The 115343-nt window shown below is 66.2% G+C and carries 112 protein-coding genes and 1 riboswitch (1 of these 113 running past the window's edge); of the genes, 45 read left to right on the forward strand and 67 right to left on the reverse strand.

All coding sequences use genetic code 11. The features are described 5' to 3' along the window. Both ON32_RS21600 and ON32_RS21605 read right to left on the reverse strand, forming a co-directional pair. Positions 1 to 1011, reverse strand: a 1011-nt coding sequence (locus ON32_RS21600) for an ABC1 kinase family protein (RefSeq protein WP_040792824.1), incomplete at its 3' end; no start/stop codon positions are given. Between the two features lie 138 nt (positions 1012 to 1149). Continuing rightward, positions 1150 to 1845: a TetR/AcrR family transcriptional regulator gene (locus ON32_RS21605; protein ID WP_083874711.1), complete on the reverse strand. Its 696-nt coding sequence runs from the start codon at positions 1843 to 1845 to the stop codon at positions 1150 to 1152. Between the two features lie 257 nt (positions 1846 to 2102). Here ON32_RS21605 and ON32_RS21610 point away from each other — a divergent pair, with 257 nt between their 5' ends. The 5 genes from ON32_RS21610 (at position 2103) to ON32_RS21630 (ending at position 6226) form a co-directional block, all read left to right on the forward strand. After that, complete coding sequence (locus tag ON32_RS21610) at positions 2103 to 3437, forward strand: DUF445 domain-containing protein (RefSeq protein WP_373284347.1); 1335 nt, start codon at positions 2103 to 2105, stop codon at positions 3435 to 3437. Positions 3438 to 3543: 106 nt separating this feature from the next. Further along, positions 3544 to 4035, forward strand: coding sequence for a helix-turn-helix domain-containing protein (locus ON32_RS21615; protein WP_040792826.1), 492 nt, complete (start codon positions 3544 to 3546; stop codon positions 4033 to 4035). After that, positions 4032 to 4706 carry a heparin-binding hemagglutinin gene (locus ON32_RS21620; RefSeq protein ID WP_040792827.1) on the forward strand — a complete coding sequence of 225 codons (675 nt, stop codon included), beginning with the start codon at positions 4032 to 4034 and terminating at the stop codon, positions 4704 to 4706. Before ON32_RS21615 ends, ON32_RS21620 begins: the two co-directional genes overlap by 4 nt. A 93-nt stretch (positions 4707 to 4799) precedes the next feature. Further along, positions 4800 to 5096, forward strand: a complete 297-nt coding sequence (locus ON32_RS21625; RefSeq protein ID WP_085995240.1) for a DUF2516 family protein — start codon at positions 4800 to 4802, stop codon at positions 5094 to 5096. 92 nt (positions 5097 to 5188) lie between these two features. Then, the gene (locus tag ON32_RS21630) at positions 5189 to 6226 is read left to right on the forward strand and encodes an alpha/beta fold hydrolase (RefSeq protein WP_040792828.1); all 1038 of its coding nucleotides are present in this window, start codon (positions 5189 to 5191) and stop codon (positions 6224 to 6226) included. A 44-nt stretch (positions 6227 to 6270) separates the two neighbouring features. On the opposite strand, the gene ON32_RS21635 is transcribed toward ON32_RS21630, so the two are convergent. The 5 genes from ON32_RS21635 to aceA form a co-directional block, all read right to left on the reverse strand. Beyond that, positions 6271 to 7335, reverse strand: a complete 1065-nt coding sequence (locus ON32_RS21635; protein ID WP_245551218.1) for a S1C family serine protease — start codon at positions 7333 to 7335, stop codon at positions 6271 to 6273. Positions 7336 to 7553: 218 nt separating this feature from the next. Then, on the reverse strand, positions 7554 to 8606 hold the full coding sequence (locus ON32_RS21640; RefSeq protein WP_040792830.1) for an NAD(P)-dependent alcohol dehydrogenase: 1053 nt from the start codon (positions 8604 to 8606) through the stop codon (positions 7554 to 7556). A 62-nt stretch (positions 8607 to 8668) separates the two neighbouring features. After that, complete coding sequence (gene metE, locus ON32_RS21645; protein ID WP_040792831.1) at positions 8669 to 11005, reverse strand: 5-methyltetrahydropteroyltriglutamate--homocysteine S-methyltransferase; 2337 nt, start codon at positions 11003 to 11005, stop codon at positions 8669 to 8671. A gap of 96 nt (positions 11006 to 11101) precedes the next feature. Next, entirely contained in the window at positions 11102 to 11977 is an 876-nt protein-coding gene (locus ON32_RS21650; protein WP_040792832.1) for a 3-hydroxybutyryl-CoA dehydrogenase, read from the reverse strand. 298 nt (positions 11978 to 12275) lie between these two features. After that, a complete protein-coding gene (gene aceA, locus ON32_RS21655) occupies positions 12276 to 13562 on the reverse strand; it encodes an isocitrate lyase (RefSeq protein ID WP_040792833.1) in 1287 nt (428 codons plus the stop codon). A gap of 735 nt (positions 13563 to 14297) precedes the next feature. Here aceA and ON32_RS21660 point away from each other — a divergent pair. Then, a complete protein-coding gene (locus tag ON32_RS21660; protein WP_306307664.1) occupies positions 14298 to 15389 on the forward strand; it encodes an XdhC family protein in 1092 nt (363 codons plus the stop codon). A gap of 84 nt (positions 15390 to 15473) precedes the next feature. After that, positions 15474 to 16415 carry a hexose kinase gene (locus ON32_RS21665; protein ID WP_245551219.1) on the forward strand — a complete coding sequence of 314 codons (942 nt, stop codon included), beginning with the start codon at positions 15474 to 15476 and terminating at the stop codon, positions 16413 to 16415. Here the strand turns inward: ON32_RS21665 and ramB are convergent. The 10 genes from ramB to ON32_RS21715 form a co-directional block, all read right to left on the reverse strand. Then, on the reverse strand, positions 16408 to 17814 hold the full coding sequence (gene ramB, locus ON32_RS21670) for an acetate metabolism transcriptional regulator RamB (RefSeq protein WP_040792834.1): 1407 nt from the start codon (positions 17812 to 17814) through the stop codon (positions 16408 to 16410). The genes ON32_RS21665 and ramB overlap by 8 nt on opposite strands. 64 nt (positions 17815 to 17878) lie before the next feature. Then, a complete protein-coding gene (locus tag ON32_RS21675; RefSeq protein ID WP_040792835.1) occupies positions 17879 to 19708 on the reverse strand; it encodes an acyl-CoA dehydrogenase in 1830 nt (609 codons plus the stop codon). A 191-nt stretch (positions 19709 to 19899) separates the two neighbouring features. Next, positions 19900 to 20760, reverse strand: a complete 861-nt coding sequence (locus ON32_RS21680; protein ID WP_040792836.1) for an NERD domain-containing protein — start codon at positions 20758 to 20760, stop codon at positions 19900 to 19902. A gap of 601 nt (positions 20761 to 21361) precedes the next feature. Further along, complete coding sequence (locus ON32_RS21685; protein WP_040792837.1) at positions 21362 to 21772, reverse strand: ArsR/SmtB family transcription factor; 411 nt, start codon at positions 21770 to 21772, stop codon at positions 21362 to 21364. After that, complete coding sequence (locus tag ON32_RS21690; protein ID WP_040792838.1) at positions 21772 to 22428, reverse strand: SRPBCC family protein; 657 nt, start codon at positions 22426 to 22428, stop codon at positions 21772 to 21774. Before ON32_RS21690 ends, ON32_RS21685 begins: the two co-directional genes overlap by 1 nt. 77 nt (positions 22429 to 22505) lie before the next feature. Further along, the gene (locus tag ON32_RS21695) at positions 22506 to 22883 is read right to left on the reverse strand and encodes a VOC family protein (protein ID WP_040792839.1); all 378 of its coding nucleotides are present in this window, start codon (positions 22881 to 22883) and stop codon (positions 22506 to 22508) included. Between the two features lie 164 nt (positions 22884 to 23047). After that, positions 23048 to 23593 (reverse strand): carboxymuconolactone decarboxylase family protein, encoded by a 546-nt coding sequence (locus tag ON32_RS21700; protein WP_040792840.1) that lies wholly within the window; start codon positions 23591 to 23593, stop codon positions 23048 to 23050. Between the two features lie 119 nt (positions 23594 to 23712). Next, the gene (locus ON32_RS21705) at positions 23713 to 24408 is read right to left on the reverse strand and encodes a polysaccharide deacetylase family protein (RefSeq protein ID WP_040792841.1); all 696 of its coding nucleotides are present in this window, start codon (positions 24406 to 24408) and stop codon (positions 23713 to 23715) included. An 11-nt stretch (positions 24409 to 24419) separates the two neighbouring features. After that, on the reverse strand, positions 24420 to 25262 hold the full coding sequence (locus tag ON32_RS21710; RefSeq protein ID WP_040792842.1) for a patatin-like phospholipase family protein: 843 nt from the start codon (positions 25260 to 25262) through the stop codon (positions 24420 to 24422). 52 nt (positions 25263 to 25314) lie between these two features. Next, positions 25315 to 26277: an aldo/keto reductase gene (locus tag ON32_RS21715; protein WP_040792843.1), complete on the reverse strand. Its 963-nt coding sequence runs from the start codon at positions 26275 to 26277 to the stop codon at positions 25315 to 25317. A gap of 87 nt (positions 26278 to 26364) precedes the next feature. On the opposite strand from ON32_RS21715, the gene ON32_RS21720 reads away from it, so the two are divergent. Both ON32_RS21720 and ON32_RS21725 read left to right on the forward strand, forming a co-directional pair. Further along, a complete protein-coding gene (locus ON32_RS21720; RefSeq protein WP_040792844.1) occupies positions 26365 to 26943 on the forward strand; it encodes a TetR/AcrR family transcriptional regulator in 579 nt (192 codons plus the stop codon). A gap of 37 nt (positions 26944 to 26980) precedes the next feature. Next, positions 26981 to 27766, forward strand: coding sequence for an HAD-IIA family hydrolase (locus ON32_RS21725; protein WP_040792845.1), 786 nt, complete (start codon positions 26981 to 26983; stop codon positions 27764 to 27766). A 296-nt stretch (positions 27767 to 28062) separates the two neighbouring features. Here the strand turns inward: ON32_RS21725 and lpdA are convergent, their stop codons facing one another. Continuing rightward, positions 28063 to 29466: a dihydrolipoyl dehydrogenase gene (gene lpdA, locus ON32_RS21730; RefSeq protein ID WP_040792846.1), complete on the reverse strand. Its 1404-nt coding sequence runs from the start codon at positions 29464 to 29466 to the stop codon at positions 28063 to 28065. Between the two features lie 160 nt (positions 29467 to 29626). On the opposite strand from lpdA, the gene ON32_RS21735 reads away from it, so the two are divergent. Next, positions 29627 to 31714: a prolyl oligopeptidase family serine peptidase gene (locus ON32_RS21735; protein ID WP_174361659.1), complete on the forward strand. Its 2088-nt coding sequence runs from the start codon at positions 29627 to 29629 to the stop codon at positions 31712 to 31714. Here ON32_RS21735 and ON32_RS21740 read toward each other — a convergent pair. From ON32_RS21740 to ON32_RS21755, 4 genes are all read right to left on the reverse strand, one after another. Further along, positions 31674 to 32075 (reverse strand): hypothetical protein, encoded by a 402-nt coding sequence (locus tag ON32_RS21740; RefSeq protein WP_157224283.1) that lies wholly within the window; start codon positions 32073 to 32075, stop codon positions 31674 to 31676. The genes ON32_RS21735 and ON32_RS21740 overlap by 41 nt on opposite strands. Before the next feature lie 63 nt (positions 32076 to 32138). Next, entirely contained in the window at positions 32139 to 32942 is an 804-nt protein-coding gene (locus ON32_RS21745; protein WP_040792848.1) for an MFS transporter, read from the reverse strand. A 16-nt stretch (positions 32943 to 32958) separates the two neighbouring features. Next, a complete protein-coding gene (locus ON32_RS21750; protein WP_040792849.1) occupies positions 32959 to 33819 on the reverse strand; it encodes an alpha/beta hydrolase family protein in 861 nt (286 codons plus the stop codon). Positions 33820 to 33919: 100 nt separating this feature from the next. Then, the gene (locus ON32_RS21755; protein WP_245551221.1) at positions 33920 to 34459 is read right to left on the reverse strand and encodes a TetR/AcrR family transcriptional regulator; all 540 of its coding nucleotides are present in this window, start codon (positions 34457 to 34459) and stop codon (positions 33920 to 33922) included. Positions 34460 to 34951: 492 nt separating this feature from the next. On the opposite strand from ON32_RS21755, the gene ON32_RS21760 reads away from it, so the two are divergent. Continuing rightward, positions 34952 to 35638, forward strand: coding sequence for a ZIP family metal transporter (locus tag ON32_RS21760; RefSeq protein ID WP_040792851.1), 687 nt, complete (start codon positions 34952 to 34954; stop codon positions 35636 to 35638). 139 nt (positions 35639 to 35777) lie between these two features. On the opposite strand, the gene groL is transcribed toward ON32_RS21760, so the two are convergent. The 6 genes from groL to ON32_RS21790 all read right to left on the reverse strand — a co-directional run bounded on the left by groL (position 35778) and on the right by ON32_RS21790 (position 40927). Next, positions 35778 to 37403: a chaperonin GroEL gene (gene groL / locus ON32_RS21765; protein ID WP_040792948.1), complete on the reverse strand. Its 1626-nt coding sequence runs from the start codon at positions 37401 to 37403 to the stop codon at positions 35778 to 35780. Between the two features lie 212 nt (positions 37404 to 37615). Continuing rightward, positions 37616 to 37909: a DUF222 domain-containing protein gene (locus ON32_RS21770; protein WP_040792852.1), complete on the reverse strand. Its 294-nt coding sequence runs from the start codon at positions 37907 to 37909 to the stop codon at positions 37616 to 37618. A 92-nt stretch (positions 37910 to 38001) separates the two neighbouring features. Next, positions 38002 to 38802: a Clp protease N-terminal domain-containing protein gene (locus tag ON32_RS21775; protein WP_040792853.1), complete on the reverse strand. Its 801-nt coding sequence runs from the start codon at positions 38800 to 38802 to the stop codon at positions 38002 to 38004. Between the two features lie 55 nt (positions 38803 to 38857). Beyond that, positions 38858 to 39796, reverse strand: a complete 939-nt coding sequence (locus tag ON32_RS21780) for a CDP-alcohol phosphatidyltransferase family protein (protein ID WP_051133549.1) — start codon at positions 39794 to 39796, stop codon at positions 38858 to 38860. Then, positions 39796 to 40521, reverse strand: coding sequence for a phosphatidylserine decarboxylase (locus ON32_RS21785; protein WP_040792950.1), 726 nt, complete (start codon positions 40519 to 40521; stop codon positions 39796 to 39798). Before ON32_RS21785 ends, ON32_RS21780 begins: the two co-directional genes overlap by 1 nt. Before the next feature lie 133 nt (positions 40522 to 40654). Beyond that, positions 40655 to 40927, reverse strand: coding sequence for a GlsB/YeaQ/YmgE family stress response membrane protein (locus ON32_RS21790; protein WP_040792854.1), 273 nt, complete (start codon positions 40925 to 40927; stop codon positions 40655 to 40657). 232 nt (positions 40928 to 41159) lie between these two features. On the opposite strand from ON32_RS21790, the gene ON32_RS21795 reads away from it, so the two are divergent. Further along, positions 41160 to 42206, forward strand: coding sequence for a beta-ketoacyl-ACP synthase III (locus ON32_RS21795; protein WP_040792855.1), 1047 nt, complete (start codon positions 41160 to 41162; stop codon positions 42204 to 42206). On the opposite strand, the gene ON32_RS21800 is transcribed toward ON32_RS21795, so the two are convergent. Further along, entirely contained in the window at positions 42181 to 42633 is a 453-nt protein-coding gene (locus ON32_RS21800) for an SRPBCC family protein (protein WP_040792951.1), read from the reverse strand. The genes ON32_RS21795 and ON32_RS21800 overlap by 26 nt on opposite strands. 200 nt (positions 42634 to 42833) lie before the next feature. Between ON32_RS21800 and ON32_RS29060 the strand changes: the two genes are divergently transcribed. From ON32_RS29060 to mnhG, 9 genes are all read left to right on the forward strand, one after another. Then, on the forward strand, positions 42834 to 42992 hold the full coding sequence (locus tag ON32_RS29060; RefSeq protein WP_157224284.1) for a hypothetical protein: 159 nt from the start codon (positions 42834 to 42836) through the stop codon (positions 42990 to 42992). A 113-nt stretch (positions 42993 to 43105) separates the two neighbouring features. Beyond that, on the forward strand, positions 43106 to 43561 hold the full coding sequence (locus tag ON32_RS21805; RefSeq protein WP_040792856.1) for a hypothetical protein: 456 nt from the start codon (positions 43106 to 43108) through the stop codon (positions 43559 to 43561). A gap of 37 nt (positions 43562 to 43598) precedes the next feature. Then, on the forward strand, positions 43599 to 45848 hold the full coding sequence (locus tag ON32_RS21810) for an AAA family ATPase (protein ID WP_174361660.1): 2250 nt from the start codon (positions 43599 to 43601) through the stop codon (positions 45846 to 45848). Positions 45849 to 46030: 182 nt separating this feature from the next. Beyond that, positions 46031 to 48847, forward strand: coding sequence for a Na+/H+ antiporter subunit A (locus ON32_RS21815; protein WP_040792858.1), 2817 nt, complete (start codon positions 46031 to 46033; stop codon positions 48845 to 48847). A 52-nt stretch (positions 48848 to 48899) separates the two neighbouring features. Beyond that, on the forward strand, positions 48900 to 49301 hold the full coding sequence (locus ON32_RS21820) for a Na(+)/H(+) antiporter subunit C (RefSeq protein ID WP_040792859.1): 402 nt from the start codon (positions 48900 to 48902) through the stop codon (positions 49299 to 49301). Beyond that, positions 49298 to 50893, forward strand: a complete 1596-nt coding sequence (locus ON32_RS21825) for a Na+/H+ antiporter subunit D (RefSeq protein ID WP_040792860.1) — start codon at positions 49298 to 49300, stop codon at positions 50891 to 50893. The genes ON32_RS21820 and ON32_RS21825 overlap by 4 nt, the downstream gene beginning before the upstream one ends. 16 nt (positions 50894 to 50909) lie before the next feature. Then, positions 50910 to 51428 carry a Na+/H+ antiporter subunit E gene (locus ON32_RS21830; RefSeq protein ID WP_040792952.1) on the forward strand — a complete coding sequence of 173 codons (519 nt, stop codon included), beginning with the start codon at positions 50910 to 50912 and terminating at the stop codon, positions 51426 to 51428. After that, on the forward strand, positions 51425 to 51685 hold the full coding sequence (locus ON32_RS21835) for a monovalent cation/H+ antiporter complex subunit F (protein WP_040792861.1): 261 nt from the start codon (positions 51425 to 51427) through the stop codon (positions 51683 to 51685). Before ON32_RS21830 ends, ON32_RS21835 begins: the two co-directional genes overlap by 4 nt. Beyond that, a complete protein-coding gene (gene mnhG, locus ON32_RS21840) occupies positions 51682 to 52029 on the forward strand; it encodes a monovalent cation/H(+) antiporter subunit G (protein ID WP_040792862.1) in 348 nt (115 codons plus the stop codon). The genes ON32_RS21835 and mnhG overlap by 4 nt, the downstream gene beginning before the upstream one ends. Here mnhG and ON32_RS21845 read toward each other — a convergent pair. The 5 genes from ON32_RS21845 to napA all read right to left on the reverse strand — a co-directional run bounded on the left by ON32_RS21845 (position 51989) and on the right by napA (position 56363). Then, on the reverse strand, positions 51989 to 53371 hold the full coding sequence (locus tag ON32_RS21845; RefSeq protein ID WP_373284349.1) for a phosphatase PAP2 family protein: 1383 nt from the start codon (positions 53369 to 53371) through the stop codon (positions 51989 to 51991). The two genes, mnhG and ON32_RS21845, sit on opposite strands and share 41 nt — an antisense overlap. A 74-nt stretch (positions 53372 to 53445) precedes the next feature. Beyond that, positions 53446 to 54594, reverse strand: coding sequence for a glutamate--cysteine ligase (locus ON32_RS21850; protein ID WP_040792863.1), 1149 nt, complete (start codon positions 54592 to 54594; stop codon positions 53446 to 53448). Positions 54595 to 54605: 11 nt separating this feature from the next. Continuing rightward, positions 54606 to 55304, reverse strand: coding sequence for a superoxide dismutase[Cu-Zn] (gene sodC / locus ON32_RS21855; RefSeq protein ID WP_040792864.1), 699 nt, complete (start codon positions 55302 to 55304; stop codon positions 54606 to 54608). A gap of 111 nt (positions 55305 to 55415) precedes the next feature. After that, positions 55416 to 55997, reverse strand: a complete 582-nt coding sequence (locus tag ON32_RS21860) for a LytR C-terminal domain-containing protein (RefSeq protein ID WP_040792865.1) — start codon at positions 55995 to 55997, stop codon at positions 55416 to 55418. An 18-nt stretch (positions 55998 to 56015) separates the two neighbouring features. Continuing rightward, on the reverse strand, positions 56016 to 56363 hold the full coding sequence (napA, locus tag ON32_RS21865; RefSeq protein ID WP_040792866.1) for a nucleoid-associated protein NapA: 348 nt from the start codon (positions 56361 to 56363) through the stop codon (positions 56016 to 56018). Between the two features lie 351 nt (positions 56364 to 56714). Here napA and ON32_RS21870 point away from each other — a divergent pair, with 351 nt between their 5' ends. The 6 genes from ON32_RS21870 (at position 56715) to ON32_RS21895 (ending at position 62377) form a co-directional block, all read left to right on the forward strand. Then, a complete protein-coding gene (locus tag ON32_RS21870; RefSeq protein WP_040792954.1) occupies positions 56715 to 57302 on the forward strand; it encodes a peptide deformylase in 588 nt (195 codons plus the stop codon). Beyond that, positions 57295 to 58302 carry an N-acetylglutamate synthase, CG3035 family gene (locus ON32_RS21875; RefSeq protein WP_040792867.1) on the forward strand — a complete coding sequence of 336 codons (1008 nt, stop codon included), beginning with the start codon at positions 57295 to 57297 and terminating at the stop codon, positions 58300 to 58302. The genes ON32_RS21870 and ON32_RS21875 overlap by 8 nt, the downstream gene beginning before the upstream one ends. A gap of 44 nt (positions 58303 to 58346) precedes the next feature. Continuing rightward, positions 58347 to 59183, forward strand: a complete 837-nt coding sequence (locus tag ON32_RS21880; protein ID WP_040792868.1) for an exodeoxyribonuclease III — start codon at positions 58347 to 58349, stop codon at positions 59181 to 59183. Positions 59184 to 59263: 80 nt separating this feature from the next. Next, positions 59264 to 60460 carry a homogentisate 1,2-dioxygenase gene (locus tag ON32_RS21885; protein ID WP_040792869.1) on the forward strand — a complete coding sequence of 399 codons (1197 nt, stop codon included), beginning with the start codon at positions 59264 to 59266 and terminating at the stop codon, positions 60458 to 60460. Continuing rightward, the gene (gene fahA, locus ON32_RS21890; protein WP_051133550.1) at positions 60430 to 61665 is read left to right on the forward strand and encodes a fumarylacetoacetase; all 1236 of its coding nucleotides are present in this window, start codon (positions 60430 to 60432) and stop codon (positions 61663 to 61665) included. Before ON32_RS21885 ends, fahA begins: the two co-directional genes overlap by 31 nt. Before the next feature lie 88 nt (positions 61666 to 61753). After that, positions 61754 to 62377, forward strand: a complete 624-nt coding sequence (locus ON32_RS21895; RefSeq protein ID WP_040792870.1) for an NAD(P)-dependent oxidoreductase — start codon at positions 61754 to 61756, stop codon at positions 62375 to 62377. A 61-nt stretch (positions 62378 to 62438) separates the two neighbouring features. Here ON32_RS21895 and ON32_RS21900 read toward each other — a convergent pair whose 3' ends face one another. From ON32_RS21900 to ON32_RS21920, 5 genes are all read right to left on the reverse strand, one after another. After that, complete coding sequence (locus tag ON32_RS21900) at positions 62439 to 64115, reverse strand: bifunctional metallophosphatase/5'-nucleotidase (protein WP_245551222.1); 1677 nt, start codon at positions 64113 to 64115, stop codon at positions 62439 to 62441. A 187-nt stretch (positions 64116 to 64302) separates the two neighbouring features. Then, complete coding sequence (locus ON32_RS21905) at positions 64303 to 66363, reverse strand: glycosyltransferase family 39 protein (protein ID WP_040792871.1); 2061 nt, start codon at positions 66361 to 66363, stop codon at positions 64303 to 64305. Further along, complete coding sequence (locus ON32_RS21910) at positions 66360 to 67622, reverse strand: bifunctional glycosyltransferase family 2/GtrA family protein (protein WP_051133551.1); 1263 nt, start codon at positions 67620 to 67622, stop codon at positions 66360 to 66362. Before ON32_RS21910 ends, ON32_RS21905 begins: the two co-directional genes overlap by 4 nt. 340 nt (positions 67623 to 67962) lie before the next feature. Next, positions 67963 to 68802 carry a bifunctional hydroxymethylpyrimidine kinase/phosphomethylpyrimidine kinase gene (thiD, locus tag ON32_RS21915; RefSeq protein WP_040792872.1) on the reverse strand — a complete coding sequence of 280 codons (840 nt, stop codon included), beginning with the start codon at positions 68800 to 68802 and terminating at the stop codon, positions 67963 to 67965. Between the two features lie 67 nt (positions 68803 to 68869). Further along, complete coding sequence (locus ON32_RS21920; protein WP_051133571.1) at positions 68870 to 69691, reverse strand: carbonic anhydrase; 822 nt, start codon at positions 69689 to 69691, stop codon at positions 68870 to 68872. 488 nt (positions 69692 to 70179) lie between these two features. Between ON32_RS21920 and thiC the strand changes: the two genes are divergently transcribed. Then, on the forward strand, positions 70180 to 71808 hold the full coding sequence (gene thiC, locus ON32_RS21925; protein ID WP_040792873.1) for a phosphomethylpyrimidine synthase ThiC: 1629 nt from the start codon (positions 70180 to 70182) through the stop codon (positions 71806 to 71808). Positions 71809 to 72303: 495 nt separating this feature from the next. Here the strand turns inward: thiC and ON32_RS21930 are convergent, their stop codons facing one another. Further along, a complete protein-coding gene (locus ON32_RS21930) occupies positions 72304 to 73092 on the reverse strand; it encodes a helix-turn-helix domain-containing protein (RefSeq protein ID WP_040792959.1) in 789 nt (262 codons plus the stop codon). A gap of 120 nt (positions 73093 to 73212) precedes the next feature. Here ON32_RS21930 and ON32_RS21935 point away from each other — a divergent pair, with 120 nt between their 5' ends. Further along, positions 73213 to 73566 (forward strand): nuclear transport factor 2 family protein, encoded by a 354-nt coding sequence (locus tag ON32_RS21935; protein ID WP_040792874.1) that lies wholly within the window; start codon positions 73213 to 73215, stop codon positions 73564 to 73566. 122 nt (positions 73567 to 73688) lie between these two features. Here ON32_RS21935 and ON32_RS21940 read toward each other — a convergent pair whose 3' ends face one another. Then, positions 73689 to 74234: a hypothetical protein gene (locus ON32_RS21940; RefSeq protein ID WP_040792875.1), complete on the reverse strand. Its 546-nt coding sequence runs from the start codon at positions 74232 to 74234 to the stop codon at positions 73689 to 73691. A gap of 75 nt (positions 74235 to 74309) precedes the next feature. Further along, positions 74310 to 75554 carry a KasA/KasB family beta-ketoacyl-ACP synthase gene (locus tag ON32_RS21945; RefSeq protein WP_083874706.1) on the reverse strand — a complete coding sequence of 415 codons (1245 nt, stop codon included), beginning with the start codon at positions 75552 to 75554 and terminating at the stop codon, positions 74310 to 74312. Positions 75555 to 75593: 39 nt separating this feature from the next. Here ON32_RS21945 and ON32_RS21950 point away from each other — a divergent pair, with 39 nt between their 5' ends. Beyond that, positions 75594 to 76151 carry a TetR/AcrR family transcriptional regulator gene (locus ON32_RS21950; RefSeq protein ID WP_040792961.1) on the forward strand — a complete coding sequence of 186 codons (558 nt, stop codon included), beginning with the start codon at positions 75594 to 75596 and terminating at the stop codon, positions 76149 to 76151. 476 nt (positions 76152 to 76627) lie between these two features. On the opposite strand, the gene ON32_RS30580 is transcribed toward ON32_RS21950, so the two are convergent. Then, entirely contained in the window at positions 76628 to 77179 is a 552-nt protein-coding gene (locus ON32_RS30580) for a DapH/DapD/GlmU-related protein (RefSeq protein WP_217998089.1), read from the reverse strand. 89 nt (positions 77180 to 77268) lie between these two features. Between ON32_RS30580 and ON32_RS21960 the strand changes: the two genes are divergently transcribed. Continuing rightward, positions 77269 to 78276: a LysR family transcriptional regulator gene (locus ON32_RS21960; protein ID WP_051133552.1), complete on the forward strand. Its 1008-nt coding sequence runs from the start codon at positions 77269 to 77271 to the stop codon at positions 78274 to 78276. Between the two features lie 403 nt (positions 78277 to 78679). Here the strand turns inward: ON32_RS21960 and ON32_RS30895 are convergent, their stop codons facing one another. The 5 genes from ON32_RS30895 to ON32_RS21970 all read right to left on the reverse strand — a co-directional run bounded on the left by ON32_RS30895 (position 78680) and on the right by ON32_RS21970 (position 81489). Beyond that, positions 78680 to 78814 (reverse strand): hypothetical protein, encoded by a 135-nt coding sequence (locus tag ON32_RS30895; RefSeq protein ID WP_373284350.1) that lies wholly within the window; start codon positions 78812 to 78814, stop codon positions 78680 to 78682. A 153-nt stretch (positions 78815 to 78967) separates the two neighbouring features. Next, the gene (locus ON32_RS30900) at positions 78968 to 79507 is read right to left on the reverse strand and encodes an SDR family NAD(P)-dependent oxidoreductase (RefSeq protein ID WP_373284351.1); all 540 of its coding nucleotides are present in this window, start codon (positions 79505 to 79507) and stop codon (positions 78968 to 78970) included. Between the two features lie 388 nt (positions 79508 to 79895). Beyond that, a complete protein-coding gene (locus ON32_RS28160; protein WP_083874707.1) occupies positions 79896 to 80177 on the reverse strand; it encodes a DUF397 domain-containing protein in 282 nt (93 codons plus the stop codon). A 201-nt stretch (positions 80178 to 80378) separates the two neighbouring features. Then, complete coding sequence (locus tag ON32_RS28165; protein WP_083874708.1) at positions 80379 to 80588, reverse strand: DUF397 domain-containing protein; 210 nt, start codon at positions 80586 to 80588, stop codon at positions 80379 to 80381. Further along, a complete protein-coding gene (locus ON32_RS21970; RefSeq protein ID WP_051133553.1) occupies positions 80575 to 81489 on the reverse strand; it encodes a helix-turn-helix domain-containing protein in 915 nt (304 codons plus the stop codon). Before ON32_RS21970 ends, ON32_RS28165 begins: the two co-directional genes overlap by 14 nt. A gap of 290 nt (positions 81490 to 81779) precedes the next feature. Between ON32_RS21970 and ON32_RS21975 the strand changes: the two genes are divergently transcribed. Genes ON32_RS21975 through ON32_RS21980 form a run of 3 tightly spaced genes read left to right on the forward strand, consistent with a single transcriptional unit; the run spans position 81780 to position 83412 of the window. Next, on the forward strand, positions 81780 to 82148 hold the full coding sequence (locus ON32_RS21975) for a hypothetical protein (RefSeq protein WP_157224285.1): 369 nt from the start codon (positions 81780 to 81782) through the stop codon (positions 82146 to 82148). Then, positions 82145 to 82489, forward strand: a complete 345-nt coding sequence (locus ON32_RS29065; protein ID WP_157224286.1) for a hypothetical protein — start codon at positions 82145 to 82147, stop codon at positions 82487 to 82489. The genes ON32_RS21975 and ON32_RS29065 overlap by 4 nt, the downstream gene beginning before the upstream one ends. Next, positions 82486 to 83412: an NAD-dependent epimerase/dehydratase family protein gene (locus ON32_RS21980; protein ID WP_051133554.1), complete on the forward strand. Its 927-nt coding sequence runs from the start codon at positions 82486 to 82488 to the stop codon at positions 83410 to 83412. The genes ON32_RS29065 and ON32_RS21980 overlap by 4 nt, the downstream gene beginning before the upstream one ends. An 82-nt stretch (positions 83413 to 83494) precedes the next feature. Here the strand turns inward: ON32_RS21980 and ON32_RS21985 are convergent, their stop codons facing one another. From ON32_RS21985 to ON32_RS22020, 9 genes are all read right to left on the reverse strand, one after another. Then, positions 83495 to 84772: an immunity protein Imm33 domain-containing protein gene (locus ON32_RS21985; protein WP_157224287.1), complete on the reverse strand. Its 1278-nt coding sequence runs from the start codon at positions 84770 to 84772 to the stop codon at positions 83495 to 83497. A gap of 44 nt (positions 84773 to 84816) precedes the next feature. Further along, the gene (locus ON32_RS29685) at positions 84817 to 85380 is read right to left on the reverse strand and encodes a hypothetical protein (protein ID WP_157224288.1); all 564 of its coding nucleotides are present in this window, start codon (positions 85378 to 85380) and stop codon (positions 84817 to 84819) included. Positions 85381 to 85469: 89 nt separating this feature from the next. Further along, positions 85470 to 86084: a TetR/AcrR family transcriptional regulator gene (locus ON32_RS21990; protein ID WP_040792878.1), complete on the reverse strand. Its 615-nt coding sequence runs from the start codon at positions 86082 to 86084 to the stop codon at positions 85470 to 85472. A gap of 7 nt (positions 86085 to 86091) precedes the next feature. Continuing rightward, positions 86092 to 86871: an enoyl-CoA hydratase family protein gene (locus ON32_RS21995; RefSeq protein ID WP_040792879.1), complete on the reverse strand. Its 780-nt coding sequence runs from the start codon at positions 86869 to 86871 to the stop codon at positions 86092 to 86094. Between the two features lie 11 nt (positions 86872 to 86882). Further along, positions 86883 to 88043, reverse strand: coding sequence for an acyl-CoA dehydrogenase family protein (locus ON32_RS22000; protein ID WP_040792880.1), 1161 nt, complete (start codon positions 88041 to 88043; stop codon positions 86883 to 86885). A gap of 2 nt (positions 88044 to 88045) precedes the next feature. Beyond that, positions 88046 to 90055 carry an acetyl/propionyl/methylcrotonyl-CoA carboxylase subunit alpha gene (locus ON32_RS22005; RefSeq protein WP_245551223.1) on the reverse strand — a complete coding sequence of 670 codons (2010 nt, stop codon included), beginning with the start codon at positions 90053 to 90055 and terminating at the stop codon, positions 88046 to 88048. Positions 90056 to 90063: 8 nt separating this feature from the next. Beyond that, positions 90064 to 91662 (reverse strand): acyl-CoA carboxylase subunit beta, encoded by a 1599-nt coding sequence (locus tag ON32_RS22010; protein ID WP_040792882.1) that lies wholly within the window; start codon positions 91660 to 91662, stop codon positions 90064 to 90066. After that, positions 91659 to 92801, reverse strand: coding sequence for an acyl-CoA dehydrogenase family protein (locus tag ON32_RS22015; RefSeq protein WP_373284355.1), 1143 nt, complete (start codon positions 92799 to 92801; stop codon positions 91659 to 91661). Before ON32_RS22015 ends, ON32_RS22010 begins: the two co-directional genes overlap by 4 nt. Before the next feature lie 5 nt (positions 92802 to 92806). Then, positions 92807 to 94522, reverse strand: coding sequence for an acyclic terpene utilization AtuA family protein (locus ON32_RS22020; RefSeq protein WP_040792884.1), 1716 nt, complete (start codon positions 94520 to 94522; stop codon positions 92807 to 92809). 161 nt (positions 94523 to 94683) lie between these two features. Here ON32_RS22020 and ON32_RS29390 point away from each other — a divergent pair, with 161 nt between their 5' ends. Beyond that, positions 94684 to 94839: a CG2302 family histidine operon protein gene (locus tag ON32_RS29390; RefSeq protein WP_169331660.1), complete on the forward strand. Its 156-nt coding sequence runs from the start codon at positions 94684 to 94686 to the stop codon at positions 94837 to 94839. A 34-nt stretch (positions 94840 to 94873) separates the two neighbouring features. Here the strand turns inward: ON32_RS29390 and ON32_RS22025 are convergent, their stop codons facing one another. Next, on the reverse strand, positions 94874 to 95572 hold the full coding sequence (locus ON32_RS22025; RefSeq protein WP_040792885.1) for an NUDIX hydrolase: 699 nt from the start codon (positions 95570 to 95572) through the stop codon (positions 94874 to 94876). Between the two features lie 169 nt (positions 95573 to 95741). Between ON32_RS22025 and ON32_RS22030 the strand changes: the two genes are divergently transcribed. The 3 genes from ON32_RS22030 to ON32_RS22040 are packed head-to-tail and all read left to right on the forward strand — an operon-like array spanning position 95742 to position 100463. Then, positions 95742 to 97103: a GlnX family signal transduction membrane protein gene (locus ON32_RS22030; protein WP_051133556.1), complete on the forward strand. Its 1362-nt coding sequence runs from the start codon at positions 95742 to 95744 to the stop codon at positions 97101 to 97103. Next, entirely contained in the window at positions 97100 to 98116 is a 1017-nt protein-coding gene (locus ON32_RS22035; protein ID WP_051133557.1) for a glutamate ABC transporter substrate-binding protein, read from the forward strand. Before ON32_RS22030 ends, ON32_RS22035 begins: the two co-directional genes overlap by 4 nt. A 4-nt stretch (positions 98117 to 98120) precedes the next feature. Continuing rightward, positions 98121 to 100463 (forward strand): serine/threonine-protein kinase, encoded by a 2343-nt coding sequence (locus ON32_RS22040; RefSeq protein ID WP_040792886.1) that lies wholly within the window; start codon positions 98121 to 98123, stop codon positions 100461 to 100463. Positions 100464 to 100482: 19 nt separating this feature from the next. On the opposite strand, the gene thiE is transcribed toward ON32_RS22040, so the two are convergent. Next, positions 100483 to 101181: a thiamine phosphate synthase gene (gene thiE, locus ON32_RS22045; protein ID WP_040792887.1), complete on the reverse strand. Its 699-nt coding sequence runs from the start codon at positions 101179 to 101181 to the stop codon at positions 100483 to 100485. Positions 101182 to 101235: 54 nt separating this feature from the next. On the opposite strand from thiE, the gene thiO reads away from it, so the two are divergent. The 6 genes from thiO to ON32_RS22075 all read left to right on the forward strand — a co-directional run bounded on the left by thiO (position 101236) and on the right by ON32_RS22075 (position 106587). Further along, on the forward strand, positions 101236 to 102429 hold the full coding sequence (gene thiO, locus ON32_RS22050; RefSeq protein WP_174361661.1) for a glycine oxidase ThiO: 1194 nt from the start codon (positions 101236 to 101238) through the stop codon (positions 102427 to 102429). Then, positions 102426 to 102644, forward strand: coding sequence for a sulfur carrier protein ThiS (gene thiS / locus ON32_RS22055; RefSeq protein WP_040792888.1), 219 nt, complete (start codon positions 102426 to 102428; stop codon positions 102642 to 102644). The genes thiO and thiS overlap by 4 nt, the downstream gene beginning before the upstream one ends. Then, complete coding sequence (locus tag ON32_RS22060) at positions 102637 to 103395, forward strand: thiazole synthase (protein ID WP_040792889.1); 759 nt, start codon at positions 102637 to 102639, stop codon at positions 103393 to 103395. Before thiS ends, ON32_RS22060 begins: the two co-directional genes overlap by 8 nt. A 114-nt stretch (positions 103396 to 103509) precedes the next feature. After that, the gene (locus ON32_RS22065; RefSeq protein ID WP_040792969.1) at positions 103510 to 104478 is read left to right on the forward strand and encodes an ABC transporter ATP-binding protein; all 969 of its coding nucleotides are present in this window, start codon (positions 103510 to 103512) and stop codon (positions 104476 to 104478) included. Then, positions 104478 to 105245 carry an ABC transporter permease gene (locus ON32_RS22070; protein ID WP_040792890.1) on the forward strand — a complete coding sequence of 256 codons (768 nt, stop codon included), beginning with the start codon at positions 104478 to 104480 and terminating at the stop codon, positions 105243 to 105245. The genes ON32_RS22065 and ON32_RS22070 overlap by 1 nt, the downstream gene beginning before the upstream one ends. Positions 105246 to 105741: 496 nt before the next feature. Then, the gene (locus ON32_RS22075; protein ID WP_373284356.1) at positions 105742 to 106587 is read left to right on the forward strand and encodes an adenylate/guanylate cyclase domain-containing protein; all 846 of its coding nucleotides are present in this window, start codon (positions 105742 to 105744) and stop codon (positions 106585 to 106587) included. Between the two features lie 49 nt (positions 106588 to 106636). Here the strand turns inward: ON32_RS22075 and ON32_RS22080 are convergent, their stop codons facing one another. From ON32_RS22080 to fgd, 5 genes are all read right to left on the reverse strand, one after another. Next, positions 106637 to 107092, reverse strand: a complete 456-nt coding sequence (locus ON32_RS22080; RefSeq protein WP_157224289.1) for a deaminase — start codon at positions 107090 to 107092, stop codon at positions 106637 to 106639. After that, positions 107089 to 107772, reverse strand: a complete 684-nt coding sequence (locus tag ON32_RS22085) for a RibD family protein (RefSeq protein ID WP_040792891.1) — start codon at positions 107770 to 107772, stop codon at positions 107089 to 107091. Before ON32_RS22085 ends, ON32_RS22080 begins: the two co-directional genes overlap by 4 nt. Next, the gene (locus ON32_RS22090) at positions 107769 to 109028 is read right to left on the reverse strand and encodes an acetate kinase (protein WP_051133558.1); all 1260 of its coding nucleotides are present in this window, start codon (positions 109026 to 109028) and stop codon (positions 107769 to 107771) included. Before ON32_RS22090 ends, ON32_RS22085 begins: the two co-directional genes overlap by 4 nt. 69 nt (positions 109029 to 109097) lie before the next feature. After that, complete coding sequence (pta, locus tag ON32_RS22095) at positions 109098 to 111170, reverse strand: phosphate acetyltransferase (protein ID WP_040792892.1); 2073 nt, start codon at positions 111168 to 111170, stop codon at positions 109098 to 109100. A 98-nt stretch (positions 111171 to 111268) separates the two neighbouring features. Further along, positions 111269 to 112279, reverse strand: coding sequence for a glucose-6-phosphate dehydrogenase (coenzyme-F420) (fgd, locus tag ON32_RS22100; RefSeq protein WP_373284353.1), 1011 nt, complete (start codon positions 112277 to 112279; stop codon positions 111269 to 111271). 272 nt (positions 112280 to 112551) lie between these two features. On the opposite strand from fgd, the gene ON32_RS22105 reads away from it, so the two are divergent. After that, on the forward strand, positions 112552 to 113310 hold the full coding sequence (locus tag ON32_RS22105; RefSeq protein ID WP_373284357.1) for an HAD-IIA family hydrolase: 759 nt from the start codon (positions 112552 to 112554) through the stop codon (positions 113308 to 113310). Here the strand turns inward: ON32_RS22105 and ON32_RS22110 are convergent, their stop codons facing one another. From ON32_RS22110 to ON32_RS22120, 3 genes are all read right to left on the reverse strand, one after another. Next, complete coding sequence (locus tag ON32_RS22110) at positions 113311 to 114525, reverse strand: O-succinylhomoserine sulfhydrylase (RefSeq protein ID WP_040792895.1); 1215 nt, start codon at positions 114523 to 114525, stop codon at positions 113311 to 113313. It abuts the gene before it with no gap. Next, on the reverse strand, positions 114522 to 114938 hold the full coding sequence (locus ON32_RS22115; RefSeq protein ID WP_040792896.1) for a rhodanese-like domain-containing protein: 417 nt from the start codon (positions 114936 to 114938) through the stop codon (positions 114522 to 114524). Before ON32_RS22115 ends, ON32_RS22110 begins: the two co-directional genes overlap by 4 nt. 18 nt (positions 114939 to 114956) lie before the next feature. Then, positions 114957 to 115072, reverse strand: a riboswitch (SAM riboswitch). Between the two features lie 59 nt (positions 115073 to 115131). Then, positions 115132 to 115343 carry the 3' portion of an Rv0361 family membrane protein gene (locus ON32_RS22120; protein ID WP_040792897.1) on the reverse strand. It continues 283 nt past the right edge of the window, so the window shows 212 of its 495 coding nt (coding positions 284-495); the start codon falls outside the window, past its right edge; it ends in the stop codon at positions 115132 to 115134.

Genomic DNA, 115343 nt, shown 5'->3' on the forward strand with positions numbered 1-115343 from the left:
CATCAACTCGCGCAGGTCTTCTGCCCGATCCTCCGCCGCGGCCCGCAAACAGGTGATCTCGAATCGCACATGCTCGGGATCCATCCGGTTGTACAGACCGAAATCGAGGAAACCCACTCGACCGTCATCGGCGAGCAGCACATTGCCCGGGTGGGGGTCACCGCAGAACTCGTTGAAGGTGAACATCGACCCCACATAGAAGCGGTAGACGATCTCCCCGATGCGGTCGCGTTCGGCGCGCGGCAGCTGCCGGATATCGTCGAACCCCATCCCGTCCAGATATTCGCTGACCAATACCCGTCGGGTGCTCAATTCGGACAACGCCTGCGGGACGACGATGAACGGATGGTCGGCGTAGAGGTCGGCAATCTCCCTCTGGGTCCTGGCCTCTTCTCGATAGTCGAGTTCGGCCTCCATATTCAGCCGCAACTCGTCCAGAACCGCCGGTGTCACCCAGGGCAGCGCCGACTGCAACACCCGGCGGAACATGGTCAGATTCTTCAGATCCGCCCGCACCGCGGCATCGATGCCCGGGTACTGCACCTTGACCGCGACCCGCCGGCCGTCGGACAACCGGGCCGCATACACCTGTCCGATCGACGCGGCCGCGATGGGTTCGGCGTCGAATTCGGCGAACACCGTGTCCAGTGGCCGGCCGTAATCCTCCTCGATCACCTCGCGCATGGCCTCGAACGAGACGCTCGGCGCCGCATTGCGCAGGACGGCCAGTCGTTTCTGAAACCGTTCCCGGTGCTGGGGCGGCACCAGATCCATATCGAGCACCGACATCATCTGGCCCAGCTTCATGGCCACGCCCTTCATGGTGCCCAACACCATGACCAGCTGTTCGGTGCTGCGCAGGGTCGATTCCTCGGCCAGCTGAGCCTTCACCGCCTCCGAACGTCCCCGCATGGACAGCCGCGCGCGCTGTTTGCGCAGGAGCGAACCGGCGGCCACCGCGCCCAGTTTGGTGCCGCGGGCCAGCCGGGATGTCGGCACTTGTTTCGCCATCGAGGTACCTCCGTTGGTGCCGACACGCGGGGCGGGTGGGCGGTGCGAATCGGCCGCCTGCTCCGTTCGGTTCAGACTAGCCAAACCCGTGTGGATGTCGAGCCGGCCCGAGAACGGAGCTAGTCCCGGGCGACGGGGTCAGTCCTCTGCGGCGGGAGCGGATTCGGGTTCCGGGTCGGGCAGCACATGGGGCTGCTGCAGGAATCGGGTCCGCGAACCACCGGCCTTGGCGATCCCCTCGATGGCGCTCCAGGCCATCATGGTCAGGTAATCGATGACCTCCTCCCGCGGCATGGTCTTGTTGGTGGTCCACCAGTGGGTGGCCAGCTGGATCCCCCCGACCAGCACATAGGAGAACAGCAGGGCGCCATCGGTGTCGAAACCGCGTTTACCGCCGCGTTCCACGATCACCGCCGCCACCACCTCGGCGAACAGCTTCTCGAAATCGGCCAGCGAGGAAGGGTCGCCGGAACCGTTGCCCATGATGAACCGGTAGACCTCGGGGTCCTCGTCCACCGCGCCCACGTACTCGGTGAGCGCCGCGTGCACCAGCTGGTACTCGTCGGCCTCCAGACTGATCGCGCCGTAGACGCGCGGCATCAGGGTGGTTTCGATGAACCGCTGCATAGCCGCGTTGACCAGGTCGCTCTTATCCGAGAAATAGCGGTACAGCACGGTCTTGGACACGCCGATCTCGGCGGCGATCTCGTCCATTCCCGCGGTGCTGCCCCGGGCCCGCACGGCCGCGAGGGTGCCGTCTACGAGCTCTTCGCGCCGGTCGATCTTGTGCTGGCGCCACCGACGTTTACGTCCGTCGGTTCGCGCGGTGCGCACCGGCGAGCGCTCGGTACGTTCCCCGATATCGACAAGGTCTTCGGTGGACAGCGTGGGCTCCTCGTTCGATACGTCCGAGCGGGTACGGCCTGTGCAGGCGCACATCGCCACCGTCGCCGACCGTTCATCCGCTCAGACTGTGGTCCGGTTCGGCTGCGTTCACCAGCTTAGGCCCCGCGCCCCCTTCGATGGCCGGTTTGGTGACGAGTGACCCGCGACACCGGGCGATCGACCCGAGGACCAGCAGAATGGAGGGCATGCAGACAGCTCCCGGCTCCACCGGGGTCCTCGGATCCCGTTCCGAGGACCCCGCGATGCCGAGCACCTTCGCCACGCTGACCGACGAGGCGAGCAAACGGCGCGATCTGGTGCGGATGAAGGCCCTCGCCACCGGACTGTTCGCCCTGGCCACACTCATCTACCTGGGGTGTCGGTGGCTGGAGATGCGTGGGGACGTCGGCGGCTGGGTGGGGTATGTGCGGGCCGCGTCGGAGGCGGGCATGGTCGGCGCGCTGGCCGACTGGTTCGCGGTGACGGCGCTGTTTCGCCACCCGCTCGGTCTGCCGATCCCGCATACCGCGATCATCCGCCGGAAGAAGGACCAGCTGGGAGCCAGTCTGGGCAATTTCGTCGGCACCAACTTCCTGTCTCCGGAGGTGGTGAGCGCGAAGGTGAACTCGGCGCGGATTCCGTGGCGGATAGGCCGATGGATGGCCGATCCGAAACATGCCGCGCGGGTGGCCCAGGAGAGTTCGACCATTCTGCGGGCGCTGGTGGGGGTGTTGCGGGACGAGGATGTCGAGCAGGTCATCGACAACACCATCGTCAAGCGGATCGCCGAACCCCTGTGGGGCCCGCCGATCGGCCGGGTGCTGTCGGAGCTGTTGGCCGACAACCGACAGGTGGCGTTGTTGGACCTTCTCGCCGAGCGGGCGCATCAGTGGGCGTTGGGCAGTCAGGAAACACTCGACCGGGTCGTGATGAGCGAGGCCCCGCAATGGGCGCCGAAGTTCGCCAATCTGCTGCTGTCGGAGCGGATATATCGGGAACTGGTCACTTTCACCTGGAACGTGCGCACCACACCGGATCACGAGGTGCGGCTGGCGGCCAACCGCTTTCTGGAGCAGTTCGCCCATGATCTACAACACGACGAGGCGATGATCGCCAAGGCCGAGCGGGTGAAATCGCAGATCATGGGCCGAGAGGAGATCACGGGTCTGGCCGAGGCGACCTGGCGGGCGGCCAAACGGCTGATTCTGGAATCGGCCGACGACCCGAACAGCACCCTGCGGCGCAAGGTGGCCGAGAACGTCCAACAGCTGGGTGAGCGGCTGCGCGACGACGACACCATGCGGGCCAAGGTGGACGATTGGTTCGAGCGGGGTGCTCGCTATCTCGCGGCGAATTATGCGGATGAGATCGCCACCATCGTCAGCGATACCGTGGCCCGATGGGATGCCGATGAGGCAAGTAAGAAAATCGAAGTGCAGGTAGGTCGTGACCTGCAGTTCATTCGGATCAACGGCACGGTGGTGGGTTCACTCGCCGGGCTGGCGATCTACACGGTTTCGCAACTGATGTTCGGCGGCTGAACACCGACGCGGCCGAATATCGACCGCGACTCCGCTAGCAGAAGTGCTTGCAATTGCTAGCACTCTGCTCTACCCTCGCAGATGTACAACCGCCAGAAGGTGAGTGATGGCCGACCAGCCCGAGGTTTCCGCTCAGCACACCGCCGATCCGGGGACCGGATCCGGAGAACGGGGAGGCCGCGTGGTCAACGCGGCACACGACATCGGGAGTTTCATCAGGGCCCAGCGAGAAGCCGCCCAGGTCTCGCTGCGCCAACTCGCTCAGCTGGCGGGGGTGAGCAATCCGTATCTCAGCCAGATCGAGCGCGGATTGCGCAACCCGTCCGCCGAGGTCCTCACGCAGATAGCCAAGGCGCTGCGGATGTCCTCGGAGGTGTTGTACGTGCGGGCCGGCTACCTCGAGCAGCGGCCGCACAGCCCCGTCCGGGATGCCCTGCTGGCCGATACCGCGATCAGTGAACGACAGAAGCAGGTGCTGCTGGACATCTACGAGTCGTTCCGCCGGGAGAACGGCAACGGCTCCCAGGGGAACGACCCGGACAGTGCCGTTCCGCGTCTCACGACCGAGACTCCGCCACGCGAGGAGAACCACACATGACCGAGAAGCTCACCGAGAAGTACCCCGCCAGCCGGCCGCTGCTCGCCACCGTGGGCGCCGGCGACGCTGTCTACACCGCCGTGATCGACGCGGTGCACCAGGTGCGCGAACGCGCCGCGACCACGGATGTGACCGCCCGCGTCGACGAGGCCCGGGAGCGTTTCGCCAATCTGCCCGCCGATGTGCAGGCCCAGTTCGAGACGCTGCGCAAGCAGCTGTCGGACCTGCCTTCGGAACTGCCGGAGGATCTGGCCGAACTGCGGGAGAAGTTCACCGCCGATGAGCTGCGCCGGCTCGCCGAGCAGTACTACCGACAGGCGATCGACCTGTACTCGGATCTGACCGCCCGCGGTGAAGAGACCCTCGAGCGACTGCGCGCCAACCATTTGGTGGAAGAGCAGTTCGACCGGGTCGAAACCCTGTACAAGGACGCGGCCGAGCGGGCCGAAGAGGTACTCGAGCGGGTCAACGGCCTGATCGGTCGTCCGGTCAAGGAATCCACCGAGACCCCCACCGCGCCCGGGGCCGAGAAACCTGTCGTCGAGGCCGAGGTGGTCGAGGTCGCCACCGAGACCGAACCCGCGCCCGCCCCGAAGAAGGCTCCCGTCAAGAAGGCCGCCGCCAAGAAGGCGCCGGCGGCGAAGAAGACCACCGCTGCCAAGAAGGCCTGACGCCGAGCTTCGGCGCTGTTCGACACCGGACCCGTGGTGCACCCGACACCACGGGTCCGGCGCTGTTCGGGACCTTGCTCCTATCATGAGGGAGTGGAAACGGTTCAGGGTTTGACCGGGCTGATCATGCTCGTGCTGTGGCTGGGAGCCATCGGCATGACCGTGTTCGCGCTGATTCACGCCGCCCGGCAGCGGCCCGACGCGTTCACCGCGGTGGACAAACTGACCAAACCGATCTGGATGGGCATTCTCGGCGTTGCGCTGCTGATGCTGCTTTTGGCCTGGTCCGGGATAATGCTCTTCGCATTCGTGGCCATTATCGGCACCGGTATCTACCTGGCGGACGTTCGCCCCAAGGTCGACGAGGTCCAGCGCGGCCCGCGCTGGTAGCGGTGTCACGAACGAGATGTCCACGGTGCTTGCACTAGCAAGCACCGGCTCCAGATGTTACCGTATCGCCCGGTAACACAAAGGAGTGCCCGATGCGTGCGAGACTGCCGAAAGCATTGGAGCGCCTCATCGGTGAGATCGAGGGGCTGCTCGAAATACACCGCGCAAACCTTCGGTCGCGCACCTACCCCCGCCCCGATCTGAACCCGCCGACCATCCCGCACGAGGTGATCCCGGTGCGGGCCGCCGACGGCGCCCGGCTGCGGGTACACGCCTACGGTCCCGCCGACGGCCAGGTCGTGGTGCTGATACATGGCTGGACCTGCTGTCTGGAGTACTGGAATCCGCAGATCAACGCCTTCGCCGAGAACTGTCGGATCGTCGCCTTCGACCTGCGTGGCCACGGCGAAAGCGAACTCGGCGAGGGCCCGGTGGACTGCCACCGGCTGGCCGACGATCTGGACGCCGTGCTGTCCGCGGTGCTGCGGCCCGGTAAACGGGCCGTCCTGGTGGGCCACAGCCTCGGCGGGATGACCCTGCAGGCCTGGGCGAGCCGCTATCCGCACCGAGTGGCCGAACAGGCCGCCGCCGTACTGCTCACCAATACCGGGCCGCGGGAACTGGTCGCCGAGACAACTGTCGTTCCGCTGTTCAACCGCATGCTGCCCGGCCTGAACCGGGTCTTCCCGCTGCCCATGTGGCTGGCCCGCCGCGGCCTGGGCGCGACGATCGTGTTCCCCCCGGTCGCTCCCGTACGGTGGATTTTCGCCCGGCAGATCATGACCCTGTCCGCCGAGCGGGAACTGGTCGAGTTCGGGATGAATATCGCGCGCTCCTGCCGGGCCCGCGTGCGGGCGGAGTTCGGCCTGCTGCTGGCCGATATGGACCTCGGCGACTCCGCCCGAAACCTGGTGGTCCCGACCACCGTGGTGGCCGGTTCCGAGGATTTTCTGACCCCGGTCCGGCATTCGGAGCTGATCGCCGGCTGGTTGAAGGAAGCGGGCAGCCTGGCGGGCCTGGTGGTACTCCCCACCGGACACCTGGGCAATCTGGAGATGATCGACCGATTCAACGCCGAGCTCGGCCGCGTCCTCGATTCGGTACGCCATTCGGTGGAGGCCGCCGGATAGCGGTCGGTGCCTTCGCCGGGGCGGGACCATGTTCCACCGTGCCGTCAGTGCGGTGTGCCCGCCGCCAACACGACTCGAACAACGCGTTGGGAACCGTCCACCGCGCGAATCCCGAGAGCCACCGTCTGATCGGGTTTGCGGATATTGAGCGCGGCGCGTAGCGCCCGCGCGGTGGTGATCGGATGGCCGTCGAGCGACGTGATGATCTCGCCGTCGGAGATACCGGCGGTATGCGCGGGCAACCCGGTGATGGCGATATCGATATGGGCGCCGGTGGGCGCGGCATCGGAGACCAATACCCCCAGTGTCGCGGTGGGGCCGATGTGCACGGCCTCGGTCGGGGTTCCGGAACGAATCTGACGCACGATGCGCATGGCGGTATCGATGGGCACCGCATAGCCGTTCGGCGGGTCCACCGGCCGTCCGTCCGGTGGCGGGTCGCGATCGCCGGAGGCCGCCGCGATCACCCCCACCACAGCGCCGGTGTGATCGGCCAGGGCGCCGCCGGACTGTCCGGAGCTGACCGCCGCGGAGATCTCCACCATTCCGGTGAGCGCCTTACGGGACAGATCCGTTCCGTTCAGGGCCACTATGGTGCTGTCCAGATCGGTGACCCGTCCACTGACCGCGGTGGGGATACCGCTACCGCCGGCATTGCCCATGGCCAGCACTTCATCGCTGATTTGCAGTTGCGCCGAGCTGCCGATGCGGGCCGCGACCAACCCGGAGGCGCCGATGAGCGACAGCAGTGCGATATCGGCGCCGGAGTCGTAGCCGAGTATCTTCGCCTCGTACGCCGCCCCGTCGGCGACCCGGGTGACCCGCACCGTTTTCGCGCCCTTCACCACATGATGGCTGGTGAGCACCTGACCGTCCTCGCTCAGGACGATGCCGGAACCGGCGGCGGCGCCGAACGGCGTGGTCGAGGCGGTGATGTTCACCAGTACCTGCCGGATTCCCGCCGCGACCGCCGCCGCGTCCAGCGGCGGCCGGGTCACCGATCGGGTGGCGACCGGTGATTCGGCACGCTGGAACGTCCACCAGTCCGGAAGCCGCCCCGGATGGCCGAAGAACGCGGCGGCGGCAATGAGCGCCACGAGCAGCGTCACGAACGCGCGACCACCGCCGGTCGATCCTTCGGGGCTCGTGCCCCGCCAGTGGTCCTCCATGAGTCTCCGCCCTCACCCGAGCCCGAACACCCCCATTGTCTCCCGGACTCACGGCAACTCATCCGATTTCCCCACCACCGGGAACAACCGACCATTCTCGGCGCATCCGGGCGGGCACAGGCCGTGGGATTCGTATCCGATTCACCACGGACGGGAGGTCACATCGTGGCGATATCGATCACGAATCGGTACCGCACATCACTGGCCACCACACGGTCGTAGGCGCCATCGATCTCGTCGGCGGCGATCACCTCCACCTCGGCGCCGATACCGTGTGCGGCACAGAAGTTCAGCATTTCCTGGGTCTGGGCGATTCCGCCGATCATCGAGCCGGACAGCGATCGACGGTACGAGGCCAGGGTGTTCGGCCGCACCTGTAGCGGTTGTTCGGGGAGACCGAGGATCACCAGGGTGCCGTCGCGCCGGAGCAATTTCATATAACTATCGATCGGCAGATCGGCGGAGACGGTGTTGATGATGAGATCGAACCGGCCACGAAGTTCCCGGAAGGTCTGCTTATCGCTGGTGGCGTAGTAGTGGTGGGCGCCGAACCGCCTACCGTCCTCCTGTTTGCTCAGCGAATGGCTGAGCACGGTGACCTCCGCGCCGAGCGCGGCGGCGATCTTGACGCCGATATGGCCGAGCCCACCCATGCCGATTATCGCGACCTGTTTACCCGGGCCCGCCTGCCAATGCCGCAGGGGCGAATACAGGGTGACTCCCGCGCACAGTAGTGGTGCCGCCACCGACAGATCGATGCCCTCGGGGATGCCCACCACGAAGTTCTCGGTCACCACGATCTGGGTGGCATAGCCGCCGAGGGTGTGGCCGCCGGGCTGCACCGATTCGGGGACCTGGGTGTTGTAGGTCATGACGGCCCCTCGGGTGCAGTACTGCTCCTCCCCGTCCAGGCAGGACTCGCATACCCCGCAGGAATCGACCATGCAGCCCACACCCACCCGGTCACCGACCTGATACCGGGTCACCGCGGAACCGACGGCCGCCACGATGCCGGCGATCTCGTGGCCCGGGACACACGGGTAGTTGGTGCCTCGCCATTCGTTCCGCGCGGTGTGGATATCGGAGTGGCATATCCCCGCGTACTTGATATCGATCAACACATCGTGCGGACCGAGTTCGCGACGCTCGATGGTGACCTTCTCGAACGGAGCGTTCGGTCCGGCCGTGGCATATGCGGCAGCAGTACTCATGCGTTCATGCCTACCGCCGCATCGGTCGGTTCGCCAACGACATCTGCGTCACACAGCCCGATTCACTCACCGGCGTCCGACCGCGCCGCCTCGCTCGCGGCCGCCTCGATTCGGCGGCGTACCCGCCGGGCGGCCGCCACCATATTGCGCAGCGACGGTTCCAACTGCCAGTAGTGTCGAGTTTTCAGCCCACCATCCGGGTTGGCCCACAACCGCTCGGGACCCACGGCCGCGGCCGCGGCGGAGAGCAGTTCGTCCAGCTCGTCGATATCCGGGATACGGGCCGACCGGCTTTCGTACACACCGGGCCCGACGCCGTGGCTGAGCCCGTGTCCGGAGGCGTAATCCTCCTCCAGCGCCTTGAGCACCCATTCGATCGAGCGAGTGGCGACAATGGCGGTGACATCCGCGTCGAGTTGTTCGATCGCCTTCACGATCTCGGTACGTCCGGAGTACGGGATATGGGTGTGGATCTGGGTCTCCGGCGCAACACCCGCGGTGGCCAACCGGAATGCCGCGATTGCCCAGCGCAGGTATTCCGCGCGCCCCCGTGGCCGGGCCGGCAACAGCTCCCGCAGTGCGGGCTCGTCGACCTGGATGATGGAGATACCCGCCTTCTCCAGATCGACGACCTCGTCCCGAATGGCCAAGGCCACCTGATCGGCGGTCTCGTACAGCGGCTGGTCCTGCCGGACGAACGAACGCGCGATCATGGTGACCGGTCCGGTCACCATGCCCTTCACCGGTTTATCGGTGAGCGACTGCGCGTAGGTGATCCAGTCCACCGTCATCGGCGCCGGCCGCGAGACGTCGCCGTAGATGATCGGCGGCCGCACACACCGCGACCCGTACACCTGCACCCAGCCGAAATGCGTGGTGGCGAACCCGTCGAGCAGTTCGGCGAAGTACTGGACCATATCGTTGCGCTCGTGCTCGCCGTGCACCAGCACATCCAGGCCGATATCCTCCTGCAGCCGGATGGTGGCCGCGATCTCGGCCTCGATCCGCTTGCGGTATTCGTCGTAGGACAGCCGGCCCTCGGCCAGATCATGACGGGCCTGGCGGGCCTCGGTGCTCTGCGGGAACGAGCCCAGAGTGGTGGTGGGCACCGGCGGCAGATTCAGCTTCGCCTGCTGCGCGGCCCGCCGCACCTCGTACGGTTCACGCGTCCGCATCTGCGGGGTGATCGCGTACACCCGTTGCCGCACCGCGTGCTTCTGTTTGAAATGCACTTCGGACGGCCGTTTGCGCCACTTCTCCGAAGGGCCCTCGGTGAGCGCCTTCGCCAGTGAGACGACCTCGCCCACCTTCTGTTTCGCGAAGGCCAGACGATCGGCGACATTGCCCTCGATCTCGTATTCGGAGAGAACGTCGTAGGGCACATGCAGCAGGGTGGTACCGGTGGAGACCACCAGATCCGGGCACACCTGGGCCAGTTCCTGAAGGTATGTCAACGTGACGTAGCGGTCGGCCCGCCACACGTTCAGCCCGCTGATGACACCCGCGTACAGCCTCTTGCGTCGAATTCCCGGAATCGCGGCCAGATCCTCCGGACGCATCCGGTACGAGGCCAGGTCCAGGCCGATGGCCTCCACCCCCGTGCGGGCCAGGATGGGCAATGCCTCACCGAAGTCACCGTACTGGCCGGTGACCAGCAGACGCGGCCGCAACGGCGCTTTCGACAAGCGCTCATAGGCCTTCTCGAATGCGGCGAGTTCGGCCTCCGTGCGTTCGGCGGTGTAGCACGGTTCGTCCAACTGCACGCAGGTGGAACCCCGCTTGGCCAGGATTTCGAACAGTTCCTCGTACACCGGCAGCAAGCGGTCGAGCAGTTCGATCGTCTCGAATCCGGCCGATTCGCCCGGAACGTGTCCCGCTTTCGACAACAGCAGCAACGACAGCGGACCCAACACCACCGGCCGCAGCTCGATGCCCTGGGCCATGGCCCGGTCCCATTCGTCCAGCAGCGCTTCCGGGCGCAGCGAGAACTCGGTGTCGGCGTCCAGTTCCGGCTGCCGGTAGTGGTAGTTGGTGCCGAAGTAACGGACCAGCTCCAGCGGAGGCAGATCCGGCCGTCCCCGGGCCATCAGGAAATAGAAGTCCAGCGGATGCATATCCTGCCGGAATTCCTCGAATCGGGAGGGGACCGCACCGAACAGCAGGGCGTTGTCCAGGACATGGTCGTAGAAGGAGAACGTATTGCCCGGAACCTGGGTGAGACCGGTGGCGGCCAGCTCACTGAATTGCCGCTCCTGGATATCGCGGCCTACCGCGAGCAGTTCCTCCGGGGAACTCGCCCCGCGCCAGTACGCCTCCAGGGCCCGCTTCAGTTCCCGGTATGGGCCGATCCGCGGATACCCCAGAACACTCGAACCGAATCCATCGCTGACGTTGACCATGCCGGATCCCTTTTAGGTGTGTATCGGCGCGTCTGCGCGCACATATTGTCGAGGGCGGGTCGGGCCCGGGAAATATCTCGGTCCCGACCCGATTGTTCAGCTCTTGTGGTTGTACTGGTAGAAGCCCGCGCCGGTCTTCTTGCCGAGCAGGCCCGCCTCCACCATGCGCATCAGCAGCGGCGGCGCGGAGTACAGGGGTTCCTTGAATTCGGCGTACATGGAGTCGGCAATGGATTTCACCGTGTCCAGGCCCACCAGGTCGGTGAGCGCCAGCGGACCCATCGGGTGGGCGCAGCCGAGCACCATGGCCTTGTCGACATCCTCTTTGGTGGCGAAACCGGATTCCACCATCCGGATGGCCGAGAGCAGGTAGGGCACCAGCAGGGCGTTCACCACGAAACCGGAACGGTCGGCCGAGCGCACGACTTCTTTGCCCAGGGTGGTGCTTGCGAAGGCCTCGGCCCGCTGCGATACCGCCTCACTGGTCTTGAGGGTGGTGACCAGCTCCACCAGCGGCAGCACCGGCACCGGGTTGAAGAAGTGCATACCGACGACGCGTTCGGGATTGTTGGTGGCCACCGCGATCTTCATGATCGGAATGGAAGAGGTATTGGAGGCCAGGACGGCGTTCGGGTCGGTCACCACCTTGTCCAGTTCGGCGAAGATGGCGGTTTTGACCTGCTCGTCCTCCAGCACGGCCTCCACGACCAGCTGACGGTCGGCGAAATCGCCCAGGTCGGAGGTGAACCGCAGCCGCCAGGCCGCCTGCTCGCGTTCGCGTTCGGTGATCTTGCCGCTGCTCACACCACGGTCCAGCGACCGCAGGATGCGCGACCGGCCGGCGGCGGCCAGTTCCCGGGTCTGCTCGTACACCAGAACATCGACATGCGCCCGGGCGCACACCTCCGCGATTCCGGAACCCATCTGTCCGGCGCCGATAACACCGACGCGCTGAATCTTCTCGCTGCTCACGTCCCGCTCCTGCTGGTTGGTCTGGCCTGTCGGTGGCTGGGGTGAAGGTGTGCTCCGCTACGAGCGAGCCTTCGCCGCTCAAGTATTTCGGTTGTCTCCGCGCTCGGGGCGGATTGGAAGGGAAGAAAAGGGCTGAAGGGATGAAAAGGGCTGAAGGGATGAAAAGGGATTGCCCTCCCCGCTGGGGCTGTCAGCGGGGAGGGCGGTACACCCCTACCGGAGTAGTGGGCCATGGGTGTCCGCGGCGGGGATCAGGTCGCCGCGGTCCCTGCGTAACCGGTTACGGTCACGACATTTCTCAGTGGAACTGACCCTCTTCGGTGGAGCCCTTCAGGGCCGCGGTGGAGGTATTCGGGTCCACGGTGGTGGCGATGGTGTCGAAGTAGCCGGCACCCACCTCACGCTGGTGCTTGGTGGCGGTGTAGCCGCGCGCCTCGGCCGCGAACTCGCGCTCCTGCAGGTCGACATAGGCGGTCATACCCTCGCGGGCGTAACCGTAGGCCAGGTCGAACATGCCGTAGTTCAGGGCGTGGAAACCCGCCAGGGTGATGAACTGGAACTTGAAGCCCATCGCACCCAGCTCCTTCTGGAACTTCGCGATGGTGGCGTCGTCCAGGTGCTTCTTCCAGTTGAACGACGGCGAGCAGTTGTAGGCCAGCAGCTGGTCGGGGAACTCGCTCTTGACGGCCTCGGCGAACTTGCGGGCCAGCTCCAGGTCCGGGGTGCCGGTTTCCATCCAGATCAGGTCGGCGTAGGGGGCGTAGGCCTTGGCCCGCGCGATGCACGGCTCGATACCATTCTTGACCTGGTAGAAGCCCTCGGAGGTGCGCTCACCGGTGATGAACTGACGGTCGCGCTCGTCCACATCGGAGGTGATGAGGGTAGCGGCCTCGGCGTCGGTACGGGCGATAACCACGGTCGGGACGTCGGCGACGTCGGCGGCCAGACGCGCGGAGGTCAGGGTGCGGATGTGCTGCGAGGTGGGGATGAGCACCTTGCCGCCCAGGTGGCCGCACTTCTTCTCCGAGGCCAGCTGGTCCTCCCAGTGGGTACCGGCGGCACCCGCGGCGATCATGGCCTTCTGCAGTTCGTAGACGTTCAGCGCACCACCGAAACCGGCCTCACCGTCGGCGACGATCGGCACCAGCCAGTTGTCGACCGAGGTGTCGCCCTCGACCTTGGCGATCTCGTCGGCGCGCAGCAGTGCGTTGTTGATGCGACGGACCACGGCCGGCACCGAGTTGGCCGGGTACAGGCTCTGGTCGGGGTAGGTGTGACCGGACAGGTTGGCGTCACCGGCGACCTGCCAGCCGGAGAGGTAGATGGCCTTCAGGCCGGCGCGCACCTGCTGCACGGCCATATTGCCGGTGAGAGCGCCGAGGGCGTGGATGTAGTCCTCGTTGTTGACCTGCTCCCACAGGATTTCCGCGCCGCGACGGGCAAGCGTGTTCTCCTCGACGACATTGCCCTGCAACTTGGCCACCTGCTCGGCGGTGTAGTTGCGGGTGACGCCCTTCCAACGGGGGTTGGTGTCCCAGTCCTTCTGGATCTCCTCAGCGGTCCTGGGGGTGCCGGTAGTCGACATCGCGAGACTCCACTTCTTTGTTCGGTCGGTGCCATCCGGGGCGCACCGCGTTGAGCGCGCCGTGAGCGTCGTCCGAAGGTTTCCGCTCATACTGCCGAGATGACAATTCGCAGGCTTGCAAGGCCTATGGGGTGTACCTCCACACGATGACACATCGAGAAAACAGCGTCTACCTGTTGCTTATGTGAATCTAAGCTAGGTTTACTCGCTAGTTCGCTAATCTTGCAAAGTTTGCCTGCGAATTGCACGCCTGAAATCTACCGGCCAGTAGCTCTGACGTGGGGTTTTAGCGTAACGCTCGTACTGTTTCCATCGGGCGGCAGCTCCGGCACGCCGAAAGGATGGAATCTCCGGCTGTGAGCACACTCATAACTGATGGCACCCGCCATCGGTAACCGATCAGGAATACCGGCCGCACCCTCCGGACGCATGGCGCCCCATGTCGCCGACCCTTACGCCCAACCGTTCGCACATGCCCGTCACCCGACACAACTCCACCGGCCGGTGCACGACCCGATATCGCGGGACGCACATTCGACCGCGTGTCCGGTTTCTCCCATTTCTCGGCAATGACGGAAAGATCCGAAGACAACGATCCGAAGAAGTCCGAAGACATCCGAAGACATCCGAAGACAATGGAGAAATACTGTGACCGAATACAACGTATGCCGGTGTATTCACAGATCGGTCGATCAAGATTTCCCCACAGGGTCACAATCCACACCGAACAGCGCTATGGTTTGCGTCACGTGCGCGGTCATCGGTGACGGGGTGCCGATCGGTAGCGCCCGCCCACCGCCGCACGGTGGATCGGAGCTGTGGATGCGGGATATCGTCGACGACCTACTGCGGGTATGGCGTTCCGGCCGGACCGGCGGACTGGCCACCATAGTGCGTACCGGTGGTTCCACCGAACTTCCGGTGGGCACGGCCATGCTGGTCGATCCCGACGGTGGGATATTCGGATCGTTCGCGCTCGGTGGCGTCGAGGAGGCCGCCTACGAGGCCGCCCTTCAGGCCGCCCGAACCGGTCAGCGCGCGCTGCACCGTTTCGCGGTGCCCGATCCCGTTTCCGGAGCCGACACCGGTGTCATCGACGTGTTCACCGAGCCGTTCTCCAGATTCCACTTCCCGGAATTCCCCACCGTGGCCACCGAAATCGCCTCCCATCGGCGGGTCACCGTTTTCACGGTGGTGTGGAATCCGGAACCAGCGATGATCGGCCAGCATCTGATCACCGACAAAAAACACAAGACCGAGCTGGTGTCACTACCCCAGTCGGATATATTCGTCGCCTCCTTCGCCCCGCCGCCGCATCTGATCATCTTCGGCGCCAACGCGTATGCGGCGGCCCTGTCCACCCAGGCCCGACTGCTCGGCTACCGGGTAACCGTCTGCGACGCGCGGGCCGACTTCGCCAACCCCGATGTGTTCCCCGGGGCCGAGGTCGTGGTCGACTGGCCCCACCGGTATCTGAACACCCTCGCCGCGAGCGGACAGATCGAACCCACCACCGCGATCGTGGTGGTGGCACACGACCCGCAGTTCGAACTCCCGCTGCTCACGGTGGCATTGCGACTCCCCGAAGTCGGCTATATCGGCGCGCTCGGATCCCCCTCCACCCACGCCCGGCGCATGGAGGATCTGAAGGCCGGCGGTTTCGGCGAGGCGGCGCTGGCCCGGTTGCGCGCACCGGCCGGAATGGATATCGGCGCCCTCACCCCGGCAGAGACCGCGGTAGCCGTCACCGCGGAGATACTGGCCGCGCGGAACGGACGTCCGGGCCGGATCACCCTGCCGTATGCCACCGAGGCGGTCGCCGGTTAAACCGCGCATCGCGCCCGTCGGCCCGGATGAGATCCGATACGAATCGGCCCCGAGACCTGTTGCACTGCCCGCCGGTCAGGAACAGTGGTTCTCGTGATCCTCACGGTGACAATGAATCCCGCCTACGATGTGACCTACCGGGTCGAGCACTTCACGCGGGGACGGGCACATCGGGTCAATTCGGTCGAGCAACGTCTCGGAGGTAAGGGCATCAATGTGACGCGGGTGCTCAACCAGCTGGGACGCTACACCCGCGCCACCGGATTCGCCGACCACGCCTTCGCCGCGGCTGCGGAATTGGAGATGCCGGTGGATTTCGTGCACGCCCTGCCGTGGGTACGACGCACGGTGGTGATCAGCGAATCGGATACCGGAACGGCGACCGCCCTGTGGGAACCGGGAGCGCGGGTGTCGAATCCGCACGCCGCCGAACAGTTGGCGGTGCGCGTGGCCGGGTTGCTGCCCGATATCGCCGGATTGGTGATCGCCGGTTCGCTACCGGGCGGAATCGATGCCGAACTGCCCGCACGAATCGCCCGCACCGCGGTGGCCGCCGGGGTGCCCACCATCTGCGATCTCGACGGAGAGGCCTTGCGCCTGGCCGCCCGGGTGCCGGGTGTGATCCTCATCCCCAACCTCGCGGAACTGCACCAACTCACCAACACCCGTCCGCAGACACCGCAGGAGGTGGTTCGAGCGGTCCGGCCGCTCATCGCGGCCGGAGTGCGCGCGGTGATCGTGACCCGCGGGGAGCTCGGTATGGTGGCGGTGACCGAAGGCCGAGCGTGGTCGGCCGGTCTGCCCGAACCGCTGGCCGGTAATGCCATGGGAGCGGGTGACGCGGCGACGGCGGCGGTCATCTCCGCGCTGGCGGCCGACGCCGAACCCGACTGGCCCACCCTGCTCACCGATACGGTGGCGACCTCCGCGGCGGCGATCGTCATCCCGGTGGCCGGTGAGATAGACCGGCGGTTGCGGGAGCATCTCACACCCCAGGTGCAGGTCGAGGAACTCGCCGTTACTTGAGAACGTAGGGGGAAACCGAACTTCGATGCTCGCTGATGTCGAGCTTCTTACCCAATGGGGGAAAGGCCCGCTGCGGGCAGTTGGCGCGATCGCAGACCCGGCATCCGGCCCCGATCGGGGTGGCCGTGGCCTCCCGTAGATCAATGCCATCGGCATACACCACCCGTCCCGCGTGGCGCAATTCACAACCCAGACCGATGGCGAAGGTCTTGCTCGGCTGCCCATACCGGGTGGCGCGACGCTCCACGGTCCGGGCGACCCACAGGTATTTGCGGCCATCCGGCATCTGCGCGATCTGGGTCATGATCTTGCCCGGGTAGGCGAAGGTTTCGTACACATTCCACAGCGGGCAGGTACCTCCGCTGGAGGAGAAGTGGAAACCGGTCGCCGACTGGCGTTTCGACATATTCCCCGCTCGGTCCACCCGGACGAACGAGAACGGCACCCCGCGCAGTTCCGGTCGCTGCAGGGTGGAGAGGCGATGACAGATCGTCTCATAGCTCTGGGTGAAGAACGCCGACAGCCGTTCGATGTCGTAGCGGAAGTCCTCGGCCACCTCATGGAAGTAGGTATAGGGCAGCACCGTTGCCGCCGCGAAGTAGTTTGCGAGACCGAGCATGGCCAGTTTCTTGGTGTCGGAAGAAGCGAAATTCCCCTCTTCGACCAGTTTTTCCAATAACGGCCCACATTCGAAATAGGAGAGCTCGGCGGCCAGTTTGAAGGCACGCTGTCCGCCCGAGAGGTGCGGGGCGATCTCCAGCGTCTGGCTTTCCGGGTCGTAGCGGTGCAGCACTCCTTCGCCGAGATCGATGCGCTCCACGATGCGCACCCCGTGCGCCCGTAACAGCCTGGGTATCTCGCTGTACAGGTCACCGCCGTGGAATCGGATACGGTTGGCCAGCTCCTCGGCGGCTGTGTCGAGTTCGTGGATGTAGTTCTGCCGCTGGTAGAAGTAATCGCGCACTTCCTCGTGCGGTTTACTGATCGCCGCGCTCCCCGCGCCGTCGGCGAATCGGTCTTCTGTGGCGGCGGCCAGTTGGGCACTGGTATTGCGATAGCGATTGTGCATATTGACCAGGGCCCGGGCCATGCTCGGGTGCGCGGACACCATTTCCGCGATCTCCCGAGCATCGGCCTCGATACCCAGTTCCTGGTCCATCACCACTTCTTGCAATTCGGCTATGAGCCGGGTGTCGTCCTGCGGGGAGAAGAACGTCGCGTCGACGCCGAAGACCTCGCTGATCCGCAACAGCACCGGCACGGTGAGCGGACGCACATCGTGCTCGATCTGATTGAGATAGCTCGCCGATATCTCCAGCTGCTGCGCGAGGGCGACCTGGCTCAGCCCGCGCTCGGTTCGCAATTGACGTAACCGAGCACCGACGTATGTCTTGGCCATTCGTCCAGTCTAGGACTGGATTCACATCCTGCAATAGTGGAATTAACAGTAATTGGCCATCGGATCAGAAGGCCTCCTCCGGCAATTCCATGGCGTCGAGATCCAAGGCGGCGATGATGTCCTTGATACCGGTCAGGGTGGGCAGCACATTCCGCGCGAAGAACCGGGCCACCCCGACCTTGCCGGTGTAGAAGGCCCGATCGGCGGCCGAGACGTCCCCGTCCAGCGCGGCGGTGGCGATCTCGGCCTGCTCCAGCAAGCGCCAGCCGATGAGCAGATCACCCACGGCGAGCAGGAACCGCACCGAACCGAGACCCACCTTGTACAGCTGGGCGGGATCGGACTGCGCACCCATGGCGTAACCGGTGAGCGCGAACGCCATCGCCTGAACATCTTCGAGGGCGGTGCGCAACAAGGCGCGTTCGGTGTCGAAGCGACCGGTGGCGGCATCCAGGAACGCGGTGATCCGCCCGGTGACGTAATTGAACGCCACGCCCTGATCCCGCAGGATCTTGCGGAAGAAGAAGTCCTGCGCCTGGATGGCGGTGGTGCCCTCGTACAGCGAGTCGATCTTGGCGTCGCGGATGTACTGCTCGATCGGGTAGTCCTGCAGATATCCGGAACCACCCAGGGTCTGCAACGACTCGGTGAGGTACTGGTAGGCCCGCTCGGAACCGACACCCTTGACGATCGGCAGCAGCAGATCGTCCACCCGGTGCGCTGTCTCGGCATCCGCTCCCGACACCAGCTCGGCGACATCGGCGTTCTGATGGGCGGCGGTGTACAGATACACCGCGCGCAGGCCCTCGGCGTAGGCCTTCTGCATGAGCAGGCTGCGGCGCACATCCGGGTGGCGCATGATGGTGACGCGCGGCGCGGTCTTGTCCGTCATCCGGGTCATATCCGCACCCTGGACGCGCTGTTTGGCGTAGTCGAGTGCGTTCAGGTAGCCGGTGGACAGGGTGCCGCTCGATTTGACGCCCACCATCATGCGCGCGTTCTCGATGACCTTGAACATCTGCGCGATGCCGTTGTGGGTGTCGCCGACGAGCCAGCCCTTGGCCGGAATACCGTGACCGCCGAAGGTCAGTTCGCAGGTGGGCGAGGACTTCAGCCCCATCTTGTGCTCGACATTGGTGACGAAGACACCGTTGCGCTCACCCAGTTCCAGGGTCTCGGGGTCGAAGTGGAACTTCGGCACATAGAACAGCGACAGTCCCTTGGTGCCGGTGCCGGCGCCCTCGGGGCGGGCCAGCACCAGGTGGAAGACGTTCTCGGCGGTGTCACCCACATCGGCGCCCGAGATGAAGCGCTTGACCCCTTCGATATGCCAGCTGCCGTCCGGCTGTTCGATCGCCTTGGTGCGGCCGGCGCCCACATCGGATCCGGCGTCGGGTTCGGTGAGCACCATGGTGCCCGCCCAGTGCCGTTCGAAACCGGCTGCGGCCCAGTGCTTCTGCTGCTCGTTGCCGATCTGGTACAGGACCGCCGCCATGACCGCGCCCATATCGAAGAAGGTCGCCGCCGGGTTCGCGCAGGTGATCATCTCGTTGACCGCCCAGGCCAGCGCGGCGGGAGCGGGGGTGCCACCCACCCCCTCGGGTAGGCCGAGCCGGTGCCAGCCGGCCTCCTGAATGGCCGACACGGTCTTGCGCAGCGGTTCGGGGACCTCGACGGTATGTGTCTGCGGATCGAAAGTGACCGGCTCCCGGTCGGCCGCGGCGAACGATTCGGCGACCGGCCCCTCGGCCAGACGCCGCACCTCGGCCAGGATATCGCGGGCGGTGTCACTGTCCAGATCGCCGTAGGCCCCGGAATCGAGCAGCTTGTCCAGTCCGAATACCTCGAACAGGTTGAACTCGATATCACGCACGTTCGCCCGGTAGTGGCCCACCGTGTCCTCCTCGACTTCACCACGGCCGCTCGGCCGCGCACTGACGGTTTAGACATCGTACGAATGCCTGGTGTTGCACACCACACCACCCCGTCATCGTGATATTCGTCCAGTTCACACCGCGTGGAAGCGGCCGCGCGCCCCGTGATCGCGCGGCCATGGGTGGGCACCGGCTCGAACCGGCCTCGGGTTCAGCAGCCCGGCTGCAATGGCCAGCACTCCGCCGGCCTCGTCGGGACGGGCGCGGTGACCTCGAAGGAGGGCGTGGTCGCGGCGGGTTCGGTATCCGATCCATCGGAGAACAATGTCGTGACGACCACGGCGAGGACCACGAGCATGCCGACTATTGCGGCCACCGTGACCAGCCAGCCCACGGTGGCCTGACCACGCGTGGGCTCCGGAACCCGCTCCTGCGGCAACGGTTTCACCCGTTCCGGTAGTTTCTCCGCGAAACCCGCATCCAACAGTTCGTCGCGCCCGGGCGCCCACCCGGTGAGCGCGGTGGTCGCGGCCCGCACCCGATCGGCGGTCCACCGAGGCTCACCGGGAGCGAAATTCTCCAGGTAGATCCGCAGTTCGACGGCATCGGAGACATTACCCACCACAACATCCAAACCGGGACGCACATTGACCCGGGCCGGGCGCAGTACCGATCCGCGAAACGGCACCACGACCACCGCGCCGCACAAGGGCCCGGGGTCGAATCCGGTGCGCTCGAAGGCCCGCTCCACCTCGCGCACCGAGTTCTGCACCATGGTCGAGGGATCGGCGCCGAAGGCGAGATCCAGGTCGGCGTTCTCCGAACCGACCTTCCACCGCCCGTCCGTGGGTACCTCGAACACCCCACTCTGGCGCCGGCGGAAGCCGACCACCTCCACGACGGTAACGCCCTGGACGGTGAAGATCACCGCATCGATCTGCCTGGTTCCCCGCTCGGTGCCGACACGTAGGTCCACCATGGCCAGTCCGACCGTCGGAAAATTCCGGAGGCATTCCACGAATTCTTCTTCGGCCGCGGTCAATTCCGCTCGATCGTCGACCTTCACCAGCATCGCGCGCTCCCCTTGCCGTGCGACGATGCGTTCTCACCCACCACCCGACCCCCTTTCGAATAATGTCCCGGCAAAAGTTCTGGCACACCACCCATCCGGCCACTGTTCCGGCCGCGCTGCCCCCAGCGAACCATATCGGGGCGTTACCGCACAGCGATACGCACCGAAAGGCGCCGCCAGGTTCCGGGCATTCCCGAGATCGAGGGCCTCGTCGGCCACGAGGAGGTCGTTCCGGGAAAATCACCCCCGAAGGAGCGGAAGAATTCGGCTTTGTCGCCTATATCCGTTCGGGGGAGGCGGCCGAGCGGGTCGTGCCGAAGTTCTATTCGTGGCGGGCGGCCGAGGTGGCGGGTTCCCGCGCTCGACGCGGCAGGGTGGGGCAGTGGGCATCGACGAGGACCGGATCGGGCCCGTAGGCGGCCCAGAGCTCAGCGCTCACCACGTGCCCCCGACAGTCTCCTGGAGAATACGGGCGGGTTCGAGAATCCCGCTCGGTCTGCTTCCGCCGCCCCCGACGATACGTCACTCGGGGGAGGTGCCCCGTCGAAAAGGACCGCCCGCGAAGCTCATCGGGGGCGGCCTCGCGCCGAAGCGACCTGTTTCAGGCGTGGCGGCGTTTTCGATCGGTGGGCTTTTCTCCGGCCCGGGCGATATCGGCCGCTCGACGTTCCCTTTTACCGCGGGCGATTTCGGTGGCCAACGCCTCGAGCGGGCCGGTGAACTGTTCCAGCGGCGCCACCAACTCGGCGAGCCAGTAACGGGCGTTATCGATTCCGTCCGGATCGAGGGTGTAGATACGACGAGTGCCTTCCACCCGAACTCGTACGAGCCCGGCCTCGCGGAGCACCTTGAGGTGCTGGGATACGGCGGGCTGGGTGATCGGCACATCCTGCTGTACGGCGGCGACCAATGCACCCGCGGTCTGCTCACCGCTCGACACCAACTCGAGGATCGCGCGCCGGACCGGATCGGCGAGGGCCTCGAAGACCCGTACCGGAGACGAACCGGGCATCAGGACTCGGCGCCCTCCTCGGGCCTGGTGGTATAGAACGCCACGGTTCGCTCGCCGGCGGCCCGCGCGCTATCCGGATCCTCGCCGTCCCCGATAGCGGCCTCGGCCCATCCCGTGGCCGCCAACCGGATGAATGCCGTGCCCTGTGGGGTGTGCGGGAACTCCAGGCCCGCGGCGGGATCGACCGCTTCCCCGCTGTCCAGGTGCAGTCCGAGTCCGATGAGCGCGAGATCCCAGCCGACGCCCACGGCGCCGGGACCGAACCGTTCCCACATCTCGGGATCGACCGTCGCCTCGTGCACGAGTTCCAGGACGGTGCCGTCGTCGGCCGGTGTGAGACGAACCTCCACCCAGGACACCATCGGACCCATTTCCCAGGTCACCGCGAACCGTTTCGGTTCGTCACACTCCTCGACCACCCCATTGGCATTGCCCTCGAGCTGGTATCGACCACCGACCCGCAAATCGCCGCTGATCGGCAGAAACCACCTCGGAATCCGTTCGGCGCTGGTGAGTGCGTCCCATAGATCGGCCTGATCGGTGGGGTAGCTGCGACGGGCGATGGCGATCTTCGTCGGCACACCGTCGCGGGAGCCGGTGCGCACCTCTCGGGCGACCAGCCCCGCGGCGACCACAGGATCGACGGGCAGAGTCACGAGAACCTCCTTTGATAAGTTTCAACTTATATTAAGAGGTCGGACGGCCCGATACCACCCGAAGCGCGCGGGCCCGGTCAAACCCACTGGACCAGCTGGATGACTATTCCATTGGGATCTTCCGTCTGGAAATAACGTTCCCCCCATTCCTCGGTCTCGATGGGCGTGATGATCGGTACCCCCGCCCGACACAGGCGCTCGTATTCGCCATCGATGTCGTCCACCACGAAGACGACCAGCAGCCCATCACCCGCACTGCCCGCCGCCTTGGCGGGTTTGAAGGTGGACAACCCGGTGCGCAGGTAGATGAGGTTCATCCCGGCGTCCTCGCGGGCCAACGAGACGAACCCGTCGGCCGACATCCGTTCGGTGAAGCCCAGATGATCGATGACGAACTGCGCCGACGCCCGCGGATCGGCGACATTGAGCGAGATGGCGGATTCGGTGATGCGCATGAGATCTCCCGTGGTGTCAAACTCCGTACTTTGTACGCTCTACGTTGTACAGAGTTTTATTGGTGCAAGCACGGTGATCTGCTTCACAGACGCGCCGGAGGTCCGGTGAAATGTCCCGAACCGGTTCGGCGGATGGGGCGCTTGTGTCGAACCGATGCCCGGGCTCAGAACTCGTCGCGGCGAATGCGCAGGGCGGTAATGGTGGCGGCCAGGCCGTCGTACTGATTGACCAGCAGAACGATTTCGATCAGCCGTCGCTCGTCGTACCAAGCGGCCAGACGCTCCCAGGCGGCATCGTCGATATCGCGGGTCCGCACCAGTTGGTCGACCGCGCCGAGCAGCGCCCGATGTTTGTCCGACCAACCGGGGGCATCCGGTCCGGAACGCACCCGGTCCAAGATTTCGGGCGTGACCCCGGCTCGACGTCCCAACCGGATGTGATGGTCCATCTCGTACGCACAACCACGCAGATGCGCCACCCGCAGGATCACGAGTTCGGATTCATGCCTGCCCAGCCGGCCACCCGGCATGAGTTTCCCCGAGAAATGCAGCCAGCCGCGAAACAACCCGCCGGCGCGACCGAGCGTGCTGAACAATTGCGCGTCCCCGGTACCGGCAACGCGCGAAAGAACCTTCCAGACAACCCAGTTCAACGGCCCCAGCTCACGCAGTCGACCAGGGAAAATACGTGGTTGCGCCGCCGAACCCATCGGTACCACCTCTCCAGCGATAAATTCTCGAAACCGCCGAGCACCGCCGGCGATGACGGTCGGTATCTCGAACCTACCGGTACCGAACCAGGTTCGGCGGCGCGCACACCGTAACGGGATCAGCCGAGGAGCTCGGAGACGGTGACGAATCGATAGCCATCGGCCCTGAGCGCGGCGACGATCCGCGGAATGGCCTCCCGTGACACCGCACCATCGGCATACATCGCGTGCAGCAGAATGATCGATCCGGGACGCACCTGCTCGACCGCGGCGGCGACGATATCGTCCACCGACGCCCCTTCGCTGTTCGGTTCCACATCCCAGGTCACCGTCGTCCGATCGTGCTCGGCCAGATAACGGGGAAGCGCCCACAGCTTCTTCCCGTATGGCGGCCGGAAGGTTATCGGGCCCTGGTAGCCGGTTTTGCGGATCTCGGCATCGGTGCGCTCCACCTCGTCGGCAACGGTATCCGGCGTGACCAGCACCATCCGCCGATGCGAATAGGTGTGGTTTCCGATTTCGTGTCCGGCCGCCGCGATCGCGGCACCCAGTTCCGGACGGGCGGCCAGGTCACGTCCATTGAGATAGAACGTCGCCGGCACCCCGGCGGCGGCGAGGATGTCCAGCACTTCCGGCGCGCGATCGCTCGGGCCGTCGTCCAGCGTCAAGGCGACCACTTTCTCGGTGGTCTCGACCCGGTTCACCAGTCGTCCGGCCAATTGGAAGGTTCGCGAGTTCATCAGCTGGTACCCACCGACCAGCAGCGCCAGAACCGTGACGAGCCCCAGTGCCGTACCGATAATCCATCGTCGCATGGCCACCAGTATCAGTTGCGCGACAACACTTTTCCCAATTGCGTGGTCGCTTCGCCGGCCTGGCGCACCCCGGCCTCGTAGGCGGGGAGCAGCGCGGCGCCCGCGAAGAGATCGGCGCCGAAAGCGGTGATCGCGCCGGCATCGGGCACGATGGATATCACGCGGGCCGAGCCGAGTTCGCGATCGGCGCGGGTCCGCGGGAAAAGATGCGCCAGTGGCTCGAGGATCACCACCGTCTCGGCGTCCGCGGCGAGATCGGCATTGATCGACGAGCGCACACCCCCGTCGACGTAGTGACGCCCGTCGATCAGAATCGGCGGAAACACACCCGGCACGGACGTACTGGAGGCCACGGCCCGAACCAGCGATGCGCCACCGTCACGGGTCCAGGGGTGCAGCTCACCCGTGGAGAGATCGACCGAGGTGACCACCAGATCATGGTCGGGCCAGTCCGCGAACCCGATCAGGGAGCCGATTCGGTCGATATGCGCCTCCTGGTCACCGGTCGCTGTCGATATCGCCAGTTCGGCGGCCCGGCGAATCGCTTGCTCCCGCTCCGGCCCACGAGTGCGAAGCAGCCCCGCTATCTCCAGCAGCGGACCGAATTCACGCGCTACGGGTAGTGAGTCCGAGGGTTGCGGGGTCAGGAGCCGATTCAGATCCCCGCCTCCGGCCAATACCGCGCCGACAACCGCTCCGGCAGAGGTGCCGACAATCCGATCGGCCGCCGAAAGATCGATACCGGCATCCCGCAGTCCGACCGCCAACCCGGCCAACCAGGCGATACCGACCGGACCGCCCCCACCCAGAACGAGCGCGGTTCGGGGCGAGTCGGGCAGCAATGCATCGGACATGCGGCCAGACTAACGAATCCACTCCTCGGTCGGGTGGCGGGAAGAAGCGGGGTCACCGCTTGGACAGCGCGTCCAGACGGGATATCTCGGTGGGGCTCAGCGCCAGGTCCATGGCATCGCCGCTCTCTTCGGCATGCCGTGGTGCGGACGCGCCGGGTATGGCCACGACCGTATCGCCGTAGTAACCGATCAGCCAGGACAATGCGACCTGACCGGGAGTAGCCCCATGGGCATGCGCGATCGCGCGCAGTTCGTCGATCAGTGGCGCGGTCCGGACCAGGGTGCGCTCGGTGAATCGACCCAAGGTCTTGCGGATCGGGCGCACCGTGTCGAGCAGTTCGGTCGATTCGTGGAATTTCCCGGTGAGCAGCCCCGATTTCAACGGCGAATAGGCGATCAGGGTGACCCCGAGCCGGCGGGCGGTTTCCAGGACTCCGTTGTCCTCGATTCTGCGGTGCAGCAGACTGATCTGCACCTGGTTCGATATCAACCGCAGCCCATGTTCCCGGAGTATCCGGTCGGCCCGCTCCATCTGTCGTGCCGAGAAATTGCTCACGCCGATATTCGCGATCTTGCCCGACTTCTGCACATCCGCCATCGCCCGCATCTGACGGGCGATCGACGAGAAACTGCCGCGCGGTTCGTGAATCTGATAGAGGTCGATCGGAAAACCTTGGAGCGCGGCGAGTCTTTTTTCCACGGTACGGCCGATATTGCCCGCCGTCCGGCCCAGCGGCGCCCATTTGGTGGCGATCGCGACATCGCCGGGGTTGATTCCGACCGCGCGCAACGATGTGGTCAGGGCTCTTTCCGAGTACCCACCGCCGTACATCTCGGCGGTATCGAACCAGTTGATACCACCGTCCACGGCGGTCTTGACGATGGTTTCGATCGTGCCGGGATCGAGCGCGCGATAGAACTGCGCCACCACGCCCTCACCCGCGAACTGCATACACCCCAACCCGATGGGGGGGATCTCGATATCCGATGACCCCAGCCTCCGCTTGACGACCATTGTTCACTCCTATCTCTATATGAGACATTAATGTCTCATATAGAGATGTGGCCGTCAATTTACGAGTGTGGGCTGTAGGCTTCCGCCATGGTCAAACGTGCCGCTCTTCGCGATCACATCGAAGCCGCGATCCTCGCCGCGGCCGCCGATGTCCTGGCCACCCGCGGCACCGCGAGCATGGCCGAGATCGCCGAAGCGGCCGGCGTGGGCCGCGCGACGCTCTACCGCTACTTCCCCAACCGCGAAGCGCTCCTGACCGGGCTTACCACCGCCGCGGGTGACGAGCTGCTGATCCGAATCGCCGACGCCGAACTCGACACCGTTCCGGTTCCCACCGCCATAGCCCGGCTCACCCGCGGTTTCCTCACCGCCGGCAGCAAATACGCCGCCCTCCTACAACCCGGCATCCGGCTGCCGGACAAGGACGCGGATCTGAAACAACGATTGGATCGGCCGGTCCGGGAGCTGATCACCCGAGGCGTCACCGACGGCGCCCTGCGCACCGACCTGGCCGTCGATGCGCTGTTCGAAATGTTCACCGGTCTACTGGAAAAAGGACTGCTCATGGTGCTGCGCGGTGAGAGCGGAATAGAGCAGGCCAGTTCCGCGGTGGTCACCGTGTTCCTCGACGGCGCAACCGATCCGGCCGCCCGCGGCACGGAATAGCGGAACCGACCATCCGCACCCTCGTTACAGTGGGGGTATGACCGGTCGAACGGGCGGGGTGCTCTACGACATCGACGGGGTCCTGGTGCGCTCCTGGCAGGAAATCCCCGGGGCGGCCGAGGCGGTTCGACGTATTTCCGAAGACGGTTTACGGCGTGCTTTCCTCACCAATACCACCTCACGCACCCGCGCCGAGATCGCCGAGCGACTGTGCGCGGCAGGTATCGAGGTCGCCCCGGACGAAATCGTCACCGCGGCCCGACTGACCGTCGAATACCTCCGGCGCACCCATCCCGACGCTCGGGTATGGGTGCTCAATCACGGCGATATCGCCGTCGATCTGGCCGAACTGCGGCTGGTGGATACCGACCCGGAGGTGGTGGTCCTCGGCGGCGCGGGCGAGGAGTTCACCCATCGCGCGCTGAGTCGGGTGGTGGAGCTGATGCTGGACGGCGTCCCGGTAGTGGCCATGCAGGGTGGTCTGACCTGGGCCACTGCCGACGGATTGCGAATCGATACGGGCGCCTATCTGCCCGGTCTCCGGGCCGCGGGCCACGCGGAGATCACGGTGGTCGGCAAACCGTCGGAAACCGGATTCCGCACCTGCGCGGCGATGATGGATCTGGCGCCGGAGAACGTGGTGATGATCGGAGACGATCTGCACTCGGATGTGCTGGCCGCGCAGGCCGTCGGCATGGTCGGGGTACTGGTACGAACCGGCAAGTTCCACCCCGCGGTGCTCGCCTCGGCGCGGCCGGTCCACCCCGACCACATCATCGATTCCGTGGCCGACCTGCCCGCTCTACTGTCCCGAAATGGCTGAACCCCATAACTCGAGCTCTCGGCGGCGGCCGGTTCCCCTTCCGAAGCGAACCGGCCTCGGCCCCGCCCCGGCCGCCCGATCGGATCTGCTGTAGTGGACGGTGATGGACGGCCGCAGCCCGTCCGCGGTCACCTCGTTGTGGAGGATCGGATCCTGCACGGTGATATCGCCGAGTTCTCGCAAGGTCGAGGTAATTGTCGCCGGCAACCTCGGGAACCGTGACCGACCGATGCGGAAACGAACACGGTCCGGCGCGGTGGATGTCCACCGCGCCGGACCGTGGAGAGAGAACCGGATCAGAAGTTGATCATGTGCCCGGCCAGGCCGTGGATGGCCTCTTGCAGGGCCTCGCTCAAGGTCGGGTGGGTGTGCACATTGCGGGCCAGCTCGTTGACGGTGAGGTCCCACTTCTGCGCCAGGGTGAGCTCGGGCAGCAGCTCGGACACATCGGGACCGATGAGGTGGCCGCCGATGAGTTCACCGTGGGTGTTGTCGGAGATGAGCTTGACGAAACCGGTGGCGTCGCCCAGGCCGTGCGCCTTGCCGTTGGCGGTGAACGGGAAGGTCGCGACCTTCACGTCGTAACCCTCGTCGCGGGCCTGCTGCTCGGTGAGACCGAAGCTGGCCACCTGCGGTTGGCAGAAGGTGGCGCGCGGCATCATCCGGTAATCGCCCAGCGTCAGGGTCTCCGCGCCGGCGATGGTCTCGGCGGCGACCACGCCCTGCGCCTCGGCGACATGCGCGAGCTGTAGCTTCGCGGTGACATCACCGATGGCGTAGATATGCGGCACATTGGTGCGCATGTGGTCGTCGATGGCGATGGCGCCGCGTTCGGTCAGGGCGACACCGGTGTTCTCCAGGCCGTAGCCCTCCACCCGCGGCGCGAAGCCCACGGCCTGCAGCACCTTGTCGACGGTGACGGTTTCCAGCGCGCCCGTCTTGTTGTCCTTGATACTGACAGTGACCTTGGAACCGTCGTCATCGATGGACTGCACGGCGGCACCGGTGGTGATGGTGATGCCGAGCTTCTTGTAGGCCTTGGTGATCTCCTTGGACACATCGGCGTCCTCGTTGGGCAGCGCCCGGTCCAGGAACTCCACGATCCGCACGTCCACGCCGTAGTTGCGCAGTACGTACCCGAACTCCATGCCGATGGCGCCCGCGCCGACGATCAGGATGGAACCGGGCAGGTCGCGGGTGAGGATCTGCTCCTCGTAGGTGACCACATTGGTGCTGAGCGAGGTGCCCGGCAGCAGCTTGGTGACGGTGCCGGTCGCAATGATCACGTTGTCGAAGGTGATCGATTCGGTGCCGCCCTTGGTGAGCTCCACCGAGATGCTGTTGGGGCCGGTGAACGTCCCCTTGCCGTCGTATTCGGTGATCTTGTTCTTCTTCATCAGGAAGTGGACGCCCTTCACCCGGCCGTCCGCGACCTTACGACTGCGGTCGAATGCCGCGCCGAAGTCGAAGGACGCCTCACCGGTGATACCGAACGTCTTCGCTTCCTTGGTGAAGATATGGGCCAGCTCCGCATTGCGCAGCAGGGCCTTGGAGGGGATGCAGCCCACGTTCAGGCATACGCCTCCCCAGTATTTCTGCTCGACAATAGCTGTTCGCAGGCCGAGTTGAGCGGCGCGGATCGCGGCGACGTAACCGCCGGGACCAGCCCCGAGAACGACGACATCGTAGTGGGAAGTCACGGTGTCGAGCGTAACTCCGCCGGTCCGGCCCGATTCATCCGGCTGCTCCTACCGGCGGGTCACCCGGGACCGCCCTTCCGGCGGTCCGTGGGGCATGGCCGAGTCCGGCCGGCGGCGGCCACCACGGGCGACAAGTCCACGGTTGGGCGACAATGTGCCCATGAACGGTATCGAGGAGAGCGTGACCGATCCCTACCTCTGGCTGGAGGACGTCACCGGCGATCGGGCGCTGGACTTCGCTCGGGCACACAACGAGGTGGTGGTGCAGCGGTTCGCCACCAACGACCGGTTCGAGACATTGCGCGGCCGCATCCTGGAGATGCTCGATACCGATGCCAAAATCCCTCTCCCGGGCAGGCGCGGACCGTGGCTGTACAACTTCTGGCGCGACGCCGCCCACCCGCGCGGACTCTGGCGGCGCACCACATTCGCCGAATACACCCGTCCGACGCCGGAGTGGGAGGTGCTGATCGACCTGGATGCGGTGGCCGCGGCCGAGGAAGAGAACTGGGTATGGGGTGGGGCGTATGTGCTGCGTCCCGAACAGACCCGGGCACTGATCAGCTTGTCCCGGGGCGGCGCGGACGCCAAAGTGGTACGTGAATTCGATATCGAGAAGCATGAGTTCATAACACCCGAGGCCGGGGGTTTCTTTCTGCCGGAGGCGAAATCCGAGATCGGGTGGATCGATATCGATTCCGTGTATGTGGGCACGGATTTCGGGCCCGGTTCGCTGACCGATTCCGGATATCCGCGTATTGCCAAGCGCTGGCGGCGCGGCACGGCGCTCGCCGAGGCGGAAACGGTATTCGAAGGCGAAACCGAGGATGTCGCGGTATCCGCGGGCTACGACCGGACACCGGGCTACGAGCGACATTACGTCGGCCGGGCCACCGACTTCTTCAACGAGGAGGTGTATCTCCTCGGTGAAGACGGCTCGCGGACCCACCTCGATATCCCCTCCGACGCCGGAAAATCCTGGTACAAGGACTGGCTACTGGTTCGGTTGAAATCACCATGGGAGGTCGGGGGCACCACATACCCGGCCGGAGCTCTGCTGGCCACCGATTTTCCCGAATTCCTGGCCGGGGAAAGAAAATTCGAGGTTCTGTTCGCCCCGGACGATCACACCTCGCTGCACGGATACGGCTGGACCGAGAACCACCTGCTGCTGGTCACCTTGGAGGACGTGCAGACCAAACTGTATGTCCTCACCCCGCCGGGGGAACCGGGCACCGGCAGCTGGCGGACCGAACCACTGGCCGACACCCCAGCTATGGCCACCACCGGCCTGCTGAATCTCGACCCGCTCGACGGAGGCGATGATTTCATGCTCGCCACCAGCGGTTTCACCACTCCGACGACCTTGCTCTCCGGCACGGTGGGATCGCCGCTGACCCGGTTGAAACAGGAACCGCACTTCTTCGACGCGGAGGAGGTCGAGACCGAACAGTTCTTCGCTCGCTCCGACGACGGCACCATGATCCCGTATTTCGTGGTCCGCCACCGGGATCATCATGGCGCAGCCGGACCGACCGTCATGTCCGGGTACGGCGGTTTCGAGGTTTCGCGCACCCCCGCCTACAGCGGTGCATCCGGTATGGGGTGGCTGGAGCGGGGCGGCACCTGGGTGATGGCCAATATCCGCGGCGGTGGCGAATACGGTCCGCAATGGCACACCTCGGTGCAGAAGGCCAACCGGTACAAGGTCTACGAGGATTTCTCCTCCGTCGCCCGCGACCTCGTCGACCGCGGTATAACCACCGCCGCGCAGTTGGGGGCGGTCGGCGGTAGTAACGGCGGGTTGTTGATGGGGGTCATGCTGACCCGCTACCCGGAGCTGTTCGGTGCCATCGTCTGTCAGGTGCCGCTACTGGATATGCGCCGCTACCACCTGTTGTTGGCGGGTGCGTCCTGGATGGCGGAATACGGTGACCCGGACAACCCCGAAGAGTGGGAGTACATCGGTAAATACTCCCCCTATCAGCGTGCGATGGAGACCGGCGCGGGCGCCGGATATCCGCCGATACTGTTGACCACCTCCACCCGCGACGACCGCGTCCATCCCGGCCATGCCCGCAAGATGGCCGCGCTGCTGGAGGAGCAGGGGCACCCTGTCTGGTACCACGAGAACATCGAGGGCGGGCACGGCGGCGCCGCCGACAACAAACAGGCGGCGTTCCAGGCGGCGCTTGTCTACGAGTTCTTCACCCAGATGCTGATCGAGAATCGCCCGTCGACGGAGTGAGGTACCCGAGGGGTAACGCGAAGACGAGCAATGCGGCCACCGCCACCACGGCCACGCATTCGGCGCCCACCGAATCGAATGCCAACCCGGTGGCGGTCATGCCGATGGACACCCCCACCGCGGTGACGACCCCCTCGACGGAGGTGAACCGGGCCAGGGCAGCCGTCGACAACCGCTCCTGAACGAGCGTCTGCCAGACGACTCCGGCGGCCGATATGGCGCAACCGGCCGTCACGCACCCCACGAACAGAATGGTCGGGCCGAGGACGGTTCGGTCGGAATAGCCGGCGATCGCCCCGGCTTCACATGCGACGGCACCGGTCACGGCCATGGCGGCCAATCGCCAACCGAATCTGCGCAAACCCGCGACCATCGATAGAGAACCGGTCGAACTTGCCGCCGCCATTCCCGCCGCCAGTACCGCTCACAGTCCGGCGCCCCCGTTCGCACCCACCGTGAGTGTCGGCCCCGCCACCGCCACCATTCCGATGACGAACGAAATCGTGAACCATAATCCAACCGACCAACCGAGCCAGGGTTCGCGGGTGACGACCGCACGAAACGACCCGTAATCATCGGATACGCCATCGGGTTTTTCTCCGGTCGGTGTACCGAGGTTTTCCACCCATGCCCGACGGGCATGAACCAGTGCGAGAATATTCGGCCCGAAGGTTGCCGAATCGAGCAGGAGAATCCCGACGAATCCCAATTTCCCGAGCAGAATCACCGCTGTCGGCGGGCCGAGCAGAACACTGGTGTCCAAGATGATGGCCAGAATGGCGTTGGCCGTACGCAGCTGCCGCGCGGGCACCACATCCGGCAATATCGCCGTCGCCGCCGGACCGTAGAACGCCGTGGCGATCCCGTACCCGGCGGCCGACACCGCCATGGCCGTCAACGAATTGCCGACCACCACGGAAAACAGCGCCAATCCGGCCTGCGCCCCGATTCGCGTCAGGTCCGCCCCGATCATGACCGCGAACCTGTCGTATCGCGATGCCACCGCCCCTGCCAGGGGAACACACAGAAAACGCCCCGCCCACAAACTCACCAACACCAGCGACAAGGCGCCGGATCCGCCGAATCGCTGCACCGAATACATCGCAAACGCGACGGGGATGATGCCATCGGTCAGGGCGGAGCACGCGCTGCCGATACAGATCCCGCGGAAGGCACGGCCCCGCAACGGCTCGGCGGCGGTGGCGAAGATGGCTCGGATGGCTCCCATCCCGCGCGACGATGGTTCAGCGGTCGCGCAACCACTTCTCGATGCGGTCGACGGTGCTGCTCGGATCTTGAATCCAGCCATTGTGGCCGAGGTTCCCGGGTGCGTGCCAAGTGGTTATTTCCGCGTGGGGCAACTTTTCCAATAGATGCCGAGCAGAGGACTGTGGGGTGAGCTCGTCGCCGGACATGGTGATGGACAGCACGGGCAACTTCAGGCGCGCGATGCGTTCCTCGTAGTCGATATCGGCACCCACCGGGACGAAACGCCCGGTACGGGCCAACCGCGCCCAGTCGGAGATGAGTACCTTGGACTGCCGTCCGAAACCGGCCGGACCGAGTCGATCGCCGGGCCAGACGCCGGCGAGATTGGCGGTCAAGGAGACCGCGGCGGTACCGACCAGCATGCCGGGACGAATGAGCCCGCGATAGCCGCGGTAATACGGTGTGCCGGAGGCGATCAGGATGATCCCGCCGAGTCGGCCGCGGATTCGGGCGGCATACATGACGGCGAGCTGACCGCCCAGACTGTGGCCCAGCAGATAGGGGGTGCTGTCGGGGAATCGGGTCCGCACCACCTCGAAGATCGCGGGGAAGTCCACCGATACCAGCTCGTGGTAACCGTAGCTGCTGGTGGCATCCGGTTTGGGGGTGCTGTCGCCATTGCCGCGCAGTTCACCGATCGCCACGTCGAAACCACGTTTTGCCAGCTCACGGGCGAAGTACAGGTAGTACTCGGCGGGTACGCCCAGACCGGGAACCACCACCACGACGGGACGCGGCGCATCGAGGGTGACCGAGTGTCGGTGCGCGCCCGAGGCCGGAATCAGCCGCACCGGGACGGTGCTGCCGTCGGGCATCTGGATCGGTACCGTTTCCACCGCACCCAGCCTAATGCGCCTCGTGGGGTATCGAACGACGCCGAATCGAGCGGAGTGTCGGCACGAACACGTCCGATCGATTCGTCGGCCCGGGGTGCCGTCAGGCCGCGACCGCGCCCATGATCACCCGACTGAGCACCTCGATGACCTCTTCCATCGGGCGGCGCGGTTGGGTGCCGCTCCATTCGTCGAGCACATGATTGATCGCACCGATTACGGCCATTGCCCGCAGGTCGTAGTCGCCGGGGGGAAGCGCACCCTGTTTCGCCGCGTCCTCGACGGTGCCGGTGAGCAGCATCCCCCATTCCCGGCGTGATTCCAGGCGCTTCTTCTCCACCTTGGGGCCTGCGCCGACCACCTCGACCAATGCGACCCGCGCCCGGCGTGGATCGGTTCCGATGGACTGCATATAGGCACGTACCGCGGCGGTGATGTTCTCGCGAGCGCTCGCTCCGGCGTGTTCGTCGAGTGCGGCCAGCACCGCGGAGCGGGACTCGCGATCGATCAGATCGAACAGTTCCAGCAGTAACGACTCCCGCCCGGTGAACTCCTCGTAGAACTGCCGCGAGGAGAGTCCCGCGTCCTTGCAGATAGCGCCGACCGAGCTATTGGCATAACCGTCTCGGGCGAAAACCGTCAACCCGGACTCCAAAAAACGCGCACGCCTTTGCCGTTGCCGGTCTTCTATGGGCTGTCCGGCATACTTCCGCCCCGAATTCACATCCTGTGACATCGACGCAAACAATACAGAACCGCCCGATCCTCGCATCACCGATCGGGCCGGTCCGGGCAGCGACAAGCCCCGCGCCCCAACCGAAAACGGCTGCGCGCATCGAAACCGCTGTATTCGTACCATCGCGACCATACAGGTCATCGCGGCGATACATCTTATTTTAAAGGGAAATACTAGAATAATTTTCGTATTGCAATGTATGAAATTGCCCGTGCCGTATGGCGATCCGAGAGCCGGACGACCATCCGTTGTCCTCGCCCATCTCTGCTATACGTGTGAGCGCGGCGAGCGTTACACATCCGCGCGACTCCGATATCCCGACAAGAAATCTCGGCACGGACGCCGTGGCTTCGGTGCGCCCCCACGGACTTCGGTGCCATGGCGCTCTAGGGTGACGCCATGGTCACCGCGCTGTTCTACGGACTGGGCACCGCGATCCCGCTGTTGATCGGCGCGGCCATCGGATTGCGATGGACACTACCCGCGCCCTTGCTCGCCTCCCTGATGGCCTTCGGCGCGGGCGCCATGATCGCCGCGGTATCGAACGAACTGTTCGAACCGTCGTTCGTGCAGACCGGCCCGATGGTCGCGGGAACGGCGCTACTCGCCGGTGCCGGTGTCTATGTCGGCGCGGATCTGTTCATCGAACGCAAGATCGGTCCGGGGGCGGTGGGCTGGGCCCTCATGCTCGGCACCGTGCTCGATGGGGTACCGGAGAACAGTGCGCTCGGAGTCGGACTCGGAGCGGGCGGGATCACCCTCTTGGTGGCCATCGCCGTCGGCAATACCCCCGAAGCGATCAGCGGATCCGCGTTGATGCGCCGGCAACATGGTTTCGAACCCACCGCGGCCTTTGGCCTCTGGGCCCTGACGGGCACGATTCTGGTCCTCGTCACCGTCGGAAGCCAGGCGCTGTCGAATCACTTGTCCGCCAACGCCGACGGCGTCGTACAAGCGTTCGCCGGGGGCGCCACCATAGCGGTACTCGCCGACTCCCTTATGCCCGAGGCGTATCGAGAGGGCGGGTGGTGGGTCGGCATGGCGACGGCCGCCGGTTTCCTCGTGGCCTTCCTACTCGGCCGATAGTAGAGGCGGTCGCGGACATACAGGCGTGAACGAGCCGCGTTCGGCACTCGGACATCGCGACCCCGAAATGCCCGAAGGCCGGTCCACCGCGGAGGGTGGACCGGCCTTCGGTTCGAAAGGTGTTGCCGGGAAGCAGGACTCAGAAGTCCATGCCGCCCATGCCGCCCGTCGGGTCGGCGGCCGGAGCGTTGTTCTTCTCCGGCTTGTCGGCGACGACGGCCTCGGTGGTCAGGAACAGGGCCGCGATGGAGGCCGCGTTCTGCAGGGCCGAGCGGGTGACCTTGACCGGGTCGGCAACGCCGGCGGCCAGCAGGTCCTCGTACTCGCCGGAATCGGCGTTCAGGCCGTGGCCGGCGGACAGGCCGGCGACCTTCTCGGCGACCACGCCGGGCTCGAGGCCGGCGTTGAAGGCGATCTGCTTCAGCGGAGCCGACAGGGCGACCTTCACGATGTTCGCGCCGGTGGCCTCGTCACCTTCCAGCTTCAGCTCGTCCAGCGCCGGGGCCGACTGCAGCAGGGCCACGCCACCACCGGCGACAATGCCCTCCTCGACGGCGGCCTTGGCGTTGCGGACGGCGTCCTCGATGCGGTGCTTGCGCTCCTTGAGCTCGACCTCGGTGGCCGCACCCGCCTTGATGACGGCGACACCGCCGGCCAGCTTGGCCAGCCGCTCCTGCAGCTTCTCGCGGTCGTAGTCGGAGTCGGAGTTCTCGATCTCGGTACGGATCTGCGCGACCCGACCCTTGATGGCCTCCGCGTCGCCCGCGCCCTCGACGATGGTGGTCTCGTCCTTGGTGACGACGACCTTGCGGGCCTGGCCGAGCAGTTCGAGGCCGGCGTTCTCCAGGGTGAGACCGACCTCTTCGCTGATGACCTCGCCACCGGTCAGGATGGCGATATCGGCCAGCATGGCCTTGCGGCGGTCACCGAAGCCCGGGGCCTTGACGGCGACGGACTTGAAGGTGCCGCGGATCTTGTTCACGACCAGGGTCGACAGGGCCTCGCCCTCGACGTCCTCGGCGATGATCAGCAGCGGCTTACCGGCCTGGATGACCTTCTCCAGCAGCGGCAGCAGATCCTTGACGGTGGAGACCTTCGAGCCGACCAGCAGGATGTAGGGGTCCTCGAGGACCGCTTCCTGACGCTCCGGGTCGGTGACGAAGTAACCCGAGATGTAGCCCTTGTCGAAGCGCATACCCTCGGTGAGCTCCAGCTGCAGGCCGAAGGTGTTGCTTTCCTCGACGGTGATGACGCCTTCCTTGCCGACCTTGTCCATGGCCTCGGCGATCAGCTCACCGATGGACGGGTCGCCCGCGGAGATACCGGCGGTGGCGGCGATCTGCTCCTTGGTCTCGACTTCCTTGGCGGTGTCGAGCAGCTTGGCGGTGACGGCCTCGACGGCCTTCTCGATACCGCGCTTCAGGCCCAGCGGGTTCGCGCCGGCCGCGACATTGCGCAAGCCCTCGCGCACCAGCGCCTGGGCGAGCACGGTGGCGGTGGTGGTGCCGTCGCCCGCGACATCGTCGGTCTTCTTGGCGACTTCCTTGACCAGCTCGGCGCCGATCTTCTCGTAGGGGTCCTCGAGCTCGATCTCCTTGGCGATGGACACACCATCGTTGGTGATCGTGGGGGCGCCCCACTTCTTCTCCAGAACGACGTTGCGACCCTTCGGGCCCAGCGTCACCTTGACCGCGTCGGCGAGGCTGTTCAGACCCCGCTCGAGGCCGCGACGGGCCTCTTCGTCGTACGCAATTGTCTTGGCCATTGCGGTGAGATCCTCCAAGTAATGAGGCTGACACATAGAGTGACCGCCTTGTCGGGTCACCCCAGGTTCGCTTGGCCAGGCTCGGTGCCCGCGACGGACGACCGGGGTGTCGTGTGCCCGATCTCACCGTCCCGACCTAGCACTCACGGGTCGAGAGTGCCAAAGCCATTATTAGCACTCGGGGGGTGCGAGTGCAAGGTAACCGTCCCGCGCTACAGCACGTCGGTGACCCGCAGAGCCAAGGCCAGAAAGGCATCGGCGCGACGTTCCTCCGGGGTCCGCGGTTCCCCTTCCTCCACGGTGACGAACTCGGCGTCGTGCAGCAACAGCTCCGCTTCCACTCGCATAATGGCCCGGATGAAGGGGGGAGCCACTTCCGGGGGCAGATCCCCGTTGACGACATAGCTCCCATCGGCCCGCGATTCCGTCGACACATACGACAGCGCGCGCAGCAGATCCTCCCGGCGCTCCCCCGCCACCAGGTCGGAGTCCGTGTCATCCGCCATTGCTATAGATTACCGGTCACCGCGGCGCGAATGCGCGCACCACCGGGGAAGGGCGAGACGTTTCGACACATCCCGCCCCACCCGCCTCCGGATCACTCCTCGCCGGCCGAATCCCGCTCCGCCACGATTTGGCCGAGCACTTCGAGCAGCCGCCCTTCGACCGCCGATTTCACCAGCCCGAGCCCGGACAGCAGACCTGTTCCGTTCTCGTTCTCGAGCAACGCCAACAGGATGTGCTCGGTGCCGACATAGTTGTGCCCGAGCCGTAGGGCCTCGCGGAAGGTCAGTTCCAGGACCTTCTTGGCCCCCGTGTCGAACGGGACGAGTCCGCGCATCTTTCCCGAGGCGACCGCGGCACGCAGTGCCGCACCGGTGAGCTTGTCCGACGCGTCGGCCTCCGCCTCCGGCGTCACCGCCGCCGCGATGGCCGCGGCCTCGAGTGCTTCGGCCGAGATGCCCTGATCGACGATCAGCCGGGCGGCCAGCGCGTCGGGCTCGGTGAGCAGTCCCAACACCAGGTGCACCGGTCCGATCTGCTTACCGCCCGAGATCCGCGCGGCCTCCTGGGAAGCCACGACAACGGCGCGGGCACGCTCGGTGAACTTGCCGAAACCGGCATTGGGATCCATGGTCGCCGCCGCGGGATCACTGGGCGTTCTGGGAACGAACCGCTTCTGCGCGGCCTGTTTGCTGACCCCCATACTCGCGCCGATCTCGGTCCAGGAAGCGCCGGCGCGCCTGGCCTGGTCGACGAAATGGCCGATCAGATGATCGGCCACCTCACCCAGGTGATCCGCGGCAACCACGGCATCGGAGAGCTGGTCGAGCACATTGTCGGGACGGGCTTTTTTGATGACCTCGATGAGGTCGTCCAAACGTACAGTAGAAGACATGCGTCAACCCTAGGTTGACGATAAGGATTCGTCAACCCTAGATTGACGCTAGGGATCAGTGCCCGGCGTCCTCCCGATCGCGTTTTCCACCGGGCCGCCGCAACCGCAAGCGCGAATCCCCTCGCAATACCGGTCGACGGATATCCGGGCGGCGCAGCGCCGGCCGTCGCAACCCGGCGATCCGGCCGTCGGCCCGCCGATCGGCCCGCCGCTGTGCCCGGCGTTCGGCGGGTTTGTGCTGCCAGGTCTCCGGCCGCGCCGCCACCCACCGCTGCGAGTACCAGGCGAACGGGATGTGCCCCAGATACAGCACGATCAGCACCAGCAGCAGAACCACCGGATAGGTCACCAGGGCGGCACCGGCCAGGGCCACCAGCGCCAGCAACCCGGCCGCGGCCTGCGGCGCCACCGACACCGACTTCAGCGCCAAGGTCGGAATGGTGCTCACGCACAGCGCGGCGGTGCAGATGGTCCACGCCGCCACCCCATAGAAATTGGACCACCAACCCGGACCCAGCTGCTGATACAGCGCCACGGGCGCCATGGCGATGAGCGCACCTGCCGGGGCCGGGACGCCGACGAAGTAATCGCGCGCCCAATCCGGACGGGTGTCGTCGTCCATCAGGGTGTTGAACCGGGCCAGCCGCAAGACGATGCCCACCGCGAACATCAATGCGATGATCCACCCGACGCCGCTGTCGTCATCGAGCAACGCCACATACAGCACAAGCGCCGGTGCCACCCCGAAGGAGATCGCGTCGGACAGCGAGTCCAGCTCCGCGCCGATTTTGGTCGTGGCCGACAGCAACCGGGCCAGCCGCCCGTCCAGGGTGTCCAGGACGGCCGCGGCGCCGATCATGGCGAGCGAGACCCCCCATTCCCCCTCCAGGCCGAATTTCACCGCGGACAGCCCGGAGCACAGCGCCAGGATGGTGATGATGCTCGGCAGCAGCCGAATCGTTCGGCGCCGCCGTCCCTCGACGATCTGCTCCATCACGCCTCGGCGGGCGGCAGTACCGCCAGCACCGTCTCCCCTCCGATAGTGCGCTGTCCGAGATCGACGAGCGGCTCGGTGCCTTCCGGGAAATAGGTGTCGACCCGCGAGCCGAAACGGATCAGACCATAGGTGTCACCGATGGTGAGCACATCACCCGGCACGGCGTCGCAGACGATCCGACGGGCCAGCAACCCGGCGATCTGCACCACCACGACCCGCTGACCGGTCACGGTCTCGATGACCATGCTGTTGCGCTCGTTCACCGCGCTGGCCTCGGGTAGGTCGGCGGAACGGAACTGCCCGGGCTGATGCCGGACGGCACGCACGGTGCCCGATACCGGGGTGCGCTGGACGTGCACGTCCAATACGGACAAGAAGATGCTCACCCGTGGGAGCGGACGATCGCCCAGGCCCAGTTCTGCGGGCGGTACGGCGGTGTCGACCAGGGCGACCTCCCCGTCCGCGGGCGCGACCACCACGCCGCGACGGTTGGGGGGGACCCGGTGCGGATGACGGAAGAACGCCGCGCACGCGGCGGCGGTCACCAATCCGGCTCGACGTACCCAGCGCCGTTTACCACCGAGAACCGCGACGGCCAGTGGCGCTGCCACGAACGGCAGACCGGCCGGATGTAGTGGCGGGATCGCATGGCGCACCAAATCGACCACATGGCCGAGACCGGTGCGTTCGGGCGTGCCGGGCGGGGTGGGACGGCGTGCCACAGACTCCTCTTTCGTGTTCGGTGCGGTCTCCGCGCCGGCTCGGCCGGTGTGCCGCCATAGCGGTGGCATACCGGCCGAACGAACAGGCGCAGGCGATCACACCTTACGCGCTTCGGGTCGGTGGCACCCGGTGTCAGCCCACTCGGCTGCGACCGGTCACCAACTTGACCAGGAACAGCAGAATCACCGCACCGGCCAGGCAGGTGATGAAGCTGAAGATCAACCCGCCACCGGCCACATCGACGCCGAGGACACTGAGCAGGAAGCCACCCAAGAGGCCGCCCACCACGCCGACGACAATGTTGAGCAGGATGCCCTGCTGTTCGTCGGTGTGCATGATCTTGCTGGCGATCCACCCGGCGATACCGCCGATGATGATCCACCCGACAATACCGAGACCGAGCATATTCTCCCTCGCTCCACTCTAGTTCGGATCACGCCCCGGGGCGGGCGCATGGTGCGAATACCCGGTATGGGGGAGGCAAACCGCATTGCGCTGTTCGAACTTCGAGCTAATATGAGGGTGCCTCATGTCTACGGATTGCCCGGCACCGGTGTTCGCACCGACTCCAGGTGAGGAACCACATCGAATTCGGGGACGACCCCGCGGCCCCGCCGCAGGTATATAGGAGACGACCATGGCCGCTCGACTCGCCCAGACGACCGGGGCACAGCACACCGCAATCCTGGGACTTGGGGTCTACCGCCCCGCTCGCGTGGTCACCAACGACGAGGTGGCCGGTCCGATCGACTCCAGCGACGAATGGATCCGCACCCGGTCGGGGATTCGCACCCGGCGGTTCGCCGACGAGACCGAGACCATCCGCTCGATGAGCGTTGCGGCGGCCCGCGGTGCGCTGGAATCGGCCGGTATCGCCACCGACCAGGTCGACTGCGTTATCGTCGCCACCTCCACCCATCTGCTGCTGACCCCCGCCGCGGCGCCGCGTATCGCCACCGAGCTGGGTATGAACGGCGCCGCGGCCTTCGATATCTCGGCGGGTTGCGCCGGGTTCTGTCACGCCCTGGCCATGGCGTCGGATCTCGTACGGGCGGGCACCTCCTCGCATGTACTGGTCATCGGGGTGGAGAAGCTCACCGACACCGTCAACCCAAAGGATCGTTCCACCGCCTTCCTGTTCGCCGACGGCGCCGGCGCGGTGGTGGTGGGACCGGCGGACGACCAGGGCATCGGCCCCACCGTATGGGGCTCGGACGGCACCCAGCACCATGCCATCCGCCAGGACAAGGACTGGCTCGAGTTCTTCGCCGAAATCGAGGAGAAGGGCCCGGATGCGGTGCGGCCCTATCTGGCGATGGAGGGCACCGCGGTATTCCGCTGGGCCGCGCATTCGCTGGAAAAGGTCTGTCGGGATGCGGTCGATCGGGCCGGACTGTCCACCGAGGACCTGAACGCCATGATTCCGCACCAGGCCAACGGCCGGATCATCGAAATCATGGCGCGCGTATTGAAGCTGCCGGAGAACTGCGTGCTGGCCAACGATATCGAGGAGACGGGCAATACCTCCGCCGCCTCGATCCCACTGGCCATGGAGGCCCTGTTGCGCACCGGCCGGTCGAAACCGGGCGATACCGCCCTGCTCATCGCCTTCGGCGCCGGGCTGTCGTGGGCGGCACAGGTGGTCACGCTGCCGGAGTTCAGTTCGTCTCGACCGCTGTCTTGATCTTGGCGAGGGTCTCGTTCATTCCCCGCAACAGCGCCTCCTCGAACGCGGCCTCACCGCCGAGCACGAGGTCGATCGCCTTGCGGGAGAAGACCGTGGTCCCGTTGGGCATATCCCGACGCTCGATCAGGCGGGTGCCGGTCTCGATGGGCTCCAGGGTGTAACTCCAGACCGATCGGTTCTGGTTGACCCGGAAGGCCAGTGCATGGTTCGGCTCGTAGCGCACGATGCGGGCCGTGGTGGGCCAGAACTTCCACCCCGCACGGTTGAGGTTGATCGTCCAGGCACCGGCCCGTGGACGGCCCACGGTGATCATCCGGACGCATTGCGGGCTGAACTCCGGCATCCGCCGCGGATCGGACACCACATCCCACACTCGCTCCGGCGGCGCGGAGATATCGATACTGGTTTCCAAGTTCTTCGGCAACGCTGCCTCCGGGTACACGAAACTGCAAGTATCGGAAAGGGTAGCGACAGGCGACGGATGGGTCACGTTCCGAGTGGCCGGCTACCTCTCGAACAGATCCGACCGGCACAATGAAAACAGCACTTCACTCGGTTGTCGCGTTCTATCGCAAGCAAGACACAGTCATCGGCAAACATTCAGCAAATGTAAGGTGATGGGCCGTGAACCTTCGCTCGCTACTGCGCCGCCGATCCACCGACGCCCTGCCGCAGCTGCCTGTTGTCGAGCCCGAAGAGGCAGACCGAGACCGTATCGATGAGCGGCTGGAACGGCTGCTCACCCCCACCGAACTGGAACTGGTGCGCCGGCACCGCGTCTGAACCCGAATATCCGGTACCGCCCACTACCCGAAGTGCGGCGACGAGACCGCCCGGTACTCTGCTGCGGATGCGTCGGAGGCTCCGACGCCGCGAACCACCGGGAAAAGCACGTGATGAAGCGAATTTCTTCAGTCGTCGTCCCGGCCACCGCAGCTCTCGTATTGCTGCTGGCCGGATGCGGATCGGACGATCGGGCCGACGAAACGAACGCTGCGCCGGCGAGCGCGGCCGCAACCTCCGAAGCGGCCGATCCCTCGCAGACCGCGCGGCCGGACGACTCGGCGGAATCGGAACCCGAATCGGAAACACCGGTCGACACCGACGAAACGCCCACCGACCCGGGCGAAGCCGCCCCGACCACCGCCTCGGACACCACCTGCGCCCAGTTCAAGGCGCTGGATGAGGACGAACAGAAAGCGCTGATCGAGCAGATTCTCGCCGAACATCCGGAAAGCTCCTTCGTGGGTAGCCCGAATGTCGCCCTGGGCACCGCGATACTGGTCTGCAATGCGAGCAACCTCGCCGATACACCGGTGGCCGGCGCCGCGGGCCTGATCCGGAAGAACTAGCGGCGCACCCCGGGCGGATCCGGGCAGAATGGTCACGATGGCTGAACTGGCATTGACCGCCCGCTTGAACCCCTCCGCCGCCGATGCGCGGCGCGGCGTGATCCGGCTGCATCCGGAAGTACTGGCCGCGCTCGGAATGCGCGAATGGGATGGGGTGACCCTCGTGGGATCACGGCGCACGGCCGCGGTCGCCGGGCGGGCGCCGAAAGGAACACCCCCCGGGACGGTCCTGCTCGACGACGTGACACTGTCCAATGCCGGGCTGCGGGAGAACGCGACCGTGATGGTGTCCCCCGCGACCGTCCACGGGGCCAAACGCGTCGTAGTGAGCGGATCGCGGCACGCCACCCACTCCATTCCGGCCGCGACCCTGCGCCAGGCTCTGCTCGGCAAGGTGGTGACCGTCGGCGACACCGTATCGCTGCTCCCCCGCGATCTCGGCCCTGATATTCCGAGCTCGGCTGCGAGCCAGGCACTGTCCCGGGCATTCGGTATCGCCTGGACGTCCGAGCTGATCACCGTGGTCACCATCGACCCCGCGGGCGGGCCGGTGAGCATCCAGCCGAATACCGCTGTCGAATGGAGCATGGGGGCGGCTGCCGAGGCGACCATGCCCGACGACGGCACGGGGGTGACCGCGCGACGAGCGACCCCGGCCGGCCCCGAGGGCAACGGTGTATACGAATCCCTCTCGGCGCCAACGGTATCGACGCCGCCGCCCCCGCCGCCCCCGATCTCGGTGGACGATCTGATCGGGGTACATGCCCAGGCGGACAAACTTCGCGAATGGCTCGGGCTGGCCCTCGACGAACCAGAACTGTTGAAAACCCTCGGCGCCTCACCGCATCTGGGGATTCTCATCACCGGTCCGGCCGGAGTCGGCAAGGCCACCCTCGCGCGAGCGGCCGCGGCACCGCGGCGCATTGTCGAATTGGACGGCCCCTCCGTCGGGGCCGCCGAGGGTGGAGCCCGGCTGCGTGAGGTCGCCGCGGCGGTCGCCCGGATCGGCGACGGGCAGGGCGGAATTCTGCTCATCACCGATATCGACGCGTTGCTGCCCGATCCGGCCGAACCCGTGGCCACGCTCATCCTGGACCAACTGCGCGCGGCGGTGGCCAAACCGTGTGTCGCATTACTGGCCACCACCGCCCATCCCACCGCGGTGGACCCACGGTTGCGCGCCCCCGATCTGTGCGATCGGGAACTGGCACTACCCCTACCGAACGCGGCGGTGCGCAAAACGCTGTTGGAGCAGTTGCTGCGCAAGGTCCCGACCGGTGAGCTGAAGGTGGACCGGATCGCGGCAGCCACCCCTGGCTTCGTGGTGTCGGATCTGGCGGCGCTGTGCCGGGAAGCGGCATTGCGGGCGGCCTCGCGGGCCAGTCGGGAAAAAACCGATCCGATACTGACCCAGGAGGATCTGACCGGCGCGCTCGAGGTGATCCGACCGCTGTCCCGGTCGGGCACCGAGGAACTGGCCATCGGCAGTCTCGGGCTCGACGATGTCGGCGATATGGCCGAAACCAAACAGGCGCTCACCGAAACCGTGCTGTGGCCGCTGCGACATCCCGATTCGTTCGCCCGGCTCGGTATCGAACCGCCCCGAGGTGTGCTGCTGTACGGTCCACCCGGTTGCGGTAAGACCTTCCTGGTCCGAGCCCTGGCCGGCAGTGGGCAGCTCAGTGTGCACGCGGTGAAGGGCGCCGAGCTGATGGACAAATGGGTCGGCTCCTCCGAACGCGCGGTGCGGGAGCTGTTCCAGCGGGCCCGCGACTCGGCGCCCTCGCTGATCTTCCTGGACGAGGTGGACGCGCTGGCGGCCCGGCGGGGCCAGAGCTCCGATTCCGGCGTGGGCGACCGGGTGGTCGCCGCGCTGCTCACCGAACTCGACGGGGTGGAGCCGCTGCGCGATGTGGTGGTGCTCGCCGCCACCAATCGACCGGAACTCATCGATCCGGCGCTGTTGCGGCCCGGCCGATTGGAACGGCTGGTCTTCGTTCCGCCACCGGACGCCGCGGCCCGACTGGCCATTCTGCGTACCGCGGCCCGCTCGGTCCCGCTGGCCGACGGGGTGAACCTGCCGGCTCTGGCCGAGGAATTGGACGGATACTCGGCCGCCGACTGTGCCGCGCTGTTGCGCGAGTCCGCGCTCTCCGCCATGCGGCGTGATGTGAACGCGGCCGACATCACAGCGGACGATATCGCTGCCGCCCGTAAGGCGGTGCGCCCCTCGCTGGACCCGGAGCAGGTGGAGTCCCTGCGCCGCTACGCCGAAAACCGCAGCTGAGAGGTACCGTCGGTCGACACCCGCCATGCCATTACCCGCCGGCCGGTGATGCATGCTGCCCGGTTACTATGCCCATCCCCACATCCTTTTTCCCGGGCCAACCCGACGACAGCACATAGGATTGTAGGAAAAAGCCGAAGAAAACCGCACCACCCCGCCATATCGAACAGACGGAGTGAAGTTTGCTCGCCATCCTGCTCGCCCATGCCCTGGCCGCGATGGCTGCTCCGTACGGGGTGCGGGCGCTGGGGCGGAATGTCTTCTTCCCGCTGGCACTGGTGCCATTGGGCGGGCTGGCCTGGGTGGTCGCGCACTGGAACGAAACACACAGTGTGCAGTTGGCCTGGGCACCGGCCATCCAATTGGACCTCGATCTGCGATTCGACTCGTTGGCGGGTCTCATGAGTGCGCTGATACTCGGTATCGGCGCACTCGTGCTGATCTATTGCGCCCGCTACTTCGACGACGACGAACCCCGGCTCGGCGCGTTCGCAGGGCAGCTGGTTGCCTTCTCCGGAGCCATGTTCGGCCTGGTGACCAGCGACAACATGTTGTTGCTGTACATCTTCTGGGAAGCGACAACGGTCCTGTCCTTCCTTTTGGTGGGGCACAATTCCGAGCGCCTCGACAGCCGCCGGGCAGCCATCGAGGCGTTACTGGTGACCGCCGCGGGCGGGTTGGCCATGCTGACCGGCATCGTGATACTCGGACAGGTCGGCGGTAGCTATCTGCTATCGGATCTGTTGGCGGCCGAACAGCGGCCGAGCGGGGTGGCGGTGCATATCGCGGTGGCGCTGATCCTGGTCGGCGCGCTGAGCAAATCCGCCATCGTCCCGCTACATTTCTGGTTACCCGGCGCCATGGCCGCGCCCACCCCGGTCAGCGCGTATCTGCACGCCGCCGCCATGGTGAAGGCGGGTGTATATCTCGTGGCCCGGCTGGCCCCGACCTTCGCCGAGGACCCGGTATGGCATCCGCTGATCCTGACTCTCGGTCTGGTGTCGATGGTGCTGGCCGGTCTGCGCGCCATGCAGGTCTCCGATCTGAAACTGGTGCTCGCCTTCGGCACGGTGAGCCAGCTGGGGTTCCTGATCCTGTTGGTGGGTATCGGCACCCCCGACGCCGCCCTCGCCGGAGTCGCGATGATCGTGGCGCACGCCCTGTTCAAGGCGTGCCTGTTCCTGGTCGTCGGCATTATCGATCACGGGGCGGGGACCCGTGATCTGCGCGAACTCAGCGGCCTGGGCCGGCGCGCACCGCTGTTGTGTGGGGTGGCGACGCTCGCCGCGCTGAGTATGGCCGGCATCCCACCGCTGTGGGGGTTCGTGGCCAAGGAGAGCGCATTGGGCGCGGTTCTCCATGCCGAAACATTGACCTTCTCGGTGCGGACCCTGCTGTGCGCGGGCGTGGTGTTCGGTTCCATGCTGACCGTCGCCTACAGCGCCCGATTCATCTGGGGAGCGTTCGCCACCAAACGCGCCACCACCGAGACGGCCGGGGCACATGACACCCGCGCGCTGTCCTGGCACCCCCCGGGAGCCTGGTTGCTCGCCCCACCCGCGCTGCTGGCCGTGGCGAGCCTCGGCGCCGGCCTCGCCGCACCGTGGATGGACCGATTGCTGCGCCCGTACACGACGTTGCTGCCGGGCGTACCGGCCGAGGCGGTGGCGCTGTGGCACGGTTTCACCGGGCCGCTCGCGCTCAGCATGGTCGTCATCGCCGTCGGCGCCGCCCTGTTCGCGGCCCGCGGACTCTTCGGCGAATCCTCGACCCTGCTGGGCAATGCCGACCGCGCCTACGACGCCGTTCTGCACGCCATGGACCGGGTATCGATGCGCCTGACCGGTTCGGTGCAACGTGGGTCGCTACCGCTCAATCTGTCGGTCATCCTCGGTGTCCTGGTGATTCTGCCCTCCGTCGTATTGGCGCTGGGCACCCGGACCGGGGTGCAGTTGCGGCTGTGGGACTCCCCACTGCAAGCGGTGATCGGGGCGGTCATGATCGCCATGGCGGGCGCGGCGACCGTCCTGCGCAACCGCCTGGCCAGTGTGCTGGTGGTCGGGGTCACCGGCTACGGCTGCGGGGTGATCTTCGCCCTGCACGGCGCACCGGACCTGGCCTTGACCCAATTCCTGGTGGAGACGCTCACCCTGGTTGTGTTCGTCCTGGTCCTGCGGGCCTTCCCGGCCGAGATCGGCCCCGAGCGACAGACCGGGTTCCACTTTCGCCGGGCCATGCCGGCGATTGTCGTCGGTATCGCGGTGCCGGTCCTCGGCGCCTTCGCCTTCGCCGCCCGCGACACCGAACCGATCTGGCACCGTATCCCCACCGCAGCCTACGAATACGGTGGCGGGAAGAACGCGGTCAACGTATTGCTGGTGGATATCCGCGCCTGGGACACCCTCGGCGAGATCTCGGTCCTGGTCGTGGCGGCGACCGGGGTGGCGTCACTGGTGTTCCGCAGCCGCCGCTTCGGGATACCGCCCCGGGCCACCGACGCCCCGGGCTATCGGCCGGATCTGGTGAGCTGGCTGCCCGCGGGCCGCTTGGTGGACCGGCGAGAGCGATCGATGGTCCTGCAGATCAGCACCCGATTGCTGTTTCCCACCATGATGGTGCTTTCGGTGTACTTCTTCTTCTCCGGCCACAACGCCCCGGGCGGTGGTTTCGCGGGCGGGCTCACTGCCGGCCTGGCGCTGGTGCTGCGTTACCTCGCGGGCGGGCGATACGAATTGGGCGAAACCCTGCCGGTGGATGCCGGGCATCTGCTCGGCGCCGGCCTCGCCCTGGCCGCGGGCACCGCCACCGTATCGCTGTTGCTGGGCGCACCACCGCTGTCGTCGGCAATTCTGGAGGTGACGCTGCCGCTGCTCGGCCACATCAAGCTGGTGACCTCACTGTTCTTCGATCTGGGCGTGTACCTGATCGTGGTGGGGTTGGTACTGGACATATTGCGCAGTCTCGGTGCGCGTCTCGATCACGAACTGTCCGCCTCATGATCGATCGACACCCGCGGCGAACAGATCACGCGAGTACGGAGGGCAGCCGAACATGATCCACGAAGCGGGCAGCGTGAACCTGACCCTGTTGATCGTCATCGGTGTGCTGGTGGCGTGCGGGGTGTATCTGCTGCTGGAGCGGACCGTATCGAAGATGCTGCTCGGCATTCTCCTGATCGGCAACGCGGTCAACCTACTGATCCTGACCATGGGCGGCGGTGCGGGGAAACCGCCGATCAAGGGCGCCCCGGGCGGGACCGAGTATTCCGAGATGGCCGATCCGTTGGCCCAGGCCCTGATCCTGACCGCGATCGTGATCACCATGGGCGTGGCGGCATTCGTGCTCGCCCTCGCCTATCGCTTCTACATTCTGACCACCAGCGAGCAGATGGGGACCGAATCGGAGGAGGCCGAAACGGCTACTCGACGCGAGCAGGAGGACCCCGAGCAGTGAGCCCGCCGCACAACCTGATCGTCTGGACGGCACCCCTACCGGTGCTGATTCCGCTGCTGGCCGCAGCGGCCACGCTGGTATTCGCCCGTCGACCGCGCACTCAACGCCTGGTGGCCCTGATCTCGCTCGGTCTCCTGGTCGCCGTATGCGGCCTGCTGCTGTACACGGCCGACCGGGACGGCACCACCGCCATCCAGGTGGGCGGTTGGGAAACGCCGATCGGGATCACCATCGTGGTGGACCGACTGTCGGCCACCATGCTGGTGGTGTCGTCGATCGTGCTGCTCGCGGTGGCCGTCTACGGCGCGGGCCAGAACATCCGCGATCAGGCCGCCCACCAACCCACCTCCATCTTCTGGCCCACCTATCTGGTGCTCAGCGCCGGTGTATCGATGGCGTTCCTGGCCGGTGACCTGTTCAACCTGTTCGTCGGCTTCGAAATCCTGCTGGTGGCGTCGTTCGTCCTGCTCACGCTGGGCGCGGCCGCGGAACGTATCCGGGCGGGTGTGGCGTATGTGGTGGTCTCCATGGTGGCGTCGCTGATCTTCCTCATCGGCATTGCCGTCGTCTACGGCGCGACCGGCACCCTGAATCTGGCCCATCTGGCGCTGCGAATGGCGAACCTGCCGGACGGGGTGCGCTACGCGTCGTACGGGGTGCTGCTGGTGGCGTTCGGGATCAAGGCGGCGGTCTTCCCGCTGTCGAACTGGCTGCCTGCCTCCTACCCGACCGCCCCCGCCCCCGTGACCGCGGTTTTCGCCGGGTTGCTCACCAAGGTCGGTGTCTACGCCATCATTCGCACCTATACCTTGTTCTTCCCGGACGGAGGATTCGGCGCCCTGCTGCTCGTGGCCGGACTGCTGACCATGCTGTTGGGTGTTTTCGGCGCGCTGGCGCAGAACGATATCCGCCGTCTGCTGTCGTTCACCCTGGTCAGCCATATCGGCTACATGATGTTCGGGGCGGGGCTCACGGGAGCGGCCGGGTTGTCCGGCGCGGTGTACTACGTGGTGCACCACATTCTGGTGCAGACCACGCTTTTCATGGTGGTCGGCATCATCGAGCGACAGGCCGGTTCGGCATCGTTGCGGCGGGTCGGCGGCCTGGCCCTGGTCAGTCCGGCACTGGGGTTGCTCTTCCTGGTGCCGGCGCTGAACCTCGGTGGTATCCCGCCGTTCTCCGGATTCATCGGCAAGGTCGCATTGTTGCAGGCCGGGGCGCAGAACGGCAGCGTACTGGCCTGGGTGCTGGTGGGAGGCTCGGTGCTGACCAGTCTGCTCACGCTGTATGTGATGGCCCGGGTGTGGAGCAAAGCGTTCTGGCGGCCACGAGAACAGGCACCGGAAGGCCATCTGGCGGCGGCCACCCTGCCATCCCTGATGGAGAACAGCACGGACATGCTCTACGACGAGCGCGCCGATCCCGGCAGACTACCGACGCTGATGGTGTTGCCGACGGCCGCGCTGGTCGCGGTGGCGCTCGCATTGACCGTGTGGGCCGGGCCGATACTCGGCATCACCGATCGGGCCGCCGCGGATCTGCGCGATCGCGGCCCGTATATCGGCGCCGTACTCGGTGGGGATCCCCGATGAACCCGAGGAGCCGGCGATGAGCAGAGAAAGCATGGTGCGGATCGGGGTGCTGGCCTGGCTGACCGCGGTGTGGGTCCTGCTGTGGGGGCAGGTCGATATCGCCAATGTCCTCGGCGGTCTGGTGGTGGGGTTGGTGATCATGTTGGCCCTGCCGTTGCCCCAGGTGCCGGTGCGGGGCCGGCTGCGTATCCTGCCGTTGCTCCGATTGATCGGGGTGAGCATCTACTACGCCCTCGAATCCAGTTTGCAGGTGGCCTGGTTCGCCATCCGCCCGGCGCCGCCCCCCATCTCGGGTGTGCTGCGGGTACGTTTTCGTTTCACCTCGGATCTGGTGATGGTGCTGTGCGCCAACCTGCTGAACTCGATTCCGGGCACCGTGGTGCTGGAGATCGACCGAGAACGCCGGGTGGTGTACGTGCACGTCATCGATATCGGCAGCGCGGAGGCGGTGGACAAGTTCAATCGCATCAACCGACGGTTGGAGCAGTTGTTGATCGAGGCATTCGAGCAGCCGACCCCGGAGGTGAGTTCATGATAGTCGTGGCCGTGGTGGCCGCCGCCCTGCTCAGTGCGGCGGCATTGATCACCGCCTATCGCATCCTGGCCGGACCGAACACCCTCGACCGCGTGGTGGGAATCGACTCGCTCGTCGCCATGGCCATCTGTGGGCTGGCGGTGTGGGCCGCCTACAGCCGGGACACTTCCGTGGTGCCCGGGATCGTGGCCCTGTCGCTGGTGGGTTTCCTCGGGTCGGCCGCTGTCGCCCGCTTCCGGGTGAGGGATGACCAATGAGCACCGTGTGGACCTGGATCTCCGGCACCTTCATCATTATCGGCACCCTGATGGCGCTGACCGCGGCCATCGGCATCGTCCGGTTCCCCGACACCCTCATTCGGATGCACCCGGCCACCAAACCGCAGGTCATCGGACTGAATTTGGTGCTGATCGGCACAATCGTCCGAGTGCACGACGACCCGAACGTCTGGATGCTGGTGTTGGTGGGACTGTTCACCCTGCTCACCGCCCCGGTGATCGCCCACCTGCTCGGCCGCACCGCCTACCGGGAACAACGGCACCGCGACGGACTGCTCGCGGTCAACGAACTCGGGGACGAGATGGAGCGTCCACAGCGGTGAACCGCTCCGCGTCCGGTGCGAGCTGCGCGATCTGCCGGCCGGCGAACCACGTCGTGTGGTAGCCGGCCGCCACCCCGGCCAGCAGCGCCAAAACCACCATGCCGGCCGCGACCGGGTATTCGGCCATCGGCACCGCGAGGAATCGGTAGCTCACCAACAGCACCGCCAGAATGATCGCGCCGGCCCCCACCAGCCGGATACGGAACCAACCCCACCCACGTTCCGCTTCGCGCAGCGCCGAATCCACCGTCAGGCACAGCACCGCACCCGCGACCAGATCGACCCCGTAGTGGTAGCCGAAGCCCAAGGTGGCCGCGAGGGTGGCCACCAGCCAGAAGGTGCCACCCCAGCGCAACCACCACGGCGCGGGGGCGCCGTCGATATCCCGACGCGTGTGCAGAAAGACCGCCAGCGCCCAGGCGGTGTGCATGGACGGCATACAGTTGCGCGGGGTCACGGCGTCGAACGGCAGTTCCGCGGGGTACCGGTCGATGGGCGGCAATACCTGCGGCCAGTAGTTGCCCAGTTGTAGCCCGTGTCCGTCGACCCCGTAGACGAACATCGGACCGACCACCGGGAACAGCAGGTAGATCAGCGGCCCCACCAGTCCGAGCACCAGGAAGGTGCGGACCAGGTAGTGGCTCGGCCACTGTCCGCCGACGGTGACCCGACGTAATTGCCATACCGCGACCACTATCGCGGCCACCGGCAGTTCGATATAGACCCAGTGCAGCACCGCCTGCGCCACCGGTCCCAGCGTGTCCAGCACCCGGCCCATCACCCAGGACGGGTCGCCGAGGGCGTGGTCGGCCAATATGACGTACTGGTCGAGTACCGTCGGTCGAACGTCGATGGTGAGATGCAGCCAGACATCACCCACCTTGGTGGCCAAAATCAGCAGCGCCCCCAGGGCCGCCGCGTGCAGGGCCGTGCGCCGCCGCCGGCCGTGCCACCGCAACCAGGCCACGAGCGCCAGGCCGGTGAGCACGAGCACCGGTCCATTGCCGACGGTCAACGGTTCGCCGGCGGCGAGCCGGAGCCCGGCGTATACGGCGTCGAGACCCACCGCGACGGCCAGGGCGACGATCCGGTCCTGTCCCGAGAGACCGACCAGCGCGAGCACCAGTCCCGCCCACGGCACCGTCATGGATTTGGGGGTGCCCGCATAATCGCGCCACAGGCTTTCCAGCGGGCCCTCGTAGCCTCGCCATACCGCCACCGATTGCAATATCACCAACAGCGTCGGTACGGCGGCGATGGCGACAACCCGAATCCCCCGTGGCGGCAGGCGGAAATTCCGCCCCGCGGGTCCTGCTCCGATATTCGGGTCTTCGACTAGCACTCACATATCGTAAACGGCGGGTGAACGTAGGGATCCCGTGCTGCCGAACAGCAGCTTTCCCCTCGGCGGCCCGGTTATTGCTTCAATTCCTCGACCAGTGCGTCCACCACCGCCACCAGGTCGCCCTGGGCGGCCGCGGCCACTTTGCGCTGCCGCTGGTAGTTCGCGCCGCGTCGGGGGATGTCGGCCACCATGGCCAGTTCGTCGGCACAGCCCAGGCGCCGCGCGGTCGGTTCCAACCGTTCGAGCAGGTCATCGAGATCCTCGGTGACGAGACGCTCATTACTGTCGGAGTCCACGATGACAATGGCGTCCAGACCGTAACGCGCGGCTCGCCATTTGTTCTCCTGCACATGCCACGGCGGCAGCGTGGGCAACTCCTCCCCGTTCTCCACCCGCCGGTCCAGGTCCACGATCAGGCAGTGGATGAGGGCGGCCAATGCGGCCAGTTCCCAGGAGGTGGAAACACCGTCACAGATACGCACCTCGATCGTGCCCCATTTCGGCGCGGGGCGAATATCCCAGTGCATTCCGCCGAGTTGTTCGAACACACCGGTTTTCAACTGGTCGTGCACGAAATGCTCGAACTGGTGCCAGTTCTCGAACTGGAACGGCAGCCCCGCGGTGGGCAATTGCTGAAACATCAGCGCGCGGTTGCTGGCATATCCGGTATCGGAACCCGACCACATGGGCGAGGACGCCGAGAGTGCGAGTAGGTGCGGATACGACAGCAGGAGCGAGTTCAAGATCGGAAAGACCTTGTCCCGGTGCGAAACCCCGACATGGACGTGCACACCCCAGATCAGCATCTGCCGCCCCCACCACTGGGTGCGTTCGATCAGCTCGTCGTAGTGCGCGGTCCGAGTGAGCTGCTGGGTGGACCATTGGGCGAACGGATGGGTTCCGGCACAGAAGAGATCGACCCCGAGCGGGTCGGCGGCCCGCCGGACCGCGCGCATGGTGCCGAGCAGATCTTCGACTGCGGCGCCGACGGTGTCGTGTACCCCGCTGACGAGCTCAACCGTATTGCGCAACAGTTCCTTGGTGATCTGCGGGGTGCCGTCGTGCGCGCGCAGCTCGCCCACCTCGTCGAAAACCGCCGCCGCGGTATTGGACAGATCGCGGCTCACCTTGTCGACGAGCGCGATCTCCCATTCGATACCGATGGTCGGGCGAGGTGACCCCGGAAAGTCAACCGGTTCGACCTGTGCCCCGCCCGCCATTGCGCACCAACCTATTCGACCACGCCGCAGGCGACGCGCCCGCCGGCGTCTCCGGTGGAGAGAGTGTTCTCATCGGGGCCGGTGCCGCCTTCACGGCTGTAACGGCCGGGAATATTGCCGAAGTTGTCGGCTCCGGCGTGGATCACGAGCGCCTTACCACGCAGCTGGTCCAGGGTGACCGCATCGCTGGTGGTGACCAGGTATCCCTTACCGTCGCCGCGGACCTGCAACGAGGTCATATCGCCGCTGGACGGATGAGCGTTGGTGGCGCCGACCTGCAGGTGTCCACCCGCGGATAGGAAGTCACCGGGCGCGCCACCGCCCGGCGGGGTGGAGTTGGCCTCGCACTTGCCGTTCTGATGGAAGTGCAGGCCGTGGAAACCCGGGGTGAGGCCGTGCGCCTCGACCGTGAGCCGCACATGGTCACCTTCCTCGGTGATCTGCGCTGTCCCGACCGACGAACCGGACGCGTTGCGCAACTCGAACTTCGCGCCCTCGGACTTCGGCGCGCCTCCCTCGGTCCCGTGATGCCCTTCGGTGCCGTGCTCGCTTCCGGCCGGAGCGGGAGAGCTGGTCCATACCGGCGGAGTGGTTCCCTGGACATCACTGGACTCCTGACTGTTGGAGCAGGCGACGAGACCGAAGGCCGCGACAGCCAGCACCGGTGTCACGCTCCGCCAAGACGGGCGACGAGTTGTGGACGATGCCATCGGGGGACTCCTTTACGAGTACCGAGTTTATCGAGCAGGACGGGATGAACACGCTCGTTTATCGGAGACGATGATGCCATGTTCGACGGTGCCGCCCGCCGGCGGCGCGGTTCAGCTACCGGTGACCACGACCACGACCCCGTCGCCCAGGCCGGGAATCTTGGGGGCCGTGGTGGCACCGAGGTCCGCCGCAACCGCCTCCGCGGCCTCGCGTTCGCCCGGTTCGTCGCCGTAGTACACGGTGGTGCTCGGGATGATGGAACCCGCGTAGTTGCCGGTCGAGGTATTGGTCCAGCCGCGGCCGGCGAGTTCGGCGGCGGTATCGGCGGCCAGACCGGCGACCGTGCTGTTGTTGAGCACCCGCACCGGGGTGGCTCGATCCACCCCGGACGCCGATGAACTCGTCGTGGTACTCGTCGCATCGGTGGTGGATCCGGCTGCCGCGCCGGGCGTGGTGGCGGTCGCCGAACCATCCGTGGTGTCCGCCGCCACCGCGGTCGTGGTACGCGCGGTGACCTGGGACGCCACACTGGTGGTCGCCTGTCCTGTTGCCTCCGTGTCGTCCGAGCTCTCGGAATCCGCACTGGTCAGCGACATCGCGCCCAGACCGGCGAAGGTGATGGACAATGCGATCAGAACCATCGCCAGGGCGCGCAGCGGCGGTCCACCGGAGCCAGGGGTCGAATTGCTCACCTGGTGGAGCCTAGCGCGTCAGACCTGGAAGCCGAGACGCCGCGCGGCACGCGCCTTCTGCCTACTGCTGCGGAGTCGGCGCAGACGCTTGACCAGCATCGGGTCGGCGGCCAATGCCTCGGGGCGGTCGACCAGCGCATTGAGCACCTGGTAGTAGCGGGTCGGCGACATACCGAACAGCTCGCGGATGGCTTCTTCCTTGGCGCCGGCGTACTTCCACCACTGCCGTTCGAAGGCCAGGATGTCGTGTTCGCGCCGGGAGAGCCCGGTATCGGGTTTGTCGTCGGATTCCGGGTTCGGGATATCTGCGCCCGCTGCAGGGCTGCTGTGGGTTGCGGGCAGATCCCGCGCCGCTGCGCCGTCCATCTTGCTCCCTCGCCGATTGACCTCCTCCCCTCCCGGAGAGGAGGGAATCCCGACCCTCGCGAGTCGGGTTTCCTGTTTCATCGCAGGCAGCCGGCAGGGTGAGCCCTGCACGGTCTTACGTCCGCTCCACAGGCGTTTCATGTCTCCGCTAGTCCGGCGGCGACATTTCTGGAGCGTACCAGATGCGATAAGGCCTCCACCCGAGCACGAAAGGCCTACCCGTCGGGTGCCGGCCCTCGTGTTTCTGCCTCGAAACATTGAACCACGCACATCCGACCGAAAGCCTTCCTCGCCCCACGCGTGTCCACCCGTGCGCAGCGCGACATCGACGGGCACGGCAATAATTACCTCATGTCAATCCTGCCCATCGTCATCGTTGGCGATCCTGTGCTGCACCGTCCGACCGAGCCGGTGACCGAGACGCCGGAAGAACTGGCCGGGCTGATCGCGGATATGTACGAGACGCTGGAGGCCGCCAATGGGGTCGGGTTGGCGGCCAACCAGGTGGGGGTGTCCAAGCGTTTGTTCGTCTACGACTGCCCCGATCAGGCCGATGACGGCACGGTGACCCGCCGACGCGGGGTGGTGATCAATCCGGAGCTGGAGACCTCCGAGATCCCGGAGACCATGCCCGACCCCGATGACGACGAAGAGGGCTGCCTGTCCGTGCCCGGCGAGCAGTTCCCCACCGGCCGGGCCGACTGGGCCCGGGTCAGCGGAACCGACGAACACGGCAATCCGGTGCAGATCGAGGGCAAAGGATTCTTCGCCCGTATGCTTCAGCACGAGGTGGGCCATCTGAACGGGCAGTTGTATGTGGATGTGCTGATCGGCCGGAACGCCCGGGCGGCGAAGAAGGCGATCAAGCGGAACGGCTGGGGTACTCCCGGTCTGAGTTGGCTACCCGGTTCCGACCCGGACCCGTTCGGACATGACTGATCCGGGGAGTGTCGAATCCGCGGATGGACCGCCCGATATCCCACTGGGGCGTCGGGTCGTCCTGCGATATCGCCTGCCCGCGGATCACACACAGGCGTACACCGATGTGATCGGAATCCTCACCTCGCTCGACCCGCTCACCGTCCAGGCCGCCGACGGCACCCCGGTGACGGTGTCACCGGAGGAGGTGGTGGCGTTGAAGGCCTTGACGCCCAGACCTATCCGCACCAGCGAGATCAGGGCCCTGGAAGCCGCGGCGGCGAACGGCTGGCCGGGAATCCAGCACGCCTGGATCGGTGGTTGGCTGCTTCGCGCCGGGAACGGCTACAGTCGTCGCGCCAACTCCGCCCTGCCGCTGGGTGACTCGTCGGGGCCGGCGCAATTGACCACGGACGTACTGCACCGAATCGGCTCCTGGTACACCGCGCACGGACTGCCGGTACAGCTGGCCCTGCCGGATCGGTTGGCCACCGTACCCCCCGGGTGGAACAGCTGGGGCGAGACGGCGGTGCTCGGCCTCGATGTGGACAATTTCGTCCTGCTCCAGGGCCCGTCGATGGTGCGGATCGCCCCGGAACCGGATGTGGCCTGGTTGGAATTGCATCGCTATCGCGGAAACGAGCCGAGCGGGCACATCCCGCCCGTACCGCTACCGGAGGTGCTGACCGCGGTGCGCGGCGGTGAGGTGGGTTTCGCCGCGCTCGGGTTGCCGAAACCGATCGCGATCGGCCGCGGGGCGGTCACCGACGCCCCCGACGGGCGGCGCTGGATCGGTCTGTCGTGTGTGGCGGTGGCAGCCGAGCACCGGCGACACGGGCTGGCCGGACTGGTGTGCGCGGAACTCATCCGATGGGGCCGCGACCGCGGGGCAACCCATGCGTATGTGCAGGTCGAAGCCGATAATGTGCCCGCACTCGCGCTGTATCGCAATCTCGGTTTCCTCGATCACCACACCTACCGCTACGCCGTACTCGGGACACCCCCGACCGCGGACCGATAACCCCACCGCACCGCGGACCATCCCTCGACAGACAAGGAGCGCCCGTGCGCCTGGCCACCTGGAACGTCAATTCGATCCGGGCCCGCGTGGACCGGGTGATCGCCTGGTTGGAGCGCCAGGACATCGATGTCCTGGCCATCCAGGAGACCAAATGCCGAGACGACCAGTTTCCGTTCGAGCGGTTCGAGGAGCTCGGTTACGAGGTGGCGCATGCGGGGTTGAACCAGTGGAACGGGGTCGCCATCGCTTCCCGGGTCGGCCTCGAGGATGTGGAACTCGCCTTCCCCGGCCAGCCCGGTTTCGATCGTGACGCCGAGGAGTCGTTGATCAGCACTCCGGTCGTGGAATCGCGGGCGATCGGCGCGACCTGCGGCGGGGTTCGGGTGTGGAGCCTGTATGTGCCCAACGGTCGCGCCCTCGACGATCCGCACTACCGCTACAAACTGGATTGGCTCGCCGCTCTGCGGCGCAATGCCGAACACTGGGTGCGGGAGGACCCGGCGGTCAAGCTGGCGTTGGTCGGCGATTGGAATATCGCCCCCACCGACGACGATGTGTGGTCGCCGGAATTCTTCGCCGGCAAAACCCATGTCTCCCAACCGGAACGCGATGCCTTCACCGCCATTCTCGACACCGGTTTCACCGATGTGATGCGCCCGTTCGCCCCGGGCCCCGGTGTCTACACCTACTGGGACTACACCCAGTTGCGCTTCCCGCGGAAAGAAGGAATGCGCATCGATTTCATCCTCGCCTCTCCCGCCCTGGCCGACACCGTCACCGACTCGCGGGTCGACCGCGAGGAGCGCAAGGGCAAAGGCGCCAGCGACCACGCCCCGGTGATCGCCGAATTCGGGGACGCGACGGCCGGCCCCGAGAGCTGAAGGCCTCGTAACCGGCCGAAACGGGCGGTGGAGCGGCCTACCATGGACAGTGGCTGTCCGTCCGTTCGGCGGGAGGTGTCATGGCTTTCTATCGACAGGTGGGGGCGGTGCCGCCGAAGCGGCATACCCGACACCGCGACGGACGGGGGCGGCTCCACTACGAGGAGCTGGTGGGCGAAGAGGGCTTCTCCGGGGATTCCGCACTGTTGTATCACCGGGAACTACCACCGGCGATCGTCGATTCGACGGTATGGGAGCTGCCGGATGGGGTGACGACACCGAACCATCCGCTGCGACATCGTCATCTGCGACTGCACGAACTGTTCTGCGGCGATACGCCCGCGGCCGCCGACCCCGTGACCGGCCGACGGCTATTGCTGGCCAATGCCGATGTGCGCCTGCTGTACGTGGTCGCCTCGGGTGCCTCACCGCTGTATCGGAATGCCCTGGGAGACGAACTCGTATACGTGGAATCCGGCACCGCGGAGGTGGAGACGGTTTTCGGCGCGCTCTCGGTACGACAGGGCGATCAGGTGCTCCTACCGCGCGCGACCACGCATCGGTGGGTGCCGAACGGGACCGAACCGCTCCGCGCCTATGTGATCGAGGCGTCGAGCCATATCACCCCACCGCGCCGATATCTGTCGAGATTCGGTCAGTTCCTGGAGAATTCGCCGTACTGCGAACGGGATCTACGAGGTCCGACCCAACCACTGGTGGCGGAGGGGACGGATATCGAGGTGCTGGTGAAGCATCGCGCGGCGGGACAGGTGGTGGGCACCAGAATGGTGTACGCCACCCACCCGTTCGACGTGGTGGGTTGGGACGGGTGCCTGTACCCGTTCGCCCTGAACATCGCCGATTTCGAGCCGATCACCGGCCGGGTGCACCAGCCGCCGCCGGTGCATCAGGTCTTCGAGGGGTCCGGTTTCGTGGTGTGCGATTTCGTGCCGCGCAAGGCCGACTATCACCCGCTGTCGATTCCGGTGCCGTACTACCACTCGAATGTGGATTCCGACGAGGTCATGTTCTACTGCGGCGGGAACTACGCGGCTCGCAAGGGTTCGGGGATCGGACCGGGATCGGTATCGGTGCACCCCGGTGGATACGCGCACGGCCCGCAGCCGGGTGCCTACGAGGGCGGTATCGGGCTGAAGTTCCTCGACGAGCTGGCGGTCATGGTGGACACTTTCCGGCCGCTGCAACTCGGGGAAGGCGCATTGGCCTGCGAGGACCCCGAGTATGCATGGTCGTGGTCGGGGCGGGGGCCACGGTGAGGGTGCGGGTCGAGGTCCCGGAGGATTCCCTTTTCGGACCCGACAATCTGCCGTACGGGGTGTTCGCCCCGGACGGCGCGCCACCGCGGGTGGGGGTGCGGATCGGCGATCATGTACTGGACCTGGCCGCCGCTCTGGGCGACGACGTATTCGCCCGATCGGATCTGAACGCCTTCCTGGCGCAGGGCCCGCGACGCTGGCAACAGGTGCGGGAGCAGGTGCGCGAACTGCTCGACGGCGAGATCGCCGCCACGGCCCTGTTCCCGCTCTCGGAAGTGCGCCTGGCGCTACCGGTCCGGATCGGGGACTATGTCGACTTCTACGCCAGTATCGACCACGCCACGAACCTGGGCAGGCTGCTGCGCCCCGAGACCGAGCCCCTGCTGTCGAACTGGCGTCATCTGCCGGTGGGGTATCACGGGCGCGCCGGAACGGTGGTGGTGTCGGGAACCGAGATCGTGCGGCCGTGCGGCCAGCACCGCGGTGCGGCCGGGCCCCCGGTCTTCGGCCCCTCGCGACGGTTGGATATCGAGGCCGAACTGGGTTTCGTCATCGGGGTCGGCTCGGATCGTCCGCTGGCCGTCGACGAGTTCGCCGACCATGTCTTCGGGGTGGCCCTGGTCGACGACTGGTCCGCTCGGGATATCCAGGCCTGGGAGTCCCGGCCGCTGGGCCCGTTTCTCGGTAAATCGTTCGCCACCTCGATGTCCGCCTGGGTCACCCCGCTGGCAGCGCTGTCGCGGGCCCGTGTCCCGCTACCGCCGCAGATCCCCGAACCGCTTCCCTACCTGCGCGAACATGATAATTGGGGCCTGGATATCGACCTGTGCGTGCGTTGGAACGGTCAGGTCGTCTCCCGCCCTTCGTATTCCGCGATGTACTGGTCGGCGGCGCAGATGCTGGCGCATCTCACCATCAACGGCGCCGCCACCCGTACCGGCGATCTCTATGCCTCGGGCACGATTTCCGGCCCATCCCGGGATCGGTACGGTTCGTTCATGGAACTGTCCTGGGACGGACAGGAGCCCCTGATCGTGAACGGGGTCGAGCGCACCTTCCTGCACGACGGTGACGAGGTCACCATTACTGCCACGGCACCCGGCGCAGCCGGCTCCCGAATAGGGCTCGGCGAGGTCACCGGCCGGATCGCACCCGCTCGGCCCGCCGCCGCGGCACCTCGAGGCAATAGACGGCCGCTTATGTAGTCGAGAGTTCGGACCATGGTTCGTCTCGGCGGTGCTTGCTGTACTGAATTCGACCCGCAGACAGGGCTTTCGAACTTCAGGAGCAATCATGAAAATCGCGATTTTCGGAGCAACCGGTTCCCTCGGACGTCATGTGGTCGAGCAGGCGCTCGAACGCGGATACGAGGTCACCGTCCTCACCCGCGACGCCGGTCGCGCCACGTGGACGAACCCTCGACTGCACGTGGTCGAAGGGGACGTGTCGGATCCGGCAGCGGTGGAACGGACCGTGGCCGGACAGGACGCGGTACTGGTCACCCTGGGCAACGGCCGCAAGGGGGTGGTGCGGGCCGAGGGAACCCGACAGGTGATCGCCGCCATGGAACGCAACAGGGTGAAGCGGCTGATCTGCCAGTCCACCCTCGGTGCCGGTGACAGCCGCGGCAGCCTCGATTTTCTGTGGAAATACATTATGTTCGGCCTGTTGCTGCGTCCGGCCCTCGCCGACCACGAGCAGCAGGAGAAATACGTGCGGGCCTCCACCCTGGATTGGACCATCGTCCGCCCCAGCGCCTTCACCGACGGACCACGCACCGGTGACTACCGACACGGTTTCGGCCCCGAGGAGCGCAACCTCACCTTGAAGATCTCCCGCGCGGATATCGCGGAATTCCTGCTCGACCAGATAACCGACCGCAACTATCTGCACAGGACACCCGGTATCTCGAATTGAGGGACGGAGGCCCACTTCGAGAAGGCAGCCGCCCCACCTTTCCGATCCGAGGTCCGAGCGCTCAGCGCCGCCGGATCCGTGGCATGGGCGGTTCGATCGCCCCGCGCTCACGGAGATGGGTTTCGAGGGCCTCCAGATCGCTCGGTCCGACGGTCATATCGGTGCCTCGGGTGAAGACCTCGAACCCGTCCCCGCCGGAGGCCAGGAAATTATTGGTGGTCACCCGGTATCTCGCGACCCTGTTCAAGGGTTGCCCACCGATTCGCACGCTTTCGTCGAGCACTTTCCGTCCCGGCGGCGCCGCGGGGTCGTAGGCGTAGGTGATACCGGCCACCGACAGCACCGTCGGTTCGCTCGGGTTGTCCCACTGCTGTTCCAGCAGGTCCAGGATCTGCCCACCGGTGAGGGTGACGGTGACGACCTGGTTACCGAACGGCTGCACCGCGTAGATGGCGCCGAAGGTGATCGGGCCGACATTGATATCGGCGCGCACCCCGCCGGGGTTCATGAACGCCGCCACCGCCCGCGCGGGTTCGGCGGTGACATCGAGCATGGCGTCGGCGATGACATCGCCGAGTGGGGATTCCCCGGATTCGCTCGCGGCGCGGGGCAAGGAGGCGGTGGCCGTGCCGATCACTCGTTCGGCACGGGGCGCGGCCTGCGCGGTGTAGAAATCAACCATACGGTCGAGCTCGGGATCGGTCGCCACGGTCCGGGTCACCACCCGGTTCACGGCGGAGACGGTGACACCGTCGTCGGCGAAACGCAGCGTGACGTCGGTGACCAGCCGGCCGTAGGAACCGGCCTGGGTCACCACTTTGCCGTCGATGACACACACATACGCCTGGTGGCTGTGTCCGGTGAGGATGGTGCGCACCATCGGATCGGTGCGGCGGGCCAGGTCGGGAACGTCCGGGGTGATATCGGCACACCCGTTGTAGTCGGTGGCCGCCGCCGAGACCTGTTGACGTCCACCGTCGTGAACCAGGGCGACCACGGTTTCGGCGCCCGCCTTCCGCATTTTCGGCACATACCTGTTGATTGCCTCGACCTGATCACCGAAGGTGTAGCCGCGAATACCCTCCGGGAACACCAGGTGGGCGGTCTCCGGGGTGATCGTGCCGACCACCCCGATCCGGTGACCGCCCACTTCCACCATGGTCCAGGCCCGCACCCCCGGCGCCGGATGCCCTTGGGCGTCGGTCAGATTGGCGGCCAGAAACGGGAAATCGGTTCCGGTGAAAGGCGCGCCGGGCGAACAACCGTCGAGCGCACAACCTCCCTCCCGCAACCGTGCCAATTCCAGGACACCGTGGTCGAGTTCGTGATTGCCGACCGCGGACGCGGCCACTCCGATCTCGTTGAGGGCGTTGATCGTCGGTTCGTCGTGAAACAATGACGACACCAATGGACTCGCGCCGATATTGTCGCCGACCGACAGCACCGCGCTGTCCGGGTATGCCGCACGTAACCGGTCCAGGTGCGCGGCCAGATAACCGATACCACCGGCAGTGTGGTCGGCGACCAGACCATTGCTCGCCTCCGGTGGTTGCAGATGACCGTGCAGATCGTTGAAACCGAACAGGTGCACCTCACCCGGTTCGGCGGCGGGCAGATCATCGGTCGACATCAGCGGTACCGCATCGGACGGTGCCTCGGCCGTATCGGAACATCCGACGGCCGTCACCAGGCTCAGCAATACGGCGCATCCCCCGACCATCCGACGCACAAAACCCATACCTTCCGACTTTGGCAGAGTGGAACGACCGGTGGGCGACCGGATGGTGAATTCCACAGGCCGGTCGGAACCGATGGTCCGGCCACCCCGCCACGACGCCGAGAACCTTCGCCGCCCGGATGATTCGAGCCCGCGAATACGCCGCGCGGCACGGCCCCGAAAGGGCCGTGCCGCGCGATTGTCCCTGTCAGCGGGAGACGGTCAGGTCGTAGACCTGGACTCCGTCCACCTCCTTGGCGATGAAGTTCTCCTGCACCCACTTGGTGATCCGGCTGCTTTCCGACTCACCGCCACGCCGGCCACCCCATCCTCCGCCGAGGAAGTAGTGGATTCGACCCGCGGCGACATATTCCTGGAACTGCGCCAGGGTGGGTGAGGGGTCGCTGCCGTTGAACCCGCCGATCGGCATAACCGGTAATTCGGTGGCCAGCTGATATCCGGCGGCGCTGTTGGAGCCGACCGATGCGGCTGCCCAGGTGTAGGCGTCGCTGTTCTCCTCGAGCATGGCCACCAGTGCCTCACTCGGTTCGCTCGCGGCCATGAACCCTCCGGGTCCACCGCGCCTGCCTTCGCCGGGAGCGCGGCCGAACGCGCGCTGCCCGTCCGGCGGTCCAGGAACGGGACCGAAACCGTTCGGCGCACCGGGTGCAGGACCGTCCGTTCCCGGCGGAAACCCCGGCCCCGGCATCCCGTTGCGGAACCCTTCGGGCCCCCCCGGGGGCATACCACCTGGTCCACCAGTTCTGCCCAGGAAGACGCCTCGAACGCTCGGGCCCGCGGACGGAATCGGTCCCTGATGCGGGGTATTCAGCGTCTGCACCGTGTAGGCCACCGGACCCGCCAATGCGACCGCTCCGGAGAGCAGGGCCGCCACCGCCGCCGGTTTCGTCGACAGCGGCAGCAGGATCGCGACGGTCGTGAGTATCCCGCCCACCAGGACGACCCAGCGCAACCACGGCAGGAATTCCGCACTGCGCGACAACAACATCCATGCGGTGGCGGTGGTGAGACCCACGGCGAGGGCCCCGAAGAACCGCACCCACCACCGGGACCTGTCGCGCCACCACAGCACGGCGCCCATACCCACCAGCGCCGCGATCGCAGGAGCCAGGGCCACGGTGTAGTACTGGTGGAAGATTCCGGCCATGAAGCTGAACACCAGCCCGGTCACCAACAGCCATCCGCCCCACAGAATCAGCGCGGCCCGCCGGCCGTCGGTGCGATCGACGCGACCGCGCACCAACAGACCGGTGACCAGCGCCACCAGGGCGGCGGGAATGAGCCAGGCGATCTGCCCGCCTTGGGCCGGCTCGAACATGCGGGTGATCCCGGTATGCCCCCACATCCCGTTCCCGCCGGGCGGTAGTTCACCGCGGGGGCCGACGCTGCCGGTTTCGTTGCCGTTCAGTCGGCCGAGCCCGTTGTAGCCGAGGGTCAGTTCGATGATCGAATTGTGCTGCGAGCCGCCGATCCACGGCCGCGACGCGGCCGGCCACAGTTCCACGGTGAGCAACCACCAACCGGCCGAAACCACCATGGCGGCCCCGGCGGCGAACAGTTGCGCAATACGTTTACCGAGTTTCGGCGGACCGGCGAGCAGATAGGTGAGGGCAAGCGGCGGAACCACCAACAGCACCTGTAGTTGTTTGGCCAGGAAACCGAAACCGATGAACACCCCGGTGAGCACCAGCCACCGCCATCGACCGTCCGCTACCGCCCGTAGCAGGGCCCACACGGCGGCCACCATGAGGAACACCAGCAGCGCGTCGGGATTGTTGAACCGGAACATCAGCGCCGCGACCGGTGTCACAGCCAATACCGCCCCGGCGATCAGCGCAGCCGCGGGACCGAAGGACCGTCGCACCGTGACCCAGAGCAGCGCCACGGTGCCCACCCCGAGCAATACCTGGGGCACCAGAATGCTCCAGGTATTCAACCCGAACAACCGCACCGACAACTCCATCACCCACAACGAGGCGGGCGCTTTGTCCACCGTGATCGAGTTCGCGGCGTCGGAGGAACCGAAGAAGAATGCCTTCCACGAACGCGATCCGGCCTGAATCGCGGCCGAATAGAAGGAGTTGGACCAGCCGTTCACGCCGAGGTTGTAGAGGTAGGACAGTCCGGTCGCGAGCAACAGCGCCGCCAAGGCCGGATACTCCCAACGGTTCCGGGACCCGGGAGCGGATTCGGACGCCACGGCCACGTTCGGCGGCACGGTGTCGACGGAGGACGCGGTTACGGTCATCGGCTCACTTTCGGCGAAACGGTCGGCTCGTCGGTGCGGCAGTGCGGGTCGCGGAACACCCAGCGCAGGCCGACGAAACGCAGCAGAGTTGCGACCAGGTTCGCCACGACCAGCACGGAGAGTTCGAGTTGGACGGGCGCGCTCGGCGCCCAGCGGTGTAGTGCGAACAGCGAGCCACTGGTGATCAGCAGCCCGAACGCGAAGATCACCAGTCCCTGGAATTGATGCGAGGCCATACCGGTCGTCCCCCGCACCCCGAAGGTGAACGCCCGGTTGGCGGCGGTATTGCCGATCGCGGTGAGCAGCAGGGCGCAGAAATTCGCGCCCTGGGCGCCGACCACCGGTTGTAACAGCAGGTAGAGCAGCATATAGGCCAGGGTGGAGGCGACACCGACAATGGCGAACCGCACCAGCTGACCCACCATGCCCAGCGGTACGCCCGGCACCAGCGGCTCCCGCCCCACCGCGCGCCGCAACTCGGCCAACGGCAGTTCACCGGTGGCGAGTGAGCGGGCCAACCGCCAGATGCCCAGCAGATCCTTGCAAGCGGTGTCGACGATATCCACCCGACTGTCCGGATCGTCGATCCAGTCCACCGGCACCTCGTGAATGCGGAGACCGGCGCGTTCGGCGATCACCAGCAGCTCGGTGTCGAAGAACCATTCGCCGTCGCGGACCAGCGGCAGCAGCTTGCGCGCCACATCGGCGCGGATGGCTTTGAAACCGCATTGGGCGTCGGAGAACTTCGCGCGCAGCGAGGCCTTCAACAGCAGGTTGTAGCCGCGGGAGATGATCTCGCGTTTGGGTCCGCGCACCACCCGGGAAGCGGAGTCCAGTCGGGTGCCGATCGCCAGATCGGAATGACCGGACACCAACGGCGCCACCAGCGGCAGCAGCGCGTTCAGATCGGTGGACAGGTCGACATCCATATAGGAGACCACCTGCGCGTCCGAATGCTGCCACGCCTCGCGGAGGGCGCGACCGCGACCCTTGCGATCCAGGTGCACCACCCGGACGCCGTCGAGTTCATCGGCGAGCAGGTGGGCGACCTGGAGGGTGGCGTCGGTACTCGCATTGTCGGCGATGGTGATCCGCGCCGGGAACGGGAAGCCGTCCCGTAGGTATTCGTGTAGTCGACGCACACAGACACCGAGGTCGGCTTCCTCGTTGTACACGGGCACGACCACATCCAGCACCGGTGGGGCCGATGAGGTTTCCGAGGGCTCCGCCGTGTCGGCAACGGCCACGATATCGGTCATACAACCACGTTCGGATACATAGCCGGCGTGGGCCTCCGAGAAGACTGTGAGGTTCCTGGGAACCGTACCCGTCCCGGCACGGGCCCACGGCGGTCGCCGTATATCTCGTTATGGGTGCGGAACTCTCATGGCCACCCCTCGTCTCGTTCGGACCACCACGATCCGGGTCGGCGCCGGCGGAGGTAGGCCCGGCACCACCATTCGGGTGCACCTCGGCCGTCCATCCGATACGGCGCGCTGTCGCGGCCACACGAACCTCGTTGTTCTCGTCTACCGCGCCGTTGCGGTATGCGGTGTTCGCGACATGCTCAGTATGCCCGCTACCACCGACAGGAAACCGTCAGTGAAGCCGCCACAGCGGAGATACCGGACCGTGGCCTTTCCCCAGGTCGTAGGAGGCTTCCAGACAACGTCGGGTCCATTCCTTGGCGAACTCGAAGGCATCCGGCACCGAGTACCCGTGGGCCAGTGCGCACGCCAGGGCGGCGGCCAGGGTATCCCCACCGCCGTGATCGTTTCCGGTTTCGATGCGCGGGGCGGCGAACTCCAGAAAACGTTCCCCGTCGAACAGCAGGTCGGTGCTGGTGGCCGCGGACCGCAGATGCCCGCCCTTGACCACCACCCACCGCGGTCCCAATGCGTGCAGCGCCTCGGCGGCCTGCCGCGCGGAGGCGTCGTCGACGACCTGCACCCCGGTGAGCAGGCGTACCTCGTCCAGATTCGGGGTGACGATCGTGGCCAGGGGGAACAGAGTGTTGCGTAGCGCGTCGAGCGCCTCGATATGCAGGAGCGGGTCCCCGTGCATGGAGGCCGCGACCGGGTCCACCACCAACGGCACCTCGGCGTCCCGTCCGATCCCGACCTCCCGGCACACCTGTGCGACGGCCTCGATGATCGCGGTCGAGGCCAACATGCCGGTCTTGGCCGCGCCCACGCCGATATCCTCGGCAACCGAACGCACCTGATCCGCCACCACCTGCGGGGGGATCTCGTGGAAACCGGAGACCCCTACCGTGTTCTGCACGGTCACCGCGGCCACCGCCACCAGGGCGTGTACCCCGCACAGAGCCATGGTCCGGGTATCGGCCTGAATTCCGGCCCCGCCCCCGGAGTCGGTCCCGGCAATGGTGAGCGCCCGAACCGGCGTTCGACCGGGGGGCGGTAACGGCAGGAACTTCACGGCGTCACACTACGTGTTCCCCGAGGTACCGCGGATGCCCAGGTCACCCTTCCTCTTTATCGGGCGGTCAGTTGCCGGTGACCGTGACCGGCCGACCGTACCGGGGCTGTACCGGCCGGTTGCTGTGCGGGAAGAGGGCGCGGTATCGATCCACCTCGGAGCCGGCGACCGACATCGGGTGACGCAATACCGTCCACGTCACCCCTTCGCTGCACGGCGGGGTGGTCAGCGAGCCCTCGTACCGGAACTGCGCGCGGTTGGCGGGCAGGAGGACGCGCAGGTCCAGCGGTCCGGTGCGGACGCTCGCGCCGAGTTCGGCCGGCGGATCGGTGAGCAGGGACGCGAAGGGAGAGCGGCCGCCGTCCGGTTGCAGCAGGATCGCCAATACCGCGAGGGCTCCTCCGGGACCGGTGTGCACCAGATGCAATTCCATTGCCGCACCCGCACCGTCGATCGTGTGCTCGGAAGGGGTATGGAAATGGAATTGGGTCAGCTCGTACGGGCGGCCGGCGATCAGAATTCGATTACCGTTTCCGGCGGGAACATTCGCTTGTACGGTATGTCCGTTATTGGTTGTTTCCACCGTTTCCAGCACGCCGTATTCGATATCGATGTGATCGTCGGGGTGTAATTCGGTGTGGGCGGGCAGATCGATCGGTGACTGGGCGTGGCCGCCGGCACATGTCCGGTAGCTCTGATCCAACTCGGCCCAGTGCGCCGGCCCTTCGGCGTCGTAATCCCAGTGCGGAGCATTGCTCCGGAGCGCGACACCGTGCTCGCGATGTCCGGCGAACGCGAAGGTGCCACCGCCGATCGCCGCCGCGGCGAGAGCGGTCAGCGCCCGACGACGAGTGAACACCGTCCGCGCGAGCGAGGTGTGATCCGGCACGAGCGCCTCCTTGGCGACAGCAATCCGAGCGGTCTCGAAAAAATTGCGGTGGAATTCCACCCGGAAATATCGGCGGCGCGCCGATGATCGGCGAACGCGTCGAATGTCCGATTTGTCGCTAATTCTTTGTTTTCCAACGGATTTTGGTCAGCGAGAACAATAAGCCGCGGTTTCCGGCCGGACCAGAGGCGAGAACTGTGAACCGCACCATAGGCCGGAGGAGGGGCCCGGGGCCACGGTTGCGCCGCGCCGACCGCGCCACACCTGGACAATACCGATGAGCAGGGCCGACAGGACCGAGGAACCGGCTGTTTCGCCCATCCTCGGGCAGGACGGGGGCGGGGCGGGTATGGTCGGCTGCGGAAAAATTCACATGCCAACGGGGGCTCGCACCAGCGGGCTGAGAGGACGGCTAGCCCATTCCGCGGGCGGATCAGGGCCGTCGACCGTATGAACCTGACCGGGTAATGCCGGCGTAGGGAGGAACTATGACGACCGCACCCGTCGACACCGTCACCACGGGACCGATCGAGGGCAGTGTCAAGCACTACCACGAGGTGGACGGCCTGCGCATTCCGGTGCGCCGGATCAACCTCACCAATGGCGAGCACTTCGACGTCTACGACACCTCGGGCCCGTACACCGACGAGACGGCGACCATAGACCTGGAGGCGGGTCTGCCGAAATTGCGCGACGGTTGGGCCAAGCCGGACATCGAGGAGCCGCGCACCCAATTGGCCTGGGCGCGAGCCGGTGTCATCACCCCGGAGATGCGGTTCATCGCCGCCCGGGAAGGGATGGACGCCGAAGTGGTGCGGGCGGAGGTCGCGGCCGGGCGCGCCGTGATCCCGGCCAATCACAAGCACCCGGAGCTGGAGCCGACCATTATCGGCAAGAAGTTCCTGGTGAAGATCAATGCCAATATCGGTAATTCGGCGGTCTCGTCCTCCATCGCGGAGGAAGTGGAGAAGATGGTGTGGGCGACCCGCTGGGGCGCCGACACCATCATGGACCTTTCCACCGGCAAGAACATCCACGAAACCCGGGAGTGGATCCTGCGCAACTCCCCGGTCCCGGTGGGCACGGTGCCGATCTACCAGGCGTTGGAGAAGGTGAACGGCGATCCCACCAAGCTCACCTGGGAGATCTACCGCGATACGGTGATCGAACAGTGCGAACAGGGCGTGGACTATATGACCGTGCACGCCGGTGTGCTGCTGCGGTATGTGCCGCTCACCGCCAAACGTGTCACCGGCATCGTCTCCCGCGGCGGTTCCATCATGGCCGCCTGGTGCCTGGCCCACCACAAGGAATCGTTCCTCTACACCCATTTCGAGGAACTGTGCGAGATCCTGGCCCGCTACGACGTCACCTTCTCCCTCGGCGACGGCCTGCGTCCGGGTTCCATCGCCGACGCCAACGACGAAGCGCAGTTCGCCGAACTGCGCACCCTCGGCGAACTGACCAAAGTCGCGAAATCCCATGGCGTGCAGGTGATGATCGAAGGCCCCGGCCATGTGCCCATGCACAAGATCGTGGAGAACGTTCGCCTGGAAGAAGAACTGTGCGAGGAGGCGCCGTTCTACACCCTCGGCCCGCTGGCCACCGATATCGCCCCCGCCTACGACCACATCACCTCCGCCATCGGAGCGGCCATCATCGCCCAGGCCGGCACCGCCATGCTGTGCTACGTCACCCCGAAGGAGCACCTCGGCCTGCCCAACCGCGACGACGTGAAAACCGGTGTGATCACCTACAAGATCGCCGCCCACGCCGCCGACCTGGCCAAGGGACACCCACACGCCCAACGCCGCGATGACGCGTTGTCCAAGGCGCGTTTCGAATTCCGCTGGCGCGACCAGTTCGCCCTCTCCCTCGACCCGGACACCGCCCGCGAATACCACGACGAGACACTGCCCGCGGAGCCGGCGAAGACCGCGCACTTCTGCTCGATGTGCGGGCCGAAGTTCTGCTCCATGCGTATCTCGGCGGATGTGCGCGAGTACGCGGAAAAGCACCAGTTGACCGAGGTGGATGCCATCGAGGCGGGAATGGCGGAGAAATCCGCGGAATTCACCCGATCCGGGGGGCAGGTGTATCTGCCGGTGGTGTCGTAGCCGGGTAAACGGCTCGACTTCGGTGAACCCCAGCCGATCCGCGGGGCCACGGTTGGCCGTCGATCGGGGCCCCGCGCGGGTCGGTGACGCGCGCGCAGCCCCGATCCCGGACTCAACCGCCCTGGTCGTCGAACCGCCGGCGGGTCGCCCCGCCCGGGTCGACGGTGGACAGGGCCGTCGCGGTATGCGGGGTGAGACGGTAGACGTGCCACGGTGGCGGACCCGCGGAAGGGGCGCTGAAGTCGGCCGGTGAGCGCCTGCCCCGTCTCGTCCACCCGCGCCGGCCAACCGTCGGCGGCCCAGCGGGCGGCCATATCGGCGACCGTCACCGGATCGGCGACCAGGGTGGCGACTCCTTCGACGATCAGGTCGAACTCGTGGGTGGCGATACCGAGTGAGCACCGCGAATTCATGGGCACCACGCCATCGTTGGCCACCGCGTACAGCCTCGGCACGCTGGGTGTCGCGTCGACTCGCGCTTCGGGGGATCGGACGTTACGTTTCCCGGTCGGCCTGCCGCAGCGCGCGGGCCGTCGCCGCGTCGGCCGGATAGAACGCTTCGATGTGCAGTTCGTCGACCGTGACATCGGTGGCCGACATCGCCGAGGTGGTGACTCCGAAGAACGACAGCCTCGCCGTCCCGATATCGAGCTGAAGCGGTATCACCACGTCGGCTCGGGCCGGAACGGTGTCGGCTCGACACGGATAGGCCGACACCTCGTCGAGCAGGGCCTTCAACCGCAGGTCCCCGGTGTTTTCCAGCCGGCTGCGCACCTGACTCAGCAGATGCCCGCGCCATTGGCCGAGATTGCGGATCCGTGGGGCCAAACCGCGCGGGTGCAGTGTGATCCGGATGGCGTTGACCGGAGGTTCGAGCAGTTCCGGGGCGCAGCCGTCGAGCAGCACATCGGTGGCGGCATTGCGGTCGACCACATCCCAGCATCGGTCCAACACGAGAGCCGGGTGGGGTAGGTGCGCGTCGAGCAGCGTCCGGAAGGCGTCCATCACCGAACGCAGCTCCGGTGCGTCCACCTCGCGCCGGCCGTAGCTCGGCGCGTATCCGGCGGCGAGCAGCAGTTCGTTGCGCTCGCGCAGTGGCACGTCCAGATGTCCGGCCAGTCGTTCCACCATCTCCCGAGTGGGTTGCGAGCGGCCGGTCTCCACGAAACTGAGGTGCCGGGTCGACACCGCTGCCCGCGAAGCGAGCTGCAGCTGACTCAACCGGCGTCGTTCTCGCCAGGATCGCAGCAACTCACCGACCGAGGGAGCGGTATCCGAGATCACCACGGTGGAAATCGTAACCGGACCGGTAACCGATGCCATTACCTCCGAGGTAATCGTCTGCGCGACCGATCTCGGTGATGCTGATGCCACCCGATCCACCCGACCTCGAAAGGGATTGTGATGAACGACGTTGTCGCCACCTACCTGCGGACCTGGAACACCACCAACGCAACCGCCCGGGCCGAGCTACTGGCCCGCCACTGGGCACCGGAGGCGTCCTACACCGATCCGCTCGCCGAGGCCGTCGGCCGCGAGGCGATCGGTGCGACCATCGGCGCCGTGCACGAACAGTTCCCGGGATTCGTTTTCACCCCCGTCGGCGAGCCGGACACCCATCACCGGCAGGTCCGGTTCCAATGGGGTCTGGGGCCGGCGGACAGTGAGCCGGTGATCATCGGCTTCGATGTGCTGGTCACCGACGAGCAGGGCCGGATCGATACGGTGCTGGGCTTCCTGGACAAGGTGCCCGGCTGAGCATCGAAGTCGGGTGGTGTCCGAATGGCATCGGGCACCACCCGAAGGTGCTCCGAAGCCGACCCGGCGGTCGTAGCCGATCGGGCCGTCGACGACCACACCTTCGCATCCGTCCGGCGAAATCAACCGATCGGCGGCCGATAGATGCTGCCGGAAGCGTCGGGCACCAAACCGGTGATATCGATGAAATCGCTCGGTCGATGTTCCGGCGTCATGACGCTCACGCCCTTGAACTCGGCATCCACCACCACCCGCAGCCGGTCGATATCGACCCACAGATCATCGTCCACCTTGACCCGATCCACCTCGCACTCGGCCAGGTCGAGCGCGAATCGCACCGTCGTACCGTCCTGGTGCAGCGCCTGGATGCGCACATACTCGAAGTAGCTGTGTTCGCCGTCGAAGACATAGGCCTCGATCGGCATGCCGAACTCGTTGCATTCGACCTGCACTCCGGCGAATTCCCGCCACGACGGCACGGTGAACGGAATCGCCTCGATCTGAAATTCCACCCCGGAGCGCTCATCCGGCCAGCCGACGAAGCGGATACTCCAGTGCAGTTCCGCGGCACCGGTATGCCAGTTCTCCGCCAGAACTCCATTCAAACTCGCATTGGGGAGCGGGCCGAATTCCGGGACGGGATGCCACTCACAGGGTGGTGTTTTCATCCGACAAGCATAGAGGTGGGCACGTAATCACAACGGCCACTGCGATATTCGTCATTCGGCATGAGAACACACCACTCACGCCCGTCCCAAGGCCAATGTCACATTGTGGCCGCCGAAGCCGAACGAATTGGTGAGGGCATAGTCGACACGGTGCGGACGGGCCGTTCCGTGAACGATATCGAGATCCACATCGGGATTCTCGAGGTTGAGAGTGGGCGGGACGATCCGGTCGCGCAGGGTGAGCGCGGTGAGGATGGTTTCCAAGGCGCCGACGGCACCGATGGAGTGACCGAGCGCGGACTTGGGCGCATATACCGAGGCGTTCGGGGTGACAGCGGTGACGGCGGCTGCTTCCGAGGCGTCACCGATGGAGGTGGAGGTGGCGTGGGCGTTCACATGCCCGATATCACCGGGGGTGAGACCCGCGGTGGCGATCGCCTTGCGCATGGCCCGGGCCGCACCCTCGCCCGCCGGGTCGGAGGCGACGATGTGGTGGGCGTCGGAGGTGATCCCGGCGCCGAGTATCCGGGCGTGCACGCGGGCGCCGCGGGCACGGGCGTGCCGTTCGGATTCCAGCACCAGCAGAGCTCCGGCCTCACCGAAGACGAAACCGTCCCGGTCGCGGTCGAAAGGCCGCGAGGCGCGTTCGGGCTCGTCGTTGCGGGTGCTCATGGCGCGCATCATGGCGAAACTCGCGATGGGAACCGCGTCGATATGTCCCTCCACCCCGCCCGCCACCACCACATCGGCCTCGCCGTCGGCGATCAGTCGCCATGCCTGCGCAATGGCCTCGGTGCCCGACGAGCAGGCCGACACCGGCGCGAAAGCACCCGCTTTGGCGCCGATTTCGAGGCTGACGGCGGCGGCGGGCCCATTGGGCATGACCATGGGCACCGACATCGGTGACACCTTCCGGTATCCACCCGCGCGCATGGCGTCGACGGCGGCGATCAGCGCGTCACCGCCACCGAGACCGGTGCCGATCGAAACCGCCAGCCGCTGTCCGTCCACCTCCGGCGCACCGGCTTCGGCCCATACGCGGCGGGCGAGGACCAGGGCCAACTGCTCCACATACGAATATCTGCGCTGCTCCACCCGGCTGAGCTGCGCCCCCGGATGCGACTTCAGCTTCCCCCCGATGCGCACCGGCAGGTCGTATTCGGCGACGAAATCGTCGTCGAGGGTCGTGATACCGGTGTGGCCGTCCAACAGCCGCGACCAGGTCAGGTCCATATCGTCGGCCAGCGAGGTGGTGGCCGCATAGGCGGTGACGACCACCGGCACATCGACCCGAGTTTCTGAAGCGATTGTTACAGTCACGGCGTTATGGATACCTGTACCATTCGCTACAGTCAACCCATGGCACGCCCTCTCGACCACACCAAACGCGCCGAACTCCTGGACGCGGTGGTGCGCTATATCGCCGAGCACGGGCTCGCGGACCTGTCCCTGCGCCCGCTGGCCGCCGCGCTCGGCACCAGCTCCCGCATGCTGATCTACTACTTCGGCACCAAAGAGGAACTCCTGGTCCAAGCCCTGAGCAGGCAGCGGCCCGATATCACCGCGGTATTCGCCGATATCACCGATGCCGCGGCCCTGCGAGAACGGCTGTGGGAATTCTGGCGGAACAACACCACCGGGCCCGACGCCATCAGCGTCAAGGTGATGCTCCAGGTGCTCGGCGCGGCTTGCGCCGAGCACGGGCCGTATGCCGGTTACATCCAGGGGGCGATCAATGTGTTCGTCACCGCACTCACCGAGAGATTGCGCGATATCGACGGCATCGACGAACCGGAAATCGTGGCGACCATACTGATCTCCGGGCTACGCGGGATATTGCAGGACCGCATTCTCACCGGCGACACCGAGCGCGCGGACCGCGCCGCCCGCCGCCTCATCGAGCAAACAGTGTGTTGACGGAAGTGCGATATGGGACCACGACAGTTGCCGCCGACACGGAGTGAACCTGCGCGCAGGTCTACCGAGCCAACATCCACGACATCCTCGCGCACTGGCGACAGTACGGAGACAACATCTGAACACGATGCGAGACCGATCGACTCCAACGCCTCGCTTGATCCGGTCGAAGTGGACCGGGGATCAAAACTCCCCGGTGCGCCCGGGTTGCCCGCGCTTGCCGGCGGCGACGGCAGCCTCCAGCGGGGGTTATCGACGTCGATACCGATGTCGACAATCAGGCCGGAAACACACCGAGACCCACGGCCGACAACACAGTCCTGTCGTGGACAGGGGTAGATCACGGCCCCGAACTTCGCCGCGATATCCGGCAACTCCAGGAAGTCGCTTCGGGAAGTCGGAACGGGGAGTGGTCGATGACCGCAGCGCAGACCCGACCGTCCGGCATCATCCCGGATCATCGGCCGCGGTGTCCGTCAGTCGATGCTCTTGACCACCCGGGCGGGCACGCCCGCGACCAGGGTGCGGGCCGGCACGTCACCGGTGACGACCGCACCGGCGGCCACGACCGCGCCGGCACCGATGGTTACCCCCTGCGTGACCACAGCGGCCGTGCCGATCCAGACATCGTCCTCGATCACGATCGGAGCGCTGGTGACGTACTCGCGCCGCTCGGCCAGGGGCAGTGGGTGTCCGCCGGTGATGAGGCTGACCTTCGGGGCGATCATGACGTTGTCGCCGATGCTGATGCCACCGTTGTCCATGAAGGTGCAGCCTTGGTTGACGAAGACATTCCTCCCGAACTTCGTGCCCAGTCCGTACTCGGTGAAGAAGGGCGGGTAGATCGTCACCGACTCCGGCAGCGGGCCGCCGAACACAACCGACAGTAGTTCGGCACGCCCCTCGGTATCGCTGAACGGCAGCACGTTCAGCCGGGAAGTCGCGTCGGTGACCTGCGCTATCCGCTCGGCATAGTCCGCGAACTCGGGCGAACGGACGTACATGACCTGCTTTGTGCGTGTAGACATGCGCTGATCCCAGCACTCCGGCCAAGGATCGATCAAACAACCCCAACGCACCTGGGCACAACTTCTGGTTGTGTCCGTAGGGTAGCGGTGTGGACATCGAAGCGCTGCGCGCCTTCGTGGTCGTTGCCGAGACCGGACTGTTCCAGGCCGCCGCCGACGAACTCGGGATCAGCCAGCAGGCGATCTCCAAGCGGATCATGGGCCTGGAGAAGAACCTCGGGGTCGTGCTGCTGGTACGCACCTCTCGCGGCTCCCGGCCGAGCGTGGACGGGCAGGTCTTCCTGCCGCACGCCAAGAATGTCTTGGCCGCGCTCGAACAGGCAGAACAGGCCGTACGCCCCGGTAGCCGCCCCCTGCGCGTGGACGTCCTCAACCGGCGCATCGCCCCGGCCCAGGCCGTCTACCGCTTCTACCGCTCCTGTCCGGAGGCCGGCCTGGACACAGTCGCTCTCGGCGAGGAAAACGCCGCAGGGGCCGCCCGGGTCGTGATCGAAGGAGCCATCGACGCCACCTTCCGCGCCCTGCCCGCAGAACAGGTTCCGACCGGGATCAGCGCCGAACGCCTCCTGGACGATCCGCTGGAGCTCCTGGTCGGGCCCGGTCATCCATTGGCGGGCAAGAAGTGGGTCCGGCCCGCGGACTTGGCCGGTCACCGCATCTGGATCCCCGGCATCAGGGCCGGTACGGAGTGGGCGCAGTTCTACCGATCGCTCTCGGAGGCATTCGATTTGAGCATCGACGCGCTCGGCCCTCACTTCGGCGACGAAGCTCTCATGGACGTGTTGGCCGACTCCGGTTCGTCGGCGACCCTGGTGGGCAGCAGGGACCGGTACCTATGGCCGGAAAGCTATGGTCTGAGGCGTATACCGCTGCGCGAGCCGACGCCGATTTACCCGCACGTACTGCTCACGCGTACCGGCCACCGGCATCCCGTGTTGACCGAACTGCGCGACCACCTGCGAATCTCGGCACCACGCACCACCGACGACGTATGGGCCCCGGACTGGGTGGCCGGCCGACCTACCGATTCAACGGATGGAAGCCACTTCAGGAAGTCGGAACGAGGAGCGACCGATCACCGGGAATCCTTCCGATAGAACAGGAGAACTCGGTGCCACCATCTTCCACAGCAGATGACCGCAGCACGGACCTGACCGTCCTGCATCGTCCCGGATCACTCGACGGCGCACTGCCCGCGGCGTTCGAGAGGCTGTATCCGCAGGTGGTCGACGAGAACGAACGCGATCGGTTCTTCTGCGTGTTGTGTTACCCGGCAAAGGAATCGGCCGATGTGCACGGGAGCGTTCCGGTCGACACCCGGGACGAGCCGGTCACCGAACCTGAAACGCCAGGAAAGTCGACATATATCCGAAACCGTTTCTCCACTACCAACCGGTTCCCGAAGATCTCCGCAGAATTTACGGGGACGAACCCGCCGATCCGCGAGTACAACTTCCGGGAGCCTCTCCCACGGTGCAGTGGATCGAATGCGCTGCTTCGTCAGGCATCCGAGATATCGGGCACGGTCACCGAGGAAGTGAATGGGAAATACGTCTCGGTGAGTTGCTCGGAGACGCACCAGAGCCGCTCAGCGGTGGCGGGATCTTTCGCTGCGGCCGACGGCTCGGTGATCACAGCCGGTCCACGGACACCACCGAAGCGACCGGGGCCGACGAAGCCTGCGGCGGGGATGTCGCCGGTTGCCGCTGGTGATCCGGAAACCGGTGGAGGCCATACCGGATGCGCCGCGGCTGCGATCACCGGTGACCCGACCGCGGGCAGCCGGCGCTACAACTCGACGGTGAACAGCAGATTCGCCGGCTTGGACTGTCCATGGACGAGGAGCGGTTTGTACGGCCGTTCCTCCCACTGGAGGCCGTCGAAATCGATGTGCGCGATGCGGTGCGCGTCGGAGGAGACGGTCACCACGCGGCTCGTGACCCGGTCCAGCAGTAGGTTCGTCAGTGCGAAGTGCCCGAGATGGTGGACCCCGAATTGGAGTTCGAAACCCTCCGTCGTGTGCCGCAACGAGTCGGTCATCGTGCCGGCGTTGTTGACGAGAATGTCCACCGCGCTGTCGATACCGGCGGCGAAGTCGCGAATCGACTCCAGCGAAGCGAGATCGAGTGGACGAACTTCGACCGCACCGCTCATCTCGGCAGCGGCGGCGTGGCCCTTGTCCTGGTCTCTGACGGCGAGGATGAGCCGCGCCCCCTTGGCGACCAGTGCGGCGGCCGCGGCACGGCCGATCCCGCTATCGGCACCGGTGATGATAATGGTGCGGCCGGTTTGGTCCGGTATCCGCGCAGGTGAAGCGGGTATGCGCACGAAGCCGATGTATCCGCCGACATTGCAACAGCGATTCGCGACAAAGGAGACCTCGAACTGTCGGTGCGTAAGCGGCCACCACCTCGGCGTGACCAGTCTGTGCTACGCCGCTACTTCAGGAGGTGCTGCGATACTCCTCTTCGAAAGCCCTCAATTCGTCGAAGGATTCACTCTGCCGTCCCAGCCGGTTACGTTGGTACGTCAGTACATCCTTGCCGTAGAGGCGAGTGTTCGGACCACCCTATGAGCCGGGAGCGCACCTCCTCGAAGATGGTGTGATGAAGCCACCCGAGGTCACTGCCATTCGGGAGGGACAAGGTAACGGTAAGGATGCGCCGGATGAGAAGTACATGCTCGGTGACTGTCGGTATTCTCCGGTGAGGGTATGTCAGCCCGTACCGGTCGAGCCGGCCTGCCGGATACCGGAGGTGAACTCCGCCCATACCGCCGGCTCGAATACCAGCGCCGGCCCAGATGGATCCTTGGAATCGCTAACGCCGATCCTTCCATCGCGTAACCACGCTACCTCGACACAATCGGTTCGACCACCACTATGGCTGCTCTTGAACCGTATTGCTCCGGCGAAATCAGTGCTCACACCGCATAACTCCTCATGACCTGCCTCAGCAGGTTCCGCCCGGTGGCGCGGCCCACATCGAGACCAGGTCATACCTGGCCGGCAATCCCTTTTCGATCCGTATACTCGCCGAATCCACAATCATGGATCAGCGCGGTTCCACCATCCTGCCGATGCAGCGCAAACCCCGGGATCAGCTGTTAACCCGTGGTCCACAACCAGGTGATGAGCCAGAGCGGCCGTCTCCTGGCAGGCTATACGGCGCAGCCATTTCCGTCCGGACGGAACGATCGCTCAAGCGGAGGCAAGACCCCCCGACCGGATATCTTTCGTGAAGGCATCCCAAACTTCAGGAGCGAAGATCAACGCAGCGGCCGCCTTGTTCTTCGAATCCCGGACTCCGACATAGCCTTCGTTCAGCCATGCCACTTCGACACAGGCGCTCTGGCTACCGCTGTGTGTGCTCTTGAACCAAGATGCTCCGGATAGGTCAACGCTTGTCACGTTCAATCTCCCTTGTGGCCCGGCGAATCAACTCCCGGGTCTGACTTTCATCCAACGATGCGCTTCTGATTGCAGAAGCAAGCTCACTATAAATCCGCACTTCGGCAGGCTTCTCCAGATAAACGTCCTGCGCTGGTCCACCTTCCATGAAAACGATAGGAGGTTCTACAGGTTCGCCACGTCCACCCTCGCAGAACGACAGGATTGTGAACATACCGTGGGGCATACCCCACGTCAGGCCGGCGGTGTATGGGTGAATCCGCAGAATGACATTGTCACGTTTGGAGATCTCGGCCAAATGCCGTAGCTGCGCTGACATGATCCTCGGGCCACCCACCATCCGATACAGCGCCGACTCATGAAGTAGGACTTCCAACCTGACCGGGTTCGTCTTCCGGGTGACAATTGCTTGCCGCTTCAATCGATGCTCAACACGACGTTCGACGTCATCCCTACTGGTGAAACCGGGATAAGCGCCGATGATGGCCCGTGCATACTCCGGGGTTTGCAACAGGCCGGGAACATGCTCGTGATAGGTAAGCTGTTGCTGCGCCGCAGCTTCGAGACCGACGTACATGTTGTAGGCGTCGGAGTACAAACCGCCATAAGCGTGGTACCAGCTCTGTGCCCTGGCCAGTACCGCCAGGTCGATCGCAGCACGTGTGTCCTTGGCGCTCACGCCATACAACTCACACAGCGCACGGACATCTTGTTTACGAACCTTCTGCGTCTGACCCGACTCCACCCGCTGTAACGCCGACGCCGACAAATCCACCAGTTTGGCCGCAGCGGCGATGGTGAAACCGTTGGCCTCACGCCGGTCGCGAAGGAACCGACCGAGTTGACGCCTCGGCAGCGTCGATGTCGGCACAGCATCTACATCGTCTTCCCGCCCTGTCACGTTGAACCCCCTTGTTGCGGAATCGAATCAGATCAGTCACGCAATCGGGTCCGTTGTACACCATTTCTGGTTTTCTTCGTGGGGTTTCAAGCGAATTTGGATCGGATAACCGATTGGGCTTGGACCAGCGCATATGCCGTGGTGTCCTGGGGGCAGGCGTTCGGGTGACATCACCGGCCGCGGCGGAGCAACCGTCTTCCCGGCCCCACGGTCGATGACCACGTTCGACGGTCGCGCCTCGTGGCCGAATGCCGTTCAGCGCTCACCCACCACAGGTTTCGGGAGGAACCATGTCGTACTCGCATGCCCATGAACCCCCGGCGGATACCGGACCCGCCGCCATCGGATTCGTTCGACTCGAGCTCTCCACCCATCACGCGCCACGTCACACTGACGAAATTCGGCGGCATGCCCGCGAATCCGGCTACCGCTACCTCTATACCGTGCGCCCGCCGGTCGACGAACCGAACCCGCTCACCTACGTTCGCGCCCGCGCCACCGAACTCGGCGCCCAGGTGATCATCGCCTACGACCTCGGTCAGGTGAACAACCAGCCCCGACTTCTCTGCGATCTGGGATACCGATTGGAAACCGTTTGCCCCCACACGGTTTGGGCTCCCAGCCTCCCACTGGACAAAACGGAGGCCACCTCGATATGAGCGTCTGGAACGCATTGTCCACAATCCTGCTCACCGTTTCCCTGTCCGGATTCGCGGCGCTCGTCCTCGGGTGTGTGTGGCCCGTCGACCCGCCGCCGAGAGCAACTTCCCACACACGAACGGAACGGTCCCGGCGCAAGCGCACGCCGGCCCCCACAACGGACTGGACCTGCGCCCTGCCCGGGGTGCCATTGAGCATCGATGACGCCCACAACGCCATGCGCCGCCATCGCGGCCACGACTGCCCCCGCGAACGCGTCGCCTACGCCACGCTCGCCGCGCACGGTTGCCTCGGTCCCCGTCCCGTCCGCCGACCCTACCGACAGAAAGCCCTGCCATGAATCATGTCGTCGTCACCGGCGCCGCCGGATTTCTCGGCTCGCACCTGTGTCGCGCCCTGCTCGACCGCGGCGACCGGGTCACCGCCATCGATAATTTCAGCACCGGCCGCACCGCCACCATCGCTTCTCTCCTGGGACGGCCCGGTTTCACCCTCCGCACTGCGGATATCACAAGGCTCGGCGCCTTCGCCGACCTCGATCGGGTCACCCATATCGCGCATCTCGCCCGCCCGGGCAGTCCCGTCGCCGCCGTCCGGCAACCGGAGGCGGCGCTACGGGCGGCGTCCACGGGCACCCTGGCGGCTCTCGACCTCGCCGCCGCGCACAATGCCCGTATCGTCATTGCCTCCGGTACGAGCGCCCGTCCTCGTTCCTCGCATCCGAGCCGCCGTTGGGTCACGGCGGCGAGTGTGCACGCGGCAGGTAACCACCTCACCGAATCCGCGGCCCGCTACTACCGAAACGCCAATATCGGGATCGTGCGACCGTTCGAGGTGTACGGGCCCCACCTGTGGCCGGACGACGGGCGGGTCACCGCGCTGATCTGCGCGGCGGCACTGCACGGACGAACGATGCGTCTCGGTGATCGGGACCGCCGCGCATTCGTCTATGTCGGTGACACGGTCGACGCTGTGCTCGCCCTGCTCGATACCGACACGCCCGGTCCCATCGATCTCGCCGGGCCCGCCGTACCACTTGTCGAATTCGCCCGTATCGTCTTCGAGCTCACCGGCCGGGGCCGGCTCGAAACCACATCCACGACAACCGCCGAAACCATTGCTGCATCCACCGGTGTCACGCGGACCTGCGCTTGGTTCGGTCGCCGACCTCGCACGGAGTTACCCGCCGGCCTGCGCCATACCCTCGACTGGATGAGCACCGTCCTCACTCGGTCGAATACCGTTCGACACCGCCGGGCATAAGCGGACAGGGTGCCACCACATGCAATACCCGGCGCTGCGGCAGAGACCGCGCCGGCAGGTGGACGAACTGTGTCGATTCGAATCAAAGGCCGGTATCGAGTGTGGACAGATAGGATCCGGGCGCCGGGAGGAGGCGCCGACCGTTGAGCAGGACACGGACCCCGATACGTCCGGTGGGAGTGGTGTGGGGAGCCTCGACAGCAATCGATGTGTTCACCGGAAGCGCAAGGAACTGGGTGGCGAACGGCATTGATTCCGACAGGTCCCGGATACTTCGCGCGGACCACTCCCCATGGTCGTGATCACGCAGGCAGCACACCATCCAGCCGGATGAGGCCGGATCGCCGGTTTCCCCGCGGGTGAGTAGCAGCGCGGAAATCGTTTCGTCCACGCATTCGGCGACGGCCGCATACCGGTCCTCGGTCGGAAAATCCAACCGGTGGGTCAGGCCGAGGCCTGCCGCGACTTCTTTCTGATACCACAGATCGCGCAGGGTCTGCTCGACGTGCTCCTCCCATCGGTCGGTGTCGACGCGTTCCAGTAGCCCCAGCATCCCGTCGGGTCGTTCGACGATGCGCAGGATTCGTCCGCCGATCCGGACCGTTTGGCCCGGTTCGAAACGAGTTCCCGCGGCAAGGGAATCCTGCAGATCGTCCAGAATCAACTCCACCAGTGATTCCGATATGCCCGGTATGACCGGCTCGGTGATTCGGGCGACGATCTCGGGATGCCCGTGTTGATTGCCGATCGTCGTGCGATACAGGCCTTCTCCGAACCGGTGGATCGCAAAACTCGCCCCAGGCGTCGTAGCGATCAATGTTTCGATGGATTCGGGTTCCGGGCCGAAACGCATACCGTCGTCCGGGGTCAGCATCGCGCCCTGATAGCTCACACCGGCCACGACACCACCGGTCGCATCACCCCGGAACCGGTCGATGATCACTCCGGTTTCCGGTGGCAGAGCAAGGAATTGAGTGACGAACGGGAGCGACTCCGACACCTGGAACAGGTCCATGGCCGACCATTCCGAATGGTCGTGCTCATCCCCGCAACCGATCGCCCACATACCGTGTTGCGGTGAGTCCGGCCCCAAGCGGGTGAGGCTCAACATCGAGGCTTCGAATGCACACGGTTGCCCGATCGCGATATCGTCCTCGGCGACGGAGTCCGGTTCTTTCGGCAGATCCAGCTTTTCGGCCGCATCGATCTGATACCACACATCGTTCAGCGCCTGATCGACATGTTCTTCCCAGATTTCCGCGCCGACGCGCTCCTCGAGCCCGAGTGTTCGATCAGCGCGTTCGATGATCCGCAGAGACCGCCATCCGATCCCGATTGTCTCCCCGGGCGCGAAACGCATACCTTCCGCCACTGCGTTCTCGAGGTGGTCCAAAATCCAACCCACTATGTTGGGGGATGTCGGTTCGTCTTCGAAAACCAGCGTGAACTCGGGGTGATCGGAGTCGACACAGGTTGCGGTACGGAAGATCTGCACTCGTGCCATTCCAACATCAATCCTGCGCCCCCGCAGCCCGACCATGGAAGGACGCCCCTACCGCGACCCCGCCTTCGACCTGAAACATCGCAGCGCGCCGATGACGGATGCGCTGCGGCCGTGTGCCCGAACCGGGCCTCGATCCGTACCTGCCACTGGCCGAAACCGAGCAGTCCCCGATTGCTCTTGTGCCGGAGGTCGGACTCGAGTACCTCCGCGGACACCGTCTTCCCCACGCGCTGCAGATACCTCCGACGTAACCGCCATACCGCGTCCAGAGCAAGTATCCACGCGACCATGCCCAGCATCGCGCTCACCGGGAGAAACAGCACCATGGCAATCTCGGAACCGGTCGCCTCGGCGATAGCGAGACCCAAATTCAACGCACCGGTCATGAACCCCAACGCCGCCGCGGGCACGCCCAGCGTCCACACCAGTGCCATCGACCCGAGCAGCTCCCGAGACCGTGCCATATCAACTCCTCGCGCTCGAGCGGCCGTCGGCCCAACCCCGATCGATGGGCCCACCGGCGGCCGCCGGTGTCCGGGGGTGATCTCGTGCCTTATGAAAGCCGAGCGCCCGCCGCTACCAGGGCCTGATGCAGGGTGTCGGCCCACTGGGCGACGATCTCCTTGCGGCGGGCCGAATCGTCGGTGAGCACATCGGCCAGCCCCAGTCCTCGAGCCAGGTCGAGGGTGGCCTGCACGAGTCGGTGCACGACCGGGTCGGAGTCGTCCACGCCGAGGGCCTCAACGGCGCGGCGGTGGGCGCCACGACCGAACCGGGCCTCCAGAGGGACTATGCGTTCCCGGAGCGCCGGATCGGCGGCGGCATGGGTCCATACCTGGAGGGCCGCCTTGAACAGCGGACTGGTGTAGGACTCGACCAGACCGGTGACCACCGCTTCGGTTCGGGCCCTGCCGGTGGCGGTGACCGCATTGACCAGAGCCTGTTCGGTTCGGGTGTCGAACATGTAGGTCAATGCCGCGGTGATGAGGTCTTCCCGGGTGGGGAAGTGGTGTTGGGCGGCACCGCGCGAGACCCCGGCCCGTTCCGCAACCACCGCGACCGTGGCCGCCGACCAACCCATTTCGGCCAAACAGTCGATGGTCGCCTCGAGCAACCGCTGCCGGGTGGCCCGGCTGCGATCCTGTTTGGGTTCGTTCGATATCGCCATAGCGCGCCTATTGTGCCCAGGTGGGGGGACGTTTCTGCAAAAAGGCGGTCGCGCCCTCGATCACCTCGGGGGTGCCGAAGAACCTGCCGGAACGCGCCGCCAGTTCCTCGGCGCAGCGATCGAATTCGGCCAGGATCGCGGCGGTGGTGAGACGTTTGCTCTCGGCCAGGCCCTGCGGGGATCCCTTACGGAGTTCGGCGCGCAGCCGTGCCACCTCGGCGGCCGGGTCGTCGACGGCGAGGGTTATCAGACCGATCCGGGCGGCGGTATCGGCGTCGAATTTCTCACCGGTCAGGAAGTAACGGTCGGCGGCGCGCGGGTCCATCCGCGGCAGCAGGGTCAGGGAGATGACGAACGGCGCGAGGCCGAGCCGGGCCTCGGTGAGGGCGAAACTGCTGTCGCGGCCGGCGACGACGATATCGCAGGCCGCCACAATTCCCATACCACCGGCCCGAACATTGCCGTCGATCTGCGCGAGCACCGGTTTCGGCAGTTCCAGGACCGCCCGCAGCAACCGCACCATCCATCGGGTGCGTTGGTCGGCGGCGACGGCCGGGTCGGCGTCCACCGCCTCCTTCAGGTCCGCACCGGCGCAGAAGGTGTTGCCGGTGTGGGTGAGCACCACCCCGCGCACCGCCGGATCGGCGGCGGCTCGCTCCAACCCGTCGAGCAGTTCGGTGACCAGCCGGGAGGAGATGGCGTTGCGGTTGTGCGGGGAGTCCAGAGTGAGGGTGGCGAAGCCGTCGGCGACCGTGTAGCGGACGAACGGGCCGGTGGTATCGGTCATGGTCGCTCCGATCAGTACGACTTCGGCAGGCCCAGCGAATGCTGGGCCACGAAGTTGAGCACCATCTCCCGACTGACCGGGGCGATACGGGCGATACGGGCCGCGGCGAGCATGGAGGCCAGACCGTATTCGGCGGTCAGTCCGGCGCCGCCGTGGGTCTGGATGGCCTGATCGAGGGCCTTGATACTTGCCTCCCCGGCAGCGTATTTGGCCATATTCGCCGCCTCCGCGGCGCTCATCTCGTCACCTGCGTCGTAGAGGGTGGCGGCCTTCTGCATCATCAGCTTGGCCATCTCCAGTTCCACCTTCACCGCCGCCAGCGGATGCGCGATGCCCTGGTGCGCGCCGATCGGGGTCTTCCATACGGCGCGTTCCTTGGCGTATTCGACGGCCCGGTCGAGGGCGTAGCGGCCGAGACCGACAGCCATGGCCGCGCCCATGATGCGTTCCGGATTCAGACCCGCGAACAGCTGCATCAACGCGGCGTCCTCTTTGCCGACCAGGGCGTTGGCGGGCAGACGGACATCATCGAGGAACAAGGTGAACTGGTGGTCCGGTTCGATGATGTCCATCTCCTGCGGCGTCTTCACGAAACCGGGCGCGTCGGTGGGCACGATGAACAGGGCGGGCTTGAGCTTGCCGGTTTTGTGGTCCTCGGTGCGGGATACGATCAGCACCGCCTCGGCCTGATCCACACCGGAGATGAAGATCTTGCGGCCGTTGAGGACCCACTCGTCACCGTCACGGCGAGCGGTGGTGGTGATCTGATGCGAGTTGGAACCCGCGTCGGGTTCGGTGATGCCGAAGACCATCTTGGCGGAGCCGTCGGCGAGTTTGGGCAACCAGGTGGCCTTCTGCTCGTCGGTGCCGTACCGGGAGATGATGGTGCCGCAGATCGCCGGGGACACCACCATGAGCAGCAGCCCCGCGCCCTGGGCGGACAACTCCTCCATCACCAGCGCCAACTCGTATATCCCGGCACCACCACCGCCGTACTCCTCCGGCAGGTTCACGCCCAGGAAGCCGAGCTTGCCGGCTTCCGCCCACAATTCGGTGAGCGGTTCGTTGCGGCGCGCCCGCGGCAGCACATAGTCACGGTAGTTGTACTTGGCGGCCAGGTCGGCGACGGCGGCCCGTAGCTGTTTACGTTCTTCGGATTCGATGAAGCTCATGATTACTCCTGTATTCCATCCGTGGGTTCCACCACGGCGAGGACGGTGCCGACATCGACCTGCGAGCCGACGGAAACATTGACGGCGGTGAGCACACCCGCGGTGGGGGCGGTGATGGTGTGTTCCATCTTCATCGCCTCCAGCCACAGAATCGGCTGTCCCGCCGAGACGGTGCTACCCACCTCGGCGCCCACCCGGATCACGCTGCCCGGCATGGGGGCCAGCAGTGATCCGGTGGCCACCTGATCGGCGGGGTCGGTGAAACGCGGTAACCGGCGCACACTCACCGGGCCCAATGGCGAATCCACACACACCAGATCGCCGTATCGGGCCACCGTGAACCGCCGCCGGACCGGACCGTGTGGCCCGGGAACCGCGAGTACCACCGTGTCGGGGCCGACTTCGACCGGTTCGAGACCCTCGAAACCGTCCACCACCACACCGTTGCGGGTGAACCGGTAGGCGACCTCGTGTTTTCCGGTGGTCCGACTCTCGTAGGACTTGCGCTGCGACTGCGAGGGCAGATTGCGCCAGCCGCTCGGGGCCCGGCCCAGGACCCGGGCCGCCGCGCGGTTGGCCGCGGCATCGGCGAGGGCGGCGGCCACCACCGACAGCGCCTCCTGCGCCTCCGACACCACCGGCGCGGACAGGGCACTCAGGTCGTGGGTGGTGAAGAACGCGGTATCGGTGTCACCGGCCAGGAACGCCGGATGCCGCAGCACCCGAACCAGGAGGTCGCGGTTGGTGACCAGGCCGTGGATGCGGGCGCGATGCAGCGCCGCGGCCAACAATCGAGCGGCTTCGTCGCGGGTGCGGCCGTAGGAGACGATTTTGGCCAGCATGGGGTCGTAGTGCACCCCCATCGCCGAACCGGACACCACACCGCTGTCGAGCCGCACACCGGGACGGGGCGGAATATCGAATTCCGTTGTCACCGAAGGTATATCGATGAGGTGTACGGTTCCGCTCTGCGGTTGCCAATCCTGGGCGGGGTCTTCGGCGTAGAGGCGGACCTCGATCGAATGTCCCCGCGTGGGAGGCGGTTCGGCTGCCAATGCGGCACCCTGGGCGATTTCCAGTTGCAGTTGCACCAGATCCAGGCCGGTGGTGCATTCGGTGACCGGATGTTCCACCTGTAGCCGAGTGTTCATCTCCAGGAAGAAGAATTCCCCCATCTCGTCGGCCAGGAATTCGACGGTGCCCGCACCGGTGTAACCGATGGCGGCGGCCGCTTTGCGGGCGGCCTCGAACAGCCGGTCCCGCATATCGCGGCCGATCCGCTCGACCAGCGGTGAGGGTGCTTCTTCGAGAACTTTTTGGTGCCGGCGTTGGATCGAGCACTCCCGCTCGCCGAGCGCCCAGATGGTGCCGTGTGTATCGGCCAGCACCTGCACCTCGATATGGCGACCGGTCTCCAGGTAGCGTTCGCAGAACACCGTCGGGTCGCCGAACGCCGATTCCGCCTCTCGCCGCGCGGCCTCGAGTTGCGCGGGGAGTTCGGCCAGGTCGCGTACCACACGCATACCCCGACCACCACCGCCGGCCGATGCCTTGATCAGCACGGGAAGCAGATCCGCGGTGACCTCGTCCGGGTCCAATTCGGCCAGGACCGGAACCCCGGCGGCGTCCATCATCTTCTTGGCCGCGACCTTGGACCCCATCTCCTCGATGGCGGTCGGCGGCGGCCCCACCCACACCAGACCGGCATCCTGCACCGCACGGGCGAATCCGGCGTTCTCGGAGAGGAAGCCGTAGCCGGGGTGGATCGCGTCCGCTCCGGTGGCCCGCGCGGCCTCGATGAGCAGGTCGGCCCGCAGATAGGTTTGCGCGGGTGTGTTGCCCGGCAGCCGAACGGCGGCATCCGCCTCCGCCACATGTGGGGAATCGGCATCGGCGTCGGAATACACCGCAACGGCGCCCAGGCCCATGCGCCGGCAGGTCGCGAAAACCCGTCGGGCTATCTCGCCGCGATTGGCGACCAGAACATTGGTGATGAGCTGTGAATCGGTCACGGCCGGCCTCACATTCGGAAGACGCCGAAGCCCTCGGCACCCTGGATCGGAGCGGTGTGGATGGCCGACAGGGCCATACCCAACACCGTTCGGGTATCGCGCGGATCGATGACCCCGTCGTCGTACAGTCGCCCGGACATGAACATGGCCAGCGATTCGGCCTCGATCTGCGCTTCCACCATGGCCCGCATGGCGGCGTCGGCCTCCTCGTCGAACGCCTGCCCTCGGGCCTCGGCGGCGGCGCGGCCGACAATGGAGATGACACCCGCGAGCTGCGCACCCCCCATTACCGCGGATTTCGCGCTGGGCCAGGCGAAGACGAAACGGGGATCATAGGCGCGACCGCACATACCGTAATGTCCGGCGCCATAGGAGGCGCCCATGAGCACCGAGATATGCGGGACCTTCGAATTGGAGACGGCGTTGATCATCATCGCGCCATGTTTGATGATGCCCTTCTGCTCGTACTCCTTGCCGACCATATAGCCGGTGGTGTTGTGCAGGAACAGCAGCGGTGTATCGGTTCGGTTGGCCAACTGGATGAACTGGGCCGCCTTCTGCGATTCCTCGGAGAACAACACCCCGCGGGCATTGGCCAGAATGCCGATCGGGTAACCGTGTAATTCCGCCCAGCCGGTGACCAGACTGGAACCGTAGAGCGGTTTGAATTCGTCGAAATCGGAGCCGTCGACGATCCGGGCGATCACCTCACGCGGATCGAACGGAATCTTCAGATCCGGCGGCACGATTCCGAGCAGCTCTTCGGCGTCGTACAGCGGCTCCCGGACATCGGCGCGTGGCGCCGGGCCCTGTTTGCGCCAGTTCAACCGTTTGACGATCCGGCGGCCGATGCGGATGGCGTCCTGTTCGTCGAGCGCGTAGTAGTCGGCCAGCCCGGACACCCGGGCGTGCATATCGGCGCCACCGAGCGATTCGTCGTCGGATTCCTCACCGGTGGCCATCTTGACCAGCGGCGGGCCGCCGAGGAACACCTTGGAGCGTTCCTTGATCATCACCACGTGGTCGGACATGCCGGGGATGTACGCGCCACCGGCGGTGGAGTTGCCGAAAACCAATGCGATGGTGGGGATACCGGCCGCCGACGCCTGGGTGAGATCGCGAAACATGCGGCCGCCCGGCACGAAAACTTCCTTCTGCGTGGGCAGATCGGCGCCACCGGATTCGACCAGGGAGATCACCGGAAGCCGGTTCTCTCGGACGATATCGTTGGCGCGCAACGTTTTCCGTAGTGTCCAAGGGTTGGAGGTGCCGCCGCGCACGGTCGGGTCGGGCGCGACGATCATGCATTCCACGCCCTCCACCACACCGATACCGGTGACCGTGCTCGCACCCACCTGGAACTCGCTGCCCCAGGCGGCCAGTGGGCACAGCTCCAGAAACGGCGAATCCTCGTCGATGAGCAGTTCGATCCGTTCCCGCGCGGTGAGTTTGCCGCGTTTGCGGTGCCGGGCCAGTTTATCCGGGCCACCGCCGGCGATGACCTTGGCGAATTCGGCGTCCAGTTCGGCGAGTTTGGCGGTCATGGCCTCGGCCGCGGCGCGGTACTCGGGCGAATCGGTGTCCAGGGTGCTGCGTAGTGTCGTCACGGTTGGTATCCCAATCGTTTGGCGGCCAGGCCGGTGAGGATTTCGGTGGTTCCGCCGCCGATCCCGAGAATCCGCATATCCCGGTACTGGCGTTCCACCTCGGACTCGCGCATATAACCGAGCCCGCCGAACAGTTGCACCGCCTGGTTTGCCACCCATTCGCCGGCCTCGACGGCGGTGTTCTTGGCAAAGCACACCTCGGCGATCAGATCGGTTTCTCCGGCCGCGGCGCGGGCAGCCACCTCGCGGGTGTAGACACGGGCGACATCGATACGGCGGGCCATCTCGGTGACGGTGTTCTGCACCGCCTGTCGACCGATCAACGGGCGGCCGAATGTCTCCCGGTTGCGCACCCACTCCAGGGTGAGGTCCAGACAGCGCTGCGCGCTCGAATACGCCTGCACCGCCAGACCGACGCGTTCGCTGACGAAGGCCGCGGCGATCTGGGCGAACCCGGAGTTCTCCGGACCCACCAGATTCGCTACCGGAACCCGCACGTCCTGATAGGACAATTCGGCGGTATCGGAGGCGCGCCAACCCATTTTGTCCAGTTTGCGGCTCACCGTGAACCCGGGCGTGCCGCGTTCCACCACCAGCAGTGAGATACCGGCGGCACCCTCCCCGCCGGTGCGTACGGCGGTCACCACGAAATCGGCGCGGCAGCCGGAGGTGATGTAGGTCTTGGCGCCATTGACGATGTAGTGGTCGCCGTCGCGACGCGCGGTGGTGGTGAGATGTCCGACATCGGAGCCACCGCCGGGCTCGGTGATGGCCAGCGAGCCGATCTTCTCCCCGGCCAGGGTCGGTTTCACCCAACGCTCGATCTGCGCGGAATCACCGGCGGCGATGAGATGTGGAACCGCGATTCCGCAGGTGAACAGGGAGGCGAACACTCCGCCGGAGGCCCCGGCCTGGTGCATCTCCTCGCAGACGATCGTCGCGTCGATACCGTTGCCCCCGGCGCCGCCCACCTGTTCGGGAAATTGGATGCCGAGCAGTCCGAGCTCCCCGGCCTTCTTGTGCAGTTCCCGCGGGATCTCGCCGGCCTGCTCCCAGTCGTCCAGGTGGGGCAGGATCTCACGTTCCACGAACCCGCGGACGGTGGCGCGTAGTTCGCGCCGCTCCGGGGTGTTCCACACAGTGCTCACGGCAGCAACTCCACGGGGATATCGAGATAACGGGACCGCAGCCATTCCCCGAGCCCTTTGGCCTGGGGATCGAACCGCGCTTGATAGGCCACGCCCTTACCGAGCAGGCCGGCGACGATGAAATTGAGCGCCCGCAGATTCGGCAGCACATGTCGGGTGATCTCGAGCGAGGCGGTTTCGGGTAGCAGTTCCCGGAGCAGGTCGACCGTGAGGGTGTGGGCCAGCCAGCGCCACTGTTCGTCGGTGCGGACCCAGACACCGATATTGGCGTCCCCGCCCTTGTCGCCGCTGCGCGCCAGGACTATGACGCCCAGCGGGAGGCGGCGGGTTTTTCCGGTCGGGAACGGTTCGGGTAGCGGCGGTTGTGGCACCTCGGCCAACTCCCGCGTCTCTGCGCCGGCCTCGACGCGAACCCGACGGGCATCCGGAAGTACGGCGGTGTGCGACACCTCCTCCACGTCGACATAACCGGGTTCGAACACCCCGTACGGGGAGCCGTTTCCCGGTGGCGTGGTGAAACTGCACCCCGGATAGCTCGCCAGGGCCAGTTCGACCGCGGCGCTCGAGAAGGCCCGCCCCACCACATTCGGGTCGGGGTCACGGACCACACAGCGCAGCAGCGCACTGGCCTGTTCCTCGGTGTCGGCGTCCGGGCGGTCCAGGCGGGCCAGGGTCCATTCCAGTTCGGCGGGTCTGCGCGGCAGCCAGGCCTCCAGTTGCCGGCGGGCCAGGTCGGCCTTGGCCTCGATATCGAGACCGGTGAGGATGAATTCCATCTCGTTGCGGAAACCGCCGAGGGTGTTGAGCGAGACCTTCAGCCGCGGCGGCGGCGCTTCCCCCGTCACGCCGCTGATCCGCACCCGGTCGGGTCCGGCGGATTCCAGCCGGATGGTGTCCAGGCGGGCCGTGACATCGGGTCCGGCGTAGCGAGCGCCCTGGATTTCGTACATCAACTGCGCCTGCACCGTGTCGACGGTGACCGCGCCACCGGTGCCCTCGGGCTTGGTGATCACACTGCTGCCGTCGGCGTACACCTCGGCGATCGGGAAACCGGGCCGGATGGGATCGGCGATCTCGGTGAAGAACGCGAAATTACCGCCGGTGGCCTGGGTACCGCATTCGATCACATGCCCGGCCACGACCGCGCCGGCCAACCGGTGATGGTCGGCGCGGTTCCAGCCGAAGTGGGCGGCGGCGGGACCGACGACCAGGGAGGCGTCGGTGACGCGACCGGTGACCACTACATCGGCGCCGGCGTCCAGGCATTCCACGATGCCCCAGGCCCCGAGGTAGGCATTGGCGGTCAGCGGCTTCCCGAGACCGAGCTGCGCGGCCCGGTCGGTGAGGTCGTCTCCTTCCACATACCCGACCCGCACCGACAGTCCCAGCCGGTCGGCCAGTTCCCGCACCTTGTCCGCGAGTCCGGCCGGATTCAGCCCGCCGGCATTGGTGACGATCCGGATATTGCGCTCCAGCGCAAGTCCGAGGCAGTCCTCGAGTTGTCGCAGGAAGGTCTTGGCATAGCCGAGGGCCGGGTCCTTCATCCGATCCCGGCCGAGGATCAGCATGGTCAGTTCGGCGAGATAGTCCCCGGTGAGCACATCGAGTTGCCCGGCCTCGAGCATTTCCCGCATGGCGCTGTGCCGATCACCGTAGAACCCGGAACAGTTGCCTATCCGGATGACGTTCGGATCGACCGCCAGGCCATTCATCAGAGGTTTCGCCTCCTACCGCGACACGGGCTCGCACGCCGTGGTACGTGACCGCCCACACAAGTGATCAGCATCGCAGCACGGCGATAAAAAATCAAGCACACATGCTTGTTAATGACACCCGCATTCCCCGTCGCGATCCCAACCGCCAAGATGGACCCATGTCCTCCGACGTCGCGGTAGTTCTTCTCTTCGCCCTGGCGGGGTTTCTCCTCGGCGGCGCCTTCAGCACCTGGAAGAACACTCGCCCCCTCGCCATCGGCCTCGGAATATGCGCCGTCATGGCGACGATCGGCGCCATCGCCTGGCTGCTGTGAGAACCGGACAGCGCCGATCGGCGGGCTCCCCCGATCACGACAACAGCTGCTCGCGCGTCACCGTGAGCAGGACCGGTGGCGCACCGGCCTTCGGAGTAGCCGCCCGCTCGGACGAATCGAGAACGGACGGATCGAGGGCGGCCCGCGCTCCGGGTCCCTCGGGATGAGCGTGCAACCAGACGAAACCGTGTTCGACCGATTCGATGGTCCGCGGCAGCGCCTTCGCCAGTTCGGTGGCCGTCTCCTCGGGCAGGCCACTCAGATCGATCCGAGCCGGAAGCGCGCGCAGCGACGGCCAGGCCACGGCGAAACCGGGATGCAGCGGACGGCGCTCCACCTCGTTTTCCGGCACCCACGCCAAGGCGGTGCTCTCATGATTCGCGCTGGTCGGCAAGGGTGTGGCGGCATCGGCGACCACGGTGGTGTACGTCCAGCCGCTGGGCGCGGTGGCGGTCAGCCGCTCGGCCCGCACCTGCACGGCGTCGGCCGTGATACCGGCCTCCTCCTCCGCCTCCCGCACGGCGGTGTGCACCGCCGTCTCATCGCTGTCGCGCGCACCACCGGGCAGGGCCCACGTTCCGCCCTGGTGACTCCAGAGCGCACGATGCTGCAACAGCACCGCCGAGCCCCCGCCTTCCAGCGGCGCACGCAGCAGCAGTCCCGCCGCACCGAACCGACCCCAGTGCCGCACCCCTCCCGGGCTCAGCGCCCAACCGTCACCATCGCCACGCATCTCGTACCGTCCTCATCGACCGACCCCATCCCATCCTGCCGCAAACCGGACAACGAATGGCGACGATGACGCGGAAGTACCACGACGGAATACACCGTCGAAGCGCGCGACGGGGCGTAACCGAATACGCTCGACACAGCGCACACGGCGCCCGAACGGGGAGGTGGACATGACGCGGGTGGCAGCGGATCGGGTGACGGTCGTACCCGAGCCGACGGCCGACCCTGAACCGTCGAACAGAATCGGGCAACTGTTTCCGCTACGCCCGTACCTGACGGCGGTCCGGGAACGACTCGCTCTCGGTCGGTTACGGTCGTTCGCGCAATCATCGCCGGGACAACTCATCGGTCTCGGTCTCCTACTGGTCGCGCTGTGTCTGGCGGCCGGAGTGGTGAGCGGGGCATCGGTGAACGACCGGCAACACGGTCTGGACCTCCTGCTCACCGATATCGAACCGGACGCCAATTCGGCGCACCACCTCTACACCTCGCTATCGGTCGCCGATGCCGCCGCGAGTACCGCCTTCATCTCCGGCGGTCTGGAACCGCAGGCCGTGCGCGACCGATACACCCAGGCCATGGGCGAGGCCGCGGCGGAACTGGTTCGGCTGTCCGGCGACGACATCGAGGATCTACGCCGGCGAATGGGAATCGCCAGCGGGCTACCGGTCTATTCCGGGCTCGTGGAAACCGCGCGGGCGAACAATCGCGCCGGATACCCGGTGGGCGCCGCCTATCTGAGCGAGGCGTCCAACCAGATGCAGACCGTGCTGCTGCCGATGGCCGAACAGCTACACGACCGTCGGGCCGCCGCGGTGGACGAGGCCCAACGCCACCAGGTTCGGCCGCCCTGGCTCGCATTCCTGTTGCTGCTCGCGGCTCTGGGCACCTTGATCTGGGCCCAGACCCTACTGGCCCGACGCTGGCGCCGGACCTTCAATGCGGGACTGCTGCTGGCCTCCGCGGCAATGCTGATCCTGCTGGACTGGACGGTGTTCGCGGGCGCTATCGCGGCGACATCCATGGCCGGTGCGCGCTCCGACGAAGCGGTCCTGTCGGCCCGGCTCACCGAAAGCCGAATCCTGGCCCAGCAGGCGCGTTCGGCGGAAACACTGAAACTGGTGCGCCGGGACACCTCCGGTGATTACGACCGCACCTTCGACGCCAATATCACCCGATTGAAGGAATTGCTGTCCGGACACGACGACCCCGCGTCCACCACCGCCCGTACCGCGCTGGACCAGTGGCTCGGCGCGCATCGGCGCATGAACGATGCCTTGAATCGGGGAGATTTCGCCCGCGCCGCCACCTCCGCCACCGGCCCCGGCGCGGTGAACGCCACCATTCATGTGGAGAAATTGGACCAGGCGCTCGGACAGGGAATCGCCGAGTCCCGGGACACCCTGCGCGACAAGATCTCCCGCAGCGCCCGAGTGTTCGACTATCTGGCCCCCGGGGCGGTGATCCTCGGTATCGCCGCCGCGGGCTACATCGTATTCGGCATCTGGCCCAGACTGCGAGAGTACCAATGACCGCCGCGCATACACCGACACCGCGAATACTGTCCCGCTTCGTCCGCACCCGCATCCGCAGGGTCCTGTTCACACTCACCGCGGTCGCGTTGTTGGGCGGCTGCGCCACCGGGTCGAACTCCGGCGAAGAACCCGGACATCTCAACTACACCGAACCACCGCTGCCCGCCCAGGCGATCCCGGTGGACGACGACACCCCGGTGTCGCCACCCGGCAAATCCACATGCGGTGACCCCATCGCGAGTCTGCGGCCCATCGCCAATATTCGCGGCCCCAATCTGGACGCCATCCGGGCTCGGGGCCGTTTGGTGGTCGGATTGGATGCGGGCAGTAACCTGTTCAGCTTCCGTGACCCGGTCAGCGGGGTGATCGTCGGCTTCGACGCCGATATCGCCCGCGAGGTCGCCCGCGATCTGTTCGGCAACCCCGACCTGATCGAATACCGCAGTCTCGGTTCGGAGGATCGGGAGCGGGCTCTGATCGACCGCACGGTCGATATGGTCATCAAGACCATGAGCATCACCTGCGAACGGCGGGAGAAGGTGACATTCTCCACCGTCTACCTGCACGCGCATCAACGAGTGCTGGCGGTGAAGGACTCCGGTATCCGCGGTCTCGCCGATCTGGCGGGCAAACGGGTCTGCACGGTGCGCGGCACCACCTCGCTGGAACATATTCGCCGTATCCAGCCCAAAGCGAACGTGCTCACCGTCCCCACCTGGGCCGACTGCCTGGTCGTGCTCCAGCAGCGACAGGTGGATGCGGTCAGCACCGACGACGCGATCCTGGCCGGTCTGGCCGTGCAGGATCCCTACACCGAGCTGGTGGGACCGAATATCAGCATCGAACCGTACGGTATCGGCATCCCGCTGGGGAACGACGATGTGGTGCGGTTCGTGAACGGCACCCTCGACCGCATCCGCGCCGACGGCACCTGGAACCGGCTCTACGACCGCTGGCTATCGCTGCTGGGCAGCTCACCCGGACCCCCACCGCCGACCTATCAGGACTGACGTCGTGTCGACGGAAGAACTCGGTGGCCCGTCCACGGAGCCGGGGGATTCCCCCGGTCCGCGGACGGCGCCCCTCGACGGCCCGGCAACCGCCGCGGTCGCCGGAACGGCGGCGATGCAGGGAACCACCGCGACATCCGACACATCGACCGCCGGTTCACGACCGGGAGCAGCGGAGCGGGGATCGCTTCCATCGATGCGGACCACCGGTCGCAGCACCCGTACCGTCCGCACCCGCCCCGCGGTCCGGACCCTGGGCGGGGGGCTGGTCGAGATTCCCACCGTCGAACCCGTGGATCCGAGCACCGCCGTATTGAGTGATCCGGTGGTGGCCGAGAACAAGCGGTTCTGCCGGCGCTGCGGTAACCCGGTCGGCCGCGCCGACGCCACCGGACCGGCCACCACCAGCGGCTACTGCCGGAAATGCGGTACCTACTACGATTTCCGCCCCGCACTGGAACCGGGCGAAATGGTGGCCGGTCAGTACGAGGTCCAGGGCTGTCTCGCGCACGGAGGCCTGGGGTGGATCTATCTGGCGATCGACCGCAATGTCAGCGATCGCTGGGTGGTGCTCAAGGGGTTGTTGAACTCCGGTGATGTCGAGGCGCAGGCGGTCGCGACGGCCGAACGCGAATTCCTCGCCGAGGTGGCCCATCCCAGCATTGTCAAAATCCACAATTTCGTAGAACACCGGGGCCGCGACGGTGAGCCGATCGGTTTTATCGTCATGGAATATGTCGGTGGCCGTTCGCTGCGGAAACTGCTCGACGAACATCCACGGCCCGAACGGATGCCGGTCCCCGAGGCCATCGCATACCTGTTGGAAATCCTGCCCGCCCTGGACTATCTACACTCCACCGGGCTCACCTACAACGACCTCAAACCCGACAATGTGATGGTGGCGGACGACCAGGTCAAACTCATCGATCTGGGCGCTGTCACCCCCATCGGGGCCTACGGGAACCTATACGGAACCAAGGGTTTTCAAGCGCCCGAGATCGCCGAAACCGGTCCTACGGTCGCCTCCGATATCTACACCGTGGGCCGCACTCTCGCCGTGTTGACCCTGAACATGCCCACCGAAAACGGCCGCTACCCGGATGGGCTCCCCGACTCGGAGCAGGAACCGGTCCTGGCCCGCTACGAGTACTTCCATCGGTTGCTGGTGCGCGCGACCGACCCCGATCCACGGCGACGCTTCCCCTCCGCCCGCGCCATGGCCGCGCAACTGTCCGGGGTGCTGCGAGAGATCCTGGCGCAGGACAGTGGCGAAGAACATCCCCAGTCGTCCACAGTGTTCGGGCGGCAACGCCGGGCATACGGCACCGATGAGCCGATCGCGCGCATCGACGCACTCGCCGACGGTGTTGCGCGCGGTTGTCTGCTGAACGCCGTCGATATCGCCGCGGCGCTGCCGTTGCCGCTGATCGAGCCGGACAATCCGGCCGCGCCGATCCTGGCCGGTACCGGACACCCCGATCCGGACCGCGCATTGGAGGAACTGCGCATTGCCCGCCACCAGGCCGAATCCGAGCCCGATTCCGACGCCCTGGTGCTCGAACTCCGACTGGCCGAGGCCCGGATTCGGCTGGACCGCGGCGATACCGACGGCGCAGCCGAATTGGCGGCCGCGGTCCCGGACACGGGTCCACGCGATTGGCGTATCGACTGGTATTCCGGCCTGGCCGCACTGGTGCGCGAGGACTACGAGGACGCCTACCAGGCCTTCGATGCCGTGCTGTGGGCGCTGCCCGGTGAGATCGCACCCAAACTCGCCCTCGCCGGCACCGCGGAACTCCGGCTGCGATATTGGGACACCGATGATCGGGCGGTCTGGCGCGATCACGCCGAACGGTTCTACGCGACCGTCTGGCGCACCGACCGCAGCGTGGTGAGCGCGGCCTTCGGTCTGTCCCGGCAGCTCACCGCCGCCGAACGGTTCGACGAGGCGGTCGCCGCCCTGGACGAGGTGCCGTCGACCTCCCGCTATTTCACCACCGCCCGAATGACGGCCATTCTGTTGCTGCTCACCTCGGCGCCCGCCACCGACCTCCCGGAAACCACCCTGCGCGACGCCGCGGCCCGAACCGAAGCCCTTCCCACCGAGGAACGTCGAACGATTCAGCTGCGCGTCCTGGTCCTGGGCAGCGCGCTCACCTGGTTGCAGGCGGGCAACTCACCCCGCAATCCGGACGCCGGCCTGCTCGGCAGCCGCTTCACCGAGCGCGACCTGCGCAACGGTGCCGAAGCCGGATTGCGCACCCTGGCGCGGATGGCCCCCGACCGCCACCACCGCTACAACCTGGTGGACCTGGCCAACTATGTCCGCGCCACCACCTGGTTCTGAACCGAACCGCTCGCGCCGCTCAGTCGGCTTCCAGTAGCGCGGTTTTCAATTCGCGGGCCGCGGCCTCCGGATCCTCGGCCTCGGTGATCGCGCGGACCACGACCACCCGGGTGGCGCCCGCGGCGAGAACCTCCGGCAGCGTATTGCGATCGATACCGCCGATGGCGAACCACGGACGGGTCGGTCGGGACTCGGCGGTGGCCCGGACCAGCTCGATTCCGGCGGCCTGGCGACCAGGTTTGGTGGGGGTGGCCCACACCGGACCGGTGCAGAAGTAGTCGATGTTCTCGTCGATGGCGGCCGGCTCGGCCTGTGCCCGGTTGTGGGTGGAACGGCCGATCACCACATCCGGCCCCAGGATGCGGCGGGCGTACCAGGGCGGCAGATCCTCCTGCCCCAGGTGCAGCACATCGGCACCGGCGGCCAGGGCCAGATCGGCGCGATCGTTCACCGCGAACAGTGCACCGTGTCGGCGCGCGGCGGCCTTGAGTTCGGCAAGCGCCCCGAGTTCGGCCTTCGCCTCCAGCGGGCCGAACTGCGCCTCCCCCGGGGAGCCCTTGTCGCGGAGTTGGATGATATCCACCCCACCGGCCAGAGCGGCCTCGGCGAACTCGGCAAGGTCGCCCTTCTCTCGGCGGGCATCGGTGCACAGGTACAGACGCGCGGTGGCCAGCCGGTCTCGCGGCGGCAGCGTTCGGCGGGCGTGGGACGGTTGCACGTCTACGACCGTAGCCGCGCTACCGTGGGGAAGCGAGCAGGAGGTGGACCAATAGTGCGAACGCTGGCAGTCGTGGGCGGTGGCGCCATCGGGCTCGCGGTGGCGTGGCGCGCCGCCGAGGACGGGTGGACGGTCACGCTCTACGACCCCGAGGTGGGTTCGGGCGCCTCCTGGGTTGCCGGGGGCATGCTGGCCCCCCTGTCGGAAGGCTGGCCCGGTGAGGACGCCGTATTGGCGTTCGGAGCCGAGGCGCTGGCGCGCTGGCCGCGATTCGCCGCCCGGATCGAGGCCGCGACCAGGACCCGGGTCTTCGTCGCGGACGAGACACTGACCGTCGCCCAGGACACCGCCGATGTCGCGGACCTGCGCACGGTCGCCGAATGGGTGGGCGGTCACGGCCACGATATGCGCGTGCTCGACCGGGCGGGGGTGCGCGCCCTCGAACCGGCGCTGGCCCGAACCGTGCGGGCCGGTCTACTCGCCCCCACCGAACCCGCCGTGGACAACCGGCTGCTGGTCACCGCCTTGCGGACCGCCGCGGTCGCGGCCGGGGTGACCTTGCGCGCGGAAGCGGTGCATCACCTCGAGGAACTGCCGCACGATCAGGTGGTGCTGGCTGCGGGCGCGTCCTCGGCCCAGCTGTGGCCGGGCCTGCCGGTGCGTCCGCTGAAGGGGGAAATCCTGCGGCTTCGGCTCCGACCGGGCGTACAACCGCCACCCACCCGGGTGATCCGGGCGCGGGTCCACGGCCGCCCCGTGTACTTCGTACCGCGTGCGGAGGGCATGGTCGTGGGCGCCACCCAGTACGAGGCGGGGTTCGACATCGCCGTGACCGTGGCCGGTGTGCGTGATCTGATCGCCGACGCCGAAACGATCCTGCCCGGTATCGGCGAATACGAGCTGGCCGAGACCAACGCCGGTTCCCGCCCCGCCACCCCGGACAATCTGCCGCTCATCGGCCGGCTGACCGATCGAGTGGTGGCCGCCACCGGGCACGGCCGCAACGGCATGCTGACCGTGGCACTCACCGTCGACGCCGTTCTCGCCGAATTGGCCGATCGTCCTCTGGCCGTGGCCCGAGCGGCCGATCCGCAGCGTTTCTCGACGTCACCGACCACACCCGCTCGGTCCGCGGCCCATACCGAAGCCGCGATCGCCGAGCGTGGCGGCGATAGCCCGGGACAACCGGGATTCACCGACCCGCCCGTGCGGACGCGCGGGCACTTGGACACAGGAGGAGTTCGATGACCGCGTCGTCGGTACCGGTGGGTGTCACCGTGAACGGACACGAGCACGAGTTCGCCGAACCGATCACGGTGCGCGAACTGCTCGAACGGCTGGAATTGCCCTGCCAGGGGGTGGCGCTGGCGGTGAACGGCGCGGTGTTCCCGAAATCCCGCTGGGACGAGCAGGTCGGCCGGGGCTGGGAAATCGATGTGCTGACGGCGGTTCAGGGTGGCTGAACAGCAGCTGGAGATCGCTGGTAGGCGGTTCGGCTCCCGGCTCATCATGGGCACGGGCGGCGCGGAGAACCTCGCTGTCCTGGAGGAAGCGCTGGTGGCGTCCGGAACCGAACTGACCACGGTCGCCATGCGCCGGATCGACGCGGCGGGCGGCACCGGGGTACTCGACCTGTTGAAACGGCTGGATATCGCCCCCCTGCCCAATACCGCCGGCTGCCGTACCGCGGCGGAGGCGGTGCTCACCGCTCGACTTGCGGCCGAGGCCCTGGACACCAACTGGGTGAAGCTGGAGGTGGTGGCCGACGAGCGCACTCTGCTGCCCGACCCGGTCGAGTTGCTCGATGCCGCCGAACAGCTGGTGGACGCGGGTTTCGTGGTCCTGCCCTACACCAATGACGATCCGGTGCTGGCGCGGCGGCTCGAGGAAGCCGGTTGTGCGGCGGTAATGCCGCTGGGCGCGCCGATCGGCACCGGTCTCGGTATCGGCAATCCGCACAATATCGAGATGATCGTGGCTCGTGCCCAGATCCCGGTGATCCTCGATGCCGGTATCGGCACCGCCAGCGACGCCGCGCTCGCCATGGAGCTCGGCTGTTCGGCGGTGCTGTTGGCCACCGCGGTCACCCGGGCCCGCGAACCGGCACTGATGGCCGCGGCCATGGCCGATGCGGTGCGGGCCGGGTATCGAGCGCGGCTCGCGGGCCGTATTCCGAAACGGTTCTGGGCACAGGCGTCGTCTCCGCAGCGGTAGGGGTCTTCCCCCGGTCTCGTCACCGTCGCGTCGGGGTCGGATCATCCTCGAGGATGACCGGTGACGAGACCACCGAGCGACGCGCCGCCGGGGGCGATACGGCATGCTGTGCTCATGATCGAGCTGAAAGGCCTGACCAAGCATTACGGGCAGACCGTCGCGGTTCAGGATCTGACCTTCACCGTCCGTCCCGGACAGGTGACCGGTTTCCTCGGGCCGAACGGCGCCGGTAAGTCCACCACCATGCGGATGATCCTGGGGTTGGACGAACCCACGGCGGGCACTGCGCTGATCAACGGGGTGCCGTATCGGCGGTTGAAGCATCCGCTCCGCGAGGTCGGCGCCCTGCTGGACGCGAGGTGGGTGCACCCGAACCGTTCCGCCCGCGCCCATCTGCAATGGATGGCGGCCTCCAACGACATCCCGAAATCACGGGTGGAGGAAGTGCTGCGTCTGGTTGGCCTGTCCGAGGTGGCAGGCAAGAAGGCCGGTGGGTTCTCGCTGGGGATGTCCCAGCGACTCGGTCTGGCCGGCGCGCTGCTCGGCGACCCCAAGGTGCTGCTGTTCGACGAGCCGGTCAACGGCCTCGACCCGGAGGGCATTCTGTGGATCCGCCGATTCATGCAACGGCTGGCCGCCGAGGGTCGCACCGTGCTGGTGTCCAGTCACCTGCTGTCGGAGATGGCGCAGACCGCCGAACACCTGGTGGTGATCGGCCGGGGGCGGCTGATCTCCGACTCCACCACCAAGGACTTCATCGCCCGCGCGTCCGAGTCGTCGGTGCGAGTGCGCAGCCCCCAGTTGGATCAGTTGCGCAGCCTGCTCACCTCCAACGGAATGACCGTTCGTGAGGACGGCAGCGACCCCGAAGCTCCGGCGATCATGGTGACCGGTGTGACCAGTGACGCGGTCGGTGAACTGGCCGGCGCCAATGGCATCACCCTGTTCGAGCTCGCGCCCGTGCACGCTTCACTGGAAGAGGCGTTCATGCGGATGACCGGGGGTGAGGTCCAGTACCACGGACAAACCGAGCCACCGCAGGACGGAGCGGACCGGGACAAGGTGATGGGAGGTGCCCTGTGATGGGCGTGCTGGCAGCGGAACGTATCAAACTCACCTCGACCAAATCACCGTGGTGGTGTTCGGCGATCGTGGCGGCGCTCGCGCTCGGCTTCGCCGCCCTCATGGCGTTCGTCATACGAATCGTGGCCGACCAGCCCGAGGAGAACGTTCCGATCCTGACGGTCGACACCGCATTCCTCGGCCTCGAGGGGTTCGGGATGATGGTGTTGATGATCCTGGCCGCCCTGACCGTGACCAGCGAATACCGTTTCGGCATCATCCGGACGACCTTCCAGGCGGTACCGAACCGCCCCCTCGTCCTGATCACCAAGGCGGGTCTGCTCGGAGCATTCGGGGCCGTACTCACCGCCGTGCTCACCTTCGGGGCGTTCGCGGTGGCCAAGGTGGTCGGCGGCGATGCGGCGAGCACACTGGTGCTCGAGGGCAACTGGCGGGCCGTCTACGGCATCCCGCTCATGGCCGTTCTCCATGTGATGCTGGCCATCGGTATCGGTGCATTGGTGCGGCAGTCGGCGGCGGCCATTTCGCTGCTGGTACTGTGGCAACTCGTCATCGAACCACTCGTCGGTGTCCTCGGCAGCGTGGGCCGCGATATCACTTCCTTCCTGCCGTTTCAGAATGCCCAGCGCTTCCTTACCATGGACCAGTCGTCCGTGTCTCTGGTGGACTGGCACTGGGGGGTGTGGGGCAGCCTGTTCTACTTCCTCGGTTTCACCGTGGTGGTTTTCGGTGCCGCGCTGTACGTGGTGAACGTGCGCGACGCCTGAGAGACAACCCGAGCCGCTTTCCCTCGCCGCTCGGGTTGCCGGTGAGACGACCTTGTCGGGAGGTCGACTCGCCCTCGCACCGTCGGTCACTGCCCGATCGACGGGGTGTACGCCGGCCCGGCGCGTGGTGCGCGCCGGGCCGGTGGCGGTTCTCACATTCCATGTTCGACCCGGTGAACACCGAAGCTTCGTATTCGAACGTGAACGTCGCATTAACTGTAACGGCCAGTTGCCTTTTCGAACCGTACGCCGACTAACATCGAAACAGCACCACACGTTAACCGATCGGCGGACCCAATGGTGTGGCCGCACCCGTCCGATAGAGAGGTGACAGGTGGCGATCATCAGCATTCCCCCGGCATCCCGAGAGCTGAGATACTCTCACACCGTGAACGAGGAAGCTTCCGGCCGCGCTGTTCCCGCGCCGAAGTCGGAAGTCGAATCCCATTCCACCGATCCCAGGGTTGCCGAATCCGATGAGATCCCGGTGATAGAGCTGCAACCCGTCCCCGAGAACGGGAAGACCACAGAGCACCACCCTGCTCGTTCGCCCTTCGGACGTCCACTGTCGGCGCTGGTCAAAAAAGCGAACGAACATGCGGATGTAATCGGCGTCCTGCGCAAAGCGCGCGAACAGCTACCCGGCGACCCGTCCTTCGGCGATCCCCTCTCGGTCTCCGGTCCCGGAGGCGCCCGCGCCGTCGCCCGCGCCGCGGACAAACTGGTGGGCGGCACGCCCAGCGCGGCCCGCGAAATCGGCTTCGGTGCCCTCCAGGTGTGGCAGGCGTTCCTGGAGCGTCTCGGCCGCGGTAAGGGAACCCAAGAGGTGACCGTGATGTTCACCGATCTGGTCGCCTTTTCCGCCTGGTCGCTCACCGCGGGCGACGAGGCCACCCTCACGCTGCTGCGCCGGGTCGCCGAGGCGATCGAGCCCCCCATCGGCGAATACGGCGGTCATCTCGTCAAACGCATGGGTGACGGTCTCATGGCGGTTTTCGACTCGGCCGATGACGCCGTGCACGCGGCCGTCGCCGCCAAACGCAATCTGGCCGATGTTCGGGTCGACGGCTACCGGCCCCGGATGCGCGTCGGCCTACACACCGGTTCCCCCCGGGAAATCGGCGGTGACTGGCTGGGCGTCGATGTCACCATCGCCGCCCGCGTCATGGAGGCGGGCGGTAACGGCCGAACCATGATCTCCGAGACCACCCTGGAGGCATTGTCGCCGGAAACCCTGGCCGACCTGGGGTACACGGTCCGTCCCTTCCGTCGGAGCTTCTTCAGCCCTCCGCTCAACGGAGTCCCCGAAGATCTGCGTATCTACCGAATCACCACCCGCTGACCACCGCGCCGGCCAAGACAAAGCACGGACGCGGGAGCATCGCCTGCCGCTACGACAGATCGAGATGCCGATTCATCTCCATGGCGGCCTCGGCCAGCTCGGGTAATTCGATTACCGTCCGCCCGAGTTCCCGCAGTTTCTCCACCCCCACACAGTTCTCGACGAAGGTCGCCGGTTCCCGCCACGCAATGACGATGGTAGGAATACCGGCGGCGATAATCCGGTCGGTACACGGCCTGCGGGTTGCGGTGGCGCGCTCGGAGCAGGGTTCGAGTGTGCTGTAGATGGTGGCGCGACCCAATCGGGGATCGTTCGGGTCCAGTTTGTCGAGCGCACATTCCTCGGCGTGCGATTTGGGATCGGTTTCGCGCGAGTAGCCGGTGGATATCTCGGTCCCATCGGCGACGATCACCGCCCCGACCGAGAACGCCCCGGTGGCAGCCGGACTGAGCCGGGCGAGTTCGATGGCCCGATTCATCCAGCGATGGTGATCACGCCCGGTCACGAACTCTCCTTCGGTCGGTAGCGCAACAATGCGATATCGCCGATGCGGCTGATATCCAGTAGCCGCATCCGCCGCGTGGACCCGCCGGGAAAGGTCGCCGGGCCGAGAAATCGCGGTGCCCTCGGGTCACCCACCAGGGTAGGCCCGATGGCCAGATGCAGTTCGTCGGCGAGACCGGCGGACAGAAAAGCGGTATGGATACGACTACCGCCTTCCACCATCAACCGTTCGATCCCGCGGCCCCCGAGATCGTCGAGCAGCGCACCGAAGTCGAGATCAGGACCGAGTACGACCACCTCGGCGAGCTCCGCGGAAACGGTCAGCTTCTCGGCCCCCGCATCGGTGGTGTAGACGAGCGGTCGCTGCCCCTCGGTGCCGTGATGCCAGAACGCCGCGGTGGGGTCCAGCTCCCCACTCGCCGTCACGGTGACCTTTCGCGGATACGCCGGACGACCGGCCGCGACCCGCGCCGCCCGGCGATTCGCGTCTCGCACGATCAATCGGGGATTGTCCCGACGCACGGTCTCGGCGCCGACGAGAATGGCATCCGACTCGGCCCGCACCTGGTCGACCCGGTCGAAATCGGCCGCGTTCGACAGCAACAGTCGCTCCGGACCGGCATCATCGATATATCCGTCGACGCTCATCGCCACGGACAGCACCACGAACGGGCGGATCATGCGGCCGGTCCGGACGAATGTTCCTCCGTCGATACGCGCGCGTCCGGATCGGCGGTACGGATGTCGTCGATCACGGTCACGGCCGCACGGGCAATGGCGAGTTCCTCATCGGTCGGCACGACCAGTACGGCCACCTCCGCACCCGGTGGCGAGATGAAACGTGCCCGACGATCATCGGCGGTATTGCGTTCCGGATCGACGACGATACCGAAATGGGACAGCCCGGCCAGGGCGTCGGCCCGCACATCGGAGGCGTTCTCCCCGACGCCGGCGGTGAAGGTGATGGCATCGACAGTGCCCAGTTCCACCAGGTAGGCGCCCAGATAGCGGCGCAACCGATGGATGTAGACATCGTAGGCGAGCCGGGCCGCGCGATCGCCCTCGCCGATGAGGCGGCGCAGTTCCCGAAAGTCGTTCACCCCGGCCATTCCCCGCAGGCCCGAGTCGCGGTTCAACAATTGGTCGATACCGTCGATATCCAGGCCGGCCGCGCGCACGAGGTGGGGGATGATACCGGGATCCAGATCGCCGGAGCGGGTGCCCATGACCAGCCCCTCCAACGGGGTCAGACCCATGGTCGTATCGATCGGGCGTCCCCCGCGAATGGCCGAGGCGGAAGCGCCGTTGCCGAGATGGAAGACGATCTGGTTCACCGATTCCCGCGGCCGCCCGAGCAGTTCGGCGGCGCAGCACGACACATACTCGTGCGAGGTACCGTGGAAACCGTAGCGGCGGATCCCGTAGATATCGGCGACCCGCGCATCGATGGCGTAGGTTTTGGCGGCGTCGGGCAGGTTGTGGAAGAACGCGGTATCGAAAACCGCGACCTGGGGGGTATTCGGCAACAAGGTGCGCACCGCCTCGATACCCAGCGCATTCGCCGGATTGTGCAGCGGCGCGAGGGCGGACAGTTCGCGAATGGTCGCCACCACCCGATCGTCGATCAGAGTTGGCCGGTAGAACACCTCCCCGCCGTGCACGACCCGATGTCCCACGGCCCGGACCCCGGCGCCGGCCAGATCGTGGCCGGTTTCGGCAAATTTCGCGAAGGCCAGGCGCAGCCCGGCGGTGTGGTCGGGAATCCGTTCCCGTTGGGTGAGGGTTCGGTCCCCGTCGTGGTGCTCGATGGCTCCCTCGGGTTCGCCGATCCGTTCGACCAGCCCGGATGCCGCCACCGCCCCCGTATCGGGTTCCAGTAGCCGGTATTTGATCGATGACGAACCGGAGTTCACCACCAGTACCAGGTTGTCGCTCATAACGCTCCTACCTGCCCGCCGACGCACGCGGTGCGGAACTCCGGGGGCCACCCGGACCCGGGATGCGGATCATTTCCCCTGCGCCTGTATCGCGGTGATGGCCACCGTGTTCACGATATCGGCGACCAGCGCACCCCGGGACAGGTCGTTCACCGGTTTGCGCAGGCCCTGCAATACCGGTCCGATCGCGACGGCGCCCGCGCTGCGCTGCACCGCCTTGTAGGTGTTGTTACCGGTATTGAGATCGGGGAACACGAAAACCGTCGCCCGGCCGGCCACCTCGGAGTTGGGTAGTTTGGCGTCGGCGACCGTCGGCTCGATGGCGGCATCGTATTGGATCGGGCCCTCCACCGGCAGTTCCGGTGCGCGTTCACGAACCAGTTCGGTCGCCACCCGCACCTTGTCCACATCGGCTCCGCTGCCCGATTCGCCGGTGGAGTAGGAGAGCATGGCCACCCGCGGTTCGATCCCGAACCGTTGCGCGGTGGCCGCCGAAGAGATGGCGATATCGGCCAGCTGTTCGGAGGACGGGTCGGGGACCACGGCGCAGTCGCCGTAGGCGAGTACCCGGTCGGCCAGGCACATGAGGAAAACGCTCGAGACGGTGGAGACGCCGGGCGCGGTTTTGATGATTTCGAACGCGGGCCGGATGGTGTGCGCGGTGGTGTGCGCGGCGCCGGAGACCATCCCGTCGGCCAATCCGCGGTACACCATCATCGTCCCGAAATACGAGATATCGCCCATCATTTCCCGGGCACGCTCCAACCGCATGCCCTTGTGCTTGCGCAATTCGGTGTATTCGCGAGCGAATTCGTCCAGGTACTCCGAAGCACGCGGATCCAGCACCTCGGCGTCGGAGATATCCACGCCGAGTTCGGCGGCCCGGGCCCGAATCAGGGATTCGTCACCGAGGATGACCAAATCGGCGATCTTGCGCTGCAATACCCGTCCCGCCGCCCGCAGAATACGGTCGTCGTTGCCCTCGGGCAGGACGATCCGCTTCCGGTCTGCCTGTGCCCGTTCGATGAGCCGGTATTCGAACATCTGCGGGGTGACCACATCGGAAAGCGGAACCCGCAACCGACGCAGGAAATCCCCGGCATCGACATGTTCTTCCATCAGCGCCAACGCGGTATCCACCTTGCGCGGATTACCGAGGGACATCCGCCCGCGGGTGCGGTGCGCGGCGCCGGCCGTCTCGTAGGTGCCGAGCGTGGTGGTGAGAATCGGCAACCGCGGTTTGAGACCCGACATGAGCCGTGCCACCGCCGGATGCGGGAGCAGACCGCCGTTCATGATAATTCCCGACAGCGACGGAAAACCTTCCGCCTCATGGGCATTCACCACGCTGAGCAGCACATCCGACCGGTCGCCGGGCGCGATCACCACCACACCGTCGGATAATCGCTCCAGAATGTGTTCGGCCGTCATTCCGCCGACCAGTACCCGCAGCGCCTCCCGGTTCAGCAGTTCCGGGTCGCCGCTGTACATTTCCCCCCCGATCGCCTCGCACAGTTCGCCCATGGTCGGCGCGATCAGCAGCGGAACCTCCGGCAGGCTCCACGACGGAACCCCGAATCCGGCCAGCACCGAACCGATTTCGGCCAGCTCCTGCGGCGCGCATCGGTTGGCGATGATCGCGACCAGCTGCGCGTGTTCCTGGGCCAGTTCGGCGGCACATACCTCGGCCAACCGACCCACCTCGTCGGGAGTGCGTCCGGCACCACGCAGCACCAACAGCACCGGAGCGCCCAGGTTCACCGCAATCCGGGCGTTGAACCGCAGCTCACTGGGACTGGCCACATCGGTGTAATCGCTGCCGATCACCACCACGGCATCGCAGACCTGCGCCACCTCGTGGTAGCGCATGACGATCTCGCCGATGGCCGCGTCGGGGTCGGCGTGCACCTGCTCATAGGTCACGCCGACCGCCTGCCCGTAGTCGATATCGGCGGTGCTGTGCTCGAGCAGCAACTCCAGGATGTAGTCGGGTTCGGCATCCGACCGGGTTATCGGCCGGAACACCCCCACCCGCGCTGTGGTCGCGCACAGCATCTGCAGCACTCCCAGCGCAACCGTCGACTTCCCGGTATCACCCTCCGGGGACGCGATATACACACTGGACGCACCAACCTCGGCCATACCCAGCAGCCTAGCCGGGTCCCCCCGCCCCAGGCGCCGACGGCACGGGCGGGCCCCACACCGCCGCCGCCGGGCAGCGCCTATGGGTTACCGGACGATCACACGCTCGCGCGCAGGCGGGGGGCCAGATCGCGGGCGAAAAGATCCAGGAATCGGCGCTGGTCATGGCCGGGGGCGTGGAAGACCAAGTGGTTCAGTCCGGCGTCCAGGTAGGGCTTGATCTGCTCGACGGCCTGGTCCGGGTCACTGGCAACGATCCACCGTTTGGCGATCTGCTCGATCGGCAGTGCGTCGGCGGCGGCCTCCATCTCGATCGGGTCGGTAATGCTGTGTTTCTGTTCCGGGGTCAGCGACAGCGGCGCCCAGAACCGGGTGTTCTGCAGGGCGAGTTCCGGGTCGGTGTCGTAGGAGATCTTGATCTCGATCATCCGATCGATATCGTCAACCGTGCGCTCGGCCTTGGCCGCGCCCTCGGCCAAGGCGGGCATGAGCTTGTCGGTGTAGAGCTCCATCCCCTTGCCCGAGGTGCAGATGAAACCGTCACCGGCCCGACCGGCGTAGCGGGCCACCAGCGGGCCACCGGCCGCGATGTAGATCGGGATACCGCCTTCCGGGACGTCGTAGATGGATGCGCCGACGGTCTTGTAGTACTGCCCGTCGAAGTCCACCCGGTCGCCGGTCCACAGCTGCCGCATCAACTCGACCGCCTCGCGCAGCCGCGCGAACCGTTCCTTGAATTCCGGCCATTCGCCGAGGTAGCCGGTGGCGATCTCGTTCAGCGCCTCACCGGTGCCGATACCGAGCATCACCCGATTCGGATACAGACAACCCATGGTGGCGAAGGCCTGCGCGATCACCGCCGGGTTGTAGCGGAAGGTCGGGGTGAGCACCGAGGTGCCGAGCTGGATGCGCCGGGTGCGTTCGCCCACGGCGGCCAGCCAGGCCAGTGAGAACGGGGCATGTCCCCCTTTGTGCCGCCACGGTTGGAAATGATCGCTGATAACCGCGCTGTCGAGGCCGTGCTCCTCGACCTGTACCGCCAGTTCCACCAACTCCCGCGGCCCGAACTGCTCCGCCGACGCCTTGTACCCGAGCTTGAGCTCACCCATCTGCGCCACTCCTATCGCTGCAGCTGTCGTCCGAACGTCACCGATCGCAACCCGTCGCGGCCGGACGATTGTTCCCGTTCCACGGTTGATCTCCACATCGCGCGACCTTTCGCCGGTCCGCCTTCGACCATAGCCGGCCGGCCCGACCGCTGTGTTATCGGTCTCATCCCGCACTCCGTACCGCCCGAACCTCACCGGTCCGGCGCCGCCCATGGCGCAGAATGGTCGAGGTGACCACCGCCGACGATCGAATTCTGTCCTACCTCACCGATATGGACGGGGTGCTGGTGCACGAGGATCACCTGGTGCCCGGCGCCGACGAATTCCTCGCCGAGCTGCGCGCGAAGGAGATCCCGTTCCTGGTCCTGACCAATAATTCGATCCGCACCCCACGCGACCTGCAGGCCCGCCTGCGGCGTATCGGTCTCGACATCCCGGAATCGGCCATCTGGACCTCCGCCCTGGCCACCGCCGACTTCCTGAACGACCAACGCCCGAACGGCACCGCCTATGTGGTCGGCGAATCGGGTCTGACCACCGCATTGCACGAGATCGGATACGTCCTCACCGACAGCGACCCCGACTATGTCGTCCTCGGCGAGACCCGCACGTATTCGTTCGAGGCGATCACCACCGCGATCCGGCTGATCGAGCGGGGCTCACGTTTCATCGCCACCAACCCGGACCCCACCGGACCGTCCCGCGAGGGCGTACTACCCGCCACCGGCTCCGTCGCGGCCCTCATCACCCGCGCCACCGGCCGCGAACCCTATTACGTGGGCAAACCCAATCCGCTGATGATGCGTTCGGCGCTGCGACGGATCGGTGCGCACTCGCGGACCAGCGTGATGATCGGCGACCGGATGGACACCGATGTCATCTCCGGCCTGGAGGCGGGGATGCGCACAATCCTGGTCACCTCGGGTATCTCCACCAGGGCCTCGGCCGAGCAGTACCCGTATTGCCCGACCATGATCGTGGACTCCGTCGCCGATCTGGTCGGACGTACGTCGCAGCCGTTCGACGGGTGATCAGCCGAGCGCCTGCTCGAGGTCGCCGAGCAGGTCCTCGACATCCTCGAGACCCACCGAGATCCGCACGACACCGTCGGTCAATCCGATCCCGGCCCGCCCTTCCGGTCCCATCGCCCGGTGAGTGGTGGTCGCCGGATGGGTTATCAGGGTTTTGGCGTCGCCCAGGTTGTTGGATATATCGATGATCTGGAGCCGGTTGAGCACCTCGAACGCGCGTTTCTTCGCATCGTGCTCGGACGCGGCCACTTCGAAGGTCACCACCGTCCCACCACCGCTCATCTGCGCGGTCGCCAAATCGTATTGCGGATGCGACTCGAGGAAGGGATAGCGCACCCAGTTCACCTTGGGGTGCTCCTCCAGGTACTGCGCGATCCGCAGGGCCGCGGATGTGGAGTGCCGCACTCGCAACGGCATGGTTTCCAGACCTTTGAGCAGGGTCCAGGCGTTGAACGGACTCAATGCCGGACCCGTGTGCCGCATGAGGGTTTTCACCGGCCCCTCGATGTACTCCTCGGAGCCGAGAATGGCGCCACCGAGCACCCGGCCCTGACCATCGATGTGTTTGGTACCGGAGTACACCACCACATCGGCGCCGAGTTCGAATCCGCGCTGTAGCAGCGGGGTGGCGAACACATTGTCCAGCACCACTTTCGCGCCCGCGGCATGCGCCAGCTCGGATACCCGCCGCACATCGACCAGGGTCTGCATCGGGTTGGCGGGGGTTTCGAAGAACACCGCGGTGGTGGGCACCGACAGTGCCTGCTCCCACTGGTCGAGGTCCTCACCGTCCACGAAGACCGTCTCCACTCCCCAACGGGGCAGGATCTCGTTGCACACCACGAAACAGGAACCGAACAGGCTGCGCGCGGCGACCAACCGGTCACCGGCGGACAAAAGCGCGCCCAAGGCGGTGAACACGGCCGCCATCCCGCTGGCGGTGGCAAAACACGCCTCGGCGCCATCGATGAGCCGCATCCGCTCCTGGAAGGTGGCCACGGTGGGATTGCCGTAACGGGAATAGACGAAGTGAGGCAACTCCCCGGTGAACGCGGCCTCGGCCGCTTCCGCGCTGGAATAGACGAACCCGGAGGTCAGATACAGCGCCTCGGTGGTCTCCTCGAATCCGGACCGCTGCAATCCACCCCGAACGCCGAGGGTGGCCGGGCCGACACCCTCCGGCAGCGGACGCTCGAAGGCTCCGCCGCCGATCATGACTGCCGCCAGGGCAATCCGAGGGCCCGCCAGCCCGCATGACCGCGATGCCCGTGTTCGTCGAGAGGTCCTTCGAAACCGTCGCTCACGTTGTAGGCGGGCTCGATGCCCGCGGCCGTGGCGGCCGCGGCGGCATGCGCCGAGCGCTGGCCGGAACGACAGAGGAAGAGTACGGGGGCGTCCGGTTTGCGACCGTCGAGCGCCTCGTTCAACTGGTCCAGGAATCGGTGGTTCGGGGCTCCGGTGCCGTCGACCCATTCGACCAGCACCGTCGGCCGGTCGAGTGCGCTGGTGTCGGGAACTCCGACGAACCGCCACTCCGCCTCGGTTCGTACATCCACCAGCACGGCGTCGGGATTGTCACGCAATATCTCCCATGCCCGCTGCGGGTCGATATCGCCTGCATAACTCATTGATGGCACCTCCCTGCGAACCCGCACTTGCGCACGTCGGGTTCTGACGCACGCCGGGTCGTCACCCGGAGCACCCCACCGCGGAGGAGGGTTGCCGACCAGCCAGCCGGGGCTTGACGCTGGTGCTCATGACCCTCAGATGAGATTGCCCGGCCCGAGGTTGCCGTGTCAAACCACCGATAACAAGGGCCGGCTACGAGCGAACCGGCTGGTTACAGACCCGCCGGCCGGTATGGGCGCGGACCGGATGCCAGGTGTCGGTCACTGCTCGGCCGTCCACCGTGACGGTGACCTCGACCGTGGCCTCGTCGCCGGAGATCCGCAGGTCGTCGAGTTCGTCCACGGTGACGGCCTTTCCGGATCCGTCGTTCTCCGACAAACCGACCAACGGCGACCGGGCCGGGT

Origin of the sequence: Nocardia paucivorans NBRC 100373 (assembly GCF_000308675.1) — a bacterium.
Classification (GTDB): domain Bacteria; phylum Actinomycetota; class Actinomycetes; order Mycobacteriales; family Mycobacteriaceae; genus Nocardia; species Nocardia paucivorans.

What these genes read in the sequence shown, in the direction of transcription:
- ON32_RS21610 (WP_373284347.1), top strand. Translation starts at nt 2,103, where the DNA reads ATGCAGACAGCTCCCGGCTCCACCGGGGTCCTCGGATCCCGTTCCGAG.
- ON32_RS21615 (WP_040792826.1), top strand. Translation starts at nt 3,544, where the DNA reads ATGGCCGACCAGCCCGAGGTTTCCGCTCAGCACACCGCCGATCCGGGG.
- ON32_RS21620 (WP_040792827.1), top strand. Translation starts at nt 4,032, where the DNA reads ATGACCGAGAAGCTCACCGAGAAGTACCCCGCCAGCCGGCCGCTGCTC.
- ON32_RS21630 (WP_040792828.1), top strand. Translation starts at nt 5,189, where the DNA reads ATGCGTGCGAGACTGCCGAAAGCATTGGAGCGCCTCATCGGTGAGATC.
- ON32_RS21640 (WP_040792830.1), bottom strand. Translation starts at nt 8,606, where the DNA reads ATGAGTACTGCTGCCGCATATGCCACGGCCGGACCGAACGCTCCGTTC.
- metE (WP_040792831.1), bottom strand. Translation starts at nt 11,005, where the DNA reads ATGGTCAACGTCAGCGATGGATTCGGTTCGAGTGTTCTGGGGTATCCG.
- aceA (WP_040792833.1), bottom strand. Translation starts at nt 13,562, where the DNA reads ATGTCGACTACCGGCACCCCCAGGACCGCTGAGGAGATCCAGAAGGAC.
- ON32_RS21660 (WP_306307664.1), top strand. Translation starts at nt 14,298, where the DNA reads ATGGTTTGCGTCACGTGCGCGGTCATCGGTGACGGGGTGCCGATCGGT.
- ramB (WP_040792834.1), bottom strand. Translation starts at nt 17,814, where the DNA reads ATGGCCAAGACATACGTCGGTGCTCGGTTACGTCAATTGCGAACCGAG.
- ON32_RS21680 (WP_040792836.1), bottom strand. Translation starts at nt 20,760, where the DNA reads ATGCTGGTGAAGGTCGACGATCGAGCGGAATTGACCGCGGCCGAAGAA.
- ON32_RS21685 (WP_040792837.1), bottom strand. Translation starts at nt 21,772, where the DNA reads ATGCCCGGTTCGTCTCCGGTACGGGTCTTCGAGGCCCTCGCCGATCCG.
- ON32_RS21695 (WP_040792839.1), bottom strand. Translation starts at nt 22,883, where the DNA reads ATGCGCATCACCGAATCCGCCATCTCGCTCAATGTCGCCGATCCGCGG.
- ON32_RS21700 (WP_040792840.1), bottom strand. Translation starts at nt 23,593, where the DNA reads ATGGGTTCGGCGGCGCAACCACGTATTTTCCCTGGTCGACTGCGTGAG.
- ON32_RS21705 (WP_040792841.1), bottom strand. Translation starts at nt 24,408, where the DNA reads ATGCGACGATGGATTATCGGTACGGCACTGGGGCTCGTCACGGTTCTG.
- ON32_RS21710 (WP_040792842.1), bottom strand. Translation starts at nt 25,262, where the DNA reads ATGTCCGATGCATTGCTGCCCGACTCGCCCCGAACCGCGCTCGTTCTG.
- ON32_RS21715 (WP_040792843.1), bottom strand. Translation starts at nt 26,277, where the DNA reads ATGGTCGTCAAGCGGAGGCTGGGGTCATCGGATATCGAGATCCCCCCC.
- ON32_RS21720 (WP_040792844.1), top strand. Translation starts at nt 26,365, where the DNA reads ATGGTCAAACGTGCCGCTCTTCGCGATCACATCGAAGCCGCGATCCTC.
- ON32_RS21725 (WP_040792845.1), top strand. Translation starts at nt 26,981, where the DNA reads ATGACCGGTCGAACGGGCGGGGTGCTCTACGACATCGACGGGGTCCTG.
- ON32_RS21735 (WP_174361659.1), top strand. Translation starts at nt 29,627, where the DNA reads ATGAACGGTATCGAGGAGAGCGTGACCGATCCCTACCTCTGGCTGGAG.
- ON32_RS21745 (WP_040792848.1), bottom strand. Translation starts at nt 32,942, where the DNA reads ATGGGAGCCATCCGAGCCATCTTCGCCACCGCCGCCGAGCCGTTGCGG.
- ON32_RS21760 (WP_040792851.1), top strand. Translation starts at nt 34,952, where the DNA reads ATGGTCACCGCGCTGTTCTACGGACTGGGCACCGCGATCCCGCTGTTG.
- groL (WP_040792948.1), bottom strand. Translation starts at nt 37,403, where the DNA reads ATGGCCAAGACAATTGCGTACGACGAAGAGGCCCGTCGCGGCCTCGAG.
- ON32_RS21770 (WP_040792852.1), bottom strand. Translation starts at nt 37,909, where the DNA reads ATGGCGGATGACACGGACTCCGACCTGGTGGCGGGGGAGCGCCGGGAG.
- ON32_RS21775 (WP_040792853.1), bottom strand. Translation starts at nt 38,802, where the DNA reads ATGTCTTCTACTGTACGTTTGGACGACCTCATCGAGGTCATCAAAAAA.
- ON32_RS21780 (WP_051133549.1), bottom strand. Translation starts at nt 39,796, where the DNA reads ATGGAGCAGATCGTCGAGGGACGGCGGCGCCGAACGATTCGGCTGCTG.
- ON32_RS21790 (WP_040792854.1), bottom strand. Translation starts at nt 40,927, where the DNA reads ATGCTCGGTCTCGGTATTGTCGGGTGGATCATCATCGGCGGTATCGCC.
- ON32_RS21795 (WP_040792855.1), top strand. Translation starts at nt 41,160, where the DNA reads ATGGCCGCTCGACTCGCCCAGACGACCGGGGCACAGCACACCGCAATC.
- ON32_RS21805 (WP_040792856.1), top strand. Translation starts at nt 43,106, where the DNA reads ATGAAGCGAATTTCTTCAGTCGTCGTCCCGGCCACCGCAGCTCTCGTA.
- ON32_RS21810 (WP_174361660.1), top strand. Translation starts at nt 43,599, where the DNA reads ATGGCTGAACTGGCATTGACCGCCCGCTTGAACCCCTCCGCCGCCGAT.
- ON32_RS21820 (WP_040792859.1), top strand. Translation starts at nt 48,900, where the DNA reads ATGATCCACGAAGCGGGCAGCGTGAACCTGACCCTGTTGATCGTCATC.
- ON32_RS21830 (WP_040792952.1), top strand. Translation starts at nt 50,910, where the DNA reads ATGAGCAGAGAAAGCATGGTGCGGATCGGGGTGCTGGCCTGGCTGACC.
- ON32_RS21835 (WP_040792861.1), top strand. Translation starts at nt 51,425, where the DNA reads ATGATAGTCGTGGCCGTGGTGGCCGCCGCCCTGCTCAGTGCGGCGGCA.
- mnhG (WP_040792862.1), top strand. Translation starts at nt 51,682, where the DNA reads ATGAGCACCGTGTGGACCTGGATCTCCGGCACCTTCATCATTATCGGC.
- ON32_RS21850 (WP_040792863.1), bottom strand. Translation starts at nt 54,594, where the DNA reads ATGGCGGGCGGGGCACAGGTCGAACCGGTTGACTTTCCGGGGTCACCT.
- sodC (WP_040792864.1), bottom strand. Translation starts at nt 55,304, where the DNA reads ATGGCATCGTCCACAACTCGTCGCCCGTCTTGGCGGAGCGTGACACCG.
- napA (WP_040792866.1), bottom strand. Translation starts at nt 56,363, where the DNA reads ATGGACGGCGCAGCGGCGCGGGATCTGCCCGCAACCCACAGCAGCCCT.
- ON32_RS21870 (WP_040792954.1), top strand. Translation starts at nt 56,715, where the DNA reads ATGTCAATCCTGCCCATCGTCATCGTTGGCGATCCTGTGCTGCACCGT.
- ON32_RS21875 (WP_040792867.1), top strand. Translation starts at nt 57,295, where the DNA reads ATGACTGATCCGGGGAGTGTCGAATCCGCGGATGGACCGCCCGATATC.
- ON32_RS21885 (WP_040792869.1), top strand. Translation starts at nt 59,264, where the DNA reads ATGGCTTTCTATCGACAGGTGGGGGCGGTGCCGCCGAAGCGGCATACC.
- fahA (WP_051133550.1), top strand. Translation starts at nt 60,430, where the DNA reads ATGGTCGTGGTCGGGGCGGGGGCCACGGTGAGGGTGCGGGTCGAGGTC.
- ON32_RS21895 (WP_040792870.1), top strand. Translation starts at nt 61,754, where the DNA reads ATGAAAATCGCGATTTTCGGAGCAACCGGTTCCCTCGGACGTCATGTG.
- ON32_RS21900 (WP_245551222.1), bottom strand. Translation starts at nt 64,115, where the DNA reads ATGGGTTTTGTGCGTCGGATGGTCGGGGGATGCGCCGTATTGCTGAGC.
- ON32_RS21905 (WP_040792871.1), bottom strand. Translation starts at nt 66,363, where the DNA reads ATGACCGTAACCGCGTCCTCCGTCGACACCGTGCCGCCGAACGTGGCC.
- ON32_RS21910 (WP_051133551.1), bottom strand. Translation starts at nt 67,622, where the DNA reads ATGACCGATATCGTGGCCGTTGCCGACACGGCGGAGCCCTCGGAAACC.
- thiC (WP_040792873.1), top strand. Translation starts at nt 70,180, where the DNA reads ATGACGACCGCACCCGTCGACACCGTCACCACGGGACCGATCGAGGGC.
- ON32_RS21935 (WP_040792874.1), top strand. Translation starts at nt 73,213, where the DNA reads ATGAACGACGTTGTCGCCACCTACCTGCGGACCTGGAACACCACCAAC.
- ON32_RS21940 (WP_040792875.1), bottom strand. Translation starts at nt 74,234, where the DNA reads ATGAAAACACCACCCTGTGAGTGGCATCCCGTCCCGGAATTCGGCCCG.
- ON32_RS21950 (WP_040792961.1), top strand. Translation starts at nt 75,594, where the DNA reads ATGGCACGCCCTCTCGACCACACCAAACGCGCCGAACTCCTGGACGCG.
- ON32_RS30580 (WP_217998089.1), bottom strand. Translation starts at nt 77,179, where the DNA reads ATGTCTACACGCACAAAGCAGGTCATGTACGTCCGTTCGCCCGAGTTC.
- ON32_RS28160 (WP_083874707.1), bottom strand. Translation starts at nt 80,177, where the DNA reads ATGACCTGGTCTCGATGTGGGCCGCGCCACCGGGCGGAACCTGCTGAG.
- ON32_RS21975 (WP_157224285.1), top strand. Translation starts at nt 81,780, where the DNA reads ATGTCGTACTCGCATGCCCATGAACCCCCGGCGGATACCGGACCCGCC.
- ON32_RS29065 (WP_157224286.1), top strand. Translation starts at nt 82,145, where the DNA reads ATGAGCGTCTGGAACGCATTGTCCACAATCCTGCTCACCGTTTCCCTG.
- ON32_RS21980 (WP_051133554.1), top strand. Translation starts at nt 82,486, where the DNA reads ATGAATCATGTCGTCGTCACCGGCGCCGCCGGATTTCTCGGCTCGCAC.
- ON32_RS21985 (WP_157224287.1), bottom strand. Translation starts at nt 84,772, where the DNA reads ATGCGTTTCGCGCCCGGGGAGACAATCGGGATCGGATGGCGGTCTCTG.
- ON32_RS29685 (WP_157224288.1), bottom strand. Translation starts at nt 85,380, where the DNA reads ATGGCACGGTCTCGGGAGCTGCTCGGGTCGATGGCACTGGTGTGGACG.
- ON32_RS21990 (WP_040792878.1), bottom strand. Translation starts at nt 86,084, where the DNA reads ATGGCGATATCGAACGAACCCAAACAGGATCGCAGCCGGGCCACCCGG.
- ON32_RS21995 (WP_040792879.1), bottom strand. Translation starts at nt 86,871, where the DNA reads ATGACCGATACCACCGGCCCGTTCGTCCGCTACACGGTCGCCGACGGC.
- ON32_RS22000 (WP_040792880.1), bottom strand. Translation starts at nt 88,043, where the DNA reads ATGAGCTTCATCGAATCCGAAGAACGTAAACAGCTACGGGCCGCCGTC.
- ON32_RS22020 (WP_040792884.1), bottom strand. Translation starts at nt 94,522, where the DNA reads ATGAATGGCCTGGCGGTCGATCCGAACGTCATCCGGATAGGCAACTGT.
- ON32_RS29390 (WP_169331660.1), top strand. Translation starts at nt 94,684, where the DNA reads ATGTCCTCCGACGTCGCGGTAGTTCTTCTCTTCGCCCTGGCGGGGTTT.
- ON32_RS22025 (WP_040792885.1), bottom strand. Translation starts at nt 95,572, where the DNA reads ATGCGTGGCGATGGTGACGGTTGGGCGCTGAGCCCGGGAGGGGTGCGG.
- ON32_RS22030 (WP_051133556.1), top strand. Translation starts at nt 95,742, where the DNA reads ATGACGCGGGTGGCAGCGGATCGGGTGACGGTCGTACCCGAGCCGACG.
- ON32_RS22035 (WP_051133557.1), top strand. Translation starts at nt 97,100, where the DNA reads ATGACCGCCGCGCATACACCGACACCGCGAATACTGTCCCGCTTCGTC.
- thiS (WP_040792888.1), top strand. Translation starts at nt 102,426, where the DNA reads ATGACCGCGTCGTCGGTACCGGTGGGTGTCACCGTGAACGGACACGAG.
- ON32_RS22065 (WP_040792969.1), top strand. Translation starts at nt 103,510, where the DNA reads ATGATCGAGCTGAAAGGCCTGACCAAGCATTACGGGCAGACCGTCGCG.
- ON32_RS22070 (WP_040792890.1), top strand. Translation starts at nt 104,478, where the DNA reads ATGGGCGTGCTGGCAGCGGAACGTATCAAACTCACCTCGACCAAATCA.
- ON32_RS22085 (WP_040792891.1), bottom strand. Translation starts at nt 107,772, where the DNA reads ATGATCCGCCCGTTCGTGGTGCTGTCCGTGGCGATGAGCGTCGACGGA.
- ON32_RS22090 (WP_051133558.1), bottom strand. Translation starts at nt 109,028, where the DNA reads ATGAGCGACAACCTGGTACTGGTGGTGAACTCCGGTTCGTCATCGATC.
- pta (WP_040792892.1), bottom strand. Translation starts at nt 111,170, where the DNA reads ATGGCCGAGGTTGGTGCGTCCAGTGTGTATATCGCGTCCCCGGAGGGT.
- fgd (WP_373284353.1), bottom strand. Translation starts at nt 112,279, where the DNA reads ATGGGTGAGCTCAAGCTCGGGTACAAGGCGTCGGCGGAGCAGTTCGGG.
- ON32_RS22105 (WP_373284357.1), top strand. Translation starts at nt 112,552, where the DNA reads ATGGACGGGGTGCTGGTGCACGAGGATCACCTGGTGCCCGGCGCCGAC.
- ON32_RS22110 (WP_040792895.1), bottom strand. Translation starts at nt 114,525, where the DNA reads ATGATCGGCGGCGGAGCCTTCGAGCGTCCGCTGCCGGAGGGTGTCGGC.
- ON32_RS22115 (WP_040792896.1), bottom strand. Translation starts at nt 114,938, where the DNA reads ATGAGTTATGCAGGCGATATCGACCCGCAGCGGGCATGGGAGATATTG.